The 112368-nt window shown below is 64.6% G+C and carries 108 protein-coding genes and 1 tRNA gene (2 of these 109 only partly in view); 57 read left to right on the forward strand and 52 right to left on the reverse strand.

The window, feature by feature from the left end; translation table 11 throughout:
• The 4 genes from FJ988_RS21225 to FJ988_RS21240 all read left to right on the forward strand — a co-directional run.
• A protein-coding gene (locus FJ988_RS21225; protein WP_140820307.1) for a phosphotransferase crosses the window boundary here: on the forward strand, nt 1–925 show its 3' portion. The gene continues 113 nt to the left of window position 1, outside the view; the window shows 925 of its 1038 coding nt (coding positions 114–1038); its start codon lies beyond the left edge, outside the window; it ends in the stop codon at nt 923–925.
• Nucleotides 926–928: 3 nt separating this feature from the next.
• The gene (locus FJ988_RS21230) at nt 929–1705 is read left to right on the forward strand and encodes an SDR family NAD(P)-dependent oxidoreductase (protein WP_140820308.1); all 777 of its coding nucleotides are present in this window, start codon (nt 929–931) and stop codon (nt 1703–1705) included.
• 206 nt (nt 1706–1911) lie between these two features.
• Entirely contained in the window at nt 1912–2556 is a 645-nt protein-coding gene (locus FJ988_RS21235) for a TetR/AcrR family transcriptional regulator (protein WP_140820309.1), read from the forward strand.
• A gap of 166 nt (nt 2557–2722) precedes the next feature.
• Nucleotides 2723–2953: a DUF680 domain-containing protein gene (locus tag FJ988_RS21240; RefSeq protein WP_140820310.1), complete on the forward strand. Its 231-nt coding sequence runs from the start codon at nt 2723–2725 to the stop codon at nt 2951–2953.
• 87 nt (nt 2954–3040) lie between these two features.
• Here the strand turns inward: FJ988_RS21240 and FJ988_RS21245 are convergent, their stop codons facing one another.
• The 5 genes from FJ988_RS21245 to FJ988_RS21265 form a co-directional block, all read right to left on the reverse strand.
• Nucleotides 3041–3265, reverse strand: a complete 225-nt coding sequence (locus FJ988_RS21245; RefSeq protein ID WP_140820311.1) for a hypothetical protein — start codon at nt 3263–3265, stop codon at nt 3041–3043.
• Between the two features lie 86 nt (nt 3266–3351).
• Nucleotides 3352–3930: a sarcosine oxidase subunit gamma gene (locus tag FJ988_RS21250; protein ID WP_140820312.1), complete on the reverse strand. Its 579-nt coding sequence runs from the start codon at nt 3928–3930 to the stop codon at nt 3352–3354.
• Nucleotides 3923–6916: a sarcosine oxidase subunit alpha gene (locus FJ988_RS21255; RefSeq protein ID WP_140820313.1), complete on the reverse strand. Its 2994-nt coding sequence runs from the start codon at nt 6914–6916 to the stop codon at nt 3923–3925. Before FJ988_RS21255 ends, FJ988_RS21250 begins: the two co-directional genes overlap by 8 nt.
• A complete protein-coding gene (locus FJ988_RS21260; RefSeq protein WP_140820314.1) occupies nt 6913–7209 on the reverse strand; it encodes a sarcosine oxidase subunit delta in 297 nt (98 codons plus the stop codon). The genes FJ988_RS21255 and FJ988_RS21260 overlap by 4 nt, the downstream gene beginning before the upstream one ends.
• A 35-nt stretch (nt 7210–7244) precedes the next feature.
• Nucleotides 7245–8498, reverse strand: a complete 1254-nt coding sequence (locus FJ988_RS21265; RefSeq protein WP_140820315.1) for a sarcosine oxidase subunit beta — start codon at nt 8496–8498, stop codon at nt 7245–7247.
• Nucleotides 8499–8781: 283 nt separating this feature from the next.
• Between FJ988_RS21265 and FJ988_RS21270 the strand changes: the two genes are divergently transcribed.
• The 6 genes from FJ988_RS21270 to FJ988_RS21295 all read left to right on the forward strand — a co-directional run bounded on the left by FJ988_RS21270 (nt 8782) and on the right by FJ988_RS21295 (nt 13769).
• Nucleotides 8782–9168, forward strand: a complete 387-nt coding sequence (locus FJ988_RS21270) for an SET domain-containing protein (protein ID WP_140820316.1) — start codon at nt 8782–8784, stop codon at nt 9166–9168.
• A gap of 282 nt (nt 9169–9450) precedes the next feature.
• Nucleotides 9451–9717, forward strand: coding sequence for a 30S ribosomal protein S21 (gene rpsU, locus FJ988_RS21275; RefSeq protein ID WP_042639546.1), 267 nt, complete (start codon nt 9451–9453; stop codon nt 9715–9717).
• Between the two features lie 133 nt (nt 9718–9850).
• Nucleotides 9851–10702 (forward strand): tetratricopeptide repeat protein, encoded by an 852-nt coding sequence (locus tag FJ988_RS21280; RefSeq protein WP_140820317.1) that lies wholly within the window; start codon nt 9851–9853, stop codon nt 10700–10702.
• 213 nt (nt 10703–10915) lie between these two features.
• Nucleotides 10916–11392, forward strand: a complete 477-nt coding sequence (locus tag FJ988_RS21285) for a DUF992 domain-containing protein (protein ID WP_140820318.1) — start codon at nt 10916–10918, stop codon at nt 11390–11392.
• A gap of 83 nt (nt 11393–11475) precedes the next feature.
• Complete coding sequence (locus FJ988_RS21290; protein WP_140820319.1) at nt 11476–11958, forward strand: DUF992 domain-containing protein; 483 nt, start codon at nt 11476–11478, stop codon at nt 11956–11958.
• A 371-nt stretch (nt 11959–12329) separates the two neighbouring features.
• Nucleotides 12330–13769 carry an MFS transporter gene (locus FJ988_RS21295; RefSeq protein ID WP_140820320.1) on the forward strand — a complete coding sequence of 480 codons (1440 nt, stop codon included), beginning with the start codon at nt 12330–12332 and terminating at the stop codon, nt 13767–13769.
• A 7-nt stretch (nt 13770–13776) separates the two neighbouring features.
• On the opposite strand, the gene FJ988_RS21300 is transcribed toward FJ988_RS21295, so the two are convergent.
• Complete coding sequence (locus tag FJ988_RS21300) at nt 13777–14634, reverse strand: LysR family transcriptional regulator (protein WP_140820321.1); 858 nt, start codon at nt 14632–14634, stop codon at nt 13777–13779.
• A 95-nt stretch (nt 14635–14729) separates the two neighbouring features.
• Between FJ988_RS21300 and FJ988_RS21305 the strand changes: the two genes are divergently transcribed.
• Nucleotides 14730–16067, forward strand: coding sequence for an aspartate aminotransferase family protein (locus FJ988_RS21305; RefSeq protein ID WP_140820322.1), 1338 nt, complete (start codon nt 14730–14732; stop codon nt 16065–16067).
• Between the two features lie 38 nt (nt 16068–16105).
• Here FJ988_RS21305 and coaBC read toward each other — a convergent pair whose 3' ends face one another.
• The 3 genes from coaBC to ubiE form a co-directional block, all read right to left on the reverse strand.
• The gene (coaBC, locus tag FJ988_RS21310; protein WP_210242781.1) at nt 16106–17578 is read right to left on the reverse strand and encodes a bifunctional phosphopantothenoylcysteine decarboxylase/phosphopantothenate--cysteine ligase CoaBC; all 1473 of its coding nucleotides are present in this window, start codon (nt 17576–17578) and stop codon (nt 16106–16108) included.
• 72 nt (nt 17579–17650) lie between these two features.
• A complete protein-coding gene (gene ubiB, locus FJ988_RS21315; RefSeq protein WP_140820323.1) occupies nt 17651–19225 on the reverse strand; it encodes a 2-polyprenylphenol 6-hydroxylase in 1575 nt (524 codons plus the stop codon).
• A gap of 43 nt (nt 19226–19268) precedes the next feature.
• Nucleotides 19269–20045 carry a bifunctional demethylmenaquinone methyltransferase/2-methoxy-6-polyprenyl-1,4-benzoquinol methylase UbiE gene (ubiE, locus tag FJ988_RS21320; protein ID WP_140820324.1) on the reverse strand — a complete coding sequence of 259 codons (777 nt, stop codon included), beginning with the start codon at nt 20043–20045 and terminating at the stop codon, nt 19269–19271.
• A 168-nt stretch (nt 20046–20213) separates the two neighbouring features.
• On the opposite strand from ubiE, the gene FJ988_RS21325 reads away from it, so the two are divergent.
• The 3 genes from FJ988_RS21325 to FJ988_RS21335 all read left to right on the forward strand — a co-directional run bounded on the left by FJ988_RS21325 (nt 20214) and on the right by FJ988_RS21335 (nt 22647).
• Nucleotides 20214–21188, forward strand: a complete 975-nt coding sequence (locus tag FJ988_RS21325; RefSeq protein WP_140820325.1) for an adenosine deaminase — start codon at nt 20214–20216, stop codon at nt 21186–21188.
• Nucleotides 21189–21344: 156 nt separating this feature from the next.
• Nucleotides 21345–21974: a uracil phosphoribosyltransferase gene (gene upp / locus FJ988_RS21330; protein WP_140820326.1), complete on the forward strand. Its 630-nt coding sequence runs from the start codon at nt 21345–21347 to the stop codon at nt 21972–21974.
• 106 nt (nt 21975–22080) lie between these two features.
• The gene (locus tag FJ988_RS21335; protein ID WP_140820327.1) at nt 22081–22647 is read left to right on the forward strand and encodes a TIGR02281 family clan AA aspartic protease; all 567 of its coding nucleotides are present in this window, start codon (nt 22081–22083) and stop codon (nt 22645–22647) included.
• Between the two features lie 62 nt (nt 22648–22709).
• Here the strand turns inward: FJ988_RS21335 and deoA are convergent, their stop codons facing one another.
• The 6 genes from deoA to FJ988_RS21365 are packed head-to-tail and all read right to left on the reverse strand — an operon-like array spanning nt 22710 to nt 28935.
• Nucleotides 22710–24026 carry a thymidine phosphorylase gene (gene deoA / locus FJ988_RS21340; RefSeq protein ID WP_140820328.1) on the reverse strand — a complete coding sequence of 439 codons (1317 nt, stop codon included), beginning with the start codon at nt 24024–24026 and terminating at the stop codon, nt 22710–22712.
• Nucleotides 24026–24829: a purine-nucleoside phosphorylase gene (locus FJ988_RS21345; RefSeq protein ID WP_140820329.1), complete on the reverse strand. Its 804-nt coding sequence runs from the start codon at nt 24827–24829 to the stop codon at nt 24026–24028. Before FJ988_RS21345 ends, deoA begins: the two co-directional genes overlap by 1 nt.
• Before the next feature lie 13 nt (nt 24830–24842).
• Entirely contained in the window at nt 24843–25235 is a 393-nt protein-coding gene (cdd, locus tag FJ988_RS21350; RefSeq protein ID WP_140820330.1) for a cytidine deaminase, read from the reverse strand.
• Nucleotides 25236–25293: 58 nt separating this feature from the next.
• Nucleotides 25294–26265 carry an ABC transporter permease gene (locus tag FJ988_RS21355; RefSeq protein WP_140820331.1) on the reverse strand — a complete coding sequence of 324 codons (972 nt, stop codon included), beginning with the start codon at nt 26263–26265 and terminating at the stop codon, nt 25294–25296.
• A gap of 1 nt (nt 26266) precedes the next feature.
• Entirely contained in the window at nt 26267–27406 is a 1140-nt protein-coding gene (locus FJ988_RS21360; RefSeq protein WP_140820332.1) for an ABC transporter permease, read from the reverse strand.
• Nucleotides 27403–28935: an ABC transporter ATP-binding protein gene (locus tag FJ988_RS21365; RefSeq protein ID WP_140820333.1), complete on the reverse strand. Its 1533-nt coding sequence runs from the start codon at nt 28933–28935 to the stop codon at nt 27403–27405. Before FJ988_RS21365 ends, FJ988_RS21360 begins: the two co-directional genes overlap by 4 nt.
• 156 nt (nt 28936–29091) lie before the next feature.
• Between FJ988_RS21365 and FJ988_RS21370 the strand changes: the two genes are divergently transcribed.
• Complete coding sequence (locus FJ988_RS21370; RefSeq protein ID WP_140820334.1) at nt 29092–29301, forward strand: SlyX family protein; 210 nt, start codon at nt 29092–29094, stop codon at nt 29299–29301.
• Nucleotides 29302–29323: 22 nt separating this feature from the next.
• Nucleotides 29324–29737 (forward strand): hypothetical protein, encoded by a 414-nt coding sequence (locus FJ988_RS21375; RefSeq protein WP_140820335.1) that lies wholly within the window; start codon nt 29324–29326, stop codon nt 29735–29737.
• Here the strand turns inward: FJ988_RS21375 and FJ988_RS21380 are convergent.
• The 4 genes from FJ988_RS21380 to FJ988_RS21395 form a co-directional block, all read right to left on the reverse strand.
• Entirely contained in the window at nt 29732–30187 is a 456-nt protein-coding gene (locus tag FJ988_RS21380) for a GNAT family N-acetyltransferase (RefSeq protein ID WP_140820412.1), read from the reverse strand. The two genes, FJ988_RS21375 and FJ988_RS21380, sit on opposite strands and share 6 nt — an antisense overlap.
• A 65-nt stretch (nt 30188–30252) precedes the next feature.
• Nucleotides 30253–31242, reverse strand: coding sequence for a BMP family protein (locus tag FJ988_RS21385; protein WP_140820336.1), 990 nt, complete (start codon nt 31240–31242; stop codon nt 30253–30255).
• A gap of 206 nt (nt 31243–31448) precedes the next feature.
• Nucleotides 31449–31775, reverse strand: a complete 327-nt coding sequence (locus tag FJ988_RS21390; RefSeq protein ID WP_140820337.1) for a hypothetical protein — start codon at nt 31773–31775, stop codon at nt 31449–31451.
• Nucleotides 31776–31859: 84 nt separating this feature from the next.
• A complete protein-coding gene (locus FJ988_RS21395) occupies nt 31860–32555 on the reverse strand; it encodes a hypothetical protein (RefSeq protein ID WP_246688625.1) in 696 nt (231 codons plus the stop codon).
• Between the two features lie 401 nt (nt 32556–32956).
• Here FJ988_RS21395 and FJ988_RS21400 point away from each other — a divergent pair.
• Together FJ988_RS21400 and FJ988_RS21405 are read left to right on the forward strand one after the other, a co-directional pair.
• Nucleotides 32957–33046 (forward strand) — tRNA-Ser (locus FJ988_RS21400).
• A gap of 70 nt (nt 33047–33116) precedes the next feature.
• The gene (locus FJ988_RS21405; protein ID WP_140820339.1) at nt 33117–33509 is read left to right on the forward strand and encodes a hypothetical protein; all 393 of its coding nucleotides are present in this window, start codon (nt 33117–33119) and stop codon (nt 33507–33509) included.
• A gap of 7 nt (nt 33510–33516) precedes the next feature.
• Here the strand turns inward: FJ988_RS21405 and FJ988_RS21410 are convergent, their stop codons facing one another.
• Together FJ988_RS21410 and FJ988_RS21415 are read right to left on the reverse strand one after the other, a co-directional pair.
• A complete protein-coding gene (locus FJ988_RS21410; protein ID WP_140820340.1) occupies nt 33517–34404 on the reverse strand; it encodes a hypothetical protein in 888 nt (295 codons plus the stop codon).
• Nucleotides 34405–34519: 115 nt separating this feature from the next.
• On the reverse strand, nt 34520–34909 hold the full coding sequence (locus FJ988_RS21415) for a GntR family transcriptional regulator (RefSeq protein WP_140820341.1): 390 nt from the start codon (nt 34907–34909) through the stop codon (nt 34520–34522).
• 104 nt (nt 34910–35013) lie between these two features.
• Here FJ988_RS21415 and FJ988_RS21420 point away from each other — a divergent pair, with 104 nt between their 5' ends.
• Nucleotides 35014–35931 (forward strand): NADP-dependent oxidoreductase, encoded by a 918-nt coding sequence (locus FJ988_RS21420; RefSeq protein WP_140820342.1) that lies wholly within the window; start codon nt 35014–35016, stop codon nt 35929–35931.
• Nucleotides 35932–36069: 138 nt separating this feature from the next.
• On the opposite strand, the gene FJ988_RS21425 is transcribed toward FJ988_RS21420, so the two are convergent.
• On the reverse strand, nt 36070–36972 hold the full coding sequence (locus tag FJ988_RS21425; protein ID WP_140820343.1) for a GNAT family N-acetyltransferase: 903 nt from the start codon (nt 36970–36972) through the stop codon (nt 36070–36072).
• 239 nt (nt 36973–37211) lie between these two features.
• Between FJ988_RS21425 and argE the strand changes: the two genes are divergently transcribed.
• Nucleotides 37212–38336, forward strand: a complete 1125-nt coding sequence (gene argE, locus FJ988_RS21430; protein ID WP_140820344.1) for an acetylornithine deacetylase — start codon at nt 37212–37214, stop codon at nt 38334–38336.
• Nucleotides 38337–38395: 59 nt separating this feature from the next.
• Here argE and FJ988_RS21435 read toward each other — a convergent pair whose 3' ends face one another.
• Entirely contained in the window at nt 38396–38872 is a 477-nt protein-coding gene (locus FJ988_RS21435; RefSeq protein ID WP_140820345.1) for an Lrp/AsnC family transcriptional regulator, read from the reverse strand.
• 132 nt (nt 38873–39004) lie between these two features.
• On the opposite strand from FJ988_RS21435, the gene FJ988_RS21440 reads away from it, so the two are divergent.
• The 13 genes from FJ988_RS21440 (at nt 39005) to FJ988_RS21500 (ending at nt 52381) form a co-directional block, all read left to right on the forward strand.
• Complete coding sequence (locus tag FJ988_RS21440; RefSeq protein WP_407067847.1) at nt 39005–40492, forward strand: NAD-dependent succinate-semialdehyde dehydrogenase; 1488 nt, start codon at nt 39005–39007, stop codon at nt 40490–40492.
• Nucleotides 40493–40502: 10 nt separating this feature from the next.
• Nucleotides 40503–41906: an aspartate aminotransferase family protein gene (locus FJ988_RS21445; RefSeq protein WP_140820346.1), complete on the forward strand. Its 1404-nt coding sequence runs from the start codon at nt 40503–40505 to the stop codon at nt 41904–41906.
• A 34-nt stretch (nt 41907–41940) separates the two neighbouring features.
• Nucleotides 41941–42717, forward strand: a complete 777-nt coding sequence (locus FJ988_RS21450; RefSeq protein ID WP_140820347.1) for an amino acid ABC transporter ATP-binding protein — start codon at nt 41941–41943, stop codon at nt 42715–42717.
• 92 nt (nt 42718–42809) lie between these two features.
• Nucleotides 42810–43577: a transporter substrate-binding domain-containing protein gene (locus tag FJ988_RS21455; RefSeq protein ID WP_407067693.1), complete on the forward strand. Its 768-nt coding sequence runs from the start codon at nt 42810–42812 to the stop codon at nt 43575–43577.
• Nucleotides 43578–43636: 59 nt separating this feature from the next.
• The gene (locus FJ988_RS21460; protein ID WP_140820349.1) at nt 43637–44350 is read left to right on the forward strand and encodes an ABC transporter permease subunit; all 714 of its coding nucleotides are present in this window, start codon (nt 43637–43639) and stop codon (nt 44348–44350) included.
• A gap of 1 nt (nt 44351) precedes the next feature.
• Nucleotides 44352–45044, forward strand: coding sequence for an ABC transporter permease (locus FJ988_RS21465; protein WP_140820350.1), 693 nt, complete (start codon nt 44352–44354; stop codon nt 45042–45044).
• An 11-nt stretch (nt 45045–45055) separates the two neighbouring features.
• Nucleotides 45056–45403 (forward strand): cupin domain-containing protein, encoded by a 348-nt coding sequence (locus tag FJ988_RS21470; RefSeq protein ID WP_140820351.1) that lies wholly within the window; start codon nt 45056–45058, stop codon nt 45401–45403.
• 36 nt (nt 45404–45439) lie between these two features.
• The gene (locus FJ988_RS21475; protein WP_246688626.1) at nt 45440–46783 is read left to right on the forward strand and encodes an FAD-binding oxidoreductase; all 1344 of its coding nucleotides are present in this window, start codon (nt 45440–45442) and stop codon (nt 46781–46783) included.
• Nucleotides 46784–46885: 102 nt separating this feature from the next.
• Complete coding sequence (locus FJ988_RS21480; protein ID WP_140820352.1) at nt 46886–47809, forward strand: glyoxylate/hydroxypyruvate reductase A; 924 nt, start codon at nt 46886–46888, stop codon at nt 47807–47809.
• An 80-nt stretch (nt 47810–47889) separates the two neighbouring features.
• The gene (locus FJ988_RS21485) at nt 47890–48243 is read left to right on the forward strand and encodes a cupin domain-containing protein (RefSeq protein ID WP_140820353.1); all 354 of its coding nucleotides are present in this window, start codon (nt 47890–47892) and stop codon (nt 48241–48243) included.
• 145 nt (nt 48244–48388) lie between these two features.
• Nucleotides 48389–49852 carry an aldehyde dehydrogenase gene (locus FJ988_RS21490; RefSeq protein WP_140820354.1) on the forward strand — a complete coding sequence of 488 codons (1464 nt, stop codon included), beginning with the start codon at nt 48389–48391 and terminating at the stop codon, nt 49850–49852.
• Nucleotides 49853–49862: 10 nt separating this feature from the next.
• The gene (locus tag FJ988_RS21495; RefSeq protein ID WP_140820355.1) at nt 49863–50906 is read left to right on the forward strand and encodes a tartrate dehydrogenase; all 1044 of its coding nucleotides are present in this window, start codon (nt 49863–49865) and stop codon (nt 50904–50906) included.
• Between the two features lie 17 nt (nt 50907–50923).
• Nucleotides 50924–52381, forward strand: a complete 1458-nt coding sequence (locus FJ988_RS21500; RefSeq protein ID WP_140820356.1) for an NAD-dependent succinate-semialdehyde dehydrogenase — start codon at nt 50924–50926, stop codon at nt 52379–52381.
• 12 nt (nt 52382–52393) lie between these two features.
• Here FJ988_RS21500 and FJ988_RS21505 read toward each other — a convergent pair whose 3' ends face one another.
• The 4 genes from FJ988_RS21505 to FJ988_RS21520 form a co-directional block, all read right to left on the reverse strand.
• Nucleotides 52394–53668, reverse strand: a complete 1275-nt coding sequence (locus tag FJ988_RS21505) for an FAD-binding oxidoreductase (protein WP_140820357.1) — start codon at nt 53666–53668, stop codon at nt 52394–52396.
• A gap of 16 nt (nt 53669–53684) precedes the next feature.
• Nucleotides 53685–54353, reverse strand: coding sequence for a haloacid dehalogenase type II (locus tag FJ988_RS21510; RefSeq protein ID WP_140820358.1), 669 nt, complete (start codon nt 54351–54353; stop codon nt 53685–53687).
• Nucleotides 54354–54618: 265 nt separating this feature from the next.
• On the reverse strand, nt 54619–55020 hold the full coding sequence (locus tag FJ988_RS21515; protein WP_210242782.1) for a carboxymuconolactone decarboxylase family protein: 402 nt from the start codon (nt 55018–55020) through the stop codon (nt 54619–54621).
• Nucleotides 55021–55063: 43 nt separating this feature from the next.
• Nucleotides 55064–55990 carry a zinc-binding dehydrogenase gene (locus FJ988_RS21520; RefSeq protein WP_140820359.1) on the reverse strand — a complete coding sequence of 309 codons (927 nt, stop codon included), beginning with the start codon at nt 55988–55990 and terminating at the stop codon, nt 55064–55066.
• A gap of 106 nt (nt 55991–56096) precedes the next feature.
• Between FJ988_RS21520 and FJ988_RS21525 the strand changes: the two genes are divergently transcribed.
• From FJ988_RS21525 to FJ988_RS21560, 8 genes are all read left to right on the forward strand, one after another.
• Nucleotides 56097–56465, forward strand: coding sequence for a helix-turn-helix domain-containing protein (locus tag FJ988_RS21525; RefSeq protein ID WP_140820360.1), 369 nt, complete (start codon nt 56097–56099; stop codon nt 56463–56465).
• A gap of 303 nt (nt 56466–56768) precedes the next feature.
• Entirely contained in the window at nt 56769–57602 is an 834-nt protein-coding gene (locus FJ988_RS21530) for a GNAT family N-acetyltransferase (protein WP_140820361.1), read from the forward strand.
• A gap of 13 nt (nt 57603–57615) precedes the next feature.
• Nucleotides 57616–58992 carry an aspartate aminotransferase family protein gene (locus FJ988_RS21535; protein WP_140820362.1) on the forward strand — a complete coding sequence of 459 codons (1377 nt, stop codon included), beginning with the start codon at nt 57616–57618 and terminating at the stop codon, nt 58990–58992.
• A gap of 229 nt (nt 58993–59221) precedes the next feature.
• Complete coding sequence (locus FJ988_RS21540; RefSeq protein WP_140820363.1) at nt 59222–59944, forward strand: HAD-IA family hydrolase; 723 nt, start codon at nt 59222–59224, stop codon at nt 59942–59944.
• Nucleotides 59945–60009: 65 nt separating this feature from the next.
• Nucleotides 60010–61620, forward strand: a complete 1611-nt coding sequence (locus FJ988_RS21545; protein WP_140820364.1) for an ABC transporter substrate-binding protein — start codon at nt 60010–60012, stop codon at nt 61618–61620.
• A gap of 87 nt (nt 61621–61707) precedes the next feature.
• A complete protein-coding gene (locus FJ988_RS21550) occupies nt 61708–62658 on the forward strand; it encodes an ABC transporter permease (RefSeq protein WP_140820365.1) in 951 nt (316 codons plus the stop codon).
• Nucleotides 62655–63503, forward strand: coding sequence for an ABC transporter permease (locus FJ988_RS21555; protein WP_140820366.1), 849 nt, complete (start codon nt 62655–62657; stop codon nt 63501–63503). Before FJ988_RS21550 ends, FJ988_RS21555 begins: the two co-directional genes overlap by 4 nt.
• Complete coding sequence (locus FJ988_RS21560) at nt 63500–65155, forward strand: ABC transporter ATP-binding protein (RefSeq protein WP_140820367.1); 1656 nt, start codon at nt 63500–63502, stop codon at nt 65153–65155. The genes FJ988_RS21555 and FJ988_RS21560 overlap by 4 nt, the downstream gene beginning before the upstream one ends.
• Nucleotides 65156–65233: 78 nt before the next feature.
• Here the strand turns inward: FJ988_RS21560 and FJ988_RS21565 are convergent, their stop codons facing one another.
• Nucleotides 65234–65710, reverse strand: a complete 477-nt coding sequence (locus FJ988_RS21565; protein WP_140532133.1) for an Lrp/AsnC family transcriptional regulator — start codon at nt 65708–65710, stop codon at nt 65234–65236.
• 224 nt (nt 65711–65934) lie between these two features.
• Here FJ988_RS21565 and FJ988_RS21570 point away from each other — a divergent pair, with 224 nt between their 5' ends.
• Nucleotides 65935–67260 carry an FAD-binding oxidoreductase gene (locus tag FJ988_RS21570; RefSeq protein ID WP_140820368.1) on the forward strand — a complete coding sequence of 442 codons (1326 nt, stop codon included), beginning with the start codon at nt 65935–65937 and terminating at the stop codon, nt 67258–67260.
• A gap of 43 nt (nt 67261–67303) precedes the next feature.
• On the opposite strand, the gene FJ988_RS21575 is transcribed toward FJ988_RS21570, so the two are convergent.
• The 5 genes from FJ988_RS21575 to FJ988_RS21595 all read right to left on the reverse strand — a co-directional run bounded on the left by FJ988_RS21575 (nt 67304) and on the right by FJ988_RS21595 (nt 74031).
• Nucleotides 67304–68671, reverse strand: coding sequence for an NAD(P)/FAD-dependent oxidoreductase (locus tag FJ988_RS21575; protein ID WP_246688627.1), 1368 nt, complete (start codon nt 68669–68671; stop codon nt 67304–67306).
• On the reverse strand, nt 68668–68970 hold the full coding sequence (locus tag FJ988_RS21580; RefSeq protein ID WP_140820370.1) for a (2Fe-2S)-binding protein: 303 nt from the start codon (nt 68968–68970) through the stop codon (nt 68668–68670). The genes FJ988_RS21575 and FJ988_RS21580 overlap by 4 nt, the downstream gene beginning before the upstream one ends.
• Complete coding sequence (locus FJ988_RS21585; RefSeq protein WP_140820371.1) at nt 68967–70952, reverse strand: hydantoinase B/oxoprolinase family protein; 1986 nt, start codon at nt 70950–70952, stop codon at nt 68967–68969. The genes FJ988_RS21580 and FJ988_RS21585 overlap by 4 nt, the downstream gene beginning before the upstream one ends.
• Before the next feature lie 5 nt (nt 70953–70957).
• On the reverse strand, nt 70958–73036 hold the full coding sequence (locus FJ988_RS21590; RefSeq protein ID WP_140820416.1) for a hydantoinase/oxoprolinase family protein: 2079 nt from the start codon (nt 73034–73036) through the stop codon (nt 70958–70960).
• Between the two features lie 89 nt (nt 73037–73125).
• Nucleotides 73126–74031 (reverse strand): LysR family transcriptional regulator, encoded by a 906-nt coding sequence (locus FJ988_RS21595; protein WP_140820372.1) that lies wholly within the window; start codon nt 74029–74031, stop codon nt 73126–73128.
• Nucleotides 74032–74142: 111 nt separating this feature from the next.
• Between FJ988_RS21595 and FJ988_RS21600 the strand changes: the two genes are divergently transcribed.
• Nucleotides 74143–75261, forward strand: coding sequence for an FAD-binding oxidoreductase (locus FJ988_RS21600; RefSeq protein ID WP_140820373.1), 1119 nt, complete (start codon nt 74143–74145; stop codon nt 75259–75261).
• 172 nt (nt 75262–75433) lie between these two features.
• Here FJ988_RS21600 and ftsZ read toward each other — a convergent pair whose 3' ends face one another.
• Both ftsZ and FJ988_RS21610 read right to left on the reverse strand, forming a co-directional pair.
• Nucleotides 75434–76426, reverse strand: a complete 993-nt coding sequence (gene ftsZ, locus FJ988_RS21605; RefSeq protein ID WP_140820374.1) for a cell division protein FtsZ — start codon at nt 76424–76426, stop codon at nt 75434–75436.
• 178 nt (nt 76427–76604) lie between these two features.
• Entirely contained in the window at nt 76605–77789 is a 1185-nt protein-coding gene (locus FJ988_RS21610) for a Gfo/Idh/MocA family protein (RefSeq protein ID WP_140820375.1), read from the reverse strand.
• Nucleotides 77790–78086: 297 nt separating this feature from the next.
• Between FJ988_RS21610 and FJ988_RS21615 the strand changes: the two genes are divergently transcribed.
• The 8 genes from FJ988_RS21615 to FJ988_RS21650 all read left to right on the forward strand — a co-directional run bounded on the left by FJ988_RS21615 (nt 78087) and on the right by FJ988_RS21650 (nt 87142).
• The gene (locus FJ988_RS21615) at nt 78087–78986 is read left to right on the forward strand and encodes a MurR/RpiR family transcriptional regulator (protein WP_140820376.1); all 900 of its coding nucleotides are present in this window, start codon (nt 78087–78089) and stop codon (nt 78984–78986) included.
• Nucleotides 78987–79058: 72 nt separating this feature from the next.
• Complete coding sequence (locus tag FJ988_RS21620) at nt 79059–79841, forward strand: SDR family oxidoreductase (protein WP_140820377.1); 783 nt, start codon at nt 79059–79061, stop codon at nt 79839–79841.
• Nucleotides 79838–81367, forward strand: coding sequence for a mannitol dehydrogenase family protein (locus FJ988_RS21625; RefSeq protein WP_140820378.1), 1530 nt, complete (start codon nt 79838–79840; stop codon nt 81365–81367). Before FJ988_RS21620 ends, FJ988_RS21625 begins: the two co-directional genes overlap by 4 nt.
• A gap of 19 nt (nt 81368–81386) precedes the next feature.
• Nucleotides 81387–82298 (forward strand): sugar phosphate isomerase/epimerase, encoded by a 912-nt coding sequence (locus tag FJ988_RS21630; RefSeq protein ID WP_140820379.1) that lies wholly within the window; start codon nt 81387–81389, stop codon nt 82296–82298.
• Between the two features lie 66 nt (nt 82299–82364).
• Nucleotides 82365–83399 (forward strand): ABC transporter substrate-binding protein, encoded by a 1035-nt coding sequence (locus tag FJ988_RS21635; protein ID WP_140820380.1) that lies wholly within the window; start codon nt 82365–82367, stop codon nt 83397–83399.
• Nucleotides 83400–83670: 271 nt separating this feature from the next.
• Nucleotides 83671–85176: a sugar ABC transporter ATP-binding protein gene (locus FJ988_RS21640; RefSeq protein WP_246688628.1), complete on the forward strand. Its 1506-nt coding sequence runs from the start codon at nt 83671–83673 to the stop codon at nt 85174–85176.
• Nucleotides 85173–86159, forward strand: coding sequence for an ABC transporter permease (locus FJ988_RS21645; protein ID WP_140820382.1), 987 nt, complete (start codon nt 85173–85175; stop codon nt 86157–86159). Before FJ988_RS21640 ends, FJ988_RS21645 begins: the two co-directional genes overlap by 4 nt.
• Complete coding sequence (locus FJ988_RS21650) at nt 86156–87142, forward strand: ABC transporter permease (protein ID WP_140820383.1); 987 nt, start codon at nt 86156–86158, stop codon at nt 87140–87142. Before FJ988_RS21645 ends, FJ988_RS21650 begins: the two co-directional genes overlap by 4 nt.
• A 25-nt stretch (nt 87143–87167) precedes the next feature.
• Here the strand turns inward: FJ988_RS21650 and FJ988_RS21655 are convergent, their stop codons facing one another.
• From FJ988_RS21655 to FJ988_RS21670, 4 genes are all read right to left on the reverse strand, one after another.
• Nucleotides 87168–87986, reverse strand: coding sequence for a hypothetical protein (locus tag FJ988_RS21655; protein ID WP_181183625.1), 819 nt, complete (start codon nt 87984–87986; stop codon nt 87168–87170).
• 5 nt (nt 87987–87991) lie between these two features.
• Nucleotides 87992–89482: a glycosyltransferase family 1 protein gene (locus FJ988_RS21660; RefSeq protein WP_140820385.1), complete on the reverse strand. Its 1491-nt coding sequence runs from the start codon at nt 89480–89482 to the stop codon at nt 87992–87994.
• A 591-nt stretch (nt 89483–90073) separates the two neighbouring features.
• Nucleotides 90074–91153, reverse strand: a complete 1080-nt coding sequence (locus FJ988_RS21665; protein ID WP_140820386.1) for a DUF5666 domain-containing protein — start codon at nt 91151–91153, stop codon at nt 90074–90076.
• Entirely contained in the window at nt 91153–92019 is an 867-nt protein-coding gene (locus FJ988_RS21670) for a DUF6502 family protein (RefSeq protein WP_246688629.1), read from the reverse strand. The genes FJ988_RS21665 and FJ988_RS21670 overlap by 1 nt, the downstream gene beginning before the upstream one ends.
• Nucleotides 92020–92337: 318 nt before the next feature.
• Between FJ988_RS21670 and FJ988_RS31240 the strand changes: the two genes are divergently transcribed.
• Nucleotides 92338–92763: a MucR family transcriptional regulator gene (locus FJ988_RS31240; RefSeq protein WP_246688633.1), complete on the forward strand. Its 426-nt coding sequence runs from the start codon at nt 92338–92340 to the stop codon at nt 92761–92763.
• 12 nt (nt 92764–92775) lie between these two features.
• Here the strand turns inward: FJ988_RS31240 and FJ988_RS21680 are convergent, their stop codons facing one another.
• The 7 genes from FJ988_RS21680 to FJ988_RS21705 form a co-directional block, all read right to left on the reverse strand.
• Nucleotides 92776–95445, reverse strand: coding sequence for a nitrate reductase (locus tag FJ988_RS21680; protein ID WP_140820388.1), 2670 nt, complete (start codon nt 95443–95445; stop codon nt 92776–92778).
• 3 nt (nt 95446–95448) lie between these two features.
• Entirely contained in the window at nt 95449–95778 is a 330-nt protein-coding gene (gene nirD, locus FJ988_RS21685) for a nitrite reductase small subunit NirD (protein WP_140820389.1), read from the reverse strand.
• Nucleotides 95779–95798: 20 nt separating this feature from the next.
• On the reverse strand, nt 95799–98249 hold the full coding sequence (nirB, locus tag FJ988_RS21690) for a nitrite reductase large subunit NirB (protein ID WP_140820390.1): 2451 nt from the start codon (nt 98247–98249) through the stop codon (nt 95799–95801).
• Nucleotides 98250–98266: 17 nt separating this feature from the next.
• Complete coding sequence (locus FJ988_RS21695; protein WP_140820391.1) at nt 98267–99565, reverse strand: nitrate/nitrite transporter; 1299 nt, start codon at nt 99563–99565, stop codon at nt 98267–98269.
• Between the two features lie 64 nt (nt 99566–99629).
• The gene (locus tag FJ988_RS30905; protein WP_181183626.1) at nt 99630–99800 is read right to left on the reverse strand and encodes a hypothetical protein; all 171 of its coding nucleotides are present in this window, start codon (nt 99798–99800) and stop codon (nt 99630–99632) included.
• A gap of 361 nt (nt 99801–100161) precedes the next feature.
• Nucleotides 100162–101388 carry a CmpA/NrtA family ABC transporter substrate-binding protein gene (locus tag FJ988_RS21700; protein WP_140820392.1) on the reverse strand — a complete coding sequence of 409 codons (1227 nt, stop codon included), beginning with the start codon at nt 101386–101388 and terminating at the stop codon, nt 100162–100164.
• Nucleotides 101385–101987 carry an ANTAR domain-containing response regulator gene (locus FJ988_RS21705; RefSeq protein WP_140820393.1) on the reverse strand — a complete coding sequence of 201 codons (603 nt, stop codon included), beginning with the start codon at nt 101985–101987 and terminating at the stop codon, nt 101385–101387. The genes FJ988_RS21700 and FJ988_RS21705 overlap by 4 nt, the downstream gene beginning before the upstream one ends.
• 146 nt (nt 101988–102133) lie before the next feature.
• On the opposite strand from FJ988_RS21705, the gene FJ988_RS21710 reads away from it, so the two are divergent.
• Complete coding sequence (locus FJ988_RS21710) at nt 102134–102856, forward strand: Crp/Fnr family transcriptional regulator (RefSeq protein WP_348644338.1); 723 nt, start codon at nt 102134–102136, stop codon at nt 102854–102856.
• 9 nt (nt 102857–102865) lie between these two features.
• Here FJ988_RS21710 and FJ988_RS21715 read toward each other — a convergent pair whose 3' ends face one another.
• Genes FJ988_RS21715 through FJ988_RS21730 form a run of 4 tightly spaced genes read right to left on the reverse strand, consistent with a single transcriptional unit; the run spans nt 102866 to nt 106224 of the window.
• On the reverse strand, nt 102866–103309 hold the full coding sequence (locus FJ988_RS21715) for a hemerythrin domain-containing protein (RefSeq protein ID WP_246688630.1): 444 nt from the start codon (nt 103307–103309) through the stop codon (nt 102866–102868).
• Nucleotides 103310–103333: 24 nt separating this feature from the next.
• Nucleotides 103334–103465, reverse strand: a complete 132-nt coding sequence (gene cydX / locus FJ988_RS21720) for a cytochrome bd-I oxidase subunit CydX (protein WP_135858807.1) — start codon at nt 103463–103465, stop codon at nt 103334–103336.
• 20 nt (nt 103466–103485) lie between these two features.
• Nucleotides 103486–104640 carry a cytochrome d ubiquinol oxidase subunit II gene (cydB, locus tag FJ988_RS21725; RefSeq protein ID WP_140820394.1) on the reverse strand — a complete coding sequence of 385 codons (1155 nt, stop codon included), beginning with the start codon at nt 104638–104640 and terminating at the stop codon, nt 103486–103488.
• A gap of 12 nt (nt 104641–104652) precedes the next feature.
• Nucleotides 104653–106224 carry a cytochrome ubiquinol oxidase subunit I gene (locus FJ988_RS21730; protein WP_140820395.1) on the reverse strand — a complete coding sequence of 524 codons (1572 nt, stop codon included), beginning with the start codon at nt 106222–106224 and terminating at the stop codon, nt 104653–104655.
• A 100-nt stretch (nt 106225–106324) separates the two neighbouring features.
• On the opposite strand from FJ988_RS21730, the gene FJ988_RS21735 reads away from it, so the two are divergent.
• Nucleotides 106325–107932 carry an ATP-binding cassette domain-containing protein gene (locus FJ988_RS21735; RefSeq protein WP_140820396.1) on the forward strand — a complete coding sequence of 536 codons (1608 nt, stop codon included), beginning with the start codon at nt 106325–106327 and terminating at the stop codon, nt 107930–107932.
• Nucleotides 107929–109527, forward strand: a complete 1599-nt coding sequence (locus FJ988_RS21740) for an ATP-binding cassette domain-containing protein (protein ID WP_140820397.1) — start codon at nt 107929–107931, stop codon at nt 109525–109527. The genes FJ988_RS21735 and FJ988_RS21740 overlap by 4 nt, the downstream gene beginning before the upstream one ends.
• 75 nt (nt 109528–109602) lie before the next feature.
• Here the strand turns inward: FJ988_RS21740 and FJ988_RS21745 are convergent, their stop codons facing one another.
• On the reverse strand, nt 109603–111096 hold the full coding sequence (locus FJ988_RS21745) for an ATP-binding protein (RefSeq protein ID WP_140820398.1): 1494 nt from the start codon (nt 111094–111096) through the stop codon (nt 109603–109605).
• Nucleotides 111097–111312: 216 nt separating this feature from the next.
• On the opposite strand from FJ988_RS21745, the gene FJ988_RS21750 reads away from it, so the two are divergent.
• Complete coding sequence (locus tag FJ988_RS21750; protein WP_140820399.1) at nt 111313–111567, forward strand: hypothetical protein; 255 nt, start codon at nt 111313–111315, stop codon at nt 111565–111567.
• Between the two features lie 16 nt (nt 111568–111583).
• Here the strand turns inward: FJ988_RS21750 and FJ988_RS21755 are convergent, their stop codons facing one another.
• Nucleotides 111584–112069, reverse strand: a complete 486-nt coding sequence (locus tag FJ988_RS21755) for a hypothetical protein (protein WP_140820400.1) — start codon at nt 112067–112069, stop codon at nt 111584–111586.
• Between the two features lie 183 nt (nt 112070–112252).
• On the opposite strand from FJ988_RS21755, the gene FJ988_RS21760 reads away from it, so the two are divergent.
• On the forward strand, nt 112253–112368 hold the start of the coding sequence (locus FJ988_RS21760) for a RidA family protein (RefSeq protein WP_140820401.1). 250 nt of this gene lie beyond the right edge of the window; the window shows 116 of its 366 coding nt (coding positions 1–116); its start codon is at nt 112253–112255; its stop codon lies off the right edge, out of view.

A 112368-nucleotide genomic window follows, 5' to 3' on the forward strand; every position in this document is an offset into this window, starting at 1 on the left:
CAACCCAACCTATCTCCTGACTGCGGCCAGCGGCCGCTACGTGCTGCGCGCCAAGCCGCCGGGACAGCTCTTGAAATCCGCGCATCAGGTCGACCGCGAATTCCGGGTGATGCAGGCGCTTGCCGGCACGGCGGTGCCGGTGCCGCGCATGCTGCATCTCTCCAGCGAAGACTCCCCGATCGGCCGCATGTTCTATGCCATGGAGTACCTCGACGGCCGCATCTTCTGGGATCCGTCGCTGCCGGACGCCTCAGGCAATGACGAGCGCGCCGCGATCTATGACGCGATGAGCGCGACGCTTGCCGCCTTGCACGATGTCGATGTCGGGGCCGTGGGCCTCGGCGATTTCGGCAAGCCGGGCAGCTATTTCGAGCGTCAGTTCGCCCGCTGGACCAGCCAGTATCGCGCCTCCGAAACCGAAACCATCGCCGACATGGATCGGCTGATCGCCTGGCTGGAGACGCATATGCCGACCGATGACGGCCGCGTCTCGCTGGTGCATGGCGACTACCGGCTGGACAATATGATGTTCGCCAGGGACGAGCCCAAGGTCATCGCCGTGCTCGACTGGGAATTGTCGACGCTCGGCCACCCCTTCGCCGACCTCGCCTATCAATGCATGCAGTGGCGGCTGCCGCATGCCTCCGGCTTTCGCGGCCTCGGCGGCGTCGACCGCGCGGCAACCGGCCTGCCGTCGGAAGAGACCTATGTCACCGCCTATTGCCGTCGGCGCGGCCTCGAGGCGATCGGCAACTGGACGTTCTTCCTGGCCTTTTCCTTCTTCCGGCTGGCGGCGATCTGCCAGGGCGTCTACCGCCGCGCGCTGGACGGCAACGCCTCCAATCCGGAGAAGGCCAAGACCTATGGCCAGGCGGTGAAACTACTCGCCGCGCTTGCGATGGAACTGATCGACAGGGAAGGCTGACCTATGGGCCGTTTCAACGGAGCGACTGTCCTCATCACCGGCGCGACGGGCGGCCTCGGCAGCGGCGCTGCAAGGGCCTTTGCCACTGAGGGCGCGCGGCTGGTTCTCTCCGACCTCGACGAGACGGCGCTCAACGATTTCGCCGCCACTCTCGATACCGAGACAGCGATCCTGGCCGGCAACATCGCCGACGAGAAACTCTCCGAGGATCTGGTGAAGCTGGCGACCGAAAAATTCGGTCGGCTGGACATTGCCGTCAACAATGCCGGCATCGTGCACAGTTTCGTGCGCCTGCCGCACGTCACGTCAGAGGAAGCGCGACGGGTAGTGGATGTCGACCTGCTCGGCGTCTTCTACGCCATGAAGCACCAGATCCCGCAAATGGAACGCCAATTCAAGGACAGCGGCAAGGGCGGCGTCATCGTCAACGTCGCCTCGGTCGCCGGCCTCTCCGGCGCGCCGAAGCTGTCCGTTTACGCCGCCGCCAAGCACGGCGTGGTCGGGCTGACACGCTCGGCGGCGGCCGAATATGCGAGCAAGGGCCTGCGCATCAACGCCGTTTGCCCGGCGCATACGAGGACCGCGATGGTCGACGGCTTCGTCCGTTTCAGCGGCGCACCGGAAGCCGATGCGATTGCCGAACTCACGCGCGGCGTGCCGATGAAGCGGGTTGCCGAGGTCGACGAGATCACCGCCGGTATCCTGTTCCTGGCCGACCCGGCCAACTCCTTCATGACCGGCCACACGCTGGCTCTCGACGGCGGCATCGGCGCCATCTGAGTGATTCCACTGAGCCGGACCTGGAGCAATTCCAGGAAAAATGTGAGCGGTTTTCCGTCCGGAATTGCGTGAAGACAAGATATAGGGCGGTTTCACCGGTTCCGTGAAACGGTGAAACGCCCTAGCGGAACCAGTTCGCGCCCTTGTCCGTTTCCGTACAGCGTATATAATTTCGTGAGGCAACCAACCAACAAGGCAGGCGCATATTGGCGCTCACCGTTCAGAAACGCCGCGAAAAGCAGAAAGCCGAGCTTCGTTCCGAACTGGTCGCGGCCGCCCATAAGCTCGTGCAGGAAGAAGGCTATGAGGGGCTGACCATCCGTAAGCTGGCCAAGCGGGTCGGCTATGCGCCCATGTCGGTCTATTCCTACTTCGCCGACAAGCAGGACATCCTTTTCGCACTGGCCGAGGACGCCTTCGAGACGCTGGCGCGACGCATCGAGGCGCGTCCCGCCGACGACCCGGTCGAGGCGCTCAAGGCGGTGATGGCCGAATACGCCGCCTTCGGCCTCGGCAATCCGAACGAATACCGCACCGTCTTCATGACTGAGAAAACGCATCTACCGGAAGGCCGCAGCTACGAGGACATGGAGGAAGGCAATCCGGCCATGAAGGTGCTGATCAAGCGGGTGGAGGCCTGCGTCGCCGCCGGCAAGCTCAAGGGCGACCCCCGCGCCATCGCCACCATGCTGTGGACCGTCGCCCATGGCACGATCTCGCTGCTGATCACCTTTCCGTTCTATCCGTTCGGCGACCCCGAGGCGTATGTGAAGCGCATGTGCAACTTCATGGTGGCCTCGCTGTCGGCCCAGGACATCCACCCGCTCACCGAAACGCCGGCCGACTGCTGATCACTTTCGTCGTGATTGCACGCAGCGATCGCTTGATCTGCGGCGGTGAATTCCCACGTCCGTAAAAATTTTTCGTACATGTACAGATTCCCTCTTGAATTCCGTCTTTGTTAACCGTATGTGTACGTCATACCGTACATGTACGGAAAACGACTGGAGACGGAAAATGAAGAAGACCATCCTTACCCTCGCCGCCGTTCTGGCTTTCTCGGGCGCCGCTTTTGCCGGTGCGAACCAGCCGGCCAAGCATGCTCCGACTGCCTGCGCTCAGGCCAACGTGGCGCTCGACTGCACCGCGACCGGCTCGGTCGAGAAGGCCGACGCCGCCAAGACCGACACCGCCAAGGGCGCGCGCCTCGGCATCGACGTGAACCCCTGGTTCGTGCCTGGTCTTTAAGACTGGTCACTGAAACTCAAACGAAAACGGGCGGCACGCGGCCGCCCTTTTTCGTTTTACCTATCGCGCTGAAGCGATTGCCAAGCGCTATTTCTTGAGCGGTTTCTTCCCCGCCACCACCTTGGCCTTGCCGGGCTTGGCCGGTGCGCCGGGAATGGCGCTGCTGGTGATCGACACCGGATCGCTGGCGGGAAACGTGTCCTCGAGGCCTTCCTCGAGTTCCTCTTCCTCGGCCTCTTGATGCCGCTCATGCTCCAGCGAGCGAACAGCCGCTGTCTTTTTGGGCGACTTCGGCGCTGTTTTAGACGGCATCGCTGACCTCCCTCGCGAGCTGCGGAAACGGACAGGGCCGGCGATGGTTCCTGCTGCGGGACTTTCCCGGCAGCGCAGTGTGAAGCTCAGTTCGCCGCGTCGCCGGCTGCTTCCGACAGCAGAGTAAAGACATAGTCCGAGAAGGAACGCCAGCACTCGACCCGGAACGTGTCTTGCGCCGTGCGCAACAGCACGATCTCGGACTTGCCGAGGATGGTGCGCGAGGCAGCACCAACCGGGAAGGCGTCGAGCGACAGATCCTGCGGGCAGCCGGAATTCACCGTCGCGGCGGCCGCCGGTCCGCTGACCGAGATCCCGACATTGCGATGCGAGATGCCGACCGCCGAATGCAGCGCGGTGACCTTGGCGCAGTCGGCGAGCGGATCGTTGCCGGCCTCGTCGATAACAAGCCATTCATCCGGCCCGAGCCACAGCGCCGTGCGCCCGTCCCTGGTCGCCGAACTCTTCGGCTTGGCCGGCAGCGTAACGCCGAGCGCCTTGGAGAGGACGGCGAGCGACGCCCCAGGCGCACGCAGCGAGATGCGTTCGGCCGGCGGCAGCATCTCCACCTTCACACCTGGCGCCGACAGCGTGCGGCCGGCAAGCGCCGGGCGGCGTTCGACAGAAGGCGCGGCGGCTTTTGTCTTGGCGGCGGCCTTAGCCATTGAGGCGTTCTCCCTTTTCGTCGACGAACACCATGCCGGTGACTTCCACCTCGATCGTGCCGTTCGGCATCGGTACGTAAAGCGTCTCGCCCATGCGGTCGCGGCCGCCGGCGACCAGCGCCAGCGCGATAGAGCGCCCGCAATTTTCCGACCAGTAGCTTGAGGTGACGTGGCCGATCATCTTCATCGGGATCGGCTGCTTCGGGTCGGCGACGATCTGCGCGCCCTCTTCCAGCACCACCTTCGGGTCCTTGGTCTTCAGGCCGACGAGCTGCTTGCGGCCCTTGGCGACAAGATCCGATCGGGTAAGGCCGCGAATGCCGACGAAGTCGGTCTTCTTCTTGCCGACCGCCCAGTCGAGCGCGGCATCGTTCGGCGTCACCGTGCCGTCGGTGTCCTGACCGACAATGATGTAGCCCTTTTCGGCGCGCAGCACGTGCATGGACTCGGTGCCGTAAGCGGTCGCGCCATGTTTCTGGCCTTCGGTCCAGAGCGCTTCCCAGACGGCTTCGCCATAGTCGGCCGGCACGTTGACTTCAAAGCCGCGCTCGCCGGTGAAGGACATGCGGAACAGCCTGGTCGGCACACCGCAGATCTTGCCTTCGCGCACCGACATATGCGGCATCGCCTCGTCCGACATGTCGATGCCCTCGACCAGCGGCGCGATGATGTCGCGAGACTTCGGTCCCTGCACGGCGATGACCGCCCACTGCTCGGTGATCGAGGTCAGCCAGACATTCAAATGCGGGAATTCGGTCTGGAGGTAATCCTCCATGTGATTCATGACGCGCGGCGCGCCGCCCGTGGTCGTCGTGACATGGAAACGGTCCGGCGCCAGCCGGCCGACGACGCCGTCGTCATAGATGAAGCCGTCCTCGCGCAGCATGATGCCGTAGCGGCAGCGTCCGGTCTCCAGCTTCTCCCACGGATTGGTGTAGAGCAGCTCCATGAACTTTGCCGCGTCCGGCCCGACCACTTCGATCTTGCCGAGCGTCGAGGCGTCGAACAGGCCGGCCGTTTTGCGCACCGTCACGCATTCGCGGTCGACCGCCTTGTGCATGTCCTCGCCGGCTTTCGGGAAATACCAGGCGCGCTTCCAATGGCCGACATCCTCGAACACCGCGCCTTGCGAAGCGGCCCAGCCATGCGTCGCCGTGCGGCGGGTCGGGTCGAACAGCGCGCCACGCGCGTGGCCGACGATCGAGCCGAACGTCACCGGCGTGTAGGGCGCGCGGAAGGTGGTGAGGCCGACCGCAGGGATCGGCTTGCCGAGCTCCTCAGCGGCGATCGCCAGTCCGTGCATGTTCGACGTTTTGCCCTGATCGGTCGCCATGCCGTTGGTGGTGAAGCGCTTGACGTGCTCGATCGAGTGCATGCCCTCATGCACCGCCTGGCGGATATCCTTGGCGGTGACGTCGTTCTGGAAATCGACGAAGGCCTTGACCGTGGTGCCCGGACCGGCGCCGGGCGCCGCGCCCAGCATGCCGCGCGACCAGCTCTCGCCGGCATCGACCTTGGGCTTGGCGCTCTTACCGGCCTTGCCGCCGGCGTCCTTCGCCGCCTTGGCGCCGGCCGCGTAGGCTTCGTCGATCGTCGCGTCCAGCCCGTCGGTGCCGTTGCTGGCGCCGACCGAGACGCAGTCCTGCGCATAGGTGCCCGGCACGAAGCGGCGCGTCTCCTCGTTGAAGGCGACCTTGCCGCGCGATTGCGAGAACAGATGCACCGAAGGCGTCCAGCCGGCCGACATCAGGATGGCGTCGACCGGAATCGTGCGACCGCCGCCGCCATTCTTCGGCTGCACCGTCATCGAGGACACGCGCAATTTGCCGCCGGCGCTGACCACGGCGCGGCCGAAATTGATCTCGATGCCGAGCGCCCGCGCCTCGTCGATCACCGGTCCTGTCGGATTGTCGCGCAGGTCGACGATGGCCGCGATGTTGACGCCGGCCTTCTTGAGGTCGATCGCGGCGGCATAGGCGGAATCATTGGCCGTATAGACGCCGACATTTTTGCCGACCGCGACGCCGTAGTGGTTGAGATAGGTACGCGCGGCGGATGCCAGCATCACGCCCGGACGATCGTTGTTGGCGAACACCATGTGCCGCTCGATGGCGCCGGTGGCAATGACGACGCGGCTGGCACGAACCTGCCACAGACGCTCGCGCGCCAGATCGTGGCCGGGATTCTTAAGGTGATCGCTGACCCGCTCGACAAGGCCGACGAAATTCTGCGAGTAATAGCCAAAAGCAGTGGTGCGCGACAGCACGCGCACATTGCCCATCGCCTTGAGCTTGCCGATCGCGCTTTGCGCCCAGGCATAGCCGTTCTCGCCATCGATTTTCGCGCCGCTTTCGAAACGCAGGCTGCCGCCGAATTCGGCTTGCTCGTCGGCGAGGATCACCCGCACGCCGGTCTCGGCCGCGGCAAGCGCCGCGGCAATGCCTGCAGCACCCCCGCCCAGCACCAACACCTCGCAATGCGCGTAGCGCGACGCATAATGATCCGGGTCCGGCTTCTCGGGCGAAACGCCGAGGCCGGCCGCGGCGCGGATCTTTGGCTCGTAAAGGTCCTTCCAGGCCCATTTCGGCCACATGAAGGTCTTGTAGTAGAAGCCGGCCGAAAACATCGGCGATGCGATGTCGTTGACCGCGCCGACGTCGAAGGCAAGCGACGGCCAGCGGTTCTGCGAATTGGCGGTCAGCCCGTCATAGAGCTCCTGCACGGTGGCCCGCACATTGGGCGTCTTGCGCGCATCGTCGCGCACGATCTGCACCAGCGCGTTGGGCTCCTCGGCGCCGGCCGAGAGGAAGCCGCGCGGCCGGTGGTATTTGAAGGAGCGACCGACGAGATGCACGCCATTGGCAAGCAGCGCCGAGGCGAGCGTGTCGCCCTCGATGCCGGAATAGGACTGGCCGTCGAAGCTGAAGGAGGCGGTCTTGGCCTGGCTGAGGCGCCCGGCGCCGGAGATGCGGAAGGCGGCGCTCATTTCGCGGCTCCAGGCAGCTTCGCGGGTTTCGGTTCGCCGGCCTTGTAGGTCATGACGAACTTGTCGGTGACGGTGTCGCGCACGGCGTTGAAGAAGCGCGCGCAGCCATGGATGTGGCGCCAGCGCTCGTAGATGATGCCCTTCGGATTGGCGCGGATGAAGAAGAACTTTTCGAAATCGTCGTCGCTCTCGCCGGCAATGTTGGCCGAACGCGCGATATGCGCCTCGCCGGCATTGCGAAACTCGAGTTCCGGGCGCTCTTCCTCGCAATAGGGGCAGCGGATGAGAAGCATTCTGTTTGTTCCTACAATTCGCCGTAGTCGATGGATCAGTGCGCCACCGCTGCCGCGGCGGCTTCGTCGATGAGCCGGCCGGTGCGGAAGCGCTCGAGCGTGAAGGGCGCGTTGATCGGATGCGGCTCGTCCTTCGCGATGGTGTGGGCAAAGACGTTGCCAGAGCCGGGCGTCGCCTTGAAGCCGCCCGTGCCCCAGCCGCAATTGACGTAGAGGCCCTTGACCGGCGTCTTGGCCAGGATCGGCGAACGGTCGGGCGTCACGTCGACGATGCCGCCCCAGGAACGCAGCATCTTCATGCGCGTGAAGATCGGGAACATCTCGCAGATCGCATCCAGCGTGTGCTGCAAGATGTGCAGGCCGCCGGTCTGCGAATAGGAGACATATTGGTCGGTGCCGGCGCCGATGACCAGTTCGCCCTTGTCGGACTGCGAGATATAGGCGTGCACGGTGTTCGACATCACCACGCAAGGCACCACCGGCTTGATCGGCTCCGACACCAGCGCCTGCAGCGGATAGCTTTCGAGCGGCATGCGCACGCCAGCCATGTTCATGATGACGGACGAATGGCCGGCGGCGACCACGCCCACTTTCTTTGCGCCGATGAAGCCGCGCGTCGTCTCGACGCCGGCGACCGCGCCATTGGCCGCGCGCTTGATGCCGGTGACCTCGCAATTCTGGATGATGTGCACGCCGCGCGCCGAGGCGCCGCGCGCATAGCCCCAGGCGACCGCGTCGTGGCGAGCCGTGCCGCCGCGCCGCTGCAAGGCCGCGCCCATCACCGGATAGCGCGCCTCCTTGGAGATGTTGAGCGGCGGGCAGAAGGCCTTCGCCTCTTCCGGCGTCAGCCATTCATTGTCGATGCCGTTTAGGCGATTGGCATGGATGTGGCGCTTGAACACCTGCACGTCATGCACATTGTGCGCCAGCATCATGACGCCGCGCGCCGAATACATGACGTTGTAGTTGAGCTCTTGGCTGAGCCCGTCCCAAAGCTTCAGCGCATGGTCGTAGATGCCGGCGCTTTCGTCATAGAGGTAGTTGGAGCGGATGATTGTGGTGTTGCGGCCGGTATTGCCGCCGCCGAGCCAGCCCTTCTCAAGCACCGCGATGTTGGTGATGCCGTGCTCGGTCGCGAGATAATAGGCTGTCGCCAGGCCATGACCACCGGCGCCGACGATGATGACGTCGTATTCCTTCCTAGGCTCAGGTGAGGTCCACTGCTGTTCCCAGCCCTTGTGGCCGCGCATGGCCTCGCGGGCAATGGCGAATACGGAGTATTTCTTCACGTTCCAGCTCGCCCCAAAATATCACGGATGTCGCCCGGGCATCTCCCGGAGCGCGAGGTGTATCACTAGCGAAACCGCGTGGACATCCTTGCGCTGTTTGCGACGGCGCTTGCCGTTTTGCGCCGCGGCAGATCGCACCGTTGCCGATGGCGATGCGTTGATCAAGTGGACGTGAAGGGATTGGCGTCAGCCATGCCGCCGGCCAGCCGAAAATGTTGCGGGGCGGCCTTGCATTTCGCCGCGATTTGACGATTCCGTTTCCCGTCGAAAACGGACCGGAACGATGCTGCTGATCAGAACCTACGTCGCCCAGAGCGCCATCGAAGGCGTCGGCGTCTTTGCCGCCGAGCCGATCCGCAAGGGCGCTTCGATCTGGCGGCTCGATCCCGATTTCGACCGGCTTATCCCGATGGAGAAATACGAGGCAGCGCCGCCGCATCTCAGGGAGTTGCTCGACCGCTACGCCTATCCGAGCCCCGACAAGCCGGGCTTCATGGTCTATGAGGTCGACAATGGCCGCTTCATGAACCATGCCGAGCGGCCGAACACGGACTTCTCGCAATATGGCGGCGCCACCGCGACGCGCGACATCGCCGCCGGCGAGGAAATCACCTGCGATTACGGCGAGTTTTTCGAGGATTTCGCCCGCCTGCATCTGGCGACAGCCTGATGCATGTCGCGCAAAACTGGGCAGCGGTTTTGCGGCAACGACATGCATAAACCTGAGGCCTAAAGCGCGTCGCCTGAATCCGTTTCAGCGCGACGCGCTTTAGCGCTTCGGCGCCCACGCCGGGACACGCGGGATTTTGATCGCGGTTTCCTGCAATCAGCGGTGGACAGGACGGCATGATTCTGCTATCAGCCGCCCACAATTCGCGGTGCAACCCGCCGCGAAGGCATGGCGGCTATGGCTGTATGCCTATTGATATCAAACCCGAAGACAGGATTGCCCGTGCAGGTACTCGTCCGCGACAACAACGTTGATCAGGCGCTTCGCGCGCTGAAGAAGAAGATGCAGCGCGAAGGTATTTTCCGCGAAATGAAGATGCGCGGTCACTACGAGAAGCCGTCGGAGAAGCGTGCCCGCGAGAAGGCGGAAGCCGTGCGCCGCGCCCGCAAGCTGGCCCGTAAGCGCGCCCAGCGCGAAGGCCTGCTGCCGATGACCCCGCGTCCGGCTCCGGCTGGCGCTGGTGGCGCGCCGCGCTCGCCGCGTTCGTAACGCCAATTTTTCGTCCTTTTCGAAGGATACCCAGGGGTGGCGCGATGTGGAATCGCCGCCACCTTTTTGTTTATGCATAGGGGCCGGTTCGGAGAGGGAACGGACTGACGGCGCTGCGGCAGTGAGGACAAAGATGAACGCAATTCCGGTGGAGCGCCGAGCCGCTTTCCGCGGCTTCGCCCTGACGGCGGCCCTGCTTTCGGGCCTCGCCCTTGCAGCGTGCCAAACGGCCCCGACAGGTGAGTTCAACTCGATCGACAAGGCGCAGGGCTCGAGCGAGAACATCTCCTCGCTGTCGGCGGTCATCCAGCGCAATCCGCAGGATCCGGAAGGCTATAATGTGCGCGGCTCGGCCTATGGCCGCGGCGGCCAGTACCAGGCGGCGCTGAAGGATTTCGACCAGGCCATCCAGCTCAATCCGAATTTCTACCAGGCCTATTCGAACCGCGCGCTGATCCAGCGCTTCCTCGGCAACCAGCAGGCGGCTCTTGCCGACTACAACAAGTCGATCCAGATCAACGCCAATTACGACGCCGCCTATATCGGCCGCGGCAATCTCTACCGCAAGGCGGGCCGCACCCAGGACGCCTTCAACGACTTCCAGAAGGCGATCCAGCTCGACACGACCGATGCGCGCGCCTACCACAATCGCGGCCTGATCTATCAGAGCCAGGGCCAGCACAAGTTCGCCATCGAGGATTTCTCGACCGCCATCTCGCTGGCGCCTGACGCCGCCGAGCCCTACAACGGCCGTGGCCTCTCCTATCTGGCGACGGGCGACGAGGACAACGCCTTCTCCGACTTCAACATGGCCATCAAGCTCGACGGCAAGAACGCCGAGGCCTGGGCCAACCAGGCGCTGATCTACGAAAAGCGCGGCGACAAGGTGAAGGCTTCCAAGTCCTATCGCGAAGCCATCCACCTCGACCCCACCTATCAGCCGGCCAAGGACGGCCTGTCGCGCGTCGGCGGCAACGCGAGTTGATCTGCGGCCGGCCTTAAAGGCGCGTGACTGATTCCTTTCAACGCGACGCGCTTTGAGCGTCGCATCCGGAGCCGTTGCGCAATTGTCACTTGCCGTTAACCGTCGACGGCAATGCGTTAACCTTTGCCATGTTCGCGCCAAGTTTTCGGCGGAACGCTCCGCGCACCTCGATCGTTTAAAGCGGGGCAAAATTTTCGCGAAAGGACCTTTCCAATGATCAAATCCCTTGCCTGTGCCGCTGCCGCGCTCGCCGCCACGGTCCTCGCTTCGCCAGTCAGCGCCGGCGCGCTGCGGCTCGGCACGCTGGACTGCACAATCGACGGCGGCGTCGGCTATGTCATCACCTCCAACAAGGGCGTGTCCTGCACTTTCCGCCCGTACCATCATGGACCGGCCGAGCAGTATACCGGCATGATCTCCAAGCTCGGCGTCGACCTCGGCCAGACGCATCAGGGCCAGCTCGTCTGGGCAGTGCTCGCCGGAACGCGCCATCATGAGGCGGGCGACCTCGCCGGCAGCTACTACGGCGTCAACGCCGAGGCTTCCGTCGTGACCGGCGGCGGCGCCAATCTCCTGGTCGGCGGCCTCGACGGCGCCTTCATGCTGGAGCCGCTCAGCGTCCAGGCGCAGACCGGCGTCAACCTGGCCGTCGCCGTGGCTTCGCTGGACCTCGTACACTCCTACAAGTAAGGCGTTAAGCCAGTTCCCTATACAGCCGGCCCGGAACAGGACAATGTGCCCGTTCCGGGCCGCATCTTTTTTGGGGGAACGTGATGCTGAAAGTCACCGTTATAGCCATCATTGTCGCAGTCGCGCCGACGGGACAGGTTCGTGCCGAGCGCGGCGGCGTCGAGCTCGGCGTGCTGGATTGCGCCATCGGCGGCGGCACCGGTTTCGTCTTCGGCTCGAGCAAGGACCTGAACTGCACCTTCACCCCGGCCGACAAAACCTTCGCACCGGAAGCCTATTTCGGCGCCGTCAACAAATACGGCCTCGATATCGGCACCACCAGCCAGAGCGTGATGCGCTGGCTGGTGCTGACGCCGATGGCCAACATCTATGCTCCGGGCGCGCTGGCCGGCGACTATGTCGGCGCCAGCGCCGAAGTGACGGCCGCCGTCGGCGCCGGCGCCAACCTTCTGATCGGCGGCACCGGCAACGCTTTCACGCTGCAGCCGCTCAGCGTCCAGACCCAGACCGGCCTCAACATCGCCATCGGCGTCAGCCAGTTCCAGCTGCGCAGCACGGCGAACTGACGGCCCCTTCGTCATCCACAGGCGGAGCAGCCGCGAAGCGGCGTCGCGAAGACCCGAGGATCCATGCCGCGACCTCGGCGAAGGGTGCTGCGATGCAGAGTTCTGCACCGTGGCGGTGCTCAGGAGTCCCGGCATGGATCCTCGGGTCTGCGCCGCGTCGCTTCGCTCTTTGCTCCGCCCGTGGATGACCAAGCTGAGAGGCTTTAGGCCGATCTCCAACGTCTCGACAAAAAGCCCTTGAGCTCAACCGTGGTTGAGGTTTTACAAGCCTGCCCTGGCTGAAACAGCCGCGCATGGCCCCGCCGAAAAGCCTCGACTGGCTTCTGGCGCCATGCGCCGGCATCGAGCTATGCAAAGGCAGGGTAAAGGGGATGACTGACATCACCAGCAACAAAGTCGACTGGCGTGCATTGTGGGCAAGCGGCGACCTGGCGCGCTTCTGCTTCATCAGCCTCGGCATTCTGCTCCACGCCACCAACGAGACGATGGTGGCTACCGTCATGCCGGCCATGGTCGGCGACCTTGCCGGCGTGCAGTTCGTCGGCTGGTCGCTGGCGGTCTATGAACTTGGCGCCATCGTCGCGGGCGCCGCCGCGGGGCGACTGGTCAGCTATGTCGCGCTGCGCTCCAACGTGACGGTCGCCGCTCTGCTCTACGCCGCCGGCGCGCTGATCTGCGCCACCGCGCCTTCCATGCCGGTGTTTCTCGCCGGCCGCCTGGTCGAGGGTCTCGGCGGCGGCGCGCTGGTGTCGCTGGCCTTCGTCTCGGTCGAGCGGCTGTTCGACCGCAACATCTGGCCGCAGCTTTTCGGCATCATGTCGGCGATCTGGGGGGTCGCCGCCTTCAGCGGCCCGATGCTGGGCGCCATCGTGGTCGATTTCCTGTCCTGGCGCTGGGCTTTCGGCGTCTTCGTACTGGGCGGCATCGCCATGGCGCTGGCGAGCTTCATTGTGCTCAACACGCCGCAAGCAAAAAGGCCACAGGCTGCCGCCGGCAGCTCACCGCCCTTCCCCTATGCCGCACTTGGCTGCCTGGCCGTCGCCGTCGTGCTCATCGCCACCGCCGGCGTCGACGTCGCCTTGCTGCGCTCGTCGTTGCTGTTGGTCCTCGGCCTTGCCGGCCTGGCGCTGTTTGTCGTTGTCGACGCCATGAAGCCGCAATCGCGACTGTTTCCCTCGCAGCTGTTTTCCTGGCGCTCGCCGGTCGGCAGCGGCATGACCATGGTCGCCGCCTTTTCGGTGGCCACCGTCTCCTTCTCGATCTACGGACCGCTGCTTCTCACCACGCTGCACGACATCCCGATCCTGACCACGGGGTACATCATCGCCGCCGAATCGATTGCCTGGTCGATCCTGTCCATCGCCGTCGCCAACGCGCCGCTGGAGCGCGAACGGCTAATCATCGTCATCGGCGCGCTGATGATCGCATCCGGCCTCGCCGGTTTCGCCTACTCGATCCCGTTGGGGTCCATTCCGCTGATCCTCGTTTGCGCTCTTTTGCAGGGCGGCGGCTTCGGCGTTGCCTGGCCGTTCCTCACCCGCGTTATCGTCGCCTCGGCCCGCGATGGCGAGCAGACGATTGCGTCCGCCGCCGTGCCGACCATGCAGCGCATCGGCTATGCGGTGGGCGCCGCTGTCGCCGGCATCATCGCCAATGCCAGCGGCTTTTCCGAGGGGCTGAGCCGCGCGGCGGCCGCAACCGTCGCCGGCTGGCTGTTCCTGGCCTTCCTGCCGCTCGGCATCGTCGGATGCCTGGCCGCGCTGAAGATATTTTCCGCGGCGAGCCGGCCTGAGCTGGCGGCCGGGGAATAGGCCGGCGTCAAAGCGATGGAAGCACGCCGCGGATGTGATCGGCGAATGCCTCGATCGCGGGCGATCGTTCCGCCCCGGCGAAGGCGACCAGTATGCCAAGGCCGGGCAAGGCGGGAAGCGGAGCGCCGAGTATGTGAAGATCGGGCGGCACCGCTTCCTCGGCCATCACGCTGATCGCCAGGCCCGACCGCGCCACGGCGATCAGCCCGGCAAGGCTGTTGCTGGCATAGGCGATCTTGTAGCGCAGCCCGGCGCGCGCCATCGCCTCGCAAGCACCCTTGTGATCGATGGCGTTCGAGGCGGCCAGTGCCAGCGGAACGGTGTCGCCAAAATCGTAATGCTCCAGGGCCGGCCTGCTGCCCACCCACACCAGCGCTTCCCGGCGCACGACGTCCGCCGCCGCGCCCGGATCGGGAACGGAAACCAGCGCAAGGTCGACCTGCCGCGCGTTGAGCAGCGTGCGCAATTCGACCGTCGGCGCAGAGACCACCTTGATCTCTATATCGGGATACATCGTGCCGAAGCTCTTCAGCAGCGACGGGAAGAACGCGCTGAGATAATCCTCGGGACTGCCGAAGATGATCGAGCCATGCAGGCCCTTATCGGAGAAGGCCGAGATCGCCTCGTCGTGGATCTTGAGGATGCGCTCGGCATAGGCGAGAAACCGTTCGCCGCTGCCGGTCAGCCGCACGCCGCTGCCGCTGCGGTGGAACAGGTTTTGGCCCAGCGCTTCCTCCAGCCGCTGGATCTGCATCGTCACGGCCGATTGCGTGCGCCCGACCTGCACCGCCACGGCGCTCAGCGTGCCCGAATGCGCGGCACGCACGAAAGTCGACAGGAGCTTGAGGTCAAGCGGAGCCTGCATATCAAATCCATTGATATCCGGATCCGATTACTATCAATTTTACTGCACTCGCGCCAGCCGCTATCGTTTGCCAGGCGATATGATGGAGCTGCACGATGTCGAAGAACGAGGACCGTGGCTTTTGGAGTTCGGCGCAAAAGCACCTGATCCGCTACGGTGGCAGCTTCGAGCCGGCCATCATCGAGCGCGCGGCCGGCTCCTTCGTATATGACGCCGACGACAGGCCTATCCTCGATTTCACCTCCGGCCAGATGAGCGCGCTGCTCGGCCACTCGCATCCCCGCATCGTCTCGACGGTCACCCGGCAGGTCGGGCAGGTCGCGCATCTGTTCAGCGGCATGCTGTCCCGTCCAGTGGTCGAGCTGGCCGAGCGCCTTGCGGCGCTGGCGCCAGGGCTCGACCGGGTGCTGCTCTTGTCGACCGGCGCGGAATCGAATGAAGCCGCCATCCGCATGGCCAAGCTGGTCACCGGCAAGCACGAAATCGTCGCCTTTTCGAAGAGTTGGCACGGCATGACCGGCGTCGCGGCCTCCGCAACCTACAGCGCCAGCCGCAAGGGCTATGGGCCGGCCGCCGTCGGCTCGCTCGCCATCCCAGCGCCGAACAGTTTCCGGCCGCGTTTCAGGAATGCCGACGGCTCGCTGGATTGGCGGACCGAACTCGACGACGCGTTCGATCTCGTCGACAGCCAGTCGACGGGCAGCCTCGCCGCCTTCGTCGCCGAGCCGATCCTGTCGAGCGGCGGTATACTGGGACTGCCGCAAGGCTATCTGGCAGCGCTCAAGCAGAAGTGCCGCGAGCGCGGCATGCTGCTTATCCTCGACGAAGCGCAAACCGGCATCGGCCGCACCGGCCATATGTTCGCTTTCCAGCGGGATGGCGTCACCCCGGATATCCTGACGCTCTCCAAGACGATCGGCGCCGGGCTTCCGCTCTCGGCCGTCATGACGACGGCCGAGATCGAGGAAGACGCGCATGCGAAAGGTTTCCTGTTCTACACCACACATGTCTCCGACCCGCTGCCGGCAGCGGTCGGTCTCGCCGTGCTCGATGTGGTGGAGGAAGAAAAACTGGTCGAGCGTGCCCAGCGTCTCGGCGCGCAACTTTTCGAGGGCCTGTCCCGATTGAAGCAGCGTTACGAATGCGTCGGCGACGTGCGCGGCCTAGGGCTGCTGCTCGGCGTCGAGATCGTCAAAGACCGTAAGGACCGTGTCCCAGATCACCAGCTTGGCGCGGCGATCGCCGCCGAAGCGTTCAGGCGCGGGCTAAGCATGAACATCGTCAAGCTCCCCGGCATGGGCGGCGTCTTCCGCATCGCGCCGCCGTTGACCATCTCCGAGGCGGATCTGGATCTCGGCCTGCGGATCATTTCGGAGTCGATCGAAGCCTCGCTCGCCGCGAGCGGGAGCGCACCGGGCATAGCCGCCGAATAGGATTTCCCCGGCCAGATCGCCTCTCGGCCGGCGAAGCCTTATACGACAATGGTCTTTAGCCGCTCGGCAATGAGCCCGGCAAGCCGCGCCGCCACCTCATCCTTGCCCATTTCCGGCCATTCCTCGACGCCCGTTTTCGAGACGATGCGCACCTTGTTGCGGTCGCCGCCCATCACGCCGGACGGCCCGATGCCGCTCTCATGCGAGACGTCGTTGGCGACGATGAAGTCGGCGCCCTTCTTCTTGAGTTTGGCCTCGGCATTGCCGATGAGGTCCTGCGTCTCGGCCGCGAAGCCGACGACGAGGCCCGGCCGCTGGGCATGATGGCCGACGCCGGCAAGGATGTCCGGGTTCTCGACCATCTGCAGCGAAGGCGGGCCCTCGCCCGCCACTTTCTTGATCTTCTCGCCGGCGGCATTGGCCGTGCGCCAGTCGGCGACGGCGGCCACGAACACGGCGGCATCCGCCGGCAACAGGCTCTCGACCGACTGCTTCATCTGCGCGGCGGTCTCGACATGCGTGGTCGCGACACCCGCCGGATCGGCGATGGTGACCGGACCGGACACCAGCCGCACATCGGCGCCGAGCTTCGCAAGTGCGGCCGCGATGGCGTGGCCCTGCTTGCCCGAGGAGCGGTTGGCGATGTAGCGCACCGGATCGATCGGCTCATGCGTCGGCCCGGAGGTGACGATGATCCGGCGGCCGGCAAGCGGCTTCGGCCTCTCGTCGAGCATCGCCTCGATCGCAGCGACGATCTCCAGCGGTTCTGCCATGCGGCCCTCGCCCGCCTCGTTGCTCTCCGCCATCTCGCCTTTGGCCGGACCGACAAAGGCGATGCCATCCTTCTGCAAGGTCGCGCGGTTGCGGCGCGTCGCGGCATGCGACCACATTTTCGGGTTCATCGCCGGGGCCATCAGCACCTTCTTGTCGGTGGCTAGCAGCACCGTGGAGGCAAGATCGTTGGCATGACCGTTGGCGAGCTTGGCCATCAAATCGGCGGTCGACGGCGCCACGACCACAAGGTCGGCCTCGCGCGACAGCCTGATATGGCCGACATCGTGCTCATCCTTGCGGTCGAACAAATCGGTGAAAACGTGATCGGCCGACAGCGCGCCGACCGACAGCGTGGTGACGAATTCCTGCGCAGCGGCGGTCATCACCACCCGTACCGAGGCCCCGCGCTCGCGCAGCCGGCGGATCAGGTCAAGCGATTTGTAGGCGGCGATGCCACCGCCTATGATCAGCAGGATGCGCTTGCCCAACAGCGAGCCGCGCACTGATGTCTTGCCGGAAACCGCGACAACCGGCGCCGTCTGTTGGCTTGAGCCTGCCAGCGTGCGCAGCGTCTTCTCGATCTGGTCGAGGCGACCGGCCTGCCCTGCCCGGCCTTCGACCGCGGCGCGGATCATCAGGCGTGCCTGCTCTTCCATCGAGCAGCCGTTCTCGGCCGCGAGCTGCCGCAGCAGATCCTTCACGTCATCGTCCAGGTTGCGGATGGTGATACTGGCCATTTGATTGCACTCGCATAATCGTCACGAATGCAATGATAGCAATGCAATCACCTATCGGCAAGTCGACGGCCGTCAGAGCAGCTTCCACGCGATGTAGATCAGCGTCAACGCAATCACCCACAGCGCCACGCGGCCCGAGCGGGTGTGCCGCGCTTCGGCCTTGCCGATGGCGCGCGCGGTCGCTTCGTCGAAGCGCAGGCCGTTCTCGGCCATCAGGTCGATCTCGCGCGACAGCCGGTCGGTCCGGGCGGCGAGGTCCGGCGCCTGTCTTGCTAGCGTCAGCAGCGCCTTGGCGCCGTCGCGCGCGTCCGTGAGCAGGCCGCGCGGACCGAGATTGCCGGCGATCCAGTCTCCGACCACCGGTTCCGCCGTCTTCCACATGTTGAAGGCGGGATCGAGCGTGCGCGCCACGCCCTCGACCACGACCATGGTCTTTTGCAACAAGATCAGCTCCGGCCGCGTCGCCATGTCGAACAGCTCGGTAACTTCGAACAAAAGCGTGAGCAGCTTCGCCATCGAAATGGTCTCGGCCGACTGGCCGTGGATCGGCTCGCCGATGGCGCGGATCGCTTGCGCGAAGGCCGAGACATTGTGCTGGCGCGGCACGTAGCCCGCCTCGAAATGGACCTCGGCGACGCGCTGATAGTCACGCACGATGAAGCCGTAGAGGATTTCGGCCAGGAAGCGGCGCTCCTTCTTGCCGAGACGCCCGGCAATGCCGAGATCGACCGCGACGATGGTGCCGTTCGCCTCGACGAACAGATTGCCCGGATGCATGTCCGCATGGAAGAAGCCGTCGCGCAGCGTGTGCCGCAGGAACGACTGGATCAGGTTGGCGGCGATCGCCTGGAGGTCGTGCCCGGCTGCGGCAAGACCGGCCAGATCGTTCATCTTGATGCCGTCGATCCACTCCATGGTGAGCACGTCGCGGCCGGTGCGCTCCCAGTCGACCGCCGGCACGCGGAAACCCGGATCGTCCTTGGTGTTCTCGCCAAGCTCCGACAGCGCCGCCGCTTCGAGCCGCAGATCCATCTCGATCCTGGTGGTCTGCGCCAGCGTCTCGGTCACCTCGACCGGCCGCAGGCGACGCGACGAGGGGATGTATTTCTCCTGCAGGCGGGCGGCTAGGAAATAGCTTTCGAGGTCGTGGAAGAAGCGGCGGCGCACGCCGGGCCGGATGACCTTCACCGCCACCAGCGAAATGCTGCCCTCGCGGGAAACTTCGGCGCTGTGCACCTGCGCGATCGAGGCCGCCGCCACCGGCTCGCCGAAGCTCACATAGAGGTCGTCTATCTTGCGCCCGAGCGAACCCTCGATCGCATGCACCGCTTCCGCTTTCGGGAAGGTGTGCATCTTGTCCTGCAAAAGCGCGAGGTCGAGCGCCATGTCGTTGCCGACGACGTCTGGCCGCGTCGCCAGGAACTGGCCGAGCTTGACATAGGAAGGTCCGAGCCGCACCACCGCCCGCGCCAGCCGGTCGCCGCGCTGATAGCTCAGCGCCCGGCGGCGCGTGAACAGGCGCGCCACGCGCCAGCCGAATTTCGGCATGCCGGAAAGCTCTTCGCCGGGCAACGCCGCGACGACGCCCTCGCGGACCAGCACCCAGCCGGCCCGGACCAGCCGAAAGGCGGCGGCGGCGCTGCTCATTGACCACCCCGGTTCAAGAGGGCCTGCTTCAAAGGGTCCCGCCTCAAAGCTTCCAGCCCGAATGCAGCGCGGCGATGCCACCCGAATAATTGCGGAAGCTCACCCGGCCAAACCCGGCGCGGGTGATCATGGCCGCGAAATTCTGCTGGTTGGGGAATTTGCGGATCGATTCGACGAGGTAGGAATAGGGCTCGCCGTCGCCGGTCACAGCCTTGCCGATCTTCGGAATGGCATTGAACGACCAGGCTTCATAGGCCTTGTCGAGCAGCGGCATATCGACCTCGGAAAATTCCAGGCACAAAAACCGTCCGCCGCGCTTCAGCACACGATAAGCCTCGCTCAACGCCGTCTCTACGCGCGGCACGTTGCGGATGCCGAAGGCGATCGTATAGGCGTCGAAGGTCTCGTCCTCGAAAGGCAGTTCCTCGGCATTGGCTTCGACGAAATCGGTGTTGGCCGAAAGCCCCTGCTTTTCGGCGCGGTCGCGGCCGACAGAGAGCATCGAGCCGTTGATGTCGAGCACGGTGGCATGCGCCTGGCGCTGGCTGGCCTCGACGATGCGGAAGGCGATGTCGCCGGTGCCGCCGGCGACGTCGAGAACCTTCCAGCCCGTCCGCTTCGGCGGATTGAGCCAGGCGACCATCGCGTCCTTCCACAATCGATGCAACCCAGCCGACATCAGATCGTTCATGAGGTCGTATCGATTGGCCACCTTATGGAAGACGTCGTTTACGAGGGGCTGCTTCTCGCCCTCGCCGACCTTCCTGAACCCATAGGAGGTTTCCATGCCGCCCGCGGCCGTGGTTCTCTCAACTGACATTATTTTGATCCGTCATAAAACCGGCGCGACCATAGCCGATCGATGGTGCCGAAGCTATTGTCCAGGGCGCGGTTTTCGGCCGCGCTTTCAAACCCCTGCCGGGAAAGGTCTCGCGTGATTTCCAGGCCAGAATCAGCGCGAGAGCAGCGTACCAGACGGGATGACCGCATGATCTTGAAGGCCGAACTGCACTGCCACATCGAAGGGGCGGCGGCGCCCGAGCTCGTCGTCGCCCAGGCCCGCAAATACGGCAAGGACACCTCGCCCTACATCCAGGACGGCTCCTTCGTCTGGCACGATTTCACGTCTTTCCTAGCCGCTTACGACTTCGCCTCGGACCTGTTCCGGACAGAGGAGGATTATGCACGCCTTGCCGATCATTATCTGACCAGCCTCGCCCGCGACGGCGCCATCTATTCCGAGGTCTTCACCTCGCCGGACCATGCGAAGAAGGCCGGCCTGTCACCAAAGGCCTATACGGATGCGCTGGGCGAAGGCATGGCCCGCGCCAAGGCCAAGACCGGCATCGAGGGCCGCATGATCGTCACCGGCGTGCGCCATGTCGGCGTCGAGGCGATCGAGCAGGCGGCGCGCTTCGCAGCGCGCTGCGGCCATCCGCTGGTGACCGGTTTCGGCGTCGCCGGCGATGAGCGCATGGGCGATTTCGAGGATTATGTGCGCGCCTTCGAGATCGCGCGCGAGGCCGGCCTCGGCATCACCATCCATGCCGGCGAGCTAATGGGCTGGGAAAGTGTGGCGGCAGCCCTCGACCACATCCGCCCCTCGCGCATCGGCCACGGCGTGCGCGCCATCGAGAACCCCGACCTCGTGCGGCGCATCGCCGACCAGGGGGTGGTGCTGGAATGCTGCCCGGGCTCCAACATCGCGCTGAACGTCTTCGGCAGCTTCGCCGACCACCCCTTTCCGGCGCTGCGCGCCGCCGGCTGCAAAGTGACGCTCAACTCCGACGATCCGCCCTATTTCTGGACGTCGCTGAAGCGCGAATACGACATCGCCGCCGAGCATTTTTCCATGGACGACAAGGCGCTTGCCGCTGTCACCAGGACGGCGATCGAGGCGGCCTTCGTCGATCGCAAGACCAAGACGATGCTGCTTGGCCGACTGGATGCGAAGGCTCGGTGAGTAGGGACTAGTGAGTAGTCAGTAGTGACGGATTTGACCGCGCGCGCATCGATCGGTTGAAGGCCGTCGCTTTCCCCGAGGCGGGGACTCGCAAATCGGCTCACTATTCACTACTCACTACTGACTATTCACAGAACCATCACGTCGGAGCACATCATGCAGGGCGTCACCGTCGTCGACCACCCCCTTGTCCAGCACAAGCTGACCATCATGCGCAAGAAGGAGACCTCGACGGCCGGTTTCCGGCGGCTGCTGCGCGAGATTTCGCTGCTGCTCGGCTATGAGGTGACCCGCAATCTCGAGCTGACCACGACCATGATCGAGACGCCGATCGAGGAGATGGAAGCGCCGACGCTGGAAGGCAAGAAGCTGGTCTTCGCCTCGGTGCTGCGCGCCGGCAACGGCCTGCTCGAAGGCCTGCTCGACCTGGTGCCGGCGGCGCGTGTCGCCCATATCGGCCTCTACCGCGACCACGACACGCTGGAAGCGGTCGAGTATTTCTTCAAGGCGCCGAGCGATCTTGCCGACCGCCTGGTGATCGTCGTCGATCCGATGCTGGCGACCGCCAATTCGGCGATCGCGGCCATCGACAAGCTGAAGGGGCGCGGCGCCACCAACATCCGGTTCCTGTGCCTGCTTGCCGCGCCCGAGGGCATCGAGCGCTTCACCAAGGCGCATCCGGACGTGCCGATCTTCACGGCCTCGATCGACCGCCAGTTGAACGAGAAGGGCTATATCATGCCCGGTCTCGGCGATGCCGGCGACCGCATGTACGGCACGAAATGAGCGCATTTGTTTACCGATCGTTTACGCAAGTCCGTGGTTCCGGCGCGCGTTAAAACGGAAAACACCATGTCGGCTTAAGGGTGGAGCCTTGTTTTAAGGGGCGTCCATGCTGCGCAAGCTTCTCATCCTCGGCATCTGTGCCGGAACCTCGGCTTCGATACCCATTGTGTATCAGTCGAATCCGCAGATCGTCGAAAGCTGGCTAAGATCAAGCGTCGCCGCCAAGCCGGAAGCGGCGCAGCCCGAGCCGCAAGCCAATCTCGCTTCGGTGCCGGACAAGCCGGCGGCGCCGATGCCGCTCGGCCGCCAGGTGCTGGTCAATGCCGACGCGCGCGGCCATTTCACGTCTTCGTTCAAGCTCAACGGCCGCCAGGTCGACGGCATGATCGACACCGGCGCCACGCTTGTCGCCATCAACATCTCGACCGCGCGCCGGATCGGCATTTCGCTCAACCCGTCCGATTTCAATCGCCAGGTCAACACCGCCAACGGCGCCATCAAGGCCGCCGTGGCGACTATCGACCATCTGCAGATCGGCAAGATTTCGGTCGACAACGTGCAGGCGATGGTGCTCGACGACAGGGCGCTGCAGACCAACCTGATCGGCATGAGCTTCCTGCAGCGCCTGCAAAAGTATCAGGTCCAGGACGGCGCGCTGCTCCTTGTGCAGTAGTCCGGTCAGAGCAATTCCAGGAAAAGTGGAACGCGGTTTCCATCCGGAATTGCGTAAACGCTCTATCTAACCAATATCCGCCTGAGGACGGTCTTTTCCGCGGGCGGCTTCGAACCTCCGGTCGTATAGGCCGCGCGCACGGCGGCAGCGGCCGCTTCGGCATCTGCGTTTGTGCGGGCATGCACCAGCGCCAGTGGCTCGCCCCGGCGCAGTTCGGCGCCGACCGGCAAGAGCCTGGTCAAGCCAACGGCATGGTCGATTTTATCATCCGGCCGCCTGCGCCCGCCGCCAAGCGTGACGACTGCAAGGCCGATGTCGCGCGTCGCGACGACGGTGACGAAACCATCCGTCTCAGCCCGCACCGCCAGTTCGACGGGCGCCTTCGGCAAATACTTGTCCGGGTTCTCGATGAAATCGGCCGGGCCGCCAAGCGCCGTGACCATGCGCGCGAAGATGGCGGCCGCGCGGCCGCCCGCAAGCGTCTCGGCGGCGCGCCTCAACCCGTCCTGATTGGACGAAACGATGCCGGCCGATTGCAGCATCTCGGCCGCCAGCGCAAGCGTCACGTCCTCCAGCCGGCGATCGCGATAACGGCCCGTGAGGAAGTCCACCGCATTCTTCACCTCGACCGCATTGCCGGCAGCCGATGCCAGCGGCTCGTTCATCCCGGTTACCAGCGCCGAGGCGTTCAGGCCGGCGCCGTTGGCGACCTCGACCAGGCTGTTCGCCAGCGCCACCGCATCACGCGACTTTTCCATGAAGGCGCCGTTGCCGACCTTGACGTCGAGCACCAGCGAGCCGAGCCCCGCGGCGAGCTTCTTCGACAGGATCGAGGCGGTGATCAACGGCACGGATTCGACCGTGCCCGTCACGTCGCGGATCGCGTAGAGCCTGCGGTCGGCGGGCGCGAGATCCGCGGTCTGGCCGATGATGGCGCAGCCGGTCTCCAGCACCGTCTTGCGAAACAGCGTCACATCGGGCTGGCTGATATAGCCGGGAATGGCATCCATCTTGTCCAGCGTGCCGCCGGTGTGGCCGAGGCCGCGGCCCGAGATCATTGGCACATAAGCACCGCAGGCAGCGACGATCGGCGCCAGCATCAGCGAGACATTGTCGCCGACGCCGCCGGTCGAATGCTTGTCGGTGACTGGACCCGGCAGGTCGGACCAGTCGAGCACATCGCCGGAATCGCGCATGGCGAGCGTCAGCGCCACGGCCTCCTCGCGGCTCATGCCGTTGAGAAATACGGCCATGGCGAAAGCGCCGACCTGACCTTCCGAGATGCTGCCCGCCGTCAGCCCTCTGACAAAGGCCGCGATCTCGTCGGCCGCGAGCCTGTGGCCGTCGCGTTTGCGGCGAATGATTTCTTGCGGGAGCATCAGTCGGGCAAGCCGTCCTGGAACACGCGCCGCAGGATCGTCGCCAGCCGGGCGCCGCCGATCGGGGCCATGTCCTTGGTTTCCTGATGCGACAGCTCGGCCCCGGTCATCCCCGCCGCGAGATTGGTGATGACCGAGCAGGCGGCCACTTTCAGCCCGAGGAAGCGCGCGAGGATCACCTCCGGCACCGTCGACATGCCGACCGCATTGGCGCCCATGACACGCGCCATCCGGATCTCGGCCGGCGTTTCGAAGCAGGGTCCCGAAAACCACATATAGACGCCCTGGTGCAGCGCGGTGTCCGTCGCCTTCGCCGCCTTCTCGATCGCGCCACGCAGGCCGGCGTCATAGGCCTCGGTGAGGCCGACGAAGCGGCGATCGCTCGGCTCGCCGATCAGCGGATTGGAGCCGGAGAAATTGATGTGGTCGGTGATCATCATCACCGAGCCCGGCCCCATCTCGGGATCGACCGAGCCGGCGGCGTTGGTCAGGATCAGATGCGAGATGCCGATGCCGGCCAGCACCTCAAGTGCGGGACGCATCGCGGCGGCATTGCCGTGCTCATAATAGTGGGCGCGGCCGGACAGCATCAGCACCGGTGTGCCGGCAAAGTTTCCGGCCACGACCTCGCCGGCATGGCCGGAAACGCCGCTGCGTGGAAAACCGGCCAACTCGGCATAGGAGATACGCCTGGCGTCCTTGACCTGATCGACCAGGCCGCCAAGGCCGGAGCCGAGCACCAGCGCCGCCGTCGGCGCTAGCCCGTCGAGCTTTTCGACCAGGCGATCCAGTGCTTCCATCATGTCGACCAGCTCTTCATTTGAGGATATCGCCCCTGAAGCCGTAAGGCAGCATGTCGCCCATGGTCACCGTCTCGGCGACGCCCGTGTTGTCGCACAGATAGAGCTTCGTGTCCGGCCGGCAGAATTCCGCCAGCCGCTGCCGACAGCCGCCGCAAGGCGAGCATTTGGCCATGCGCTCGGCGATCACCGCTATCTCGACGATCTTGCCGCCACCGCCCATGATGTAGTGGCCAAGCGCGGTCGTCTCGGCGCACCAGCCCTCGGGATGGGATGCCACCTCGATGTTGGCGCCGGTGAAGACGCGGCCGTCCTCGGTGCGAAGTGCGGCACCCACCGGGAATTTCGAATAGGGCGCATAGGCCTTGGCCATCGCCGCTTTCGCCGCCTCGAACAGATCATGCGACATTCAGCTCTTCTCTCCCACGATCTTGTTCAAATGCCGGCTGGCGGACCGAAATAGGGCCTCAGCGTTCCTTGACATAGGGCACGCCGCCGGCGCGCGGCGGAATGGCCTTGCCGATGAAGCCGGCAAGCAGGATGACGGTCAGCACATAGGGCAGCGCCTGCATGAACTGTGCCGGCACCTTGCCGACAAGAGGAAGCGGCGATCCCTGCAGGCGGATCGAGGCCGCGTCGAGGAAGCCGAACAGAAGGCAGGCGAACATGGCGTTGACCGGCTTCCATTTGGCGAAGATCAGCGCCGCAAGCGCGATATAGCCCTTGCCTGCGGTCATGTCCTTCACGAAGCCGCCATTCTGCACCATCGACAGGTAGGCTCCGGCAATACCGGTGAGGATGCCGGTGCAGATCAGCGCGCGATAACGCAACCAGGCGACCGAAATGCCGGCGGTATCGACGGCGGCCGGATTTTCGCCGACCGCGCGCATCCGCAACCCGAAACGGGTACGAAACAGCACCCACCAGGTGAACGGCACCATCAGGAAGGCGATGTAGACCAGGATGGAATGGCCGGAGAGCAGTTCCGAATAGATCGGGCCGATGATGGGCACATCCCTGATGGCGTCGGCGCCCGGCCAGACGATCGCCTCGAACCGCTCGCCGGGCTGCAGCGCCGGCGTGCGCCCGCCCTGCTGGAACCAGGCTTGCCCAAGCATGATCGTCGAGCCCGCCGCGATGAAGTTGATCGCGACGCCGGACACGATCTGGTTGCCGCGATGCGTGATCGAGGCAAAGCCGTGCACCATGGCAAAGGCGACCGAGATCAGGATCGCCATGCCGAGGCCGATGAAGGCGGAATGAAAGACCGCGGCCGCCGAGGCGCCGGCAAAGGCGCCGACCAACATTTTGCCTTCGAGCCCGATATCGAACACGCCGGCGCGCTCCGAATAGAGGCCGGCTAGGCAGGCGAGCAGCAGCGGCACCGACAGGCGAATGGTGGAATCGAGAATCTGGACGATGGCGATGAAGATATCCATCTCAGGCGCCCTTTCCCTTGACCGCTTCCATGCCGACCGACTTCGGACTGAACGAGGCGAAAATCGCCTGGATGTAGGGCCTGAACATATGCTCAAGCGCGCCGGCGAAGAGGATGACAAGGCCCTGGATGATGACGATCATGTCGCGGGTGATCGCCGGCATCTCGAAGGAAAGCTCGGCGCCGCCCTGGTAGAGCATGCCGAACAGGATCGCCGCCAGCACGATGCCGATCGGATGCAGCCGGCCCATCAGCGCCACCGCAATGCCGACGAAGCCGGCGCCGGAGACGAAATCGATGGCGACATTGTGCTGGTCGCCCATCACCGGGTTGAGCGCCATCATGCCGGCCAGCGCGCCCGAGATCATCATGGCGGTGATGATGATGCGGGTTTCCGAAATGCCAGCATAACGCGCCGCTTTCGGGCTGTGGCCATAGGTGCGCATTTCGTAGCCGAGCCGGGTGCGCCAGATCAAAAGCCAGACCAGGAACGCCATCAGCAGCGCCAGCAGGAAGCAGATGTTGAGCGGCGCCGAGCGGATCTTGGCGCCGAACAATTCGATCACCCAATTGAGCTTCGGCAGCTCCGCGCCGCCGACGAAGTTGCGGGTCTGCGGCGCCTGCGAGCCGGCCGGCTTCAGCAGGCCGACCAGCAGATAGACCATCACGGAGGCGGCGATGAAGTTGAACATGATGGTGGTGATGACGATGTGCGAGCCGCGCTTGGCCTGCAGATAGGCCGGGATGAAGCCCCAGAGGGCGCCGAACGCGGCCGAGGCGACAATGGCAAGCGGAAACAGCACCCACCATGGCAAAATGCTGTCCAAGGGCAGGCAGACAAGCGCGATGCCGAGGCCGCCAATATAGGCCTGGCCCTCGGAACCGATGTTGAACAGGCCGCAATGCGCCGCCACCGCGACTGAAAGGCCGGTGAAGATGAAGGTCGTGGCATAAAACAGCGTGAAGGCGATGCCTGTCCCCTTGCCGAAGGCGCCTTCGACCAGGATGACGGCGGCGCGGAACGGATTTTCGCCGACCAGCACGACGACGAGGCCGGCGACGATGAAGGCTACCGAGAGGTTGATCAGCGGGATTAGCCCATAGTCGGCCCAGGCCGGCAGCTTGGCGTAGGGCGTGCTCATTCGGCGGCCTCCTGCTGCTCGACGCCGGCCATTAAGAGGCCGAGCTCGCCTTCGGTGGCGTCGGGGCCGCGCTCGCCGACGATGCGGCCGGCGAACATCACCAGGATACGGTCGGAAAGCGAGCGGATCTCGTCGAGCTCGACCGAGACCACCAGCACGGCCTTGCCCTGGTCGCGCATGGCGATCAGCCGCTTGTGGATGAATTCGATGGCGCCGACATCGACGCCGCGCGTCGGCTGACCGACGATCAGCACCCCTGGATCCTGCTCCATCTCGCGCGCCAGCACGATCTTCTGCTGGTTGCCGCCTGAGAAATTGGCTGTCTTCAGGCGAGGATTAGCGGGCCGGATATCGTATTTCGCGATCTTGTCCTTGGCATCACTGACGATGGCCTCGACGTTGAGGAACGGACCTTTCAGATAACGCTCGTCGTCGTGATAGCCGAGGATAGAATTCTCGTTCTCCTCGAAGGCCAGCACCAGTCCAACATGATGGCGGTCCTCCGGCACATGGGCGAGGCCGCGGTCGCGCAATTCGCCGGGGTCGGCCTTGCCGGTGAGGTCGATCGGCTTGCCGTCCAGCATCACCTCGCCGGAGACCGCGTGCCTTATGCCCGAGATCGCCTCGAGCAGTTCGGACTGGCCGTTGCCGGCGACACCGGCGATGCCGACGATTTCGCCGCCGCGCAGGTCGAAGGAGACGTCGTCGACCATGGTGACGCCGCGGGAGTCTTTCACCGTCAGGTTCTTCACCGAAAGTTTCACGGCGCCGGACTCGGACTCGCCCTTCTCGACCCTGAGCAGCACTCGCCGGCCGACCATCAGTTCGGCCAATTCGCCGACCGTGGTCTCCTTGGTCACCCTGGTCGCCACCATCGTGCCCTGGCGCATCACCGAGACCGTGTCGGTAATCGCCATGATCTCGCGCAATTTGTGGGTGATGAGAACGATGGTTTTTCCCTGATCCTTCAATTGCTTGAGGATGCGGAAGAGGTGATCGGCCTCTGCCGGCGTCAAAACACCCGTCGGCTCGTCGAGGATCAGGATCTCGGCGCCGCGATAGAGCGCCTTGAGGATTTCGACGCGCTGCTGCAAGCCGACCGGCAATTCCTCGATGACGGCGTCGGGATCGACCTCCAGCCCATATTCGCGCTCCAGCCGCTCGAGCTCCGAACGCGCCTTGGCGATGCTGCTTTTCAACAGCGCATCGTTCTCCGCGCCGAGAATGACGTTTTCCAGCACGGTGAAATTGTCGACCAGCATGAAGTGCTGGTGCACCATTCCGATGCCGAGCGCGATGGCGTCGTTGGAGGTGTGGATCGACGCCGGTTTGCCGCCGACGCGGATCTCGCCGCTGTCGGCCTGGTAGAAGCCGTAGAGGATCGACATCAGCGTCGACTTGCCGGCGCCGTTCTCGCCGACGATGCCGTGGATGGTGCCGCGCGTGATTTCCAGATTGATGTCGCGGTTGGCGCGCACGGCGCCAAAGCTCTTGTTGATGCCGATGAGCTCGATAGCGGCTTGCGCCATGCGGCCTGTTCCCACTGTTATTTTTTATCGCTTGGTCAAAATGCCTAGCATGATGCCCAGCCCGTGCCAATTGGCCATTCACTCTCGACAAATCCCCGCGCGCTTGTCAATTTCCAAGGTGGGTAGGAGCTTCACATTCGCAAAAGGCGGTTCTCAATGGCCATGCCTGACGACCGGCTGACGACGCTGGAAATCCGCGCCGCCGAGCAGGACAAGACCATCGAGGAACTGTCCGGCCAGATCGCCGAGCAGTGGAAGGTGATCGAGCGCATGGAACGCAAGCTTGCCGCGCTCACCGACCGGTTCCTGGAGCTGGAAGAACAGGCTGCTCCCGACGTGCCGGTGACCAAGCCGCCGCACTGGTGAGGGAGCATGGGAGAAGAAGGCCATGTCGAGTGAAAGCGACCGCGTCGCCAGAGCCGGCGACTATGTCTTCGGCCTGATGAATGACCGCGAACGCGCCCGCGCCGAGCGCGACCTCAAGATCGATCCCGCCTTCCGCGACACCGTGCTGAAGCTCGCCGAGCGCCTGCGCGCCCTCGACCCTGCCGGTTCCTCTACGGAAGGACAGGACGCCCGCTGGAAACAGGTTTCGCAACGCCTTGCCGAATTGCCGCAGATGCACATCCGGCTTGCTGGACCCGCCGAGACAGAGGCCGATCTGCCGCCGGTCGTGATCCACCGGCTGCAACGCAAGCCCTATGGCGTCGGGCTGCATGCCCTTGGCGGACGGTTGGGCTTCGTCATCGCGCTTGCCCTGCTCGCCGCCTTCGCGCTCGGCTATATCGCCGGCACGCTATAGTTTTTTCGACATGAGAAGCATCGGCTCGCCGTCCTGCTCGAACGGCTCGACCGTGGTCCAGCCCAGCGCCTCGTAGAAGCCTCGTGCCTGCCAGGTGTAGAGATGAAGCGTCCTCACTCCGACCGAAGCGGCGCGCGCTTCAATGGCTTTGACCAGCGACGTACCGACGCCCTGGCCTCGACAGGCTTCGTCGACGATGAGGCCGGCCAGCCAGGGCGTAAGATCATGCGCCGGCTCGATCTCGTCGCGCACCAGGAGGCAGCTCCCGATCGGCCGGCCCCGATCGCGCGCGACGAAGGCCGCCTCGAACCCGTCGCCGACGATCAGCCCGCGCAGTCCGTCCATGTCGTCCTGGAGCGTTCGCCCGGTGCCATCGAAAAATGCCGCGAGCCGAAGCCTGGCGATCGCTTCGACATCGCCGTGCACCATGACTTCGATGGTCGGTCGCATCATTCGTCTCCAAAACGAAACCGCCGGGCAATGCCCGGCGGTTCGATTTTCAACTCAACTGCCGATCAGTACGGGCAGGCGTTGTCGGTGGTGTAGTCGTGCACCTGGACCTTGCCGGAGATGATGTCGGCCTTGGCCTTTTCGACGGCGGCCTTCATCTCGTCGGTGACCAGCGCCTTGTTGTTGTCGTCCATGGCGTAGTCGACGCCGCCTTCCTTGAGGCCGAGATTCTGCAAGCCGCCCTTGAAGGTGCCGTTCTTGCCATCCATGAAGGCGTTGTAGACGGCGACATCGACGCGCTTCATCATCGAGGTCAGCACCTTGCCCGGCTGCAGGCCGTTCTGGTTGGAATCGACGCCGATGCCGAGCTTGCCGGCATCCGCGGCCGCCTGCAGCACGCCGACGCCGGTGCCGCCGGCCGCCGCGTAGACCACGTCGGCGCCCTGGTCGATCTGCGTCTTGGCGATCTCGCCGCCCTTGGCCGGGTCGTTCCAGGCTGCCGGCGTGTCGCCGGTCATGTTCTGGATGACGTCGGTGGCGCCGGCCGACTTGGCGCCGCCGACATAGCCGCATTCGAACTTGCGGATGAGCGGAATGTCCATGCCGCCAACGAAGGCGACCTTCTTCGACTTCGACGCCATCGCCGCCAGGATGCCGACGAGGTAGGAGCCTTCATTCTCCTTGAACACCAGCGAGCGGACATTGGGCATGTCGACGGCATCGTCGATGATGGCGAAGTTGAGGTCCGGATAATCCTTCGCGACAGCCTTCAGCGCGTCCTCCCAGGCAAAGCCGGCCATGACGATCGGGTTGCGGCCGTCCTCGGCGAAGCGGCGCAGCGCCTGCTCGCGCTGCGAGGCGTTGGAAACTTCGAATTCGACGTAAGCGACGCCGGTTTCCTTCTTGAACTTCTCGGCGCCGTTATAGGCGGCCTCGTTGAAGGATTTGTCGAACTTGCCGCCCAGGTCGTAGAGGATGGCCGGCTGCACATCCGCGGCGAAAGCCGGAAGAACCATTGCGGTTGCGGCCAGGAGGCCGAGAACGATACGTTTCATGTGATCCACACCCTGTCGGTTATGTCCGTGACGGTTGTTTTATGGTTTGTACCGCTTGCCCGCCCGGTTCTCCGGCAGGTTCGCGACGTCAGGCAGGAAGTGTTTTCCCCTCCCGCTCGCGGTCAATCTGGCACGCCGCGAAACAAAATTCACGTGGAATTTTGACCTGTTGGAAAAAGCGTTACCGGCCGGCTCGATCGCCGACTTCAGGGCGTCGGGGCAAATTCGGCGTTGCGGCGCTTGCGCCGATAGCCGATCGCGTAAAGCAGGAAGGCGAGCGCCGCGAACACCGCGAAACCCGGCTGGGCGAGCACCCAGGCGACGATGCCGTCCCACACGATCGGGCTTGCCTTGGCCCGCACGAAAGTCTCGAAAGCCGCCCGCGTATCGGGCGAAACCGCCAGCCAGCTCGTGTTGAGCGGCGTTATCACCAGCGCCGATTCGGCGACCGAACGGGTCGTGTCGATCACCGCCATGATCACGGAAATCGACAGCGCGACCATCGCCGCCAGCCGAAACATAAACCGCAACATCGACCGCTCTCCCCGGGAAGCTCCCGTCTACCCCGCAACCGACATAGAGCGTGCGCAGGTCACGCGCAATCGCAACGGTTGAAATTAGGCAGCCCGCGCCGGCTTGCGCCGGTTGACCCGCCAGACAGCGAAAATGCCGCCGGCGATCGCGCCAAGGATCAAGCCGCCCAGGCCGATAAAGGCGGCGAAGAACCCGCAGGCGCCCTCGAAGCAGCTCATCTGCGTGGCATCGGCGATCAGCGATCCGGCGAAGAATCCGGCGCAGGCGCCGATGGCGCCGCCAAGAATGATGCCGAGCAACGCCGCAAGCACCGAAACGAGGACCGGCGGCCGTTCGGTCTCGGCATTGGCATAGACTGTCTTGGCGCCAGCGCCTTGGCGCAGGAGGTAGATGCAGAGCAGGCCAATGGCGATTTCGGCAACGGTGAAGCCAAGCGCCTCGGCCGAGAAGGCGAAGCTGAAAAACACATAGGCCTGACGGATGACGAGCCAGATGATGATGGCCACCTGCCAGATCGTGTAATGGCGCGGAAAGCGGGCCGAGCGGTTGAAGGCAAGGCCAAGCAGGTACAATCCCCACAGAATGGTGATGACGCCGCCGGTCAGTCCGCCATAAACGAGCAGGAAGGCATTTTCCGGCAGGCTGAAGTCGCCGATCAGCCGCCAGTTCGCGAACAGGCCATAGGCCGACAGCCCCATGACGACGACGAGCCAGCCCACCGGTATAAAGGAAAGCCCGCCGTCCGGTTGTCCCGCGGGTCGCTGGTCGATCGATGCCATGTCAGGACGATGCCCCTCGCACAGCCCAAGGCAATTCCAGCCAACGCTCAGCGATTTTCTGTCTGGAATCGCGTGAAAACAAACATTTAGCGCAGTCGACAGCCGGACAGGGTCGAAGTCAAGCGCGGCTGCATATGCCGACCGGCCTATGCACATCATTCGGCGCTGCAAAGGCGGACGCATGGACCATCCACGGCAAAAGCCGTTGCGCTGCCATTATGGCTTGGCATTCGCTTGCGGATCGACTAGATGAGCCCCGCGCCCGTTTGCCTAGACGGCTAGCGGTGCTGGGAAGGGCTGCCCGCCGGTTGAAGGCAGCCACATGATCCGTAGAGGATTTCCTAAGGGAGCATCTCCCCAACCCGCACGGCGAAACCGGCCGGCGCGAGATGCGAAAAGACGGAGAGGTGGCCGAGTGGTTGAAGGCGCACGCCTGGAAAGTGTGTTTACGGGAAACCGTAACGCGGGTTCGAATCCCGCTCTCTCCGCCAGATATCCTTGAAATACTTGAATTTTCCGTTTTATTGATTCTTGCGTACAAAGCTGCGGACACGCCCAAAGATGCCAACCCTCAGTGACAGCTATGAAGTTATCGGCCGCATCCTCGCAAAGCTCATCTTGAACGGCCTTCGCCGGCAGGAGCTTGAGGCAAAGCATGTTTTCTCAGAACAGTACCCGACTGGGGACGATGTGCATCATTTCGTTGACGTAATGGAGTGGCTGCGCGCCGAGGGCTTGGTCACCGTCCTGTCGCAGAACATAGCTGGCGGCTATTTTGGAGCGCAATTGACGGCTAAGGGCATCGCCGCGATCGAGAAGGGGGCGTTCAATGGATCGACATCGATCCGCGAGGCGGTTGAAGGCAAGCCGGGCGGTCTCAGTGCTGAGAGCTACGGCAAGATCGGCTCATTGATCGGTGGTTTGATCGGCGGCTTTGCACAGTCGGCAGGCTGACCTTTTGTCAGGCCGGACCGGCAAAATCATCAGGCAATGCGTCCGCGGCCTGGTAGCCTTGGTGTGTAACTCGGAAAAGTTGTCCTTTACCGCTTCTGTCTTCAAGAAGCCCAAGGTGACTTAGTTCGCTGACGGCTGCGGTCATCCTCGCAATAGTCCTGCTATCCGCTCCCTGGCCAGCGAACTGCTGTCGACCGGCGCTGACCACAGTGCCGCTTAGATATCTGCGCACGATAACAGTACCGTTGCCAACGGCTGCTGCCTTCAAAACTCGAAGCCCATCATCGCTGACGGAACGGGCGGGTGAGCTTGGGATAGCAACGGGCGGGCCAAACTGTGTTTCCACCCCAGATGCTGCCCCGTCGGATTTTAGCATGCTTGATACGTAGCTATTTTCCCGCATCGCTGTGGGAAGGTGATCCCGAAGAAGCGATCGCAACTCCTCCGGGGTGTTATAGGTGTGGTACAGTCCCTTATCCTGTGCCCAAGCCTTAAACTCCGCCAGCTTTTTTCTCTGCTCGTCGTCGATCATATCTTGCGGGATCGGGGCATTGGAGAAGTACAGCATCACTGGCTTTCCAGCCTCCATGTGCCGCTCGATCTCTTCGATGGTCCCGCTTGCAGCTTCACCTGTCGGCGTCCCAACCCGGCTCCAGAAAATGCCGACCAGGATATCGGCATGTGCTAACAGCCGATCGTTCACCATCTGCTGTGGGCGACCCGACAACTCGGGAGAACTGTGTGTTTCCCACCCTACGGGCATCAAAACCACGTTCTCAGATCGCGAATAGACCGCGTTCCAGCCCGCGATGGCCTCCCGAACCGATCCGCGCTCGGGGAGTACGTCGCTCGGTGAAGCGATGAAAATTTCCAGAGCAATTGCGTCATATGCCATTCGCGCACCCCTCCATCCTTGGCCCTTTGATAGGATGGCATCGAAAGGCCGAAAATGGAAAGCTCGCCACCGCGAGGCAGTGGGCCGAACGTTCCGGAATAGATTCCGGAACGTTTCAACCGGCAATGAGGTACTGTGCCAGCCAGCCGGCGAGCACGGTCCCGAGGAACATCCAGTCGACGGTCGTCGCTGGCGCTTCTCGTGCGCAACGCGGTAATGCACCGCACGCCACTTGACCGGGTCGATCTCCGGGATGAGCCTGTCGAACTGCTCGTTTGCCCGCCGCGCCGGCGCCGACGGCGAACTGCTCGTCGACGAGCCGTTGGTAGGCGACGCGTACCGTGCCGCGCGAGACGCCGAGTTGGGCGGCCATATCGCGGCAGGACGGAAGCTTTGCTCCCGGGTCGAGCCGACCCGTCTCGATGGCGTCCCGGACCGCCTTGTGGACCTGCGTCGCCAGCGGCGCCCTTGCAGCGCGATCGAGGTCGATGGGCAGAGATGCCATACGCGATGGTACCATCATTCCCGCAAATCTGGTGTTTTTTCATGACCGGAGCCGCCTACATCTAGGGGTATCGCCACGTGACAATGATCGAGGAGACAATTCCCATGAAGGCAATCGTCGTGACGGACCAAGCTGCGGGAGCCGCCGGGATGAAGCTGGTGGAGCGGCCCGAGCCGCAGGCAGCGATAAACGATGTCATCGTTCGGGTTCATGCGTCGGGATTCGTCCCGACCGAGCTCTCATGGCCCTCGACCTGGACCGATCGCGTCGGCCGGGATCGGACGCCGTCGATCCCTGGGCACGAACTGGCCGGAGTGGTTACGGCACTTGGCTATGGCACGACGGGTCTTTCAGTTGGACAACGCGTGTTCGGCCTCGCAGACTGGTATCGCGACGGCACGCTGGCAGAATACATGGCCATAGAGGCACGCAACCTCGCGCCGCTGCCGGGCGACGTCGATTTAACGGTGGGCGCGAGTTTGCCAATCTCGGGTCTGACCGCGTGGCAGGGACTGTTCCAGCACGGCCGCCTTCAGGCGGGGCAGAGCGTCCTGGCGCACGGCGCGGCCGGCGCGGTCGGCTCAATGGTGACGCAACTCGCGCGCGAGGCCGGCGCTTATGTCATCGGCACCGGGCGCGCCGCAGACCGTCAAAAGGCGCTGGATTTCGGCGCAAATGAATTCATCGACCTCGAGAACGACGCCCTGGAAGACATCGGTGAAGTCGATCTGGTGTTCGATGTCATCGGCGGCGACATCCAGAAGCAGTCCGTTGCCCTTATCCGAACCGGAGGAACGCTGGTGACCGTCGTCGGCCCCGCCGAGGCGCTGCCCACCGAGGGTCTGGCGGTCGACTTCGTTGTCGAATCCGATCGTGCCCAGCTGAATGAGATCGTCCAACGGGTGCGGGACGGACGATTGCGAACGAACATTGGAACCGTCGCGAGCCTCGACAGTGCCGTCGCCGCCTTCAACCCGACCGAGCGGATCAGCGGGAAAACAATCATTCGCGTTCGTTCGTGAGTGGCACACCCCCTCGCCTGCCTGGGTTGCGTCAGGGCGAGCGAAACGCAAAGCCCCGAGATAGACTCCCAACCAGTCGCCTACGCACCAAATTCTGCTCAACCGTTCTGAAGCGGCCAAGCGCCGTCGTCTTCGCGCCTACCCGAGCGTCTGGCTGACAAGGGTGTAGGTGGTCGGCTCGGTTGCGCCGGCGGCGGCAAAATCGTCGAGGCGTTTGCCGAGCGACATGGTCAGCACCGTGTCGTAGACGGGCAGCCCGCTATGCGACAGGAAGGAGGCGAACTCGCCGCTCTCCATATGCGTGTCTGCCCTAAGGAAACTGCCAGAATGCTGCGCCACATGCGGCCGGGCGACCGCAACCGCATCGGCGTCGTTTTCAGCCACGACCGGTCCCAGCACATGGCCTCGCCCGAACGGCCGGCAGAGCGCGAAAGCGCAGAGCCTGTCACCCCGGAAAAGACCGTAGCTGACCGAATGCGCGAACAACTTTTCGATAAGCGCCGCCCGCCCGACGCCGAACGCTACCGCGTCGAGCGCGATCGCCGCCGGCGCATCGCTTGCAGTCAAAGCGCGCAGCTCGCCCCGTGTCTCCACCAGCCGGCCTGCCGCCTCGGCGCGCGCTAGCCCCTGGCATTGATAGACAGTCTTTTCCGGCTGGAAGTCGAGCGAGAGATAGAGCCGCCTTGCCGCCCGCGTTGCATTGAGGCGCAGGTCGCGCCCGCCGACCTTTTCGAAGACCCGCTTCATCAGCCATTGCCCGGCGCCGAGCGTCTGCAGGCGCGGCGAGGTGATGACCATGCCGACGGTCGCGAAACCGGCGCCATGCCCGAACCACATGGCGGAGCCCAGAACCCGGCCGATCTCGTCGAGCGCCACGAACCCCTGTCCCGAGCCGCGCAGGAACTGCCAGTCCTCGGCCCGGTGCGGCCATCCCACCGACAGGGACAGCGCGTGCAGACGCTCCAGATCGACGTCCTCGATGTCGCCGATGCGCATCGAGAAAGCGTCGATTTTCAAACTCCCGGACGGCTTCAATTCCATGCCCCTGAAGACTGCCGCAAGAGAGGTTCCAGCCTGTCGGCCGCCCTCTGTCTCGCCAACGCTAACCGAGCGGACCCGTAGGATTTGCTCGAAAGCCGCACGCCAACGCTAGATTCGACTGAAACACTTCCGCTTTCGGCACGCAATCGCGAAAGCGTGCGCGCATCCTCTCGGAAACCTTGCAAGCGTGCACAAGGCGCGGCAGCGTTCCGGCGAAGCGAAATGCCTTGAGGAGCTGAATGGACGTTCTCGACATCCTCGACCGGCTCGTCGCCTTCCCCTCGCTCGCCGGCCAGCCGAACGGCGACATCGCCGGCTGGATCGAGGCCTATCTGGCGAAACACGAGGCGCGGGTCACCCTGCTGCCCGGGCCGGAAGGCGACCGTTCCAATCTTTTCGCCACGATCGGTCCAGCCGATGTTCCGGGCTATGTCCTGTCCGGCCACATGGATGTCGTCCCCGCTGGTGAGCCGCAATGGAGCTCGGACCCGTTCATCTTGCGCCGGGAGGGCGAGCGGCTTTACGGCCGCGGCGCTACTGACATGAAAGGGTTTCTCGCGGCGGTGCTTGCGGCCGTCCCTGCGCTGGCGAAACAGCGCCTGGCCAGGCCGATCCATATCGCTTTCTCTTACGATGAAGAGATCGGATGCCGCGGCGTGCCGCATCTGATCGCCCGGCTTCCCGACCTTTGTGCGAAGCCGCTCGGCGTCATCGTCGGCGAGCCGAGCGGCATGCGCGCCGTGCGCGGCCACAAGGGCAAGGCAGCAGCCCGAGTCACCATCCATGGACGCTCCGGCCATTCCTCGCGCCCCGATCTCGGGCGCAACGCCATCCATGGCATGGCCGAGACGCTCAGCGCCGTCGTGAGCGAGGCCGAGCGGCTGACGCACGGCCCGTTCGACCCGACCTTCGAGCCGCCCTATTCCTCGCTGCAAGCGGGCGTGATCAAGGGCGGACAGTCGGTCAACATCATCCCCGACAACTGCACGCTGGACCTGGAAGCGCGCGCCATTCCCGGCGTCGACCCGGCCAGTCTGCTGGCGCTGGTCAAAGCCAGCACGGAAACCAGCGCAACCGGTGGTTTTCAAGTCGAGTGGACGCCGCTCAGCGCCTATCCGGCGCTGTCGCTGCCGCAGGACGCGCCGCTGGCGGCGTTGTTGCAGGAGCTGACCGGCCAAACCCCGCTCGCCGCCGTCAGCTACGGCACCGAGGCCGGGCTCTACCAGGCCGCCGGGTTGGATGCGATCATCTGCGGCCCCGGCGACATCGGCCGCGCCCACAAGCCGGACGAATACATCCTCGCCGGCGAACTCGCCGCCTGCCAGCGCATGATCGAGATGCTGGGTGCACTTTGCTCGACTTGAAAGAGCGGGCTGCCCGGGCCTTCACACTCGTCCGCCACACCGATCCGGAAGACAAGAAATCAAGAAAAATTATCGAGGTCGATCGGCATCGAAAAACCCACCTTCACCCGGTCCATGATGACCATCGTCTTGAACCCCTTGATGTCCGGATTTTCATAGAAGAACTTTCGAGTGAAGGCTTCATAGTCTTCCATACTTTGGGATGTCACGATCAGAACGAAGTCGGATTCTCCCGTAACGTAATAGCCGTTCATAACCTCCGGGGTGTGGCGGATCGACTGTTTGAAGCGATCAACGATGTCGGCCCGCTCGCGTTCGAGCGAGACAAGCACGAGCATGGCGACGGGGCGACCGACTGTCTTGGGCTTGATGATGGACACATCGGCTTCGATGACACCCTCGTCGCGCAGCCGCTTGAGACGACGCTGAACGGCCGTGGCCGACAGGCCGACCATCTGTCCGAGTTCCTCGGTGCTGTATCGGTTGTGGTTTTGCATGATGCTGACGAGGCGAGCATCAAGGCGATCCAGTTTCATGCCAATCCTTTGCGTATTTCTTCAGATTCTCCAAAAATTTGCAGGAATCCTGCGATCTTGCAAGTACTTGGGACGAATTTCTGCGCCTCTGCGCGCATAGGCTGCCCGTATGAATTCAAGGCGCGAAAATCAATGAACCAGATGGTGCCGCAAGCGCGCTTGGCGCTCGCTCGGCTGAGCGATGCCGGACTGCTGCGGACGCAGTTGTTTGTCGGCGGCACCTTCATTGACACGGATCTCGATATAGCGGTGACCGATCCGGCGACCGGACTGGAGATCGCCCGCGTAGGGGCTTGCGACGAGCCGATGCTCGAACGGGCGATAAGCTGTGCCGGCAATGCCTTCGACGGCTGGCGCGACATGCTGGCGGCAGACAGGGCACGGATCCTTGCGGCGTGGGGACGGCTCGTTCGCGAAAACGTTGCCGACCTTGCCGTCATCCTGTCTGCCGAACAGGGCAAACCGCTTGCGGAAGCGCGCGCTGAAATCCTCTACGGCGCGGGTTTCATGGATTGGTTCGCCGCCGAGGGCGAGCGGGCCTACGGTGAGACCATTCCGAGCCACAAACCGGGGAGCCGGCTATTCGTTTCCATGCAGCCGGTTGGCATCGCTGCGGCCGTTACGCCGTGGAATTTTCCCAGCGCCATGATCGCTCGCAAGGCTTCGGCGGCACTTGCCGCCGGTTGCACGGTGATCGTCAAGCCCGCGGTGGAAACCCCGCTTTCGGCATTGGCGCTCGCAGTGTTGGCGGAGCGCGCAGGATTTCCTCCTGGCGTCTTCCAGGTGGTCACCGGCGAGCCGGGAAGGCTGGTCGGCCGTCTGCTGGATGATCAACGGGTACGCGCGTTCAGCTTCACCGGTTCGACCGAGATCGGCCGAATGCTGCTGTCGCGGGCGGGCAAGACGGTCAAGAAGGTCTCGATGGAACTTGGAGGGCACGCGCCGTTCATCGTGTTCGACGATGCCGATTTCGATCTAGCCATCGAAGGCTGTATGGCGGCTAAGTTCACGACATCCGGGCAGGATTGCCTGGCCGCTAACCGCATCTTCGTGCAGGACCGGCTTTACGATCGTTTCATCGAGCGGCTTGCCAAGCGAATATCAGCACTGCGGAGCGGTTCTGGCTTTGAAGCGGGTGTCGATATAGGACCGATGACGAAGCGGTCCGTAGTCGAAAAGTGCCGAGCCCATATTCACGATGCGCTGGAGCGCGGCGCGCGCCTCGTGGTTGGCGCTGCGCCGGAGCCGGGTGCGGGCAATTTCGTAGCACCGACGCTGCTGGCCGATGTCGACGACCAGATGCTGATTGCCCGCGAAGAGACATTCGGGCCTGTCGCGCCCGTCCTGCGATTTTCGAGCGAAGAAGAAATCCAGGCCCGCGCAAACGCGACCGAGATGGGGCTCGCGGCCTATGTTTACACCACGCATGTTAACCGCGCGATGCGCCTTTCCGACCGGTTGGAATACGGCATGGTCGGGGTGAACACGCCGTCTTTCACCGGCGCTCCGATACCGTTCGGCGGCTGGAAGCAGTCCGGTTTGGGGCGGGAGGGATCTCGCCATGGCCTGCAGGACTTTTCGGAACTGAAATACGTATGTTTTGGCAGCCTGGCCGCCTGAGGAAGCGAATGTGACCACCATCTCCGACATTGCCGAAATGGACCGCCGTTCGGTCCTTCATCCCTTCACCTACTTGAAAGACTATGCGTCCGGATCGGTCGAGCCCACCATAGTCGAGACGGGAAAGGGGGTCCGCGTCCAGGACGCAAATGGCCGCGACTATATCGATGGCTTCGCCGGCCTTTACTGCGTGAACATCGGTTATGGCCGCACCGAAGTCGCGGAGGCCATCGCGCGTCAGGCTTATAAGCTCGCCTACTATCATTCCTATGCCGCGCACACGACCGAGGAACTTGCCCGCCTCTCGGATCGGTTGGTCCGCATGGCGCCGGGACGCATGTCCAAGGTTTTCTACGGTCTGTCCGGCTCCGACGCGAACGAGACGCAGGCCAAGATCGTCTGGTACTACAACAATCTTCGCGGCAAGCCGAAGAAGAAGAAGATCATCGCGCGCGAACGTGGCTATCACGGTTGCTCCGTCGTGGCCGGCTCGATGACCGGATTGAGCTTCTACCACGACCACATGGATCTGCCTGTCTCCGGCATCTTGCGCACCGGCGTGCCGCATTTCTACCGAGGCGCATTGCCCGGTGAAACCGAGGAGGCGTTTTCCCAGCGGCGCGCCGACGAGTTGGAGGCGCTGATCCTCGCTGAGGGGCCCGACACCGTTGCCGCCTTCATCGCCGAACCGGTGCTGGGGACCGGCGGCATCATTCCCCCGCCGGCAAACTACTGGGCCAGGATCCAGGCCGTGCTGAAGAGATACGATGTGCTTCTGATCGCCGACGAAGTCATTTGCGGCTTTGGCCGGACCGGGGCCATGTTCGGTTCCGACCTCTACGGCATGGAACCGGATTTGGTGACGTTGGCCAAGGGGCTGACCTCCGCCTACGTGCCGCTCTCTGCCTCGCTGGTCTCCGAGGAGGTCTATCGCGTGATGGAAGAAGCAACGCCGAGGGTCGGCTCCTTCTCGCATGGCTATACCTATTCCGGCCATCCGATCGGCGCGGCTGCCGCGAACGCGGTGCTCGACATCGTCGAGCGCGAGGATCTCCCCGCTCAGGCTGCGCGCAAGGGCGATTATCTGCTCAAGAGTCTCAAGGCGGCGTTCGAGCAAAATCCGATTGTCGGCGAGGTGCGCGGCGTCGGCATGTTGGCCGCGGTCGAATTCGTCGCGGATCGCGATACCAGGCAGCTCTTCGATCCTTCCCTGAAAGTCGGCGCCCGTATTTCGCAGGCGGCAAAGGCCCGCGGTCTGATCGCCCGCGCAATGCCACACGGCGACATCCTTGGTTTTGCGCCGCCGCTCGTCATGACGGAAGCGGAAATCGACGAGATGGTTGCCATCGCCAAGGCAGCCGTAAGCGAGATCATGCAAACGATCGAAGTCCAAGCGACGAAGCAGCGGTTGTGAAGACGAAAGCGGTACGGACGGAAGACGCCCCGGTATGCACCCTGTTTTGAGAGTTCGCGACCTTCGTAAGGCATTCGGCGCATCCCGCGTGCTCGACGGGGTGAGCTTCCAGATGCGCCAGGGCGAGGTCATTTCCCTCATCGGCTCTTCCGGCTCAGGAAAGAGCACGGCACTACGATGCATCAATTTCCTGGAAATGCCGACCTCGGGCGAGATCGAGGTCATGGGCGACGCGATCTCCACCGCGCAGAACGATCGTCACGAAACGCAGATCGTCAACGCTGCCAACATCAGGGTCTTTCGCCGCCGCATCGGCATGGTCTTTCAGAACTTCAATCTTTGGCCTCATCGCACGGTGCTCGGCAATGTAACCGAGGCGCTGATCTACGTGCTGGCGATGGATAAGCGGAAAGCGCAGGAAACGGCGCTTTCCGCACTCTCGAAGGTCGGCATGGCCGACTTTTGCCAGCGCTATCCAAGCCAGCTTTCGGGCGGCCAGCAGCAGCGCGTCGCGATCGCGCGCGTCCTGGCGATGAAACCCAAGCTGATGCTTTTTGACGAGCCAACGTCCGCGCTCGACCCCGAACTGGTCGGCGAGGTTCTGAAGGTCATCCGAACGCTTGCCGATGACGGGGCGACCATTCTCCTCGTGACGCATGAAATGCGGTTCGCACGCGATGTGTCGAACCGAATGATATTCCTGCACAAAGGTGTCGTTGAGCAGGATGCGATGCCGGAAGAACTGTTTCGCAATCCCGCGTCAGAGGCGGTGAAGCGGTTCCTCTCCAGCGTTATTTCAACCGCCGCCTGATGGCGGCCATAAAACCAGAAAGCAAAGAGGGGTAACTCAACATGCCAGCAAAGAAAACACTTCGCTCAATCTACGCATCCGGCCTCATCGTGATGGCCGCCATGGGCGCCGCATCGGCCGAGGACGGCGTCTTGCGCGTGGGCACCGAAGGCGATGCGCCGCAGTTCAGCATGGCCGATGCCAACGGCAACGTTACCGGTTTCGACGCCGATATCGCCAACGGCATTTGCGCCGAACTCAAGGTCAAATGCAAATTCGTGGTCCAGACGTTCAGTTCCCTGGTGCCGTCGATGGACAGCGACCGCTTCGATGTCATCATCTCGGGCCTCGGCATCACCGATGAGAGGAAGAAGAAGATCGACTATTCCATTCCTTACGCAACCACGCCTGAGTATTTTGTGGTCGCCAAGGATTCTCCGCTCGTCGGATTGAAAAGCCTTGCCGAAATTGAAAAAGCGCTCGCAGGCAAGACCATCGGGGTCGTGAACGGCACCACCTATGCCCAGTTCATCAAGAAGTACATTCCGACCGCCGACTTGAAGACCTACGATGCCACGACCCAGCAGAACGCCGATCTTGCCGCAGGGCGGCTCGACGCTGCCTTCGGCGATTCTCCGACCTGGGTGGACTTCCTGAGTTCGCCTGACGGAGCAAATTTCGCTCGCATCGACGTGAAGGTCACCGGGGCGGACGATCACGAAACACTGGGCTACGGCATGGGTGTCGGCTTGCGCAAAGGCAACACCGAACTCAAGGCGAAGCTGGACGCGGCTCTTTGCAACATGATCAACAACGGCGCGGTGAAGAAGACCTCGGAAAACTGGTTCAAGGACGACTACACCATCGCATGCAAGAAATAATCGTCCCAATGGCAATGGATCGTCGCGGCGGCGCCGCGACGATCTGACGAGATCTATAAATGTTGCAGGATATCTGGGTGCTGTTGGTGGAGAAGGGCTGGGCCCTGGCCCTGCTGCGTGGCGCCGGAATTACAATTTTGATCGGCTTTCTCGGCTTGGTCATCGGGCTGGCGGCGGCAATTCCGCTCGCCATCCTTCGTTGGCGCAGACTTCGCGTGCTGTCTCAGCTTGTCGATGCCTACAGCATCGTCATTCGCGGTGTTCCCGGTCTCCTGGTCATCTATCTGCTTTTTTTCGGGTCGTTGGACTGGGTTCGCAAGATCGCGGCGGCATTCGGCTATGCGGACAGTGCCGAAAATGCCTTTCCATTTATCGTCGGCATCATCGCGATCGCCGCCATCTCGTGCGCGTACTCGATTGAAGTCATAAGGGGTGCGCTGCAGGCCGTACCCGTCGGCATGCTGGAGGCGGCCCGATCGCTTTCGCTGTCGTCCCGAGTGACCTTCTTCCGGGTGACGTTGCCGCTCGCCTTCAGGCTGGCTCTGGGTGGCATCAACAACGTCTGGCAGATGACGATCAAGGACACTTCGCTCGTTTCCGTCGTGGGCATGCAGGAGTTGATGCGGGCTGCGGCAGTTGCCGCGGGCATCACGCGCTCGCCGCTTCTGTTTTATTGCCTGGCGGCGATCATGTTTTATGCCATGACCGCCGTGAGCCAGACCCTGTTCGGCAGCGCGGAGAAATACCTCAATCGCGGTTTCCGTCGGAGCTGACATGGATCTCAGCATCGTCACATACGCGATTCCGTTTTTGCTCGTCGGCGCGAAGACCACCCTGCTTATTGCCGCGTTCGGAGTTGGCGTCGGCCTGCCATTCGGCATTCTGCTGGCCACAGCCAGAACATCCCGACACGGACTTCTCCGCCGCTGTACCGATTTCTACTGCTCGGTCTTCAGAGGCACCCCGATGCTCGTGCAGATATTCGTGATCTACTACGGCCTCGCGCAGATCGATTTTGTTCGCCACAACGCGATCCTTTGGTGGATGGTAGGCGACAGCCTTCGTGCCGCGGTGATCGCGGTCATTCTCAATACCGGCGCCTATACGGCCGAAATCTTCCGCACTGCCCTGCTGTCGCTCCCACGCGGGCAGATCGAGGCGGCGGAGGCCTGCGGCATGTCCCCGTGGGTGATCTTCCGGCGGATCAAGTTCCCCTTGGCCTTGCGGCAGGCGCTGCCCTCCTACAGCACCGAGGTAGCCGTCATCGTCAAGGAATCGAGCCTTGCTTCCACCATCACCGTGCTTGAGATCACCGGCTATGCCAAACGGCTGATGAGCGAGACCTTCGCCATCATGGAAATCTTCGTCATCACCGCAGCATTCTATCTCGTCATCAACGTCGTCTGTCTAACGGCGCTGAATGTCCTCGAAAGACGATTGTCTTTCGATCGGCACACAGCGCGCTGAAAGGTATTTTTATGTCCAAACTGACTTTCTTCGATCACCTCCCCGAACCGAGGAAGGGAGAGCTTCTGCCGGAGCGGCGGGTGGAAGGCGATCCGCGCTTTCTGACCTGGGACATCGCCGAGACAGCTGACGGTCAAGTGCGGACGGGTGTTTGGGAAGCCACGCCCGGCGCCTATCGCTCGATCAAGGGCGCCACCTTCGAATTCTGCTACATCCTTTCGGGGGTCTCGGAACTCGTTGAGGACGGGCTTGAGCCACGCCGCGTTACGGCCGGTGATGCGTTCGTCATGCATCCCGGATTCACGGGAATCTGGCGGGTGATCGAAACGACGCGAAAGCTTTGGGTCTCTCGCGATTGATCCGCAACACCTTCCCGTTCCAGGCTGATCGATCCGATGATGCATAGCACAGGCACCGCTACCGTACGCCCCTTCAAATCCACGCCGTATTGGTGGGAGGATTGCGCTTTTGCCCCCCTTCCTGTGATGCCGTTGGCCGCACGATGCGACGTCGCCATAGTCGGCGGCGGCTACGCTGGCCTCTCGGCAGCCATCGAGCTTGCAAGGGCCGGGCTCAACGTTCAGCTTTTCGATCGGCAGCCGATCGGACAAGCCGCATCCAGTCGCAATGGCGGGATGGCGAGCGGCAGCATCAGGCCAAGCCGCAAGCAATTGATCCATCGATTCGGCGAGGCTCGCGCCAATGCCATCTTGATGGAGGGAAAGGCTGCTCGAGACGATCTTCAAACCTTTCTCGACGAAGAGAAGGTGGAGTGCGATTTTTTCCTCTCCGGCCTGTTCGACGGAGCGATAAATGATCGCGAATGCGAGGAACTGAGCCGTTACGCCGAGCTGCTGCAGCGCTTCCTGGGCATCGAGGCGTTTTCGGTGTCGCGCGCGGAAGTTCCACGATACATCGGCACGGATTTCTATGCCGGCGGCTTTGTCCGCATGGACATTGGCGGGCTTCATCCCGCCAAGCTGCTTGACGGCATCTTGCGCATTGCCCGGGCCAGCGGCGCAACCATCCACGAGAACACGGCTGTTCTGGCAACGAGCGCGGACGTTGGCGGCGTGCGCGTCGCCACTTCGCGCGGCGAAGTATTCGCGAAAAAGGTGCTGGTGTGCACCGACGCCTACACAGACGGCTTCGACCCCTGGCTTCGGCGCCGTATCGTGCCGGTGCGCAGCCGTATCGTCGCCACGGAGCCTCTAGGCGATGGCGTCATGGACCGTCTCATGCCGAAGCGCATGATGTATGGCGATACAAGGCAGCTCAGCTACTATTACCGTCCATCGCCGGACGGTTCGCGCATTCTCTTTGGCGGACGGGACGGTACGACCGAAGGCGACCCGCTTTCTCCCACCACACATTTGCGTTCCGAGCTTGGTCGCATATTCCCCGACCTGCAGAACGTCGCCCTGTCTCATAGTTGGTTTGGCCAGGTCGCAATGCACCGTGACATGATCCCACGCCTGTTTACGGCGGGGGACACGGTCTATGCGACCGGCTTCTGCGGTTCCGGTGTGGTCTGGGCGCGCTGGCTCGGCAAGAAGGCTGCCTTGAAGCTCATCGGCAGGACAGACGATGCGGGATCGGCCTTCGACTTCGACCGCGCGCCAAAGGCCGTGCCCTTCTACCGCGGCCGACCGTGGTTCATCCCTGCAGTCTATTCGCTCTACGAATGGCGGGACAAGCGCGCAATCCGCCTTGGAAAACAGAGCGATAGGCGGCCCTGACCATCGCTGCCTCGATCCGCAGCGCAGTCGCGGCGATATTGATCTCCACAAGTCCGAATGTGCCTGGAGGGTTGGAATGAAGCGTTTGAAGGAGCGGCCGCGATGACTTTCCTGTTCAATTCCGATGCGCGGCGCGGCGCGGTTTTCGCCAACGCCTTCGCCAGGGAGCTGCCGGACCTTGCCTTCGCGATGGACCCGGCGGCGGTCGATCCCGATGCCGTGCGCTACCTGATCACCTGGACCGTCCCGGATAACCTCGCCCGCTACAAAAATCTCGAAATCCTCTTCTCCATCGGCGCCGGCGTCGACCAGTTTCGCCTCGATACCGTGCCTGCGGACGTAAAGGTCGTGCGCATGGTCGAGGAGGGCATCGTGCGCATGATGCAGGAATATGTCGCGATGGCCGTGCTTGCGCTCCACCGCAACCTGCCGGCCTATCTGGCGCAGCAGCGCGCCGGCGAGTGGCGTGACATCCCGCAGCCGCAGGCCGGATCGCGCCGGATCGGCGTGCTCGGCCTCGGCCAGCTCGGCCAGGCTGTCCTCGACCGGCTTAAACCCTTCGGCTTCCCGCTCGCCGGTTGGAGCCGCTCGCCGCGCCGGATCGAGGGCGTGACCTGCCACGATGGCGAGCGCGGACTGGAGGAGATGCTCGCGGCCAGCGACATACTCATTTGCCTGCTGCCGCTGACCGAGGAGACGCGTGGTTTCCTCGATGCCGGACTGTTTGCGAAACTGCCTGAAGGCGCAGCACTGATCCACACCGGCCGGGGGCCGCAGCTCGACCATGAAGCGCTTATCGCCGCGCTCGACAGCGGCCATCTCTCGGCGGCGATGGTCGACGTCACCGATCCCGAACCGTTGCCCGCCGGCCATCCATTCTGGGCGCATCCGAAGATCATCCTCACCCCGCACATCGCCAGCGTCACCCAGCCAGCGACCGCCGCGCGCGCTGTTATCGACAACATCAGGCGCCACCGCGCCGGTCTCGACCCGATCGGGCTCGTCGACCGCTCGCGCGGCTATTAATGCATGTCGCCGAGAAGTGTGCCGCGGTTCTGGGAGAACGACATGCATCAAAAATCAACTCTAACCTGAAAGGCCACCCCTTGTCCTTGCTCAAGACCGTCGAAACCGACCCGTCCTTCCCGCCACACCAATCCAAGGCCATGCCCGAGCGGCTGATCGCCGGCGACCCCGCGTTCAAAACCTGGGCGCAGGACGTCGCCAAGGACGACCTCGTCCATACCGGCGTCTGGGAAGCTACACCGGGAGAGACGCGCTCGATCAAGGGCGAGACTTTCGAGTTCTGCCATATCCTCGCCGGCGTGATCGAAATCACGCCCGACGGCAGCAAGCCGGTTACCTACCGCGCCGGCGACAGCTTTGTCATGAAACCCGGCTTCACCGGGGTCTGGAAGACGATCGAAACCGTGCGCAAGATCTACGTGACGGTCGGCTGACCAGCCCGACCTCCAGCAACCGCAACAGATTTTGCCGTCCCGCGGGGTTCTCGCGCAACATTCGTCCGCGGCGGTTCGCCGAACGATGCATGCTGCTTGCCCACCCAAGCTAGGCTTCCTTCAGAATAGCTGAGAGTGGGCGCCCATGGGCCTGAGCTTCGACCCGGATACGATCTCGCTTCCCGTCGGCCATTTCATCGGCGGCGAGCTGCTCGCGGCCGAGGGCGCGATCGAGATGCGCCGCCCGTCGGACGGCAAGGCATACGCCGCCTGTCCGGTGGCCAGCGTCGACATGATCGACCGCGCGGTCGAAAGCGCCAAGGCGGCGCTGAAGTCCAGCAACTGGGGCGGCGTTCGCCCGCGCGAGCGCACCAGGGCGCTGCAGGCCTGGGCCGACCTGATCGAGGCGGAGGCCGCGACACTCGCCCGCATCGAGGCGCTGTGCTCCACGCGCCCCGTTGGCCAGCTCGTCGCCGGCGACATCGCCATCACTGCCGAGCAGATACGCTTCTTCGCCGAATTCGCCGACAAGGAAGGTAGCGAGCTGGCGCCGACCGACGACGCCAGCCTCGGCATGATCATGAGCGAGCCCTATGGCGTGGTCGGCGCGATCACGCCGTGGAATTTCCCGATCTCGATGGCCGGCTGGAAGCTCGGCCCGGCGCTGGCAGCCGGCAACGCGGTGGTGTTGAAGCCGTCGGAAATGACGCCCTTTTCGACCGTCTATTTGGCTGAGCTCGCCGTAAGAGCAGGCTTGCCCGCGGGCTTGATAAACGTGGTGCTCGGCGACGGCCCGACCACCGGCACGGCGCTGACCGGCCATGCCGAAATTGCAAAGGTCTCGTTCACCGGCTCGACCCGCGCAGGCTCGGCGATCATGGAGAACGTCGCCCGCACCGGCGTCAAGCCGATGACGCTGGAGCTCGGCGGCAAGAGCCCGCAGCTCGTCTTTGCCGATGCCGACCTCGACAAGGCGGCGGCGGCCATCGCCGGCAGCGTCACCTTCAACGCCGGCCAGGCCTGCGTCGCCGGCACGCGGCTGATCGTCGAGAAGCGCGTGGCCGACAGGCTGACGGCCGCGATCCTGGAGAAGATGAAGGCGGTGCGGGCCGGCCCGACCTGGGACGAAGCGACATACTATTCGCCTGTTATCTCGGAGCGGCAGCGGGCGCGTGTCGACGGCATCGTGCAGGCCGCCGTCAAGGCTGGCGGCGAATGCCTGACCGGTGGTTCCATGATGGACGATCCCGGCTATTTCTACGAACCGACGCTGATCGCCGATGTCGATCAGGTAAACCCAGCGATCGTCGAGGAGATCTTCGGCCCGGTCCTGACTGTTCAGACCTTCGAGACCGAGGAAGAAGCATTGGCGCTGTCCAGCCATCCAACCTACGGCCTGGCCTCCGGCCTCTTCACCACCGATCTGTCCCGCACCATCCGCATCGCGCGCAAGCTCGAAGCGGGCACCGTGTGGGTCAACCGCTACAGCCGCTCGCGCGACCACATCCTGCCGACCGGCGGCTACAAGCGCTCCGGCATCGGCAAGGACCTCGGCCGCGAGGCCTATCTCGCCAACCGCAGGACGAAGAGCGTCCTGGTCAGCCTCTAGAGAGATGCCGATGAAATCCTATTCGATCGCCCTGATCCCCGGTGACGGCATCGGCCGTGACGTCACCGCCGCCGCCTCGACGGTGCTGGAAACGGTGGCCAAGCAGTCGGGCTTTGCCTTGGCTGGCACCGAATTTCCCTGGTCCTGCACATTCTACAAAGAGACCGGCCGCATGATGCCGGAGAATGGCATCGAGACCTTGCGCGGCTTCGACGCCATCCTGCTCGGCGCCGTCGGCTGGCCGGCGGAGGTGCCGGATTCGGTCTCGCTGCATGGCCTTTTGCTGCCGATCCGCAAGGCCTTCGTGCAATACGCCAACATCCGGCCGCACCGCCTCTTGCCTGGCGTCACCGGACCGCTGCGGGTGGAAGGTTTCGACATCCTGTGCATCCGCGAAAACACCGAAGGCGAATATTCCGGCGCCGGCGGCCGCGTGCACCAGGGCACGCTGGACGAGGTCGCGGTGGAAACCTCGATCTTCACCCGCACCGGGGTCGAGCGCATCCTGCGCTTCGGCTTCGAGCAGGCACGGGCGCGGCGCCGCAAGCTCGCCTCCGTCACCAAATCCAACGCCCAGAAATACTCGATGGTGTTCTGGGACGAGATCACCCGCAAGCTGGCCGCAGAATACGCTGACATCGAAGTCACCAGCTATCACGTTGACGCGCTCGCCGCGCGCATGATCATGCAGCCGGAGAGCCTTGACGTGGTCGTCGCCTCCAATCTCTTCGGCGACATCTTGACCGACATCGGCGCGGCGATCCAGGGCGGCCTGGGCTATGCCGCTTCCGCCAACATCAATCCCGATCGCTCGGCGCCGTCGATGTTCGAGCCGGTGCACGGCTCCGCGCCCGACATCGCCCATCTCGGCATCGCCAATCCGATCGCCACGATCTGGTCCGGCGCTATGATGCTCGATCATCTGGGCGAGAAGGTTGCGGGCGGGCGCATCATGAAGGCTCTCGAGGCAACGACCGCGCAAGGCATCGGCACCAAACCCGGTAAGGACCGCACGGAAGCCATCACCGCCGCCGTCATTGCGGCACTCACCTGATTGCAAGGTCGATTTCGATGAAGAACCTCAAGGACAAAACTCTGTTCCGCGAAGCCGGCCTGATCGACGGCAAATGGGTCGCGGCCGCTTCCGGCAAGACGGTAGATGTCGTCGATCCGGCGACCCAGGCCGCGATCGGCACGGTGCCCGACATGGCCGGCGCCGAGACCCGCGCGGCCATAGAGGCCGCGGCGTCCGCATACAGAAGCTGGAAGAAGAAGACCAACGCCGAGCGCGCCGCCCTGCTGGAAGCCTGGCATGGGCTGATGCTGGCGCATCTGGACGATCTGGCGCTGATCCTGACGACGGAACAGGGCAAGCCGCTGGACGAGGCCAAGGGCGAGATCCGCTATGGCGCCTCCTTCGTCAAATGGTTCGCCGAAGAGGCGCGCCGCATCAACGGCCACACCATTCCTTCCCCGACGGCCGACCGGCGCATCATCGTGCTGAAGGAACCGGTCGGCGTCTGCGGCATCATCACGCCGTGGAATTTCCCCAACGCCATGATCACCCGGAAGGTCGCGCCGGCGCTGGCCGCCGGCTGCACGGTGGTGATCAAGCCGTCCGAGTTCACGCCCTATTCGGCGCTGGCGCTCGGCGTGCTGGCCGAGCGCGCCGGCATCCCCGCCGGGGTCATCAACATCGTCACCGGCATGCCGACCGAGATCGGCAACGAGATCATGGCCAACGAGACGGTGCGCAAGATCTCCTTCACCGGCTCGACGCGCGTCGGCTCGCTGCTGATGCGCGGCGCCGCCGACAGCGTGAAGCGGCTCAGCCTCGAACTCGGCGGCAATGCGCCCTTCATCGTCTTCGACGACGCCGATCTCGACCTTGCCGTCGAGGGCGCGCTGGTCTCGAAATTCCGCAATGGCGGCCAGACCTGCGTCTGCGCCAACCGCATCATCGTCCAGGCCGGTGTCTACGATACCTTCGCCGCGAAGCTTACCACCCGCGTCAACGCCATGACCGTCGGGCCCGGCACGCAGCCCGGCGTCGCCATCGGACCGATGATCAACAGGGCGGCGGTCGAGAAGATCAACCGCCATGTCGAGGACGCGCTGGCCAAGGGTGCGGAGATCATCACGCAGAAGCCGGCTCTGCCGGAAGGCGCGCAATATGTCGCGCCGCTGGTGCTGACCGGCGCCACAAAAGACATGGAACTTGCCGGCGAGGAAACCTTCGGCCCGGTCGCGCCGCTTTTCCGTTTCGAGACCGAAGAGGAGGCGATCGCGCTCGCCAACGGCACGCCCTTCGGCCTTGCCTCCTACTTCTACACCGAGAATCTGAGACGCGCCTGGCGCGTCGGCGAAGCGCTGGAGTTCGGCATGGTGGGCCTGAACACCGGCTCGGTCTCGATCGAGGTCGCCCCCTTCGGCGGCGTCAAGCTCTCCGGCCTCGGTCGCGAGGGCGCGCAGGCCGGCATCGAGGAATATCTCGAGATGAAGAGTTTTCACATGGGCGGGCTGGGCTAGGCCGAGTCCCGCTCACTGCACCCGGTCGAGCGCCTTGTAGTAGAGTCCGACCACCGGCAGGAACCAGGGCTTGCCCGAGTAGCCTGGGATGGACGGCCATTCGAGCCCCTTCAGCGGATTGCGGTCCTCGCGGCCGAGTATGGCATCGGCCAGGATCATGCCGAGATGGGTGGAAAGCTGCGCGCCGTGGCCGGAATAGCCCATCGCGTACCAGACGCCGTCATGGTAGCCGGCGCGCGGAAAACGATCCTTGGTCATATCGACCAGCCCGCCCCAGCAATAGTCGATCTCGACCTTGGCGAGCTGTGGGAACATCGCGGCGAGGCTTGCCTGCAAGATCTGTCCGCTCTTGGCATCCGAGCGCTGATCCGATGTCGCCGAGAAGCGCGCGCGGCCGCCGAAGATCAGGCGCCGGTCCGGCGAGAGCCGGAAATAATTGCCGATGTTCATCGAAGTCACGCATGTCCGGTTGCCGGGCATGGTGGCCGCGATCTCGGCGTCGCTGAGCGGCCGCGTCGCGATGATGAAGCTGCCGACGGAGATGATCCGGCGGCGGAAATAATCGAAATTCGGCGTGGTGTAGGCGCCGGTCGCCACCAGAACATTGTCGGCGCTGATCCGGCCGCGCGATGTAGTCAGCTCGTGCCTTGCGCCGGCCTGCTTGCGGCCCGTCACCGCGGCATTCTCATAGATGACGGCGCCGTGGCGGGCGGCGGCCGTGGTCAGGCCAGCGACATAGCGGCCCATATGCATCATGCCGCTCTTCTTCGACAGCATCGCGCCATGGAAGGGCGAGCCGATCTCCGACTTGAGATCGGCCGCCGACAGCAGTGCCGTTTCCGGATCCACCTCTGCATGGAGCGCTTCGAAATTACGGGCGATCGCATCAAAGTGTTGCGGCTTGGAGGCCAGCTTCAGCTTGCCCGCGCGACGGAAATTGCAGTCGATGCCTTCCTCGGCGACCAGCGCCTCGATCGTATCGACGGAATCGTCCAGCGCCCGGTAAAGCGCGATGGCGCGTTCCTTGCCGAGCTCCGCCTTGGCCGAAAGATAGCTGTGAGCGAGGCCGTTGTTGAGGTGACCGCCGTTGCGCCCGGAGGCGCCCCAGCCGACCCGCTCCGCTTCCAGCACCACCACCTTGGCGCCGACCTTCGCCAGTTGGCGCGCCGCGGCGAGGCCGGTGAAGCCGCCGCCGATGATAGCCGCATCGTAATGCCCATCGACCGGGCCTTGCGCGCCGCCTGCAAAGAGCGGGGCGGTGTCGTGCCAGTAGGAGACGAACTTCATCGGCGACCCGCCTGTTTCAAAGACCGACCATGCCCGGCAGGCCGGAAATGTCCGCGATCTCGACATAGCCGTAGTAAGGATTGGCCGGCTCGTGACGGCGATTGACCCAGACCTTGTTCTTGATGCCGAGGTCATGCGCCGACATCAGGTCGTAGCGGAACGATGACGAACAGTGAAGAACGTCTTCCGGGCGGCAGCCCAGTCTGTCGAACATGTATTCGAAAGCCTGGAAACGCGGCTTGTAGGCCTGCGCCTGCTCGGCCGTGTAGACGGCATGGAACGGCGCGCCGAGCTTTTCGACGTTGGACATGATCTGCGCGTTCATGGCGTTGGAGAGGATGACCAGCGGGATTTCCTTGGCGACTTTGGCGAGGCCCGCCGGGACGTCGGCATGCGGACCCCAGGTCGGCACGCGCTCGTACACCATCTTCGCGTCATCGTCGCTGAAGGCGGCGCCGTTGCGCTTGCAGGCGCGCTCGAGCGCATTGTGGATCACGTCGGCATAAGGCTTCCAGTCGCCCAGGATCTCGTCCAGCCGGTACGCCGCGAAATTCTTGATGAACTCCTGCATGCGCGGCTCGTCGAGCCGGCTGCCATAGAGATCGCGCGCCGCTTCCGCCATCTGGAAATTGGTCAACGTGCCGTAGCAGTCGAAGGTGATGTATTTGGGCCTGAAGGGAGCCATAGCAGTCGATCTCCGGTGGAAGCACATTCGCGTTCGGATGTGCTTCATCATAGGACGCAGGCATCGACCCACCTGACCGAAATCGACCTCCCGAAAGCAGAAAGTTCCGTATCCGCTGGCCGGTTTGGCATGCTGTAGCATGCCGAAGGCCGATGATCGTTAAGTGGCCGTCAGGCGGCGCGCCGCGCCAGACCGGTCTGGCGGGCGCGTTGTCGCTTCGGCCATCGAGAGCACGGCCACGAGAAGCCCATGGCGCTAGCTCGGTTCAGCTTTGTTCGGCGAGAAGGTCCTTCACATTGACGAGCGCGTTTCGGACAGCGGCTCCGCCGGCATAAAACAGCAGCTGCAATATGGTTTCGATGATTTGCTGCCTCGTTGCCCCGAGCGCCAGGGCGGCCTGAGTGTGCGCACGCAGCTGCGGAACGGTATGGCCAAGGGTAACGCATGAAGCGATGACGACAAGTTCCCGCGTTATGCGATCCAATCCGGGACGGCTCGTAATGCCGCCCAGCGCCCATTCGATCGACATCTCCGTGAAGTCGGGACAGAGGCCTTCCATGTCCTTTTTGAGAGCTTCGCCGGAACCGGCCCCGAACAGTTGCTCGAAAACCGCCATGCCTCGCGCGCGAAGTTCGGGATTGGATATCATGGAGCTCTTTTCGGTCATTGTCGGGCCTTTCCTTGCGACGAGAAGAATGAACGATGGTTTCTTACATTGGCTTCAGCGTGAGAACGGCGTTGCCGCGCACGCCTCGGCTGCGGAGCGTGTTGAGGGCAACGGCCGTTTCGGACCAATCGGCAATCAGGCCGATTTCGGGATGCAGCCGACCTGCCTCGACCATATGCACGAGAGTTGCGAGGTCTCTCCCATCGGTGACGTCACTGTCCGTATAGTCGAAATGCATGATCGATCCCGAGATCGGCCCTTCCCAGAACTTGAAGAAATCCAGTGTCGGCGCGGCGCGGCTTGCTTGGCCGAACCAAATCAGGGTCCCGCGTCGCCGAAGTTTGACCAGCGCCTGCTGGAGCGCCGGGCCACCTGTCGATTCCAGAACGACATCGAACGGGCCTATGGCTTCGGTGAGGCTTTGCACGACCTTGGCTGCACCGAGTTCGCGCAGGCGCTCGCCTCGCTCCGGCGTTGCCACAACGACGGTCAGTTCGGCTCCGCCGGTCGCTGCAAGCTCGGTGAAGTAGTGGCCGACGCCTCCCGATGCGCCTGTCATGAGCATGCGTCGGCTGGCAGGCGGCCCTGAGGCGCGCAACAGCCGCAGCGCGGTGAGGCCGGCGAGCGGGAGGGCTGCCGCCACGGTCGTGCTCACCGTGCCAGGCAGGGCTGTGAGACGGCTGGTCGCAACCGCAACTCTTTCGGCCCATCCCGCGGCTGGCGGGTGTGCGACGACTCGCGTTCCAGATGGCGGCCCCGACCCGTCGGCTGCGGCGCGAAGAACCGTCCCCGCGACATCCTTGCCGGGCCGCCAGTCCTTCGCCGGGCGTTCAAGCAGAAAGGTCTCGCCGCGATTGATCGAATACGCAGCCACTTCGATAAGAGCTTCATGCGGTGCGGGGCTGGGTTCCGGAACGTCGGCGAGCGCCACCGCCCGCGTTGCTTCTCCGGTAGGAATAAGGGCTTTCATGAGTCGCTGCCATCGCCATCGAGATTTGTTCGACAGCAAAATAGGATGGTATGTTTCTTTTCGAAAGAAGGCACTGTAAAGTTGTATAGGTTCCCGGAGGATACCAATGTCGCAATCATTCGACGTGATGCAGGACGCTTGCCCTACGCGCCAGGTTCTGACCCGTGTCGCCGACAAATGGACGATGCTGGTCGTTCTGGCGCTCGGCGACGGTACATTGCGTTTCTCGCAATTGCGCGCTCGTATCCGGGGCGTGACGCAGAAGATGCTCACACAATCTTTGCGAGGCCTCGAACGAGACGGAATGGTGTCTCGACACGTCTATCCGACGGTCCCGGTGACGGTCGAATATACGTTGACGCCGCTTGGGCACAGCCTTGCCAAGGCGGTCGCCGTGATCCGGGACTGGGCCTATACTCACATGGACGAAATCGACAAGGCGCGTATTCACTATGATAGTGATCACATCAAGTGATAGATTGCGTGTTCATTATTTGATGATTTGCGATCGTCCTCTTTGAAGGGCGACATAGTTCTTACCTGCAGCCCGATATTTTCGGTACGCGCTTGGGCATGGCGCGTGCATCGCGGACGCTACGGGCAAAAGAATAGAAGCTGCGGCCGACCGGTTGCATAGCGGGCACTCGCCTCGGACAGTGCCAGCACAAGATGCGGCGCGCCCCTCGCGCTACGGCCAAAGATACCGTCAAAGCCAAAGCCTTCAGATGATCTGCCGCGCGCCGATGACCGAGACTTGGGCCATACGGAAGGATGCCTCATGCAGCAGGACGAAATCGCAATCCAGGCCTTCGGGCCTGACCATATCGAGGGCGCGGTGGCGCTCTCGCGCCAGGAGAATTGGCCGCATCGACCGCAGGACTGGCAGATGGCGCTGCAACTCTCCAGCGGCGCTGTGGCGCTCGGCGACCAGGGCCAGGTCAGCGGCACCATCCTGGTCACCCCCTACGGCATGGATTGCGCCATGATCAACATGGTGATCGTCGACAGGAACGCGCGCGGCAAGGGGCTCGGGCGCAAACTCATGGAAGAAGCCTTCGCCCTTGCCGGCGATCGTCCGCTCAGGCTGGTCGCAACAGCAGACGGCATGCCTCTCTACGAAAAGCTCGGCTTCGTTCCCTCCGGCACCATCCTGCAGCATCAGGGCAATGTCGCGACGCTTGGTTCGCCCGACCGCGTGGAGGCCGCAGGCCCGGACGATCTGGCAGAGATCAAGGCGCTGGATCGCAACGCATACGGCGCCGACCGTGAGACCCTGATCGATGCGCTGGCCGAGCGTGGCGAATTCGCCGTCATCCGCCGCGACGGCGTCATCGAGGCCTATGCCGCGATCCGTCCGTTCGGACGTGGCGAGGTGATCGGCCCGGTCATCGCCGGCAGTGCGGAGGAAGCCAAGGCGCTCATCAGCTTCTTCGCCGCGCCGCGCGCTGGCGCCTTCCTGCGCGTCGATACCGACAGCCGGACCGGCATCGCCGGCTGGCTCGCCGAAATCGGCCTTTCTCATGTCGGCGGCGGCATAGCCATGGATCGTCCGCGGAAGACGGGTTCGGCCCGGCCAAAAGTTTACGCCCTCGCCAACCAGGCGCTCGGCTAGTTCGGAGGACAAAATGCTCGCCAATTCCCTGATCGAACTCGACCGCGCCCATCTCATCCACCCGGTCTCTTCCTATCGCGGCCACGAGGCGCTTGGCGTGCGAGTGCTTAAATCCGCCAAGGGCGCCACCGTGACCGACGCATCCGGCAAGCAGCTCGTCGACGGCTTCGCCGGGCTTTGGTGCGTCAATGCCGGCTACGGCCATGACAGCATCGTCGAGGCCGCTGCCCGGCAAATGCGCGAGCTTCCCTACGCCACCGCCTATTTCGACCTCGGCTCGGAGCCGGCCATCCGGCTCGCCTCGGAACTCGCCGAGCGCGCGCCGGGCGATCTCAACCACGTCTATTTCACCCTCGGCGGCTCGGACGCGGTCGACAGCACGATCCGTTTCGTCCGCTACTATTGGAACGCAAAGGGCAAGCCGCAGCGCGACCAGTTCATTTCCATCGAGCAGGGTTATCACGGCTCGTCGGTGGTCGGCGCGGGCCTCACCGCGCTGCCCGCCTTCCATGCCGGCTTCGGCATTCCCTTCGAATGGCAGCACAAGATCCCCTCGCCCTATCCCTACCGCAACCCGGTGGGCGATGACGGCGACGCCATCATCGCCGCGTCGCTCGCCGCGCTGAAGGCCAAGATCGAGGAACTCGGGCCGGAGCGCGTCGCCGCCTTCTATGCCGAGCCGATCCAGGGTTCGGGCGGCGTCATCGTGCCGCCGAAGGGCTGGATCAAGGCGATCCGCGAGCTCTGCCGCGACTACGGCATCCTGTTCATCGCCGACGAGGTGATCACCGGCTTCGGCCGCACCGGCCCGCTTTTCGCCTGCACCGAGGAGGACATCGTTCCCGATTTCATGACCACCGCGAAAGGGCTGACCTCCGGCTATGTTCCGATGGGCGCCGTGTTCATGGGCGATCATGTCTATGACGTCATCGCCGACGGCGCCGGCACTTCTGCGGTCGGCCACGGCTATACCTATTCCGCCCATCCCGTCAGCGCCGCCGTCGCGCTCGAGGTGCTGAAGCTCTATGAGGACGGCGGCCTGCTGGAGAATGGCATCAAGGCTGGCGCCCGCCTGATGGCCGGCTTGGAAAGCCTGCGCGACCATCCGCTCGTCGGCGACGTACGCGGCCGCGGCATGCTGGCCGCTGTGGAACTGGTGGTCGACAAGGCGAAAAAAACGCCGCTTCCGGCGTCGGCCATGCCGGCGCGACGCGTCTTCGACAGGGCCTGGGACAACGGCCTCATCATCCGCGCCTTTGCCAATGGCGTCCTCGGCTACGCCCCGCCGCTCTGCTGCACCGACGACGACATCGACGCGATCGTCGAGCGCACACGCCGGACGCTCGACCAGACGCTGGAAGATCCAGATGTGCGCAAGGCCTTGGCATGACGCACGCCGAATATGTCGTGTCTCGAAATATCGCCAGGGCAGACGATTTCGCAATTTTGTGCCGAAGCCCCGCGCCTTTTCGGAGAATCCAGCGCGGGGGAAGTGCCAGACTACCGTTAAGACAAGGCCAGAAAGCCGGGATTTACCGGCTTCTTGAAAAGGCGACGTCCCGGACAGCACGGAATTTTGTTCTGTCCGGCACGGTTCGACTGCAGAGGAGAGCTAGTTCTTGGCCAAGGCCTTAAGCGAATTCAAATACATGACCTTCGATGTCGTCGGCACGCTCATCGACTTCGAGGGCGGCATCACGAGCTGCCTCGCCGCAATCGCCGCCGAGGCCGGTGTTTCGGTCGACAGCGAGGAAGCGCTGAGCCTCTATCGCCAGGCCCGCTACATGCCCGGCGTGGGGTTGTTTCCGGACGATCTTGTGCGCGTCTACACGGTCATCGCGCCGCAGCTCGGCCTGCCGGCCGACGAGAAATACGGCGTCCGCCTGCGCGATTCCGCCGCCACCTGGAAAGGCTTCCCCGACAGCGCGGCGGCATTGGCCAGCCTGGCGAAGTCGCACAGACTGATCGCCATGACCAATGCGCGGCGCTGGGCGCTCGACCATTTCGAGAAGCAGCTCGGATCGCCCTTCTTCGCCACCTTCACCGCCGACGATACCGGTACCGAGAAACCCGATCCGGCCTTCTTCCAGATGGTCTTCGATTTCGTCGCCTCGCGCGGCGACAGCAAGGACGACATCCTGCATGTCGCGCAAAGCCAGCATCACGACATCGGCATATCGCGGGCACTTGGGCTGACCAATTGCTGGATCGAGCGCCGGCACGCCCAGAAGGGCTATGGCGGCACGATCGAGCCGGCCAACTTCACCGTGCCCGACTACCACTTCACCTCGATGGCCGACCTCGCGGCGGCCGTGCGGGAAAGCCTGAAAGAACGAACCTGAGCTTAAACCCGGAAAGCCGCATCAAGACGCGCATCCCGGCCAAACAAAACAGAAAGGGGAATGACATGACCGACAAGATTACCAACTGGACCGGCGCCGACGACGCCATGGTCGAGAACGCCATACGGCGGGGCGCAAGCCGCCGCGAGCTCCTCAAGATGCTGCTGGCCGGCGGCGCCGCATTTGCCGCGGGCGGCGTGGTGCTTGGCCGTGCGACACAGGCCGTCGCCGCCACGCCGGTCTCCGGCGGAACGTTCAAGGCGGCCGGCTGGTCGTCCTCGACCGCCGACACGCTCGACCCGGCAAAAGCCTCGCTCTCCACCGACTATGTACGCTGCTGCTCGCTCTACAATCGCCTGACCTTCCTCGACAAGGACGGCGTCACCCAGATGGAGCTGGCCGAAAGCTTCGACAGCAAGGACGCCAAGACCTGGACCGTGAAGCTGCGCAAGGGCGTCACCTTCCATGACGGCAAGGACCTCACCGCCGACGACGTCGTCTTCTCGATGAAGCGCCATCTCGACAAAGCGGTCGGCTCCAAGGTCGCCAAGATCGCCGCCCAGATGACCGGCTTCAAGGCCGTCGACAAGTCGACGGTCGAGATCACGCTCGCCGATCCGAATGCCGATCTGCCGACCATCCTGGCGCTGCATCACTTCATGATCGTCCAGGACGGCACCACGGACTTCTCCAAGGGCAACGGCACCGGCGCCTTCGTGCTCGAGACCTTCGAGCCGGGCGTGCGCTCGGTCGTCACCAAGAACAAGAACTACTGGAAGTCGGGCAAGCCTTATCTCGACTCCTTCGAGTTCATCGCCATCAGCGACGACAGCGCCCGCGTCAACGCGCTTCTGTCCGGCGATATCAACTTCGCCGCCTCGATCAATCCGCGCGCCATGAAGCTGCTGGAAAGCCAGCAGGGCTTCGAGCTGTCGAAGACGACCGCGGGCAACTATACGGACCTCAACATCCGGCTCGACATGGATCCGGGCAACAAGGCCGATTTCGTGGCCGGCATGAAGTATCTCGTCAACCGCGAGCAGATCGTCAAATCGGCACTGCGCGGCCTCGGCGAAGTCGGCAACGACCAGCCGGTATCGCCGGCGAACATCTTCCACAATGCAGACCTCAAGCCGAAAGCCTTCGATCCGGACAAGGCGAAGTTCCACTTCCAGAAGTCGGGCCTGCTCGGCCAGTCCATCCCGGTCATCGCCTCCGATGCTGCGACCTCGTCGATCGACATGGCGGTGATCATCCAGGCTGCAGGCGCCGATATCGGCATGAAGCTCGATGTCCAGCGTGTCCCGTCCGACGGCTACTGGGACAATTACTGGCTCAAGGCGCCGGTCCATTTCGGCAACATCAATCCACGCCCGACGCCGGACATTCTGTTCTCGCTCCTCTACGCCTCCAACGCGCCCTGGAACGAAAGCCAGTACAAGTCGGAGAAGTTCGACAAGCTGATGATCGAGGCGCGCGGCTCGCTCGACCAGGCCAAGCGCAAGGAAATCTACGGCCAGATGCAGACCATGATTTCCGAGGAAGCCGGCACCATCATCCCAGCCTATATTTCCAACGTCGATGCCCTCTCCAGCAAGGTGAAGGGTTTGGAAGCGAACCCGCTCGGTGGCATGATGGGCTACGCAATGGCGGAATATCTCTGGCTCGAGGCCTGAGAGACACGCTGACGGGAGCCGGTGAGCCGGCTCCCGTCACTGCCTTGCGCAACATTGTCGGCCGGACTCAACCGCAGGAGCGTTTCCATGACGTCTGGGGTTCTGAACCTCGTGCTGAAGCGGCTGGCGATCGCCCTCGTCACGCTTTTGATCGTCCTGTTCGCGGTGTTTTTCGCCACCAGCATGCTGCCTGGCGACACCGCCTCGATCCTGCTTGGACAGGCGGCGACCCCCGAAGCGGTCGCCGGCCTGCGCGAGGCCATGCATTTGAACGACCCGGCGATCCTGCGCTTCCTGCGCTGGCTTCTCGGCCTGCTGCATGGCGACCTCGGCACCTCCTATGCCAATGAGATGCCGGTCGCGGCGCTGATCGGCGGCCGCTTTGTCAACACCATGAAGCTCGCCGGCATCACCACGCTGATCTCGGTGCCGCTGGCGCTGACGCTCGGCATCACCGCCGCGATGCTGCGTGGCTCGCTCTACGACCGCATCGTCACCGTGCTCTCGATCGGCGTCATCTCGGTTCCGGAATTCATGGTGGCGACGCTGTCGGTGCTGCTCTTTGCCGTCTATCTGAAATGGCTGCCGGCGCTGTCCTCGGTCAACGAGGCGCATTCGCTGACCGACCTCGTGCGCATCTATGCGATGCCGGTGATCACGCTCACCTTCGTCATCTCCGCGCAAATGATCCGCATGACCCGCGCCGCGGTGATCGAGACGCTGTCCACGCCCTATGTCGAGATGGCGCTGCTGAAAGGCGCCTCGCGCGGCCGCATGGTGCTGCGGCACGCGCTGCCCAATGCGCTTGGGCCGATCGTCAATGCGGTGGCGCTATCGCTCTCCTATCTGGTCGGCGGCGTCATCATCGTCGAGACGATCTTCAACTATCCCGGCATCGCCAAGCTGATGGTCGATGCCGTCGCGACCCGCGACCTGCCGCTGATCCAGAGTTGCGCGATGATCTTCTGCCTCGGCTATCTGTTCCTCATCACGGCCGCCGACATCGTCGCCATCATGTCGAACCCGAGGCTGAGATGACGACACGCGCCGCAGCCTCCCGACGGTCCTTGCTAGGCCACAGCTATAACCTTGTCGGCGTCGCGGCCGCGCTGGTCATCCTGGCCTGGACGCTGGTCGCTATCTTCGCGCCCTACATCATCCCGCATCCGATCGGCGACATCGTCGACGACGACTATTTCGGCCCGATGCGCCAGGGCCTGTGGCTCGGCTCGGATTATCTGGGCCGCGATATGCTCTCGCGGGTGCTGATGGGCGCGCGCTATACCGTCGGCATATCGCTCGCCGCCGTCTCCATCGCCTGCTTCTCCGGCGTCGTGCTGGGCATGATCGCGGCCGTCACCGGCGGCTGGCTCGACACCTGCCTGAGCCGCTTCCTCGATGCCATGAACTCCATTCCGAGCAAGCTGTTCGGCCTTGTTGTCGTCGCCGCGGTCGGCTCGTCGATCCCGGTGCTGATCCTGACGCTGGCCGTCATCTACATTCCCGGCGCCTACCGTTTTGCCCGCGCGCTCGCCGTCAACATCAACACCATGGATTTCATTACCGTCGCCCGCGTCCGCGGCGAAAGCACGGCCTATCTCATCGGCTCCGAGATCCTGCCCAACATCATCCGCCCTGTGCTCGCCGATTTCGGTCTGCGCTTCGTCTTCATCGTGCTCTTGCTCTCCGGTCTGTCCTTCCTCGGTCTCGGCCTGCAGCCACCTTTGGCCGACTGGGGCGCGCTGGTGCGCGAGAACATCGGCGGCCTGCCCTTCGCGGCGCCCGCCGTCATCGTGCCCTCGTTGGCGATCGCCAGCCTCACCATCAGCGTCAATCTGCTGATCGACAATCTGCCCCAGAAGATCAGGGACCGCGACGCATGAGCAATCTCGTCGAGGTCAGGAACCTGAAAATCCAGGCGACCACCGACGCCGGACGTCTGGTCGAGATCATCAAGGGCGTCAGCCTCGACATCGCCGACGGCGAGATCGTCGCACTGATCGGCGAGAGCGGCTCCGGCAAGACGACGCTGGCGCTGTCGCTGATGGGCCATGCGCGGCCCGGCTGCCGCATCGCCGCCGGCGAGATCAACGTCAACGGCAAGGACATGGCCGCACTCTCCGAGAAGGAACGCGCCAAGCTGCGCGGCACCGACATCGCCTATGTGCCGCAAAGTGCGGCTGCCTCGTTCAATCCCGCGTCGACGATCATGGAGCAGGTGATCGAGGTCACCCGCATCCACAGGCTGATGCCGCCCGAGCAGGCGCGCAAGCGCGCCGTCGAGCTGTTCAGGGCCCTGTCGCTGCCGGATCCGGACAATATCGGCGCCCGTTATCCGCACCAGGTCTCCGGCGGCCAATTGCAGCGGCTGGCGGCGGCCATGGCGCTCATCGGCGATCCCAAGCTGGTCATCTTCGACGAGCCGACGACGGCGCTTGACGTGACCACCCAGATCGACGTGCTGAAGGCCTTCAAGTCGGTGATGCGGGCCGGCGGCATAGCGGGCGTCTACGTCTCCCACGATCTCGCGGTGGTCGCCCAGATCGCCGACCGCATCCTAGTGCTGAAGGGTGGCGAGGTACAGGAGACCGGCACGACGGCGCAAATCCTGTCGGCCGCGCAGCATCCCTACACGCAGGAGCTGCTGGCCGCCTTCGAGCCGAAGCCGCGGCAAGCGCAGGCGGATGCCGATGCCGCAACGAAGCCGCTGCTCAGCATCGAGGGTTTGACGGCCGGCTATGGACCGGCAAAGCCCGACGGACTGCCTCTCGTGCGCGCCGTCGATTCCGTCAGCCTGGTCGTGGAGAAGGGACGCAATCTCGGCGTCATCGGCGAATCCGGCTGCGGAAAATCGACGCTGGCGCGCGCCATCGCCGGCATCCATCCGGCGGCGGTAGGCGAAATCGTCTTCGACGGCAAGGAACTGGAACCCGCCGCCGGCAAGCGCAGCCGCGACCAGCTGCGCGAGATGCAGATCGTCTTCCAGTATGCCGATACCGCGCTTAACCCGGCCAAGCCGGTGGAAGACATCATTGCGCGGCCGCTGGCCTTCTATCACGGGCTCGACAAGCGCGCGCGCTCGAAGCGCGTCGACGAACTGCTCGACATGGTGCGACTGCCGAAGGCGCTGCGTTACCGTCATCCCTCGGAGCTCTCGGGCGGCCAGAAGCAGCGCGTGAATTTTGCGCGCGCGCTTGCCGCCAACCCTAAGCTCATCATCTGCGACGAGATCACCTCGGCGCTCGACACGGTGGTGGCCTCGGCGGTTATCGAATTGCTCAAGGAGCTGCAGCGCGAGCTGGAGCTGTCCTACATCTTCATAAGCCACGACCTCTCCGTGGTCGAGGCGATCTGCGACCAGATCATGGTCATGTACAATGGCGAGCGGGTGGAGCAGATCACGCCCGACAAGGTAAAGGCGCCCAGCCACCCTTATTCCAAGCTTCTGTTCTCATCGGTGCCGAAGCTCGACCCGACCTGGCTCGACGGTCTCGTCCGCGACCCCGAGCTCGTCAGCCAGTACGGGCATCGCTGATGCGTGTCGCCCAGAAGTGTGCAGCGGTTCTGGGATAACGACATGCATCAAAACAAAGACTGAAAGAGACGGCTCGGCTTACATCGGGAACAGGCTGGGCAGCGGCATGTGCGCCTTGACGATGGGCGACTTCAGCACGACGAAACTGAAGTACTTGTCGATGCCGATATCCATGTCGGTCAGCCGCTCCATGATCGTCTGATACTCGCCGATGCCGGCAGTCATGAATTTCATCAGATAGTCGTAGCCGCCGGAAACGAGGTGGCATTCGATGACCTGATCGATCTTCTCCACCACGGCGAGAAAGCGCGCGAAGTCGACCTGGCGGTGGTTCTTCAGGGTGATCTCGGTGAATACGGTCAGCGTCTGGCCGAGCTTGCCGATATTGACCTGCGCCGAATAGCCTTCGATGTAGCCTTCCGACTGGAGTTTCTTCACCCGCATCAGGCACGGGCTCGGCGACAGATGCACTAGATCGGCCAGTTCGACATTGGTGATGCGGCCGTTCTTCTGCAATTCGTGCAGAATCTTGATATCGATCCGATCCAGTTTCACGGCCGCCTCCACGGAAAAAGCGCTACAGCACAAAATGCCGTCGCACCGATGATCGTCCAAACTACCATAGCCCGCCACGCTGTCCATCCAAACGGACAGCGCTTTGAAAAGCGTGGGCTCCCGATTTCCACGGCGTGACCGGAATAAAATTCTGCTTCCGATCCAACTGCAGCAGCGGCTGCCTGCGCAACGCGATAGATTGAAGCCTCAAGGCGGAGAGGATCATGCGCGCGCCGCTGCAGCAAATCGAGACTTCGGGCGACCTCCCGCAAGCCGCGGACGCGGTGGTGATCGGCGGCGGCATCGTCGGCGTCTTCGCGGCCTATTACCTGGCGCTGCGCGGCATGAAGGTCGCGCTTGTCGAAAAGGGACGCATCGGCGCCGAGCAGTCTTCCAGGAACTGGGGCTGGTGTCGCCAGCAGAACCGCGACGCCCGCGAACTGCCGATGGCGACCCGCAGCCTCGATCTCCTGGATCGCTTTGCGGCCGAAAGCGGCGAGGACACCGGCTTCCGCCGCTGCGGCCTGCTTTATCTCAGCAATGACGAGGCGGAACTGGCCGGCTGGGCGCGCTGGCGCGATTTCGCCAAGACGGCCGGCGTCACCACGCATATGCTGGACAGTCGCGAGGCCAGCGAACGCGGCCGCGCCACGGGCAGAAGCTGGAAAGGCGGCGTCTTTTCGCCGACCGACGGCACCGCCGATCCGTCGCGGGCCGCACCCGCGGTCGCCCGCGCCATCCTGAAGCTCGGCGGCACGGTGCACCAGAACTGCGCCGCGCGCGGCATCGAGACCGAAGGCGAACGCTTGAGCGGCGTGGTCACCGAAAACGGCACAATCCGGACCAAGGTGGCGGTGATGGCCGGCGGCGCCTGGGCGTCGTCCTTTTGCCGGCAGTTCGGCTTCCGCTTTCCGCAGGCCTCGATCCGCTCCTCGATCCTGTCGGTCTCGCCCGGCGCCGAAGGCCTGCCAGATGCGCTGCACACGGCAAGGATCTCGGCCACGCGCCGCGGCGACGGCGGCTACACGCTCGCCATCAGCGGGCGCGGCCGCGTCGACGTGACGCCGCAGCAGTTGCGCTTCTCCTCGCAATTCGTGCCGATGTTCCTGAAGCGCTGGCGCAGCCTCGCGCCCGGCGGCCTGCAAGGCGCGCTTTCGGGCCACGAAACGCTGAAACGCTGGCGGCTCGACCGGCCGACACCGATGGAGCGCATGCGCATCCTTGATCCGGTCCCGGACCAGGCGACGATCCGCCTGACGCATGCCCGCGCGCTCGACCTGCTGCCCGATCTCAAAAAGACCAGCATCAGTGCTGCATGGGCCGGCTATATCGACAGCACGCCGGACGGCGTGCCTGCCATCGGTGAGATCGACGCCGTTCCGGGTTTCTTCCTGGCCGCCGGATTTTCGGGCCATGGCTTCGGCATCGGGTCCGGCGCCGGACACCTCGTCGCCGACCTGGTGACCGGGTCGGAACCGATCGTCGATCCGGCATCCTACGATCCACGCCGCTTCGACGCTTCGTCCTGGGGCAAGGTCGCTGATTTCTAGCATGTACCTCATGCCGGCATCTGGCGCGGGCTGAGCGATCGCATCAGCCCTCTCGCAGAAAAGCAGCGATAGGCGCCGGCCGCACAGGCGCCTGTCCGCGGAACCGGCCAACGGCTTCGGTTGTGCAGCCGGCCTTCGCCGCGACGAGCTCGACGGCGGCCAACTGGCAAAAGCGCCCTTGGCAGCGACCCATCCCGACGCGCGACAGCGATTTCACGCGGTTGGCCTCGCCGCCGCCACGCTCCACGCTCTCGCGTATGCTGCCTGCGGTCACGTTCTCGCAGCGGCAGACGATGACGTCGTTGGGGAGTGTCCGCGCCATCGCCTCAGGCCAGGGAAAGGCGGTGGCAAGACCGCGTGCAAAGCGCTCAAGCCGCTTGAGCTTGTGCAGGTCGGCACTGATGGCGGGCGCCGGATATCCGAGATCGGCAAGGCATGCCGCCGCCGCGAGACGCCCCGCGATCTCCGCGCCGTCCGCTCCGAGAAGGCGAACCCCATCACCCGCAAGATAGACGCCGTTGCCGCCCCGACCCATCTCATCAGCCTTTGGCAGCCACTGCCGCCACTGCTCGTCATAGGCGAAGGCGCATCCCACGAGGTCGGCCAGATGCGTCTCGGCGCGCAGGTGCCAACCCATGCCAATCATGTCACAGGGCGTCAGTTGCTCCCGTCCCCCGGCATCGCGCCAGCGCAGTGCCGTGACACCCGACGCGTCGGCCTCGATGCGCTCCAGCGTCACGCCCGCATAGTAGCGGCGGCCGAGCCTTGCCCGCAGAATGAGACCGCGTAGCGCGACCACCGGCCGGGCGGCAAGTCTGGAGAATCCCCGCATCTGCTGGTTCCAGGGAGAAGTGTCGAGCACTGCCGCCACATCCGCTCCGGCCTTGACGAGCTGGGCGCCGACCAGCGTCAGCAAAGGCCCCGATCCGACGAGCACGATCCGCCGCCCGAGCGCCACCCCCTGCGCTTTGAGCGCGATCTGCGCAGCGCCGAGGCTGTAGACGCCGGCGCTCTGCCAACCCGGGACAGGAGCGACACGGTCGGACGCTCCGGTGGCAAGGATCAGCCGGTCGTAGCTGACCAGCTGCAAGCCGCCCTCGCCCAGCACATGCAGCCGACCTTCGTGCACAGCGATGACAGAGCTGCCTAGGTGATGGGTTAGCCGCCCCTCTGTCGCCAGCCCGTCAAACAGCCCATGCAGCGCACGCGCCTTCGCCGCCTCGGACCCGTAGAGTTGTTCCGGCGTGCGAGTAAACCCATCCGGCGGACGGCGATAAATCTGCCCGCCGGCGCGATGGCCTTCGTCGACCACCACCGGATGGAGCCCGGCCTCGACCAGCGTCGCGGCCGCCCGTATGCCGGCGGGACCGGCGCCCACGATCACGACGCGAGGCGGCGCGGTCCCGCTCACGGCCAGTGCTCCGGCGGCGTCGTGCGCAACCGCATGCCTTCGGCGACAGGCGTCGAGCATGCCCGCAGGCGCGGTCCCTCGTCCTGCCAGACCCAGCAATCCTGACAGGCCCCCATCAGGCAGAAACCGGCTCGCGGCTCGGGTCCGAATTCGGATGTTCGCAACGCGTGTCCGGCGGCCAGCATTGCGGTCAGCACTGTGTCGCCCGCCAATGCGCTGTGCATCTCGCCGTCGAGGAAGAAACGCACCCCTGCCCGACCTCGCTCGGCCAGCCGGACGATGCGGCCGGCCGTTATCATTCCGCCGCCTGTTGTATGACATGAGGATGCGGCAGCTCGGGAAACCGCTCGCAAACCGCATCGAAGGCCGCCAGCACGCCGTCCGGCCCGGAGCGCCCCTTCATGCGGCGGAAGATTTCCGTCTTGGCGAAGAAGCGCCAGTGAATGGGCAAGGCGTCAAGCACGGCATGCAGCCGTTCATAGGCCGCCGGCGTCCACTGCGCTTCGTAGCCGTCACGCTCCGGGCCGAAATGGAAATGGCCGACGTCCGGCTTGTGCTGCGCCCGCAATTGCTCCGTCGCCTGCTGGTCGATCGCGCCGTCGCGGAAGACGACGCCATAGTCGCGCTCGGCCGCTTCCGGCGAGACATAACCGCGCCGCACGTCCTGCGCCACCCGCCAGGGCTCGCGCTGATTTGGATCGCCGCGACCGCCGCCGCCGGCGGAGCGGATCTCCAGCACGTCGCCCGGCTGCAGCACCGCCGTGTCGATATTGCCCAGCCGCCGCTCGTGCTCGGTTCCCGGATTGACGACCATGTCGGACAGGCCCGCCGCCTTGCCGCCCAGCACGCCCCAGGGACGGAAGAAGCTGCGGTCGCGGTTGCGCGCCGTGATCCGGGAGTCCGGCGCAAAGACGCGAAAAGCCATCTCGGTCGCCAGCCCGCCCCGCCAGCGCCCGGCGCCGCCGCTGTCCCTGGCGAGCCCGTATCGCACGAACTCGACCGGCGTCTCGGTCTCGGTGATCTCGATCGGCGTGTTTTTCAGATAGGCCGCATCCGCGCCCGAGCCGTTGGTGCCGTCGCGATGCGGCATCGCCCCGCCGCCGCCCACCACGGGGTTCACCGCCGCGATCACGCTCCGGCTGCTGCGCTCGTCGACTGTCATAACGTTGACGATGCAATTGTTGCCGGCGGGCGCCGCGGGCAGCCGCTCCGGCACCGCTTGCGAGAAGGCGCCGAAGACGACCGAGCGCAGTCGGGCGCAGGTCAGCGAGCGCATGCCAACGGCGGCGGGATGGATAGGGTTCAGCACCGAACCTTGCGGCGTTACGCAAGTGAAGGGCCGGGTAAGGCCCGTGTTGAGCAGGAGCTTCGGATTGAGCGTGTAGAGCACGTAGTAGACGCCGACCAAAAGCATGGTGTGGCGCGGGTCGCTGCCCGACGGCACGTTGAGCGAGGAGCCGAGTTGCGGATCGGAGCCGGTGAAGTCGAGCACCGCCTCGTCACCCCGGATCGTCAGCCTGAGCTTCAGCCGGCAGGGATTGGCCTCGACCGAATCCTCGTCGGCGTAGTCGGCGAATTCCCATGTGCCGTCGGGCATCGAACGCAGCACGTCGCGCGCCTGCGCCTCCGCATGGTCGAGCAGCGCCGAAACGCCTTCGACGAAGCCGGCCTTGCCGAATTTCTTCACCATCGCCTGGATCTTGCGCTCGCCGGTGTTGAGCGCGCCGACCAGCGCCTTGATGTCGCCGATGTTGAGCTCGGGCTTGCGCACATTGGTGCTCATGATGCGCAGGATCGTCTCGTCGAAGACGCCTTCCCTCACCAGCTTCATCGGCGGAAAGCGGATGCCTTCCTGATGGATTTCGGTCAGCGCCCGGCTGAGCGAGGCCGGCACCGCGCCGCCCATGTCGGTGTTGTGGATATGCCCTCCGGTCCAGGCGACGATCTCGCCGTCGACGAAGACCGGCTTCCACAGATGCGTGTCGGGCGCGTGCGTGGCGACGTGCCCGGAATAGGGATCGTTGGTGAAAGCGACGTCGCCCGGCCGGTAGTCGTCGACCATCGCGATCGCACGATGATAGGACAACCCCGGATACCAGGTGGCGCCGAGTTCCATCGGCACGGCGAAGGTCGCGCCAGATCGGTCCATAAGCATCACGGTGAAATCCTGCGTCTCCTTGACGAAGGCCGAATGCGCGGTGCGGTGCAGCGTGTGCGCCATGTTCTCGGCCGCCGCACGGGCATGGTTGGCCAGAACCTGAAGGTTGGTGCGGTCGAACAAGGGCTTCACTCCGCGAAAGTGAGAAGAAGATTGAGATGGCGGTCGACCCGTGCTTGCGCCCCGGCGGGGATGGCGAAGGTGGTGTCTTCCTGCACGACCACGGCGGGACCGTTGAACGTTGCGCCCGGTACCAGTGTCTGCCGGTCGTGGAGATCGACGGTCTCGATGCCCAGGCCCGTATAGACCGGGAGCCGGCGCGCCGGACTAACCGGGATTTCGACCTCATCGGCCTCCGGGAAGGAGAGCGCCGGTCCAGCGCCGATCGCCGAGAGGCGAACATTCACAAGCTCGATCGCGCCGTCCGGGTCGTGGAAATCGTAGAGCTGCTGATGGGTGAGGTGGAAGGCCTGCGCAATTGCTGCCGCATCGCCATCCGCCAGCCACTGCGGCGACAGCATGACCTCGATCTCGTAGCTCTGCCCGATATAGCGCATGTCGCAGGTGAGGTTGAGCTGAGCTGCCGCATCGTGCCCCTGCGCCGCGAGCCAGTCGCGGCCCTCTTGTGCAAGCGCTTCGAAAGCCTCGCGAATGGCGGGGAGCGACGCTGCCGACAGCGGGCTGAAAATGGTGCGGATGAAGTCGCCGCGCAAATCCGCCACCAGCCCGCCGAGCGCCGAGACCACGCCCGGGCGGCGCGCCGCCATGACCCGCTTCATGCAGAGTTCGCGGGCCAGGAAGGCGCCGAGCATCGGGCCGCCGCCGCCGAACGGCATCAGCGTGAAATCGCGCAGGTCGACGCCAGCGCGCGAGGCGAGTTTTTCCACCTCGACGAACATTTCCGACACGGCGATATCGAGGATCGCCTGCGCCGTCTGCTCGACCGTGCGGCCGAGCCTGGCGGCGAGCTCGCCGACCGCGCGCTGCGCCAGTTGGGCATCGACTTTGAGCTGGCCGTAGGCCATCTCGCTGTGGCCGAGCCATCCGCACACCACCATGGCGTCGGTCACCGTCGCCCGTTCGCCGCCGCGGCCGTAACAGGCCGGTCCCGGCGTCGAGCCGGCCGATTCCGGTCCGACCCGCAACACGCCTTGTGCATCGACGCTGGCGATCGAGCCGCCGCCGACGCCGATCGAGCTCACCGACACCGACGGGATATGCAGCGGAAATTCGCCGATCAGCTCGCCGGTGCCGAACTGCGCCTCGCCGCCGATGATGAGCGCGAAGTCGGCCGAGGTCCCGCCGATGTCGAGGGTCAAGATCTTGTCCTCGCTGGCCTGGCGCGCCAGCCACGAGGCACCGATGACCCCGGAGGCGGTTCCCGACAAAAGCATGTTGACGCAGGCGTGCTTGCCCTCGGCGGCATTCATCAGCCCGCCATTCGATTTCGTCAGCATCGGCCGGGCCGGCACGCCGCGGGACTTCAGCCGCTCTTCCAACGCGGTCAGATAGCCCGACACGCGCGGATGGACATAGCCATTGAGGATGGCGGTCGAGCTGCGCTCATATTCGCGGATCACTGGCCAGACCTCGGCCGAGGTAAAGACGAAGAGGTCCGGCGCAACGCGGGCGATCGCCGCCTTCACCGAGGCCTCCTGGGCGCCGTTGCGCCAGGCATGCAGGAAGGAGACGATGATGCCTTGCGCCCCCTTCGCTTTCGCCGCTGCCACGCCCCGCTCCACCGCCGCCATGTCCGGCGCCAGGGATTCAGCTCCATCGGCGCGCATGCGGGCCGGAATGCCGAACACCATGTCGCGCGAAATCAGCGGCTCCGGCCGCGCGCAGAACAGCGAATACATGTCCGGCATGCGCAACCGCGCCAGTTCGATCACGTCCTCGAAGCCGGCATTGGTGAACAGCGCCAGCGGCGCGCCCTTGCGCTGGATGATGGTGTTGATGCCGACAGTGGTGCCATGCACGAAGCGCGTCATGCGTGTCGGATCGAAGCCTTCGCGTTCGGCCAGGAGCGCGAGACCGGTCATCAGCTCTGCGCCCGGATCCTCCGGCGTCGTCAGCACCTTCAGCGAAGCGACGCGTCCGGAGTTTGCCTCGAGCGCGCAGAAATCGATGAAGGTCCCGCCAATGTCGACGCCGACCTTCCAGTCGGCTCCGTTCCGCGCTGCATCCGCCGCAATGGCACTGTCCATCATGCGTCCCTTCCTGTCTGCCGGCCAAAGCTGGCACGAGCGGGCCGTCAGGGTCCAAGATGGATGAGGGGCAAGGATATAAGTCTTGCTTATGCCTGAGTGCGATGCTCGCCGAGAACGGCGGAGCAGGCCGCACGGATTTCGTCGCGCATCATCTCGTCGGCCCGCGACAAGGCCCGGGCGCGCGACGTAAGCAACGCGATCGGAAATTCCGGCCCGTCCGCCAGCGGCCTGACGGCAAGCCCGGAAAACTGGCGCCACGGCAGCAGCGCGTCGACCAGGCCGATGCCGAGACCAGCCTGGACGAAGCCGACCGCCGAGATGGAAACATCGATCTCCAGCGACGGCGAAAGCGTCACGCCCTGGGCGCGCGCTGCGTGCGCCAATTCATCGGCGGGCCGGGTGTTGCCGCGATAGGATATCAGCGCCTCGCCGGCGAGGTCGGCGAGCGTCAGTTCGGCTTTCCCGGCCAAGCCATGTCCGGCGGGCAGCAGGCAGGTGAAGCCGACGCTGCCGATCACCTCGGCCTCGATGTCGGGCGGCAGCCGGTCGTCCAGGGCCACGCCGAGGCTGGCATCGCCGGCGCGCAGCATGTCGATGATCGCGGCGATCGGCGCCATATGGGAGCGCAGCAAGATGTCGGGATGCTGCGCCCGGAAGGCGGTGAAGGCGCGCGGCAAGATCGCCATGGCCGGCGGCGGCGAGGCTGCGACCCGCACCAGCCCGGTCCGGCCGAGACGCAGGTCGGTGGTCTTGCGACGCAGGCCATCCAGCCCCGCCGACAGCCGCTCGGCGTCGGCGAAGATTTCGAGCGCCTCAGGCGTCGGCCGCAGCCGGCCCTTGACCCGCTCGAACAGCGGGAAGCCCAATTCGTCCTCGGTGTGCAGCAGGATCTGGCTCAGCGCCGGCTGCGAGATGTTCAGCATGCGCGCCGCGGCGGTCACTGTGCCCGCGCGCATGACGGCGATGAACACTTCGAGCTGCCGGGCCCGCAATTGCCACTCCATAGGTAAAGCTTATGGCTCTTATCCAAACCCATCTTTGACGCAACGCCGCGGCGTCGACAAGATCAGTCAGACTTCAGGTGCTGTTCGCAAGGGGCCGCCATGGATGTGATCGTGCTGGGCGGCGGCCTGATGGGGACGGCCTCGGCCTATTTCCTCGCCAGGCGCGGCGCGCGCGTGACGCTGATCGAGCGCCACCGGATCGGCAGCGGGGCGACCGTCGCTTCGTTCGGCAACATCCGGCGCACAGGGCGGCATCTCTCCCAGCTGCCGCTGGCCCATCGCTCGCTCAGCCTGTGGGGCGAGGCCGAAAAAATGCTTGGCCGCGATGTGGAGTTCCGCGCCACCGGTCATATCCGGTTGATCTTCGACGAAGGCAGCCTCGCCGACATGCGCGCCTATGCTGAGGCCGCGCGGCCCTGGGGGCTGGAGTTGGAAGAACTGACGCCGCGCGAGATCCATGCCCGCTTTCCAAGCCTGGGTGCCGACGCGATCGCAGCCTCTTTCTCGCCGCATGACGGCAGCGGCAATCCCCGCCTGATCGCGCCCGCCTTTGCCGAGGCTGCTCGCAGGTTGGGTGCGGAGATCGTCGAGGAGGCCGAAGTCGAGGCGATCAGCCGCACGGACTCTGGATTCCATGTCGCCAGCTCGAAAGGCGCGTTCGCCGCCGAGTGCCTGCTCAACACCGCCGGCGCATGGGGCGCGCGCATCGCCGCGCAATTCGGCGAGCCGGTTCCGCTCGATGCGCGCGGCCCGCAGATGGGCGTGACCGAGCCGCTGCCGCATCGGATCCTGCCGGTTGTCGGCATCTGGACGCGCGACAAGGACTATGGCGCCTATCTGCGCCAGGTCGAGCGCGGCAACATCGTCTTCGGTGGTGCGGCCGAGAGAGTGCCGGTTGACCTCGACCCCGGCCATGCGAGCGCCGATCCCATGCGCCTGCCGACGCAGATGCGCGCCGTCGCGCGGCTTTTGCCGGCAATCGCAAAGGTCGCGGTGATCCGCACCTGGTCGGGTTGCGAGGGCTATGTGCGCGACATGCTGCCGGTGATGGGGCGCTCGGCGACGACGCCGGGCCTGTTCCACGCCTTCGGCTTTTGCGGGCATGGCTTTCAGCTCGGTCCGGGCGTCGGCGAGGCCATGGCCGAGCTGATCACGACCAGCCACTGCGCAACGCCGCTCGACGATTTCAGGATCGATCGCTTCAGCCGCGCCGCCTGAACGGAACCGACGCTGAGATCGCTAGGCTCCAAGGTGTGTCGAGATCCAGGTCAGGCCGAGTCGAAAATGGTGGCGTCCGAGAACCGGAGCGGAGCGTACTTTTCGTACGTGAGCACCGGAAGCGCAGGAAGCCTCCATTTGCAGGCCGGCCTCACCTGAATATCGACACGCCTTAGGCGAACCTTTGCTCCAGCCGTGTCACATCCGCGCCCTTGCGCAGGCCCGTTGCGACGACCGACACGCGGAACTTCCCGGCCAATGCGTGATCGAAAATGGCGCCGACAATGATGTCGGCATCGGCGTCGACCTCTTCGCGTATTCTCGTCGCGGCTTCGTCGACCTCGAACAATGTCATGTCCATGCCGCCGCTGATCGACACGAGCAGCCCCCTGGCGCCCATCATGGAGGCCTCGTCCAACAGCGGATTGGCGATCGCGGCCTCGGCAGCCGTCTTCGCGCGCCCCTCCCCGGAAGCCTCGCCGGTTCCCATCATCGCCGGCCCCATGTCCCGCATCACCGACTTCACATCGGCGAAGTCGAGATTGATCAGGCCTTCCTTGACGATCAGGTCCGTGATGCAGCCGACACCGGCGTAGAGAACCCGGTCCGCCATGGCAAAGGCATCGGCAAACGTGGTCCTTGCGTCGGCGACCCGGAACAGATTCTGGTTCGGGATGACGATCACGGTATCGGCGCTCTCGCGAAGGCGCTCTATGCCTTCCTCGGCGGCCCGGGTCCTGCGCTGGCCTTCGAACACGAACGGCTTGGTGACGACGGCCACCGTCAGGATGCCGGCGTCGCGCGCGGCGCGCGCAATGACCGGCGCAGCGCCCGTCCCGGTGCCGCCGCCCATGCCGGCGGTGATGAAACACATATGCGTTCCCGCCAGATGATCCATGATTTCATCGATGGATTCTTCCGCAGCCGCGCTGCCGACATGCGGCAACGATCCGGCGCCCAACCCCTCGGTCACATGCGCGCCCAACTGGATCAGGCGCGACGACTTCGACATGGTGAGCGCCTGGGCGTCGGTGTTGGCGACGATGAACTCGACGCCCTGCAAGCCTTCGGCGATCATGTTGTTGACGGCGTTTCCGCCAGCGCCGCCGACCCCGACAACGGTGATCTTTGGCCTCATCTCCAGGATTTCCGGCTTGTTGGTCATCTTTTTATCTCTCTACGGAAAGCACCCGCTGCACCTGCCGCGCAATCATACCGAACCCGGACACGAGCAGACGAATCAGGTGGTCCCCACCGCCGTCAGGGAATCAGAGGAGACGCCTCGCCGCAAGCTGATCGTGAGCGCCTTGCTCAACTCGTCAAGAATTTAGCGAGCCTCGGCTTCATCCGAAGCGCGCCGGCGTCCACGCACCGCCGGTGCAACTGGACTCCACCGCCGCCGCCACGAACTTCACGCCGCGCGCGCCGTCGACCACGTCGGGCACCTGCGCCGCGCGCGCCGCATCGACCGTTCCGCCCGATCGGTGCGCGCGAATAATGTCGGCGGCATCGCGGTAGAAATTGGCGAAGGCTTCGATATAGCCCTCCGGGTGCGCTGCCGGCATGCGCGAGACGCGCCGCGCTTCCGCCGTCGAGCCGTGACCGCCGCGCACCAGCGTGCGGGTTTCCTCGCCATAGGGCGAGAAACGCAATTCCTCCGGCCGCGATCCAAACCATTCGATGCCGGCCTTGTCGCCATAGATGCGCACCGAAAGGTCGTTGTAGTGGCCGGGCGAGGTCTGGCTGGCTAGGATCGTGCCGCGCGCGCCGCCCGTCCAGCGCATGAGCACATGCGCGTTGTCGTCGAGCCGCCGCCCCGGCACGGCGGTGAAAAGATCGGCCGAGACCGCCTCGGCCTCGAAACCGGAGATGAAGCTCGCCAGGTTGAAGGCATGCACACCGATGTCGGCCAGCACCGCCGACTGCCCGGCGCGCGCCGGATCGGTGCGCCACTCGGCCTGCTTCTGGCCCTCGGCGTCGATCGGTTTGGTCAGCCAGTCCTGGATATAGGCGCCGTGCACGGAGATGATGCGGCCGAGCTCGCCCGCCGCCACCATTTCGCGCGCCTGGCGCACCATGGCATAGCCGGTATTGTTGAGCGTGACGACGAAGCGACGCTGCTTTGCCTTGGTCAGCGCGACCAGCGCCTCGGCCTCGCCAAGCGTCGTCGACAGCGGCTTGTCGCAGATGACGTCGATGCCTGCCTCGAGGAACGCGGTGGCGATCGGCGCGTGCAGATGGTTGGGCGTGACGATGACCACCGCCTCGATGCCGTCCGGCCGGGCCGCCTCGGCTTTGGCCATGCCGTGGTAATCGGCATAGCTGCGCTCCGGCGCGATGCCGATCTCGGCCGCCGAGGCCGCGGCATTCTCCGGATCGGACGACAAAGCCCCGGCCACCAGCACGATCTGGTCGTCGAGCCGCATCGCCAGGCGATGCACGGCGCCGATGAACGCATTGCGTCCGCCTCCGACCATGCCGACCCGGAGGCGTTGGCGTGACATTCCATCGGCGGTTGCGTAGACCATGATTGCGATTATTCTCCCGGCAGGATGATTGACGACGGCTTTCGCCGCGAGATTTAGACTAAGGTCTACCTCTTGTTTTCGAATGATATTTCTATTTTTTGGTTTGTAAAATGTTTGTGCCGCGCTAGCTTTTGATCAGGTTCAGAAAGAGCCTGATCCCGAACCGAAGGACCGCGTCAGCGAAAAGTGGGAACCGGTTTTCGGAAAAGATCATGCTTCAAAAGAAACTGGACTGCATCCGGAGGGCAGGGATCGGATGACGCATCCGATGGTTGGGGTCAGAATGAGGCATATTCTATGAGCGGCCGCGGCAAGGCGGCCGATGAGCCGTCTACACATAGTTTGGAGACGGCGGCGAGAAAACGAAGCCGCTCGCTGGCGGCGCTGGGCTACACCAAGCCGCAAACCTACGAAGAACTGCGCGCGGTGCTTTCGTCCGGCACGGTGCATTTCCCGAAACGGCTGCGTCAGGTCGCCATCTATCTTTGGCAAAACCCGAGCGACGTGGCGCTTGGCACGATCGCGCAGGTCGCCGCGCAGGCCGGCGTGCAGCCGTCGACGCTGGTGCGCTTCGCGCAGATCTTCGGCTTTGCCGGCTTTTCGGATTTCCAGAACCTGTTCAAGGACCGCATGAAAGGCTCCTGGCCGGAAACGAAGGGGGGGCAGGAAAAGACCGCCGAACCCAACGCCGACCTGCATTTCCTCAACGGCATGATCGGCGCGTCACAGGCCGCGCTCAGCCGCATCGGCAACAGTTTCGACATCGCCGCTTTCGAGACGATGATCGCCCATCTGGCGGCGGCCGAGCTGATCTATGTCATCGGCTCCAAGCGCGCCTTCCCGGTCACCGCCTATCTGTCGCTCACGCTCTCGCAGCAGGGCGTCCGCAACGTGCTGGTCGACAATGTCGGCTCGAGCGCGCTCGATCAGGTCGGCTGCATAACGCCGGCCGATGCGGTGCTCGCCGTCTCCTTCAGCCCCTACAATTCGATCACGCCGGACCTGGTCGCCGTCGCGCATGAGCGCAAGGCGCGCATCGTCACCATCACCGACAGCACCTTTTCGCCGCTGGTCCGGCTATCCGACACCTGGCTGGAGGTGGTCGAGCAGGATTTCGGCGGCTTCCGCCCGCTTGCCGCATCGCTCGCGGTCGGCATGGCCTTGGTCCACGGCCTCGTCTCGCGCCGGACAGGCTGACGGCACCAATTGACTAAAAGGAACTTGAGTTCCATATTTTAAAAAATAGAAACTTTGTTCCCGGGAGGAGGAATGGAGGTTCGGCTTGACGGCAAGGTGGTGCTGGTCACTGGCGCCACGCAAGGCATCGGCCGCGCGATCGCCGCGACGGCTGCGCGTTCGGGCGTTGCCGGCCTGCTGATCACCGGCCGCGACCAAAGCCGCGGCGATGCCGTCGCAGTGGAGCTTTCCGGCATGGGCGCTCCGGCTCGCTTCGTCGCCGCCGACCTCGGCAACGCCGATGCTCCGGAACTATTGGCCCGGGCCTGCATCGAGCGCTTCGGCCGCATCGACGGCCTGGTCAACGCCGCCGGCCTGACCGATCGCGCCTCCTTCGTCGATGCCACGCTGGACGATTGGGCATCGCTGTTTGCCGTCAACGCCCGCGCCCCCTTCTTCCTGATGCAGGCGACCATCGCCGACATGAGGAAGCGCGGACAAGGAGGCTCGATCGTCAACATCCAGTCGATCAACGCGCACTGCGGCTCGCCGGAGCTCGCCGTCTATTCGGCCACCAAGGGCGCGCTGGCGACGCTGACCAAGAACGCCGCCAACGCCCACCGCTTCGACCGCATCCGCGTCAACGGCATCAATGTCGGCTGGACCGACACACCGGCCGAACGCATCATGCAATCCGATACGCTCGGCCACGGCCCGGGCTGGCTCGACGCCGCCAACGCCGCGCAGCCTTTCGGCCGGCTGCTTTCGGTCGATGACATCGCCAACCTCGCCGTCTTCCTGCTCTCCGACGCGGCCGGCCCGATGACCGGCGCCGTGATCGACCAGGAACAGGCGGTGATCGGAGCCAACCGGTGAACGCCGCCGAACGGCTCGGCCCTGCCTTGCTCGGCCGCCTGCCGCCGCAGGTTCGAAAGCCGGCTTACGACCGTACGGCGCTGAAGCCGGGCATCGCGCATCTTGGCGTCGGCGCTTTCCACCGCGCCCATCAGGCCGAATACACGGACGACCTCCTGGAGAAGGATTTCGACCGCTGGGGCCTGATCGGCATCAACATCAGGCCTCCCCTCCTCACCGATACGCTCGGCAAACAGCATGGTCTCTACACGAGGCTGATCCGGGAGAATGACGAGGTAGAGGCACGCGTCATCGGCAGCATCATGCGCGTCGTCGACAGCCAGGACAGCGCCGCGCCGGCGCTCGACGTGCTCGCCTCGCCGGAGATCGAGATGGTCACCATGACGGTGACCGAGAAAGGCTATTGCCACATCCCGTCGAGCGGCGCGCTCGACCTCGACCACCCCGACATCGTGCGCGACCTCGCCAATCCCGAGGCGCCGCGCAGCGTGCCCGGCATCCTGGCAAGGGCGCTTGAATTGCGCATGGCCTCGCATGGCCGGCCGCTGACGCTGCTCTCCTGCGACAATATACCGACCAACGGCACGATCCTCGGCAATGTCGTGCGCAGCTTCGCCGAGCGGCGCGTCAGCAAGCTTGCGGAATGGATCGACGACAATGTCGCCTTTCCCTCGGCCATGGTCGACCGCATCGCGCCGGCGACGACCAAGGCCGATGCCGATACGGTCGAAGAACGCTTCGGCTACCATGACGGCGCCGTCGTCGTCGGCGAGCGTTTCCGCCAATGGGTGATCGAGCAGAAATTCGCCGGGTGCGTGCCGCGCTGGGACCTTGTCGGCGCGACTTTCGTCGACGACGTCACGCCCTTCGAGCATCTGAAGATGCGGGTGCTGAACGGCGCCCAGACGACGCTGAGCTATCTCGGCGTTCTAGGCGGCTTCGAGCACACGTCAGACGCAATAGCCGACCCGCTGCTGGCCACATTCGTTCGTCGCATGCTGACCGAGGAAACGCTGCCGACGCTGATGCCGGTGCCCGGCATCGCGCCGACAGTCTATGTCGAGCAGAGCCTCTCGCGCCTCGCCAACACCGCGATCCGCCACCGCAACCACCAGATCGCCACCGACGGCTCGCAGAAGATCGTGCAGCGCCTGCTCAACCCGATCCGCGACCGACTGGCCAAGGGCGGGAGCATCACCCTTCTGTCCGTGCCGGTCGCCGGCTGGATGGCCTATCTCATCAAAGCCTCCGCGCGGTTCGGCAGCGCCTGGCCGGTTTCCGATCCTTTCGCGGAGAAAATCGCGGCGATCGCCGACCGCATCGGTTCGAACAGCAAACTGCTCGCCGACGCGATCTTGGCAATCGATGCCATTTTCGACCCGTCTTTGGCCGCCAACGCGACATTCCGCGCGCATATCGTTGCGGGCTTGGACGGCCTTCTCTCGAATGATCCAATGGCCTTCGTCAGACAAGTCTGCGCTGGGCCAACAGATGCGCGGTTGAAGCAACCGGCTCGATCTGCATAGTTACGTATTGGGAGGCATCATGAAACTTGGACTGCTCACGGCACCATTTCCGGATACTGCCCTCGGCGAGGTCGCCGACTGGGCGCGCTCGGTGGGTTTCGAGGCGCTGGAAATCGCCTGCTGGCCGAAGACTTCGGGCGCAAGTAGGCGCTATGCCGGCACCAGCCATATCGACGTGGACATCCCGGCCGCCGAGGCGAAGGACATCGCCGCCGCGCTGGCCGGCAAGGACCTGACGATCTCGGGTCTCGGCTTCTACCCCAACCCTTTGCATCCCGACCGGGCGCATCGCGAAGCGGTGATCGACCATTTGAAGAAGGTTATCGTGCTGGCGAGCCGCATGGGCGTTTCGCTGGTCAACACCTTTTGCGGCGGCGATGCCTCGAAGACCGTCGATGCCAACTGGGAAGACGCGCAAAAAGTCTGGCCGGCGATCATCGCCCATGCCCGCGAGCATGGCGTCAAGCTAGCCTTCGAGAACTGCCCGATGATCTTCAGCTATGACGAATGGCCGGGCGGCCACAACATCGCCTATTCGCCCTATGTCTGGCGCCGCATCTTGGAGGCCTGGGGCGGCGATGTCGGCATGAATTTCGACCCCTCGCATCTCGTCTGGCAGATGATCGACAAGGAGCGTTTCATCCGCGAGTTCGGCGCAAACATGCTGCATGTGCATGCCAAGGACCTGATGATTGATCATGATGGTTTGTACGAGCGCGGAATCCTGTCCGCCGGGATAGGCTGGCAGGTGCCGCGCATGCCGGGGCTTGGGGATATCGATTGGAGCAGGATTTTTTCGGGCCTCTACCGGGCCGGATATGACGGGCCGGTCATCATCGAGCATGAGGACCGCCGCTTCGAAGGGACGGACGAGAAGGTGAAGCGCGGCTTCCTGCTGGCGCGCGACGTGCTGCGCCCCTTCATCAAATGACCAAGGCTTGGCGCCGATCGCTTCGGCGCCCTGGAACTGCAAAAATCAATGTGGAGGAGTACTGACATGAAAAAACATCTGACCATGGCCTCGCTGCTTGCCGGCGCCGCTCTGTTTGCATCGGTGGGCGTTTCGACCGCCGCCGGCAAGTACACGATCGGCATTTCCAACACCGTGCAGGGCAATGGCTGGCGCGAGGAAATGATCTGCGCGATGAAGGCGCAGGCGCTCGCTTCCGGCGAGGTGGCCAAGCTCAACATCGCCCACCGCAACACCGACGCCGCCGGACAGCTCGAGGACATCCGCAACCTGATCAGCGCCAAGGTCGACGCCATCGTCGTCAACCCGGCCGATCCGGCCGGCATCAAGGCCGGTCTCGAGGAAGCCACCAAGGCCGGCATCGTCGTCGTCGCCGTCGACCAGGCGGTGACCGAGCCCTCCGCCTACATCATTTCCAACAACCAGGAACAATACGCCTATCTCGGCGCCAAGTGGCTGTTCCAGCAGATGGGCGGCAAGGGCGAGGTCTTCTATATGCGCGGCGCCGCCGGCGCTTCGGCTGACTCGGATCGCGACAAAGGCTTCAAGAAGGCGCTGGCCGAATTCCCCGACGTTAAGGTCGCGCAGGAGGTCTTCACCGGCTGGCAGCAGGATCAGGCCAAGCAGCAGATCCTCTCCTTCCTCGCCACCGGCACGCCGATCAACGGCATCTGGACCTCCGGCATCGACAACGTCATCGTCGACGCGCTGGTCGAGCAGCAAGCGCCGATGGTGCCCGTCGTCGGCGCCGACAATGCCGGCTTCGTCGGCCAGTTGAACACGGTCAAGGGTCTGGTCGGCGCGGCCGTGACCAACCCCGGCTCGATCGGCGGCGCCGGCGTGACGCTGGCCCTGCAGATCCTCGACGGCAAGAAGCCGGCGCAGCAGACCGTACTGGTCGAGCCGCAGCTCTGGGAAAACGCCACCGACGAAGGCAAGGCCAAGCTGAAGGCCGCCGCCGATCCGTCGCTCAGCCCCGAATGGCCGGTCTCGATTTCGATCCCGGACTGGACCACCTACACCAAGGACCAGATCGTCGCCTGCAAAGGCCCGGGCGAATAAGCGTTGAGACGCCCTTCTGCCTTCTCCCCTTGTGGGAGAAGGTGGATCGGCGCGTCAGCGCCGAGACGGATGAGGGGTGTTCCAGGGAACGCCAGCGTCTCACTCCGCTGGAACACCCCTCATCCGTCGCCTTCGGCGACACCTTCTCCCACAAGGGGAGAAGGGGGAGCGAACCTGCTTCAGCCGGCGCCTACATTAGTTTTTGGAACGAGAACCACACGATTTGACGACAAACCCATTACCGCAAAACCCTCTCCTCGACGCCACCGGCGTGGCGAAAAACTACGGTGCGGTTGCGGCGCTGCGCAATGCCTCGCTTTCCGTGCTGCCGGGCGAGGTCCATGCGCTGATGGGCGCCAACGGCGCCGGCAAATCGACGCTGGTGAAGATCCTGACCGGCGCGATCCGCGCCGACGCCGGCCGCATCCTGATCCGCGGCCAGCAGCTCGATGTCCGATCGCCCGCTGCGGCGCGCCGCGCCGGTCTGCTGCCGGTCTACCAGGAGCCGTCGCTGATCCCCGATCTCGACGTGCTCTCCAATCTCAGGCTCACCGGCACGCCGGTCGAACCTTTTCGCGCCTGGGTGCGCGAACTTGGCATTCCCGATCTCGATATCCGCGAGACGGCCCGCAACATCCCTTTGGCCATCCTGCGCGTGCTTGACCTGGCGCGCGCGCTCGCGGTCGAGCCGGATGTGCTTCTGCTCGACGAGATGACTGCCGCGTTGCCGGCCAACCTTGCCGAGAAAGTGCTCGAGGTCGTGCGCCGCCAGGGCGACGCCGGCCGCTCCGTCATCTTCATCTCGCACCGTTTCGTCGAGATCTCGGCGCTGTGCGATCGCGCCACGGTGCTGCGCGATGGCGCCACCGTCGGCGTCGTCGACATCGAACCAGGCATCGAGGAAAGAATAGTCGAGATGATGCTGGGCAGCCGCATCGAAAAGACGCGCGTCGCCGCGCGCGCGGCACCCGACACCTCCACGACGAAAGCCGGCCGACCACGACTCGCTGTCCGCAACCTGCAGCTCGGCACCAAGCTCAACGACGTCTCCTTCGATCTCGCCAATGGTGAAGTCGTCGGCGTCTTCGCGCTCGAGGGCCAGGGCCAGGACGAGCTCTTCGCCGCGCTTGCCGGCTCGATCCGGCCAGGCGGCGGCACAATCGAGGTCGACGGCGTGCCGGCAAGATTCTCGCATCCGAGCGACGCCATCCAGGCCGGCATCGCCTATGTGCCAGGCGACCGCACCGAGGCTTTGGCCATGCAGCGCTCGGTGCGCGAAAACATCGCGCTGCCTTTCAGCGCGGCGCTTCGCAAATGGGGACCGATCCGCATGCGGCGCGAGCAGGTGGTCGTCTCCGGCGCCATCGGCAGGCTGCAGATCGACACCCGTGCCCAGGGCGAGGTGCAGCGCCTCTCCGGCGGCAACCAGCAGAAGGTGACCATCGCCCGCTGGATCGCGGCCGACGCCCGCACCATCCTGTGCTTCGATCCAACGCGTGGCATCGATGTCGGCACCAAGCAGGAGATCTACAAATTGCTGCGCGAGCTCGCCGGCCAGGCCAAGTCGGTGCTGTTCTACACATCCGAGATGGAAGAGGTGCAGCGCGTCTGCGACCGCGTCATCGTCATCTTCGGCGGCCGCGTCGTAGACACTTTTTCGGTCGAGGAAGCCGACGAGCCGGCCCTGATGCGCGCCGCCTACGGCCTGCCGCGCGGCGTCAAGGCCGATGTCGGCATCCTCGCCGATGTCAGGACCGATACGGGGGCCGCATCATGAGCCACCTCTTCCGCAACCAGGGCTGGGTCGCCGGCCTCTTCGCCCTGCTGATCTTTCTCTTCATCGTCACCAAGCTGATCCAGCCCGGCTATGGCAGCGGCGATTTCGGCTCGCTGGCGCGGGCGGTTCTGCCTTACGCCTTTGCCGTCGCCGCCCAGACCGTTGTGGTCATCGCCGGCGGCATCGATCTTTCGGTCGCCGCCATGATGGCGCTGACCAGCGTCACCGCCGCCTCGATGATGAACGGCGCCTCGGAAGAATATGCGCTGTTCGTCGTGCCTTTCGTGCTTGCCATGGGCTTCGTGCTCGGCGCGCTGAACGGCGCCCTCATCGTCGTAACCCGCGTGCCGGACATCGTCGTCACCTTGGCCATGCTGTTCGTGCTGCAGGGCGCGGCGCTTCTGGTGCTCGACGCGCCGGGAGGTGCTGCCGCCGAATGGCTGAAGGCGATGATAACCGGCACCGTGCCGATACCCGGTCTTCCCGATGCGATCGACGCCTGGCTGCCCAAGGCGCTGCTGGTGCTGATCGTCTGCCTTTGCGTCATCTGGATCCCGCTCAGGCGCTCGCGCCTCGGCCTTTCCCTCTACGCCATCGGTTCCAGCGAACTGGCCGCTTTCCGCAGCGGCGTGCCGGTCGCCCGAACCCGCATCATCGCCTATGCGCTGTCTGGCCTGTTCGCCGCGATGGGCGGGCTGGCGCTGACCATGAGCACCGGCATCGGCGCGCCCATCCCGGGCCCATATCTGCTCGCCAGCGTCGCCGCGGTGGTGCTGGGCGGCGTCGCGCTAGGCGGCGGCAAGGGCGGGCTCTTGGGACCCATCATCGCCGTCTTCGTGCTGAGGCTGGTGCGCACAGACCTGACCTTGCTTGCCATCGATCCCAACGTCACCGCCATCATCGAGGGCCTGATCATGGTCGCGGTGGTGATGTTCGGCGCCTTCATCACCATCCGCGGCCGCCCGGCGGGAGCAACGCCATGACCGACAGCGCGACCATGCCCCAACCTGTCTCCTTCGGCCGCCGCGTCAAACGCTTCATGGCGGACCGGCCGCTCATCCCGCTGATCATCCTCTTGATCATCCTCGTGGTGATCCTGCAGATCCTGCGCCCCGGCATCGTCAACGAGCGCTGGCTCGCCAACACGGCGAAATTCGCCATTCCGCTGGCGATCCTCGCTGGATGCCAGACCATGACCATGCTGACCGGCGGCATCGACCTGTCGGTCGGCACGGTGGCGACGATGAGCGCTTTCATCATGGCGACGCAGATCGTCAACCAGGATCCGGCGGTGGCCTTCCTGCTCGCCATGTTGCCGGCCGTGCTGATCGGCCTCGTCAACGGCATCGGCGTCGGCGTGTTCCGGGTGCATCCGCTGATCATGACGCTCGGCACCAGCCTGATCGGCACCGGCTTCCTGCAGGTCTACCAGCGCACGGTGATCGCGTCGGGGGCCAAGATACCGGATTTCCTCAACTGGCTGGGCACAGGTGTCACCTACGGCTTCCCGAACGCCTTGTTGCTGTTCGTGCCCGTCGCCGTGCTGATCGTCTTCATGTTGAACCGCACCGGCTTCGGCCGCCTTCTCTATGCCGTCGGCGACAATGAGCGCGCCGCGCGCCTGTCCGGCGTGCGCTACTGGCAGGTGATCACCGCGCTCTACGTGCTTTCCAGCCTGCTCGCCGGCATCACCGGCCTGCTCTATATCGGCCTGATCAAGGCGCCGTCGCTGTCGCTGGCCGAGCCCCTGGTGCTGCCTTCGGTGGCGGCCGCCGTCATCGGCGGCACCTCGATCTTCGGCGGCCGCGGCGGCTACACCGGGACCATCATCGGCGCGCTGATCCTGACCGTGCTCACGACGCTGCTCACCATCCTGCAGATGCCCGAAGGCGGCCGCCGCATCCTGTTCGGCTTCATCGTGCTGTTCGTGACGGCGGCGTATTTGCGGATTGTCGAGGATCGGTAGGACGAAGCGAACGGCGCACCGGCCCTCACCATAAACCGACAAGCGACCTCAGCATCGCCTTGGCGCCGGCCGCTTCCCGGCAGGTTTTGCGGAAGTCTTCTCGGCCGGTGGCACACAGCACATCGTTATCGATGCCGCGCAAAATCAGGTTCGCGTTGCGCCATCCGACTCGGGCAAGGGCGGATGCCAGATCCGCGCGTGACGACTTGTATACAGGCTGATCGAAGGCAGAATTGGCGGTCTGGTCAACATCATTGCTTGCACCGAGCGCATGCCGTGGGATTTCCACGGCGCTACCGACGTCGAACGGCAAGGAATGGCCGAGAAAATGCGAGATCATGTGCAGAGACAAGGCCGGGCATGAAACCAGTTGCTCGTAGCAAACAAAATGCACCGGAGCGCCGGCGCGGCGAAGCGCATCCATGGCAAAATAGAACTGGTTCCAGTAGTCGGAGGGCGAGCGGAACCGGTATTCCATTCTCCCCGGCTCGGTAAAATCCTGCCGGACCTCGAACGGTTTGCTCAGGAAGGACGCAAGACATCCGCTCGGCTTGAAGAGGGTATCGTTCCTGGCCTGACGATACCATGACAGAAGCTGGGTGACCGGATCCTTGCTGGCCACGACGATCGGCAAATCCCCATACTGCATATCGCGCCCATTCATAAGCGCTGGAAAAATTCCGTGCTTCCAGAATCCCCGGTCGAAGACCACCGGCGTCTTCAGATAGCGTTCCACCAGATACTTCGCGAGATTTGTGCCGGATCTCGGTGTGCCCATGATGCGGACACCGACGACGGCATTACAGGCTCGCTCCTGCGATCCGCTGCGGATTGATGTATCCATCTTGATTACAGCTCGGCTGGTCGAAGAGTTGATCGTTCGGCCGGCATTTTGCTCGTGCTTCCTGCTGCCTCCGCCGCCGCGGACTTTGGCCGGCAATTCCGATGTCCGAGGTCGGTCGAACCGAGAGCACCGACATGGCCGATGATCGCCGCGAAGAAATCCCGCTCGCCAATGGGGCGGTAGCGCTGCGCGATCGTCTCGCGCAGCTCGCCAAGCCAGAGCGGATCGGTGCAGGCCTTGGCGACCGCGGCGCACCACGCCTCGACATCGTGCGCGGGAATGGTCGGCATCAGCCCTTGCGTCGCTTCCGCCAGCGACGGCGCGTCCGAGATCAGAACCGGTAATCCGAAATCGAGGCATTCGGCCGCGCCCAGGCCCCAGCCTTCGACGGCCGAAGGGTAGACGCTGAATTCGGCGTTCCGATAGAGCGCGGCGAGTTGCTGATCGCTGAGATTGGACCGGAACTGAACGTAGTCGCGAAGCTCCGGATGCGCCTTCATGAAGGCTACCAGCTCGTCATACATCCAGCCCCAGCGACCGCAGAGAACCAGCGTGGGCAGCCGGTCGCCCAGGATGGGCATCAGGCGATGCCAGACCTTGAGCAGCAGGATGTGGTTCTTCCTGATCTCGATCGTCGAGCAATAGAGGACGAACTTGCGGCCTTGCTGTCCGCAAGTCGTGCTGCGATCGGAGATGGCTTCCTTGAGAAAGGCTCCGGGCGACGCCACCGCGACTTGCGGCGCGCGGTCGGGCATGGATGCGGCGGCATGGCACCTCACCCTGTCGGCCGTGTATTTCGACACGCAGACCAAAAGGTCCGAATTCTCCATCTGCCATTCAGTGTTGCGGACGAAACCGCGCGCATGATGCGGTCCGACGAATTGCGGATAATCGATCGGGATGAGGTCGTGCATGATCGTGAAAATGCCGCCTGCATTATCCTTCGGCAGCTTCTTCGCGGCAATGTCGTGCACGCTCGCGCTGGAGAGGAAGCACGTTGCGTTCCTGTCCTGCAGCGGGTTCTTTGTCTCGGCCCGCCTCGGGCGCAGCGCCGATTTCACGATCTTGAACAGGCGGATCGCCGTCTTCGACAGCTGGAACTTGATCCCGCGCCGCTTCTCGGAGCCGGAGACGAAGATCGCCGCCACGCGATCGAACTCGCGTCCGAAGGCGAAAGGCGCTGCCCGCATGATCGTCAACACTTTCCAGAGACGCGCCGGATAGGAGCTATGCTCTCCCCCGACGGGTTGCGGCAGCTTGCCGTCGACCAACTGCCTCAGGTAGCGAAGCTCGGCTTCGTCCAGCATCTGGCCCCACCCCTGAGCGTCGACGACGAAAAACCCGACCGGCGAAGCCTTCCACCGCAGTGCCTGGCGAATGAGCGCCGTTTCGACCCGCGGGATGCCCACTGGCGGATGAGGTCCCCAGCGCAATGGCAAAGTGGCGTCGATGTAGAGTTTCTTCAAAAGGTTACCCTGACAATGGCTGGCGATCATCGCGGCAATCCGGCTGCCGCGACCCAAGTGGCGCCGAGGCAGCGTTGCCGCGGCTCTTGTCGCTTGATTTCCACGCTCCGGATTCTCTCCCGGAAACCTTGATCTCACTACGTGGGAAATTTACCCACGTCAAGAGTGAGGCGCTTGAAGCAGCGCGGGCGGGCGTCTCGGACTGTGTTCTGGGGGCATCCCGCCAATGCCATTCCCGAAGCCCTCGGGAGAAAAACAAGCATCTCGAGTTGACTTGTGGGTAATTTTCCCACAAATAGATTTGACAGCGATGCATTGGAGAAGAGGAGCAAAACTACCGAACGCTCAGGAATTTCCGCGGACCGTTCATCCACCCCGAATGGTGCCGGAAGGCAGCCGTAAACAAAAGCTCGAGCAAGCCCCCCTTAAACGAGCGCCTCGCACGGCTGCCCCGGCCGGCCTGTCTATCGCAAAGACAGGCCGGCCGGATCATCTCTTGCTTTGAAACAGCCCCGTCGTCAGCGATTTTGCAAAGGCCGAGCGAGACCCTGCGCCTTGTTGGAGCGCGGCCGGTTTTGATGCAATTCCGAACGAAACCGCTGCGTACATTCCTGCAATTGCTTAAGGCCCACTGGGCCCGCCAGGGCCGGAACCTCCCGGCCCTCCCGGACCACCGGAACCACCGTTCGGTTGGCCGTTAGGTGCGCCGGGCGCGCCCGGACCTGGCATGCCAGGCCCGGCCGGAGGCTGGCTGGGCATGCCGGGCTGGCTTGGCGCATTCATACCAGGATTTCGATCGCGCGAGGCCGAGACGATGTTGCCGGCATGATCGATCCCGACCGTGAGAAACACCCGCATCGCATCGCTCGATTTCAAGCTACCGTCCCGGTCGACGATGGCGACGCCCAGCCCAGATACGAGGCGACGTCCCATACGCTGGAGAAAGGTCTCGTAAAGCACGCTTGCGACATCGGCCTGTGGAACCGGAGCCTCGGCTTCGAGGCTAACGACGCTGTATCCGCCGCCGGCCTTTGCCAGCCGCGCATGAACGCGCCGGTTTGCCAGCCCCGATGATTTCGGCCCGACCTTAAGCCGGCCGACCAGCAGCGAACCGGACCGTGCGGCAGCCACGCCGCGGACCAGGAAATGCGTTTCACCGGGCCTCGCCTCGACAAGGCTGGCGACGATCGTCCCATCGGGACGGCGAATGCCGTAAACGGCCACGATGTCGCCCTTGCGGATCGTCGGGTCGTTCGGAGCGGCGCCGATGTCGACGCTCTGGCCCAGCACCCGGATCGAGCCGGCGCTCATCCACTCGACGGGCCCGACCACCTCGCTGGTGACATGGATGACGCGCGTGACGACGCGGCCCGCCTCCTCGGTCACCGCGACCCGCACGACATGACCCACCTTGAGGCTGCTTATGGTGACGGGGGCATCGTCCACCCACACCGGCACGTCGGCGTCATACGCGACCCGCACGTCGTTGACGAAGATGCTGCCGAAGCGCTGGATGGTCCCGACGATCCCGGTGCCGCCGATGCCGTTATCGTTGTCCGTCCCGGCCGTCCAGCCGGTGCCCCCAATGCCCTGGTCCTTCGACGGTTCGGTGGCTCTTGCAAGAAAGCTGAAAAGCACCGCCGGCATGGCGGCGCCAAGCATCAGGAAGCTGCGCCGCGTCGGCCTCATGCGCCCGCCCATCAAGCCCCTCCGTCGGCGGGCTTGCGCGGGGTCCCGTCTTCGGTGACGGTCGATGCGTCGTCCGAGGTCAGGATGTAGACGCCGCAATTCCAGCGGCTGGTCCCGCCGGGATCGCTCTTGACGGCCTGGTTGGCATGTTTGTTGAGCTGGATCAGCGTCTCCACCACCACCTTGCGGCTATGGGCCTCGAGCGACCGGGCAAGCTCTTCCGACAGCCCGTCATAGTGGACGGCGCGCTCGATGAAGGGCGGATTGTCGGCAAGCACGTTCGCAACGGCGGCCGCCGCATGATCCTGGAGATTGCGCGCCAGATAGTAGAGCCGGACCTCGCCGTCTTCGCGCGGCACCATCGCTCCTTCCAGGAGCACCACCCGATCGCTGGCGTCGATCTCGACGAGCTTGCGGTCGAGCCAGTCGTCCAGCACCGCACGTGGCCTAAGATCGCGGGTCACCGATTCCACCAGGCTGACGAACGAGACCTCCCCGGCCTCGCCCGCGCGCGGCAGCGGCAGCGGCGTGCCGTCGGCATCGACAAAGGACGGATCGGCAAGCCAGCGCGCGACGATGGCGCTGGTCCTGGAAACGGAGTCGGGCACCACCCTTACCGGAGCCCCGGCGCCCCTAAGCCGGCTGACCTCCTTGCGATGAACGCCCGTCAGCAGGCTGACCCTGCTATCGGTCTGCTGCTTGTCGGGCAGCGCGAACTCGTGCTCGGCGACATTGACGTAAAGCTGCCGCAGCAGATCGACGAACGCCGGAAACGTCACGCCGCATTTGATGGCCAGCCGCACCAGCGGGCGCAGGACGCGATTCAACGCGTTCTGGACTCCGGCGGCATCCAGATGTTGCCCCGTCGATCTATTCATCTCGTCCTTCGCTCGCCGACCCTGAGATCGGCCTCCATCCCTCGGAACGTCTCGGCGAAAATAGCCCGTGGGAAATGCTGCCACAAGAGATACGCAGTCGCAGAGAGCAAGCTGTCGGTGTTTCTTCAATTGACATGTGTGAAATTTTCCCACAGCCTTAGCCGTCTGTCAGCGGATTTTTTGAATGCGCTGCGGCCAGGCCCGTCAAAGGAGAGATTTTTGAGAAAGCCGTATACAAAGCCAACCATCGCCAGAACCGGAGGCGGGCGGCAGGAAACACAGGTCAATGGCCACGACTGGACGCATAGAGCCATCGACATCGGGGCCTCGGATGCTGCCGGGCGGCAAGGCAAGGACATCGACCTGATCTCCTTAACCGCAAAGCTTGTGTCGTCCTATGTTTCGAACAACGCCTTGCCCGCCGCCGAACTACCGGTCTTTCTCGGCAAGATTCACGCCTGCCTCAAATTGCTTTCCGGCGAGACGTCCAGGATGGAGCTCGACGAACCGCAGACCTTCGTTCCCGTTAAGAAATCCGTCACCCCCGATTTCATCATTTGCCTGGAAGACGGCAAACGCCTGAAATCCTTGAAGCGCTATATCGCGGTTCAATACGGCCTTACGCCGGACCAGTATCGCAGGAAGTGGAACCTGCCTTTCAACTACCCGATGGTGGCGCCGAATTACTCCGCCACGCGCTCGCGGCTCGCCAAGTCCATGGGTCTCGGCCGAAGGCCTAAATAAGCTAGGCGCGGGTCACTCCGCCGCCTGGGCGCGCCCTGCGTCGATGATCGACCTGATCTCCGAGCGGCACGAACCGCAATTGGTCCCGGCGCGCAGCGCCGAGCCGATCGCTTCGACACTGTCGCATCCCGCGGCTACCGCGGAAGCGAGTTGGTTGACGCCGACATGGAAGCACGCGCACACAACCCGCCCGATGGCGGGCATCGGCGCAGGCGAGCGGCCCGACAAAAGCGCGTGGCGATCAACGGCCGATAGCGGCTCACGCGTTGCCAGCAGCGACACCAGCCAGTCGCGCATCGGCAGTTGGTCCGGGGCGGCGACCAGCAAGGCCTCGGCCATGGCGCCGCCTTCGTCGATGGCGGCGGCGCGGTAGGCCCGTCCGCGACGGTCGTTGTATTCCAGCAGCCGGTCCCGGCGAAACGCGTCAAAAAGCTTGCGCGCCAAAAGAATGCCCTGGTCCGGCGGCTCGGTGCCGCCGAGCTCGTAGACCCAGCCGCCCTCGACCGCCTGCCGGCTCCAGTGAACGAAACCCGTCGGCCTGAGATCGCGGCGGGTGATGAGCACGGCGGCCCAGCCGGTCTCTTCCCGCACGATCCTCACCGGGACATGCTTCAGCTCCGGCTGGCCGGAATGCGGATCGGTGACGGGCGAGGACAGCAGCCCGGCGGCGGCCCTGGCCGCGAAATGGCCGCTCCAATGCATGGGCAGGAAGGCCTGGCCGCGCCGCTGCGCGTCGGCGACGCGCACCCTGGCGCGGACGAAACCGAAGCGCGTCGAGAGATGGGCGAGATCGCCGTCCTTGAGGTTGCGCGCGGCCGCGTCCGCCGGATGAAGGTCGACGGCCGGCTCCGGCGCATTCGCCATCAGGCGCGGCACGCTGCCGGTGCGCGTCATGGTGTGCCACTGATCGCGCAGCCGGCCGGTGTTCAGGGCAAGCGGATAGTCGGCATCGACTGTGAAAGCCGTCGCCTCCTGCCGCACCGATACGAAACGCGCGCGGCCGTCGGGCGTCGGAAAGCGGCCATCGGCAAACAACCGCGTCCGCTGCTCGCGCCGCTCTGGCAAAGGCCAGTGGCGTGGCGCGAAACCGGCATAGTCCGCCTCACTGAGGTCGGCGAGACCGCCGAGATCGAACAGCCGCTCGCCATCGTTCTCGAAGGCAGAGAGCGCGGCATGCTCGCGAAAGATCTCGGCCGGCGTCTGGTAGGCGAAGGCATCGCCGAAACCCATGCGGATGGCGACATCGCAGATGATGCGCCAATCGGCTTTCGCCTCGCCCGGCGGCGGCACGAACGGCCGCTGGCGCGAGAGGCGCCGCTCCGAATTGGTGACCGTACCGTCCTTCTCGCCCCAGGCAGCGGCCGGAAGCAGCACGTCGGCATAGCGCGTGGTGTCGGTGCGGGTGACATCCGAGACCACTACGAAGTCGCATTTGGACAAAGCGGCGCGCACGCGCGAGGCATCCGGCATCGAGACCGCCGGATTCGTGCCCATCACCCACAGAGCCTTGATGCGGCCTTCGGCGACCGCCTGGAACATATCCACGGCCTTCAGGCCGCCACGCCGCGCAATGTTGGGCGCCTTCCAGAAGCGCGAGACGCGATCGATCCCGGCCTGATCGGCGAAATCCATATGCGCGGCAAGCTGGTTGGCCAGCCCGCCCACCTCGCGGCCGCCCATCGCGTTCGGCTGCCCGGTGACCGAGAAGGGCCCCATACCGGGCCGGCCGATGCGGCCGGTGGCGAGATGGCAGTTGATGATAGCGTTGACCTTGTCGGTGCCATGCGCCGACTGGTTGACGCCCTGGCTGTAGATGGTGACGGTCCGCTCGGTTGCAGCGAAGAGATCGTAGAAGGCTTGGACGTCGGCCGCCGCCAGCCCGCAGCCTTTCGCGACGCGCGCGATCGACGGCGCATCGGCCTCGGCCAGCGCGGCCGCGGCATCGAAGCCCGACGTGCCGTTGCGGATGAAGTCCGCGTCGGTCTTGCCGTTTCGGGCAAGATGGGCGAGCAGGCCGTTGAAGAGGAGCACGTCGGTGCCTGGATCGAGCCCGAGATGCAGGTCGCATTCGTCGGCCGTCGCGGTGCGGCGCGGATCGATGACGACGATCCTGGTGCCGCGCTCTCGGCGCGCCGCGAGCATGCGCTGATAGAGCACCGGATGGCACCAGGCGGTGTTGGAGCCGGTAAGCACGACGAGATCGGCTTGCTCGAAGTCCTCATAGACGCCGGGAACGATGTCCTCGCCGAAGGCGCGGCGATGGCCGGCGACGGACGACGCCATGCAGAGCCGCGAATTGGTGTCGATATTGGCCGAGCCGATAAAACCCTTCATCAGCTTGTTGGCAACGTAGTAATCCTCGGTGAGCAATTGGCCGGAGACGTAGAAAGCGACCGAGTCCGGCCCATGCTCGGCAATCGCGCGCGAGAATTTCGCCGCCACGAGATCGAGCGCTTCGTCCCAGTCCGCTTGCCTGCCGCCAATCTCCGGTTGCAGCACCCTGCCTTCGAGGCCGAGCGTCTCGCCGAGAGCTGAACCCTTCGAGCAAAGCTTGCCGAAATTGGCCGGGTGATCGGGGTCGCCGCGGACGGTCGTCGTGCCGTCCGCGGCGACCCCGGCCAGCACGCCGCAACCCACCCCGCAATAGGGGCAGGTGGTCCTCACCTCGCGTGCTTCTTCCATGCCTCAGGCCGCTTTCGAGGCCAGCGCTTCGAGCGCGATGAAAAGCCTTTCGCCCTCGACCTTGACCGGAATCGTCCTGACTGCGCCTTCGTCGGCGCCAAGCGCCTTGCCGGTCTCCAGCGAGATCACCCAATTGTGCAGCGGGCAGGTCACCGCCGCGCCATGGACGATGCCCTGGCTGAGCGGCCCGCCTTTGTGCGGGCAGTGATCCTCGATGGCGTAGACCTGGTCGTCGGCGGTGCGGAAGACCGCGATCTTGCCTTGCGGTGTGACGACGCAGCGCGCGCCGCGCGGCGGAATGTCGGCGATGGCGCCGATCGCGATCCAGTTCATGCCGTCTCTTTCCTGTCGACTCACTCCGCCGCCTCCGCGTAGCCGACCGAAGCCATCGGCCGGAACTCATGCTTGTCCTTGCCGGAGACGCGTTCGGACCAGGGGTCGACCTGCGCAAATTTCTGCGAGAAGACGAAGCGGTCGAAGAGGTCTCTGCGGCGCTCGGCGTCGTCAAGGATCTGCCGTTTGATCTCGGCGGTGCCGATGCGCTTGGCCCATTTGTAGATGCGTTCCAGATAGCGGGCCTGCTCGCGATACATCTGGACGAGCGCCACGATCACCTCCAGCGCCTCGTCCTCGGTCTTGACCAGGCCGAGCACCTCGGTGCCCTTGATGTCGAGGCCGGCCGCTCCCGCGAAATGGATCTCGTAGCCAGAGTCGACGCAGACCACGCCGACATCCTTGCAGGTCGCTTCGGCGCAGTTGCGCGGGCATCCCGACACCGCCATCTTGACCTTGGCCGGCGTCCAGGAACCCCACATGAATTTTTCGATGCGGATGCCAAGCCCGGTCGAATCCTGCGTGCCGAAGCGGCACCAGTCGGAGCCGACGCAGGTCTTCACCGTACGCAGGCCCTTGGCATAGGCATGGCCGGAGACGAAGCCGGCCTTGCCGAGATCGGCCCATACCGCCGGCAGGTCTTCCTTGCGGATGCCCAGCATGTCGATGCGCTGGCCGCCGGTGACCTTGACCATCGGGATCTTGAACTTGTCGACGACGTCGGCGATGGCGCGCAATTCGCCGGCGCTGGTCACCCCGCCCCACATGCGCGGCACCACCGAATAGGTGCCGTCCTTCTGGATGTTGGCGTGCACGCGCTCGTTGATGAAACGCGACTGATAGTCGTCGGCATATTGGTCAGGCCAATCGCAGACCAGATAGTAGTTGAGCGCCGGCCGGCATTTGGCGCAGCCGCAGGAGGTCTTCCATTCGAGCTCCTGCATGACCGCAGGGATCGTCTTCAGCCCCTTCGCCTTGATCAGCCGCCGGACATCGTCATGGCCGAGGCTCGTGCAGCCGCACATCGGCTGCACCGCCGCCGGATTGTAGGCTTCGCCCAGCGTGAGCTTCAGCAGTTGCTCGACGAGACCCGTGCACGAGCCGCAGGAGGCCGAAGCTTTGGTATGGGCGCGCACGTCGTCGAGGCCGGTCAGCCCCTTGGCCGAGATCGCGCCGGTGATCTTGCCCTTGCAGACGCCGTTGCAGCCGCAGATTTCCGCATCATCCGCCAGTGCCGCAACGGCCGCCAAAGGGTCCGAGGAAACGCCTCCCTGGAACGCCTGGCCGAAGATCAGCGTGTCGCGCATCTCCGAGATGTCGGTCGCCTTCTTCTTGAGGTCGTTGAACCAGGCGCCGTCGGCGGTCTCGCCGAACAGCACCGTGCCGATGATGCGGTTGTCCTGCAGCACGACGCGCTTGTAGATGCCGGCCGACGCATCGCGCAGGATGATCTCCTCGCGATCCTCGCCATCGGCGAAATCACCCAACGAATAGAGATCGATGCCGGTGACCTTGAGCTTGGTCGGCGTGTCGGAATGGACGAAGCGCTTGTCCTCGCTGTCCGCCAGCCCGGCTGCCGCCACCCGCGCCATCTCGTAGAGCGGCGCGACCAGCCCATAGACATGGCCGCCGACCTCGGCGCATTCGCCGAGCGCCATGATCGCCGGATCGGAGGTCCGCATGCGGTCGTCGACGACGATGCCGCGATTGACCTCGAGCCCGGCCTCCTTGGCCAAAGTGGTGCTCGGGCGGATGCCGACCGCCATCACCACCAGCGTCGCCGGGATGACAGTGCCGTCCATCAACTCGACGCCCTCGACCTTGCCGTTGCCGACAATGACCTTGGTGTTGGCCTTGGTCATCACCTTGATGCCGCGCGCCTCGACGGCCTTCTGCAGCAGGTAGCCGGCGGCCGGGTCGAGCTGGCGCTCCATCAATGTCGGCATGACATGCAGCACGGTAACGTCCATGCCCTGCTCTTTCAGCCCCGCGGCGGCCTCGAGCCCAAGCAGGCCGCCACCGATGACGACAGCCTTGGCGCGCGACTGCGCGGCGAGCAGCATGGCGTTGACGTCGTCGAGGTCGCGATAGGTGAGCACGCCGGGCAGATCCTTGCCCGGCACCGGGATGATGAAGGGCACCGAGCCGGTGGCGATGACCAGCCGGTCGTAGCTTTCGGTCACGCCGTGGTCGGAGGTGACGGTCTTCGCCTCCCTGTCGATGGCGACGATCCTGTGGCCCTTGTAGAGGGTGATGCCGTGCTTGATGTACCAGCCGTCGCCATGGATGACGATTTCCTCGAACGCCTTCTCGCCCGATAGCACCGGCGAGAGCATGATGCGGTCGTAGTTCACGCGCGGCTCGGCGTTGAAGATGGTGACGGCGTAGCGGTCGGGCGCGGCCTCCAGCAGGTGCTCCAGCATCCTGCCAGGCGCCATGCCGTTGCCGATGATGACGAGTTTCTCGCTCATATCCGGTCTCATCCGATCTATTCGGCGGCGTAGGAAAGGGACGATGTCTTGACGGCCTGGCGCTCCATCCGGCGGATGCTGAAATGCATCCAGATGAGGCAGGAGACGACGATCACGAAGAGCAGCATGAAGCAGCTCGACCACACGCCGGTGAGGTCGTTGAGCGCGCCGAAGGCGATCGGCAGGATGAAGCCGCCGAGGCCGCCGATCATGCCGACCACGCCGCCGACCGCGCCGACACTCTGCGGATAGTAGGCCGGGATGTGCTTGTAGACGGCGGCCTTGCCGAGGCTCATGAAGAAGCCGAGCACGGACGCGACGGCGATGAAGGCGAGCGGGCCGATCTCGAAATGGAAGGGGATCGGCCCGCTGATGCCGCGCACGACGTAATCTGCCGAGGGGAGAGACAGAACGAGGGTCGCGACGGCAGAGACGCTGAAGGTCCAGTAGAGCACGGTGCGGGCGCCGATGCGGTCGGAGAGCACGCCGCCATAGGCGCGGAAGATGCTGGCGGGGATCGAATAGGCGGCGCCGATCATGCCGGCGGTGGCGATGCCGAAGCCGTAGACGCCGATCAGGTAGCGCGGCAGCCATAGCGACAGCGCCACGAACGCACCGAAAGCGAAGAAGTAGTAGAAGGCGAAGCGCCAGACCTGCAGGTTCTTCAGCGGCGCGAATTCCTGCCAGAAACTTCTTTCCGGCGTCGCCTTGCCGGCGCGGCGCTCGCGGATGACCGGATCGTCGCCGGTGGTGAACCAGAAGATCGCAGCCATGACCACCAGGGCCGCAGCCCAGATCAACGCCACCGACTGCCAGCCCCAGGCAAGCAGCACCATCGGCGCCAGGAACTTGGTGACCGCCGCGCCGACATTGCCGACGCCGAATATGCCGAGCGCGGTGCCCTGTTTTCCGGCCGGGAAGAAGCGCGAGACATAGGCGACGCCGACGGCGAAGGAACCGCCGGCCAGCCCGACGCCGAGCGCGGCGACCAGCATCTGCTCATAGGTATGCGCGAAGGCGAGCAGGAAGGTCGCGACTGCCGCCGCGAGCATGGTCAGCGTATAGACGAGGCGGCCGCCATAGCGGTCGGTCCAGACGCCGAGCACCATGCGCACCAGCGAGCCCGTCAGGATCGGCGTGCCGACCAGCAGGCCGAATTCGGTCTCGTTGAGCCCGAGTTCCTGCTTGATGCGCACGCCGATGATGGAAAAGATCGTCCACACCGCGAAACAGACGGTGAAGGCGATTGTGGACATGATGAGCGCCTGCCGGGATGCACTATCCTGGCTGGTCGCGGCTGGGAGATTTGCGGTCATCTTGGGCTCCGGTTGCGGTGGCGAGGCACCGCGTTTGATGGGGTGATCAGTGGTGCTGCATTGCTCAGCGCGCCGGGACTTGCGCGGTCACTTGCGGCCCTTTGGCCTCGGTGTTCGGGCTGGCGGGAAACAAAAGCATTGCGGCAGCGAACAGCGCCGCCGTCAGCGCGCTGCTCAGCAGGAAATCGCGGCGGGCGAAATCCTTGAGGGATGTCGTTGCGATCCGTCTCGTCATCGTCGTCTCCCATTGGGGCGCCGCCTGGGACCAGCGCCGTCGATTGCGTGTCGGCCAAAACAAAAAAGCTGCCGTCCAGGCCTCGTCGCGTCCGTACATCCGGGAGCGCGCGTTGACCTGAGCGGCAGCTTTGCCTGTGGCGCCCGCCATTGGACGCCTGTTTCGTTGCCCGCGAACGGGCTTGGTTATTTCAAAGCACGAAGCGTGCCAGTTTTACGAGAAAGCTGAATTTCAAGGAAAATCAATGCTATAGGAATTTTCACCGGCGACCGGATCAAGCGGCGATGCGGTCAAACATTGATCATCGGCACAAACAGAGCGCATAAATTTTGTGCAATGCACAAGAATGGCGCGCAAATGATCAGGTGCGTTTCTGGCCAGCGATATAGGCGTCGATCCGGTCGGGATCGAAGATCTGCCCGTCGAAGAAACCGTCCGGACCGAGCACCAGGCTTGCCCCTGCGGAGCCGACCGGCGTCGCGACCTTCAGCGCGCCCTCGACCTTGGCATTGGCGCCGGGCAGCGCGACGCCGAGCGGCTTCAGCGCCGCGCGGTAGAGGTCGGGCCGGTAGCAGTCGCGGGCGATGGCCAGGTTCTCCGGTGTGTGCCGCAACTGCCCCCAGCGCACCATCTGCGTGTAGAACCAGAGCGCATGGCTCTTCCAGGGAAAGTTCGCCGCCTTGTCGAAGGGCAGGAAGAAATCCTCGACGCTGCGTTCGGCACCGCCGCCGAGCTGAAGGCGTCCAGTCAGGGCGGGCATCTGGAGCGCCGCCTTCTGCCCCAGGAAAGCGGGCTGCGCCATCAGTGCCGCCAGGTCGTCGCGGTTCTCCTGAGTCTGGCACCAGCGGGCGGCGTGATGCAGCGCTCTCAGGAGCGCGGCCAGCGCGTCGGGCTGTGCCTCGGCCCAGGCCTTGCGCGCGCCGATCACCTTCTCCGGGCTGTTGCGCCACAGCAGCGCCTTGACGGTAACGATGTGCCCGGTGCCTGCGGCGATCGCGGCGCTGTTCCAGGGCTCGCCAACGCAATAGCCGTCGATGCGGCCGGCGGCGAGGGCGTCGGCCATGAAGGGCGGCGGCACGATGACGATCTCGATGTCGCGGGTCGGATCGACGCCGCAGGCGGCGAGCCAGTAGCGCAGTTCGTAGTTGTGCCCGGAATGCGGATGCACGACGGCAAAGCGCAGCGGCTCGCGCCCGGCAACTGCACGCTCGCGGATCAGCGCGCCGAGGGCTGCCCCTGCCCCGGCCGGATCGAGGTCCGGTTCGGCACCATGCGCCGCCATGCCCTCCCACACCGCATTAGAAACGGTGACGCAATTGCCGCCGAGCCCGAGCGAGAACGGCACGATCGTGTCGGAGGCGAGCGGGGTGAGGCCGAGGCTGCAGGCGAGCGGCATCGGGCCGAGCATGTGCGCGACATCGAAATGACCGATGGCGATGCGGTCGCGGATGTTGGCCCAGGAGCTCTCGCGCTGCAGCTTGAGCGCGATGCCCTCGCGCGCGGCAAAGCCCATCTCGGCGGCCGCGACCAGGACGGCGCTGTCGAAGAGCGGCATGAAGCCGGCGGTGATCTGGTGCGCCATGCTCATTCGCCCTCCGGCGGTCCCAGCAATCCCGCCGCCGTCACCAGGCTCTGGGCGATGTCGGCGATCTTGCGGTTCTGGTTCATCGCGGTCTTGCGCAGGAGCGCGTAGGCCGCCTCCTCGCTCAAGCCGCGCGACTTCATCAATATGCCCTTGGCCCGGTCGATGACCTTGCGGTTCTCCAACTCGCTGCGCGCCTCTTCCAATTCGCGCGCCATGCGCGAGAAGGCATTGAAGCGACTGATCGCCATGTCGAGGATCGGCTTGATGCGCTCCTTCTTCAGCCCGTCGACCACATAGGCCGACACACCGGCATCGACGGCGGCCTCGATCGAAGCCTGGTCCGAGCGGTCGACGAACATCGCGATCGGCCGCTTCACCGCGCGCGTCAGCTGGAACATGTTCTCCAGCATGTCGCGGTTGGGATTTTCGAGATCGATGACGATGACATCCGGCTCGATCTCGGCGATGCGCCGGGCGATCCCGGCCACATCATGGACCACCGTGACATGGCGATGGCCGGCGTCCCGCAATCCGGCCTCGATGATCGAGGCGCGGATGCGGTTCTCGTCGATAACAAGGATGGTCAACGAACCGGCAGCCATGCGTCTATTGTGCAGGCGGATCGCGATTGTGCAATGCGGTCATCCGCTGGAATGATTTCGGCCGCTCTCGGAGGCGTGGGCTGCGACCCAATCACGCCCGCCCTTGCATTGCCGCTGGGCGGCGGGAACACTATAGGTGTTTTATCGTGCGCGAGGATATTCACACGACAGGCGTCCCGTTGCTCTGCGCTTCATGCGAGGCGCGGCATCGCGGCATCTGCGGCGCGCTCAACACCGAGCAGCTTGCCGTCCTTGCCAAATCGACGAAACGGCACAAAGCCGAAGCCGGCAAGGAGCTGGTGGGCGACTCCGCGAGCATCGAGCGTTTCTCCAATGTGCTTTCAGGCGTCGTGAAATTGACCAAGACGCTTTCCGACGGCCGCCAGCAGATCGTCGGCCTGCAATTCGCCCCCGATTTTCTCGGCAGGCCCTTCCAGAGCGAGAGCACGCTCACCGCCGAGGCCGCGACCAATGTCGAATTGTGCTCGTTCCCGCGCCAGGCGCTGGAGCGCATGATGAAGGAGCAGCCGGACCTCGAGCATCGCCTGCTCGAACAGAAGCTGCGCGAGCTCGACCAGGCGCGCGACTGGATGGTGGCGCTTGGCCGCAAGACGGCCTCCGAGAAGATCGCAAGCTTCCTTTTGATGATCGCCCGCAACATCGATCCCGCCACCGGACCGGAGCGGCGCAGCGCCGCTTTCGACCTGCCCCTGTCACGCGCGGAAATCTCGGATTTCCTGGGTCTCACCGTGGAGACGGTAAGCCGGCAGATCACCCGGCTGCGAGGCGAGAGCGTCATCCGCATCGAGAACAACCGCCACGTCATCGTCGACGACATCAAGCGCCTGGCCGCGCGAGCCGGAGACTGACTCCCGTCGCTACCGATTGCCGAGCACTTCCGGCAGCACGTGGTCGCGCTCGAACGCGATATGGCGGCGCAGCGCTTCGAAGAAGGCGCGCAGCATATAGCCGAACGCCTCGGGATTCTCGATCGGCCGCCCGTGGCCGTAGGCCAGCAGCGCCTCGCTGAGATCGGCCGCGGCGCTTTCGTCCTCCAAATGCTCGAGCTTCAGCCGCGCGACGGTGTCTTCCTCCCCGGTTCGCCGCGCGAAGCCGGGGAACACCGCCTCTTCCTCGAAGCGATGGCACTCGCGCAGCATCGGCAACAGGTCGGCCGCCACGGCGAGGCACTGGAGCCGATCGACGCGCGACGGCAGATCGTCGGCAATGCCTTCGAGCATGTGGCAGAGCGCAAGCTTTTGCACATGCGCCCGCCTCATATCCGCCGGACTGCGCAGCGGCTCGGATCTTGTGCCCGTCACGACGGCTGCTCCGCCAAGCCCGACTCAGGGCGTGGGCAAGGCGACGGTATCCTCGACGGGTTCCTCGCGGACGGTGCGCAGCTCGTACCAGAGCGCGTTGAGGATGCCGACGGAAGCGGCCAGTCCGAGGCCGAGTATCCAGGAAAAATACCACATGATCAGGAACTCCGGTTGGATCAGTAGGCCGACGAGCCGGCCTTCTCGATGCTCTTCTCGCCGACCTTGCCCCACAGAACGCGGTAGACCCAGGCGGTATAGGCAAGGATCAGCGGCATGAAGATCACCGTGGCGATCAGCATGTTGCGCAGCGTGGCGCGGCTCGACGATGCGTCGAAGACCGCGAGCGAATGGCTGGGGTTGCTGCTCGACGGCAACAGGATGGGAAACATCGCGAGCCCGACCGTGGCGATGATCATCGCGACGCCGAGCTTCGAGGCAAGGAAGGTCCAGCCTTCGAGCCTGGCCTGGAAACCGGCGGCGGCTAGCAGCGGCGCGGCGATGCCGAGCGCAGGCACGATCCAGAGCAGCGGATGGGCATGGAAGTTCGCCAGCCAGGCCCCGCCGTCCGCCACCACGGTTTTGAGTAGCGGATTGGACGGCCCGTCCCAGATGATCGGCGACGTCACACGATAGCCGCCGAGCAGGCCTAGCGAGACCAGCACGCCGCCGCCGGCAAAGAGCGCCGCCGTGACGATTGCCGAGCGCGTGCCGACGGCGCGGGCGCGGTCGGCGACGCTGCCTTCCGCCTTGAAGGTCAGCCAGGCCGCGCCATGCGTCACCAACATGGCCAGCGAGACCAGGCCGCAATAGAGCGCCAGCGGGTTGAGCAGCCCGAAGAGCGAGCCCTCATAGATCGGGCGCAGGTCCGGCGTGAAATGGAACGGCACGCCCTGCAGCGTGTTGCCGACGGCAACGCCGAAGATCAGCGCCGGCACCGCGCCGCCCACGAAGAGCGCCCAGTCCCAACGCGTGCGCCAGGCCGGGTCGGGGCGCTTCGAACGGTATTTGAAGGCCACCGGGCGCATTATCAGCGCCAGAAGCACCAGGAACATGGCGAGGTAGAAACCGGAGAAGCTCATCGCGTAGAGCGCCGGCCATGCCGCGAAGATGGCGCCGCCGCCGAGGATAAACCACACCTGGTTGCCTTCCCAGACCGGGCCGATGGTATTGATGGCGACGCGCCGCTCGGCGTCCGTCTTGGCGACGAAGGGCAAGAGCGCGCCAACGCCCATGTCGAACCCGTCGGTCGCGGCAAAACCGATCAGCAGCACGCCGAGCAGTATCCACCAGATCACGCGCAGCGTTTCATAGTCGAAGAGAGATTCGATCATCGTCGTGATCCTTCATTCTGCCGGTTGCATTGCAGGGTCGGCGTTCGGGCGCAGATCATCGATGACCTTCGCGACTTCAGGCCCCTTGCGGATGGCGGCCAGCATCAGCCTGACCTCGATTACGGCAAGCACGCCATAGACGAGCGTGAAGCCGGCGATGGTGAGCAGGAGGTCGCCCACGCCGAGCTCCGACGTAGCGAGGAACGTCGGCAGCACGCCGTCGATGATCCATGGCTGGCGGCCGAACTCGGCCACGAACCAGCCGACCTCGATGGCGATCCAGGGCAGCGGCATGGCGATGAGCGCGGCGCGGAACAGCCAGCGCGGCGCTTCGGTCTCCCGCGTCGTGTGCCACAGCGACACGGCAAACAGCGCCAGCAGCGCGAAGCCGCAGGCCACCATCAGGCGGAAACCGAAGAAGAGCAGCGGCACGTAAGGCACCGTCGACCAGGCCGCGTCCTTGATCTGCTGCTCGCTCGCCTGCCGCGGATCGGGCAGGTAACGCTTGAGCAGCAGCGCGTAGCCGAGATCCCTGGAGCTGGCATCGAAGACGGCGCGGGCGGCGGTGTCGTTGCGATCCGCCTTGATCTTCTCGAGCGCGTCATACGCCACGATGCCCGTGCGGATGCGGGCTTCAGCATGGGCAACCAGCGCATCGATCCCCGCGATCTGCTTGTCGAACGAGCGTGTGCCGATGATGCCCATCACCCATGGAATGTGGATGGCGAAATGCGTCTGGCGATCGCTCTGGCTCGGAATGCCGAATGCCGTGAACGAAGCCGGCGCCGGCTCGGTCTCCCACATGGCCTCGATCGCCGCGAGCTTCATTTTCTGGTTGTCGGTGAGCGCATAGCCGCTCTCGTCGCCGAGCACGATCACCGACAGCGCCGATGCCACGCCGAAAGCCGATGCGATCACGAAGGAGCGCTTGGCGAGCTCGACATGGCGTCCCCTCAGCAGATACCAGGCCGAGACGCCGAGCACGAAAGTAGCAGCGCAGACATAGCCGGCGGAAACGGTGTGGACGAACTTCGCCTGCGCCACAGGATTGAAGATCACCGACATGAAGTCCGTGACCTCCATGCGCATAGTCTCCGGGTTGAAGGCCGAGCCGACCGGGTTCTGCATCCAGCCATTGGCGATCAGGATCCAGAGCGCAGAGAAATTGGTGCCGAGCGCCATCAGCCAGGTGACGATCATATGCGCGCGCGGCGAAAGTCGGTCCCAGCCGAAGAAGAACAGCCCGACGAAGGTGGCTTCTAGGAAAAAGGCCATCAGCCCTTCGATGGCCAAGGGAGCGCCGAACACGTCGCCGACATAGTGCGAGTAATAGGCCCAGTTCATGCCGAACTGGAATTCCATGGTGATGCCGGTGGCGACGCCGAGGGCGAAGTTGATGCCGAACAGCACGCCCCAGAACTTCGTCATGTCGCGCCAGATGGTGCGGCGCGTCATGACATAGACGGTTTCCATCATGGCGATCAGGATGGAGAGGCCGAGGGTCAAAGGCACAAACAGGAAATGATAGAGGGCCGTCAGCGCGAATTGCAGCCGCGACAGATCGACGAGTAGAAAGTCGGACATGAGAGCATCCTTTCTGGATACCGCCTCATAGCGCCGGACGAATGCCGGCGACTTGATCTGGATCAATTCCTTTCATCCTTGCTCGTGCGAAAACCGGCCCATGAAAACGCCGGTCGCACCTGCCCCTGATCCCGCCACCTTGTCCGGCGCTTTCCAGGCGCTCATCCCCGCAAGGCAGCTAGCAGAACGCGGCTTGCGCCGACTGCTTACCTTGCAGATCTCCCGCACCGCGCTGCGGTTGGGTTTTGCCGCCACGGCGGCGATGGCCGCCGGACGGCTCGTCATGGGCGAACCCGTCGCCTCATGGCTCGTCCCGCTCGTGATTGCCCTGCTTTTGGCGGCCTGCGTCGCCGGGTTTGCCGCCGACAGGGCGCAGGCCTCGGCCGAAGCGGCCGTGTCGATCGGTTTGCGCGAACTGGCGGGCAAGCGGCTGGGCGAAATGCCGGCACGCCGGCTGCAAGCGCTCTCCGTCGGCGGCGTCATCATATCGATGCAGCGCCATCCCGAAGCGGTCGCCGCACTTGTCGTCGGCCACCGCGCGGCAAGCGCCATGATGGCGGCTGGGCCGCTGCTTGCGGCGGTAACCCTTTTCCTTGTCTCCTGGCAGGCAGCGCTGCTGGTCATCTGTTTGACGCCGGTGATGATCCTGTTCTTCACGCTGATCGGCGATGCCATCCGCCGGCGCGCCGATGCACAGGAGCGCGCCTTCGGCCGGCTGGCCGGCCAGTTCGCCGACCGCATTCGCACCTTGCCGACGATCCTTGCCAACCATGCGATGGCCGGCGAAGAGGCAAAGCTCGCCCGGCGCCTCGAAGCCTATGCGGACAACACGATGGGCGTGCTGCGCATCGCCTTCGCCAATGCCGGCATCATTGATTTCTTCGCCTCGCTCTCGATCGCCATCCTTGCCGTCTTCCTCGGCCTCGGCCACCTGAAGCTCGCGATGATCCCCGGCTTCTCCTATCTCGAGCTCTGGCAGAGCCTGTTCATCTTGATGATCGCGCCGGAATATTTCGCGCCGTTCCGGCGCTTCTCCGAGCAGTACCATGCCAAGGCGGAAGGCTTGGCGGCGGCCGATGCGCTGGACCGGCTGCTTGGTATAGGCCCGGTCGCGGCCAGGGCCCTGCCGGCGCTCGACCGGCTGTCTGTGACGCTGCCCGCGCATGGCCTCATCGCCATCGTCGGGCCAAGCGGGTCCGGGAAATCGACCCTGCTACGCCGCCTCGCCGGCCTCGAGCCGGGCGCAATACCGATGCCGGGGTTCAATCGCTTGGCTGGCGGTGAGATCGCCTGGGTTTCGACAGACGCTTATGTGCCGGAAGGAACGCTGGCCGAGGCCATTTCGTGGAACGCCGGCGCGGTGGGCCGGGCCCGGCTGGAGGATGCCGCCGGCGTGATCGGCCTGCTCGACGACGCGCTGTTGCCGGCCGGCCTCGATGCCAGGCTGGACAGGGGCGGCGCCAATCTTTCGGGCGGCCAGCGGCTGCGCATCGCCGTCGCCCGCGCGCAACTTTCCGGCCGAACCGTGCTGGCCGACGAGCCGACCGCCAAGCTCGACCGCGAGACGGCCGAGGCCGTGCGGCGCGTGCTGCTGGAGATGTCAGGAACGCGGCTGGTCGTCGTGGCGACACATGACCGCGATCTGGCTGCCGCCGCCGACCTGACCGTCGAACTCACCGACGACAATGCCATCGAGGTGGCGGCATGAGCACGGCAGTTGAATCATCGAGCCGGAAGGCGTGGCGGCTGGCGACAGGCTTCGCCTTCGCCGCGCTGGCCTGCGCCATATTGCTGGGCGGCATTTCCGCCTGGCTGCTGGGATCTGTGGCGATCGCCGGCCTTTCCGCTGCCGCCTTCACCTTCAATTTCCACATCCCGGCGGCGCTCATCCGTTTGTTCGCGGTCGGCCGCACCGCCGCGCGCTATGGCGAGCGCCTGGCCGGCCACAAGGCGGCGCTCGCCGATCAGGTTTCGCGTCGCGTCGAGCTCTTCGCCGCGATGGCGGCGGCGCCGGCGGTGCGCCGGGCGGGATGGCAGCTCGGCGACGATTCGCGCCTTGCCGACTATCTCGACGACGTCGAAGACCTCGACTACGCCAGGCTGCGCGCCGGCCTGCCGGTGCTGACGCTTGGCTGCGGCCTTGCGATCCTGATCGCGGGCTCGGCGGTGCTGGCGCCTTTGTCCCTGCTGCCGATCACCTTTTTGCTGCTTGCCATCCTGTTCGCGGGGAATCGGGTGGCCAAGGCTGGCGCCATGGCATGGGAGCGGACCAGGTCGCTGCGTCGCGGGGGCGCAGGCAGGCTTGGCGGAGCCATGGCGTCAGCCGTCCCCTTGAAGGCGGAAGGCGCCTGGAGCCGCGAATGCGCCGGGGCCCTCGCCACGCTGTCCAACGCCGATGGCGCGCTGCTTTCGCTTCGCCACCAGCAAGCCCTGCTGGACATGATCGGTGCCGCATTCGGTCCGGTTGCCGGCATCAGTGTGATGGCGGCCAGCTGGTATGCGGGCAGGCAAGGTAGCGAGCTTCTCGCGCCCATCCTGCTTGCCTTCTCCTGGCTGGCGCTGGGCGAAACCATGAATGGCGCGTCGCGCATCTGGGTCGCCATACTTCGTCGCGACGCGGCTCGCAACGAAATCGGACGATGGGCCCGTGGCGCCACGGTCGGCAGACGCGAATCTGCGCCGGACGACATCGAGCCCGGCCTGCTGCGCCACGGCGCCCTGCAGCGCCGCTCGCCTGACGGCCGGGCGATCGGAACCCCCATCTCCCTGCTTCTGGCAAAAGGCCACCCGATGGTGCTCATCGGGGCGAGCGGTTCGGGCAAGACGAGTCTGCTCAAGCAGATCGCCGGCTGGATCGGCGACGATGCCTTTGCCGCCGGCGACCGCATGCTGTCGGCAACCGACCGGCAAGCAAAGGCGGCGCTCGTGCTGCACGACGCCGTCATCCTCGAAGACACGGTCCGCGCCAACCTCTTCGCCGGCGATGTTCCGGACGCAGCGCTTTGGCGGGCGCTGGAGACCGTCGAGATGGACTGCCGTATACGCGAGGCCGGCGGACTGGATGCCTGGATCAGGCAGGACCGGTTCTCCCTCGGCGAGGTGCAACGCATCAACCTTGCCCGTGCCTGGCTGTCGACCAAGCCGCTTATGTTGCTCGACGAGCCGACCGAGCACCTCGACGATGCACAGGGAGCGCGCATTCTCGAACGGCTGCTCGACCATCTCAGCGATCGGATTGTCGTCGTCTCGACCCATCGCGCCCCGCCACTTCGAGGCGTCCGCACGGCCGCGTTGCAACCGTGAAATGCGATCAATGGCCGGCCGGCGGGAGTGGTCGTAGCCTGATCGTCAGCCGTCGGGGTGCCCTGCCGCCGGCTGTCAGGCCGCCGAACTGTCCTGCCCCTCGGCGTTCGGATCGCCCGGCGCCGTTGCCCAGGCGAGTTCCACCAGCGTCACCGTGCGTCGTCCAGTGCCATCGACCTGGCAGACGATGAGGCCCTGCTCCTCGATATAGTCGAGCAGGCGGCGCGCGCGGCGCAGCGAATGCGAGCCATAGGCGCGCGCTATCGCCGCGTCGCTCGGACAAGGCCAGCCTTCCTTGGCGGCGCGGGCGATCATCATGAACACGCCCTGCATGTCCTCGGGCAACAGCGAAGCGCGCACCGAGACGTCACGCCAGGCATCGTCCTCGGCCATGTCGGAGCCGACGCCGGCGCGGGCGCGCGTCAGCATGCGGCGGAACTCGGAAAGATCGGGCACCACGGCAGCCAAGCCCTCGATACGGCAACGAACCACGAATTCCTGGTAGAGCACACCGATGACGCGGAAGCCGGCATCGGGCTCGGCCAGGATAGCGCGCAGGATGCGGTCCATCCGCTCGCGCCGCTCGGCGAGATCCTCAGCACTTGGCTGCGGCTCCGCCGGCTCGGGGCGGATATCCAGCGGCGCAGCTTTCGCCGCCATCAGTTGATCGAGCAGGTCCGGCGACGGCCGGCGCTGCGGCCTGACCGTCTCCGGCGGCGGCGCGGCAAGAATGACCGCGCGCGCATCCTCGAGCGCTGCCCCCGGCAGCGGCATCAGCCTTGGCGTGCCGTTGCGCGGGCTGGTTTCGGTCTGGCCGATGCGCACGCCGAGCGGGCGGCGCGACAGCGCCGGGCCGAGCGCCATGAAATGCCCGCGCTCCAAGTCGCGGAACGCCTCCGCCTGCCGCCGCTCCATGCCGAGCAGATCGGCGGCGCGCGCCATGTCGATGTCGAGGAAGGTGCGGCCCATGAGGAAGTTGGAGGCCTCCGCCGCGACGTTCTTGGCAAGCTTCGCCAGGCGCTGCGTGGCGATGATGCCGGCCAGCCCACGCTTGCGGCCGCGGCACATCAGATTGGTCATGGCGCCGAGCGACAATTTTCGTGCTTCGTCAGACACCTCGCCGGCGGCGGCCGGCGCGAAGAGCTGTGCTTCGTCGACCACCACCAGCATCGGATACCAGTGGTCGCGTGCGACTTCGAACAGGCCGCCGAGGAAGGCTGCCGCGCGCCGCATCTGGTTTTCGGCATCGAGCCCTTCGAGGTTAAGGACCGTCGACACACGGTGGATACGCGCCCGCTCGCCGGCCGCCTGCAGGCCGCGCTCGGTATGCTCCTCGGCATCGATCACCAGATGACCATAACGTTCGCCGAGCGAGACGAAATCGCCTTCGGGGTCGATGATGGTCTGCTGCACCCAGGGCGCGCTCTGTTCGAGCAGCCGGCGCAACAGATGCGACTTGCCGGAACCCGAATTGCCCTGCACCAAGAGGCGGGTCGCCAGCAATTCCTCAAGGTCCAACGCCGCCGGCGCGCCGGCGCCCGTCTGCCCCATCTCGATCGCAACGGTCATATTTCGACTCGATTAGTCTTTCTGCGCCGGATGGGGTTATCAACCCGAGTGCAAGGCGTCGAGCGCGCCACGGCCATTTGCCAACTGTTCCACAGCTGACCGCCCTTTTGGCGGGAGACTGTCGCCAGTCTCTCTGGTCGGACCACCATTTCGCTGGCGCAATCCAGCCATCGGCGTATCATCTTCACGGGAGGGTTCTTTGGCAGGAGGAAGCCAATGAACGTCGCTGCGGAAGTGCCGGTCATCGACCTGACGGCGCAAGACCTTGTTTCGTCTGCCCTTTCGAAATTCCGCGCCGGCGACACCGTCTCGACCCGGGCCATGCTCGACGCCATCCGCCAGGCCGATCCGGCTTGCGAGGACAGCGACGACCACCTGATCGAGCTCATCGTCATGGCCGCAATTGGTAAGACCATGGGGGTCGTCTTCGATCACCGCTCGGACGATGAACGGCGGCCGCGAACCGCGTAGCAGCGATTCCCTTGCCTTAGCTACCTAGCGGATACGGCATGTATCCGACGAAGCCGGCGATCTTCCAGCGGCCGCCGACCTTGCGGCAGAAATAGAGCGTCTGCCATTTCAGCCGGTCGACCGAGCCGTCGGCCTTGGCGATGGAGCCGTCGAACTTCTTGTGCAGCACGGCGCGGTCACCGTCGACATCGATGTCGCGCATGTTGGTGACGCGGAAGATGGCCTCGCGCAGCGGCTCGGCGAATGCCGTTGCCGCCGTCTCCCTGGCCTGGCGCAGCCATTCGTCGCGATAGACCTCGATCCGCGGGAACTGCAGCCGCCAGGCGTCGGCATTGCTGAGGAAATGCGCATGCATGCCGAAGAAGCTTTCGGCGATGAAATCGTCCTCGACCATCGACCAGTCCTGGCTGAGGAAGGCGTCGATATCGCGCCGCACCAGCATTTCCCACAGCGCGTAGCGGTCCGCATCGCCTTCCGGGAACGGGTTCTTGTCGAAGGTCATTTCGTTCTCTCCTGGAGGGGCGGCGATCACTGATGAGCCTTCTGTAACGAGGCAACATTGATTCTGAAATATTGTTGCCTTCCGACAAGCCCCCTATGAGGATTTCACCGACAGGCGTAGAGGGGCACGACAAATCTGGACCGCAAAGCGGTATCCCTTAGTTTTCCGAACAGGAGGCCTTTCTTGCCCAAGCAGTGTTTTGGAACCTCGCATGTCCCGCTCTCGCCCGCCGTGCGCGCCGGCGATTTCGTCTATGTCTCCGGCCAGGTGCCGGTGGGTAGCGACGGCCTTGTCGTGGC

The sequence above is a fragment of the Mesorhizobium sp. CU3 genome, assembly GCF_006442965.1.
Taxonomy (GTDB): domain Bacteria; phylum Pseudomonadota; class Alphaproteobacteria; order Rhizobiales; family Rhizobiaceae; genus Mesorhizobium.

Bases quoted from the DNA above. Each gene is read 5' to 3' on its own strand.
- FJ988_RS21230 (WP_140820308.1), top strand. From the start codon at position 929: ATGGGCCGTTTCAACGGAGCGACTGTCCTCATCACCGGCGCGACGGGC.
- FJ988_RS21240 (WP_140820310.1), top strand. From the start codon at position 2,723: ATGAAGAAGACCATCCTTACCCTCGCCGCCGTTCTGGCTTTCTCGGGC.
- FJ988_RS21245 (WP_140820311.1), bottom strand. From the start codon at position 3,265: ATGCCGTCTAAAACAGCGCCGAAGTCGCCCAAAAAGACAGCGGCTGTT.
- FJ988_RS21250 (WP_140820312.1), bottom strand. From the start codon at position 3,930: ATGGCTAAGGCCGCCGCCAAGACAAAAGCCGCCGCGCCTTCTGTCGAA.
- FJ988_RS21255 (WP_140820313.1), bottom strand. From the start codon at position 6,916: ATGAGCGCCGCCTTCCGCATCTCCGGCGCCGGGCGCCTCAGCCAGGCC.
- FJ988_RS21260 (WP_140820314.1), bottom strand. From the start codon at position 7,209: ATGCTTCTCATCCGCTGCCCCTATTGCGAGGAAGAGCGCCCGGAACTC.
- FJ988_RS21270 (WP_140820316.1), top strand. From the start codon at position 8,782: ATGCTGCTGATCAGAACCTACGTCGCCCAGAGCGCCATCGAAGGCGTC.
- FJ988_RS21280 (WP_140820317.1), top strand. From the start codon at position 9,851: ATGAACGCAATTCCGGTGGAGCGCCGAGCCGCTTTCCGCGGCTTCGCC.
- FJ988_RS21285 (WP_140820318.1), top strand. From the start codon at position 10,916: ATGATCAAATCCCTTGCCTGTGCCGCTGCCGCGCTCGCCGCCACGGTC.
- FJ988_RS21290 (WP_140820319.1), top strand. From the start codon at position 11,476: ATGCTGAAAGTCACCGTTATAGCCATCATTGTCGCAGTCGCGCCGACG.
- FJ988_RS21295 (WP_140820320.1), top strand. From the start codon at position 12,330: ATGACTGACATCACCAGCAACAAAGTCGACTGGCGTGCATTGTGGGCA.
- FJ988_RS21300 (WP_140820321.1), bottom strand. From the start codon at position 14,634: ATGCAGGCTCCGCTTGACCTCAAGCTCCTGTCGACTTTCGTGCGTGCC.
- FJ988_RS21305 (WP_140820322.1), top strand. From the start codon at position 14,730: ATGTCGAAGAACGAGGACCGTGGCTTTTGGAGTTCGGCGCAAAAGCAC.
- coaBC (WP_210242781.1), bottom strand. From the start codon at position 17,578: ATGGCCAGTATCACCATCCGCAACCTGGACGATGACGTGAAGGATCTG.
- ubiB (WP_140820323.1), bottom strand. From the start codon at position 19,225: ATGAGCAGCGCCGCCGCCGCCTTTCGGCTGGTCCGGGCCGGCTGGGTG.
- ubiE (WP_140820324.1), bottom strand. From the start codon at position 20,045: ATGTCAGTTGAGAGAACCACGGCCGCGGGCGGCATGGAAACCTCCTAT.
- FJ988_RS21325 (WP_140820325.1), top strand. From the start codon at position 20,214: ATGATCTTGAAGGCCGAACTGCACTGCCACATCGAAGGGGCGGCGGCG.
- upp (WP_140820326.1), top strand. From the start codon at position 21,345: ATGCAGGGCGTCACCGTCGTCGACCACCCCCTTGTCCAGCACAAGCTG.
- FJ988_RS21335 (WP_140820327.1), top strand. From the start codon at position 22,081: ATGCTGCGCAAGCTTCTCATCCTCGGCATCTGTGCCGGAACCTCGGCT.
- deoA (WP_140820328.1), bottom strand. From the start codon at position 24,026: ATGCTCCCGCAAGAAATCATTCGCCGCAAACGCGACGGCCACAGGCTC.
- FJ988_RS21345 (WP_140820329.1), bottom strand. From the start codon at position 24,829: ATGATGGAAGCACTGGATCGCCTGGTCGAAAAGCTCGACGGGCTAGCG.
- cdd (WP_140820330.1), bottom strand. From the start codon at position 25,235: ATGTCGCATGATCTGTTCGAGGCGGCGAAAGCGGCGATGGCCAAGGCC.
- FJ988_RS21355 (WP_140820331.1), bottom strand. From the start codon at position 26,265: ATGGATATCTTCATCGCCATCGTCCAGATTCTCGATTCCACCATTCGC.
- FJ988_RS21360 (WP_140820332.1), bottom strand. From the start codon at position 27,406: ATGAGCACGCCCTACGCCAAGCTGCCGGCCTGGGCCGACTATGGGCTA.
- FJ988_RS21365 (WP_140820333.1), bottom strand. From the start codon at position 28,935: ATGGCGCAAGCCGCTATCGAGCTCATCGGCATCAACAAGAGCTTTGGC.
- FJ988_RS21370 (WP_140820334.1), top strand. From the start codon at position 29,092: ATGGCCATGCCTGACGACCGGCTGACGACGCTGGAAATCCGCGCCGCC.
- FJ988_RS21375 (WP_140820335.1), top strand. From the start codon at position 29,324: ATGTCGAGTGAAAGCGACCGCGTCGCCAGAGCCGGCGACTATGTCTTC.
- FJ988_RS21380 (WP_140820412.1), bottom strand. From the start codon at position 30,187: ATGCGACCGACCATCGAAGTCATGGTGCACGGCGATGTCGAAGCGATC.
- FJ988_RS21385 (WP_140820336.1), bottom strand. From the start codon at position 31,242: ATGAAACGTATCGTTCTCGGCCTCCTGGCCGCAACCGCAATGGTTCTT.
- FJ988_RS21390 (WP_140820337.1), bottom strand. From the start codon at position 31,775: ATGTTGCGGTTTATGTTTCGGCTGGCGGCGATGGTCGCGCTGTCGATT.
- FJ988_RS21395 (WP_246688625.1), bottom strand. From the start codon at position 32,555: ATGGCATCGATCGACCAGCGACCCGCGGGACAACCGGACGGCGGGCTT.
- FJ988_RS21405 (WP_140820339.1), top strand. From the start codon at position 33,117: ATGCCAACCCTCAGTGACAGCTATGAAGTTATCGGCCGCATCCTCGCA.
- FJ988_RS21410 (WP_140820340.1), bottom strand. From the start codon at position 34,404: ATGGCATATGACGCAATTGCTCTGGAAATTTTCATCGCTTCACCGAGC.
- FJ988_RS21415 (WP_140820341.1), bottom strand. From the start codon at position 34,909: ATGGCATCTCTGCCCATCGACCTCGATCGCGCTGCAAGGGCGCCGCTG.
- FJ988_RS21420 (WP_140820342.1), top strand. From the start codon at position 35,014: ATGAAGGCAATCGTCGTGACGGACCAAGCTGCGGGAGCCGCCGGGATG.
- FJ988_RS21425 (WP_140820343.1), bottom strand. From the start codon at position 36,972: ATGGAATTGAAGCCGTCCGGGAGTTTGAAAATCGACGCTTTCTCGATG.
- argE (WP_140820344.1), top strand. From the start codon at position 37,212: ATGGACGTTCTCGACATCCTCGACCGGCTCGTCGCCTTCCCCTCGCTC.
- FJ988_RS21435 (WP_140820345.1), bottom strand. From the start codon at position 38,872: ATGAAACTGGATCGCCTTGATGCTCGCCTCGTCAGCATCATGCAAAAC.
- FJ988_RS21440 (WP_407067847.1), top strand. From the start codon at position 39,005: ATGAACCAGATGGTGCCGCAAGCGCGCTTGGCGCTCGCTCGGCTGAGC.
- FJ988_RS21450 (WP_140820347.1), top strand. From the start codon at position 41,941: ATGCACCCTGTTTTGAGAGTTCGCGACCTTCGTAAGGCATTCGGCGCA.
- FJ988_RS21455 (WP_407067693.1), top strand. From the start codon at position 42,810: ATGGCCGCCATGGGCGCCGCATCGGCCGAGGACGGCGTCTTGCGCGTG.
- FJ988_RS21460 (WP_140820349.1), top strand. From the start codon at position 43,637: ATGTTGCAGGATATCTGGGTGCTGTTGGTGGAGAAGGGCTGGGCCCTG.
- FJ988_RS21465 (WP_140820350.1), top strand. From the start codon at position 44,352: ATGGATCTCAGCATCGTCACATACGCGATTCCGTTTTTGCTCGTCGGC.
- FJ988_RS21470 (WP_140820351.1), top strand. From the start codon at position 45,056: ATGTCCAAACTGACTTTCTTCGATCACCTCCCCGAACCGAGGAAGGGA.
- FJ988_RS21475 (WP_246688626.1), top strand. From the start codon at position 45,440: ATGATGCATAGCACAGGCACCGCTACCGTACGCCCCTTCAAATCCACG.
- FJ988_RS21480 (WP_140820352.1), top strand. From the start codon at position 46,886: ATGACTTTCCTGTTCAATTCCGATGCGCGGCGCGGCGCGGTTTTCGCC.
- FJ988_RS21490 (WP_140820354.1), top strand. From the start codon at position 48,389: ATGGGCCTGAGCTTCGACCCGGATACGATCTCGCTTCCCGTCGGCCAT.
- FJ988_RS21495 (WP_140820355.1), top strand. From the start codon at position 49,863: ATGAAATCCTATTCGATCGCCCTGATCCCCGGTGACGGCATCGGCCGT.
- FJ988_RS21500 (WP_140820356.1), top strand. From the start codon at position 50,924: ATGAAGAACCTCAAGGACAAAACTCTGTTCCGCGAAGCCGGCCTGATC.
- FJ988_RS21505 (WP_140820357.1), bottom strand. From the start codon at position 53,668: ATGAAGTTCGTCTCCTACTGGCACGACACCGCCCCGCTCTTTGCAGGC.
- FJ988_RS21510 (WP_140820358.1), bottom strand. From the start codon at position 54,353: ATGGCTCCCTTCAGGCCCAAATACATCACCTTCGACTGCTACGGCACG.
- FJ988_RS21515 (WP_210242782.1), bottom strand. From the start codon at position 55,020: ATGACCGAAAAGAGCTCCATGATATCCAATCCCGAACTTCGCGCGCGA.
- FJ988_RS21520 (WP_140820359.1), bottom strand. From the start codon at position 55,990: ATGAAAGCCCTTATTCCTACCGGAGAAGCAACGCGGGCGGTGGCGCTC.
- FJ988_RS21525 (WP_140820360.1), top strand. From the start codon at position 56,097: ATGTCGCAATCATTCGACGTGATGCAGGACGCTTGCCCTACGCGCCAG.
- FJ988_RS21530 (WP_140820361.1), top strand. From the start codon at position 56,769: ATGCAGCAGGACGAAATCGCAATCCAGGCCTTCGGGCCTGACCATATC.
- FJ988_RS21535 (WP_140820362.1), top strand. From the start codon at position 57,616: ATGCTCGCCAATTCCCTGATCGAACTCGACCGCGCCCATCTCATCCAC.
- FJ988_RS21545 (WP_140820364.1), top strand. From the start codon at position 60,010: ATGACCGACAAGATTACCAACTGGACCGGCGCCGACGACGCCATGGTC.
- FJ988_RS21550 (WP_140820365.1), top strand. From the start codon at position 61,708: ATGACGTCTGGGGTTCTGAACCTCGTGCTGAAGCGGCTGGCGATCGCC.
- FJ988_RS21555 (WP_140820366.1), top strand. From the start codon at position 62,655: ATGACGACACGCGCCGCAGCCTCCCGACGGTCCTTGCTAGGCCACAGC.
- FJ988_RS21560 (WP_140820367.1), top strand. From the start codon at position 63,500: ATGAGCAATCTCGTCGAGGTCAGGAACCTGAAAATCCAGGCGACCACC.
- FJ988_RS21570 (WP_140820368.1), top strand. From the start codon at position 65,935: ATGCGCGCGCCGCTGCAGCAAATCGAGACTTCGGGCGACCTCCCGCAA.
- FJ988_RS21580 (WP_140820370.1), bottom strand. From the start codon at position 68,970: ATGATAACGGCCGGCCGCATCGTCCGGCTGGCCGAGCGAGGTCGGGCA.
- FJ988_RS21590 (WP_140820416.1), bottom strand. From the start codon at position 73,036: ATGGACAGTGCCATTGCGGCGGATGCAGCGCGGAACGGAGCCGACTGG.
- FJ988_RS21600 (WP_140820373.1), top strand. From the start codon at position 74,143: ATGGATGTGATCGTGCTGGGCGGCGGCCTGATGGGGACGGCCTCGGCC.
- ftsZ (WP_140820374.1), bottom strand. From the start codon at position 76,426: ATGACCAACAAGCCGGAAATCCTGGAGATGAGGCCAAAGATCACCGTT.
- FJ988_RS21610 (WP_140820375.1), bottom strand. From the start codon at position 77,789: ATGGTCTACGCAACCGCCGATGGAATGTCACGCCAACGCCTCCGGGTC.
- FJ988_RS21615 (WP_140820376.1), top strand. From the start codon at position 78,087: ATGAGCGGCCGCGGCAAGGCGGCCGATGAGCCGTCTACACATAGTTTG.
- FJ988_RS21620 (WP_140820377.1), top strand. From the start codon at position 79,059: ATGGAGGTTCGGCTTGACGGCAAGGTGGTGCTGGTCACTGGCGCCACG.
- FJ988_RS21630 (WP_140820379.1), top strand. From the start codon at position 81,387: ATGAAACTTGGACTGCTCACGGCACCATTTCCGGATACTGCCCTCGGC.
- FJ988_RS21635 (WP_140820380.1), top strand. From the start codon at position 82,365: ATGAAAAAACATCTGACCATGGCCTCGCTGCTTGCCGGCGCCGCTCTG.
- FJ988_RS21645 (WP_140820382.1), top strand. From the start codon at position 85,173: ATGAGCCACCTCTTCCGCAACCAGGGCTGGGTCGCCGGCCTCTTCGCC.
- FJ988_RS21650 (WP_140820383.1), top strand. From the start codon at position 86,156: ATGACCGACAGCGCGACCATGCCCCAACCTGTCTCCTTCGGCCGCCGC.
- FJ988_RS21655 (WP_181183625.1), bottom strand. From the start codon at position 87,986: ATGGATACATCAATCCGCAGCGGATCGCAGGAGCGAGCCTGTAATGCC.
- FJ988_RS21660 (WP_140820385.1), bottom strand. From the start codon at position 89,482: ATGATCGCCAGCCATTGTCAGGGTAACCTTTTGAAGAAACTCTACATC.
- FJ988_RS21665 (WP_140820386.1), bottom strand. From the start codon at position 91,153: ATGGGCGGGCGCATGAGGCCGACGCGGCGCAGCTTCCTGATGCTTGGC.
- FJ988_RS21670 (WP_246688629.1), bottom strand. From the start codon at position 92,019: ATGAATAGATCGACGGGGCAACATCTGGATGCCGCCGGAGTCCAGAAC.
- FJ988_RS21680 (WP_140820388.1), bottom strand. From the start codon at position 95,445: ATGGAAGAAGCACGCGAGGTGAGGACCACCTGCCCCTATTGCGGGGTG.
- nirD (WP_140820389.1), bottom strand. From the start codon at position 95,778: ATGAACTGGATCGCGATCGGCGCCATCGCCGACATTCCGCCGCGCGGC.
- nirB (WP_140820390.1), bottom strand. From the start codon at position 98,249: ATGAGCGAGAAACTCGTCATCATCGGCAACGGCATGGCGCCTGGCAGG.
- FJ988_RS21695 (WP_140820391.1), bottom strand. From the start codon at position 99,565: ATGACCGCAAATCTCCCAGCCGCGACCAGCCAGGATAGTGCATCCCGG.
- FJ988_RS30905 (WP_181183626.1), bottom strand. From the start codon at position 99,800: ATGACGAGACGGATCGCAACGACATCCCTCAAGGATTTCGCCCGCCGC.
- FJ988_RS21700 (WP_140820392.1), bottom strand. From the start codon at position 101,388: ATGAGCATGGCGCACCAGATCACCGCCGGCTTCATGCCGCTCTTCGAC.
- FJ988_RS21705 (WP_140820393.1), bottom strand. From the start codon at position 101,987: ATGGCTGCCGGTTCGTTGACCATCCTTGTTATCGACGAGAACCGCATC.
- cydX (WP_135858807.1), bottom strand. From the start codon at position 103,465: ATGTGGTATTTTTCCTGGATACTCGGCCTCGGACTGGCCGCTTCCGTC.
- cydB (WP_140820394.1), bottom strand. From the start codon at position 104,640: ATGATCGAATCTCTCTTCGACTATGAAACGCTGCGCGTGATCTGGTGG.
- FJ988_RS21730 (WP_140820395.1), bottom strand. From the start codon at position 106,224: ATGTCCGACTTTCTACTCGTCGATCTGTCGCGGCTGCAATTCGCGCTG.
- FJ988_RS21735 (WP_140820396.1), top strand. From the start codon at position 106,325: ATGAAAACGCCGGTCGCACCTGCCCCTGATCCCGCCACCTTGTCCGGC.
- FJ988_RS21740 (WP_140820397.1), top strand. From the start codon at position 107,929: ATGAGCACGGCAGTTGAATCATCGAGCCGGAAGGCGTGGCGGCTGGCG.
- FJ988_RS21745 (WP_140820398.1), bottom strand. From the start codon at position 111,096: ATGACCGTTGCGATCGAGATGGGGCAGACGGGCGCCGGCGCGCCGGCG.
- FJ988_RS21750 (WP_140820399.1), top strand. From the start codon at position 111,313: ATGAACGTCGCTGCGGAAGTGCCGGTCATCGACCTGACGGCGCAAGAC.
- FJ988_RS21755 (WP_140820400.1), bottom strand. From the start codon at position 112,069: ATGACCTTCGACAAGAACCCGTTCCCGGAAGGCGATGCGGACCGCTAC.